Here is a 114,974-nt window from a genome sequence, read left to right on the forward strand (position 1 = left end):
TTTTGCTGCTGCGGGAGTGGCATTCTACTCAACCGCCTTCTCGAGTCAAGCCTTATTTTCAAAGGCTTTTCGAGGTTGCCGACTTGGCTTTCTGCGTTGCCGCTTGCCCTGTCGATGTGGCGCATTATAGAGATCCAGCTCACATTGGCAAGGCTTTACCGCAATAAAATTGCAAAAAAGTGCAATTTATTGGTTATTCATATCAATACACAGCCTTTACACAGACTTACCCACAGCCAGAGGTGGGGTTAGGACGTTTTACACCGGATAAATGCCTCACAAGGGTACTGGCCTGGCACTCATCCATCATCGCCGCACTGTCGCGTCTAACGCGCAGCGCCCTCGGCATCTTCTATATAAAGAGGCGTATAAGGCATATATAGAAGCGCTTATCCCAATCCAGCCTCTTTGGCCCAGCACGCCATCAGCTCGCCAGCGGGAAGATCCCGGCAGCCCGATACATTCTGGCCAGCCCAGAGCGGAGAGAAGCCGCTGTCCCCCGCCTTCTCGGCGGCGGCACGCAGCGGTGCCAGTGCGCCACTGGCATAGGGGAAGTGAGGGGCAAGCTCCGAGAGTAGGCCCAACTCCCTCATCAGACGATTGACGATACCCCGCGCCGGACGACCGCTAAACAGATTGGTCAGTGCCGTCTGCTGGCCCTCTGGTGAATGGATGGCGGCGCGATGCAGCGTCGAGGTGGTCGCTTCATGGCAACAGAGAAAGGCAGTGCCCATCTGCACAGCGCTCGCCCCCATTTGCAACGCGTTGGCTATCCCCTTGCCATCGACGATACCACCTGCGGCAATCACCGGCAGGTCGGTTGCCGCTAGGATCTGCGCCAACAGGGTCAGGGTGCTCTGCTGCAGCGCGAGATCCTCAGAGAGGAAATGACCGCGATGACCACCCGCCTCCAATCCCTGAGCAATGATGGCATCGGCGCCATGGTGAGCAAGCCAAATAGCCTCCGCCACCGTGGTGGCGCTGGCCAAGACCTTGGCCCCCGCATCCTTCACTTGGACAAGCAGCTCGGGCGCGGGCAAACCGAAGTGGAAGCTGACCACCGACGGTCTGAACTCGGCTACCATGGCGGCGTGCACCTCATTGAAGGGGGCACGGCTTGGTGCCGTCATAACAGCTGAATGCTCCAGACCAAACTCTGCGTAGTAGGGTGAAAGGCACTGCTGCCAGCGGGCCAGAGCAACGGGATCCGGTTCCCGTTGCCGATGGCAGAAGAAGTTGATGTTAAATGGCCCAAGGCCGCTTTGGGCAAGTCGCTCCAGTTCGCTGCGCAGCTCCGCTGGCGTGAGCATGGCGGCAGGCAAGGAGCCCAAGCCGCCCGCACGGGTCACGGCCAGCGCCAGCTCGCTTCCCTGCACACCGGCCATCGGCGCCTGAATGATGGGATAACGCATCCCCAGTTCGGTAAAGAGGCTCATCCATTCACCCCGTTTGTCGCATCCGCCGCCAGATGTGCGCGGGCCAGCGCAATGGCGCCGTCGATAGCACTGCGCGCCTGCGGGCTGTTCTGCCAGCAAGTCGAGCCCAGCATGCTGGCCACCAGCTGGACGATATGGGTGGTGTCGGCCTCGGCCAATCCGGCCAGGGTATGGTAGCCCAGCTGTTCGAGCCGCCCGATAACGGTCGGCCCCACCCCTTTCACCCCGAGCAGCAGGGCCCGCTCTGTCGGGCCAAACCGGTTGTTGCCATCCATCTTTCAGACTCCTTTCTGATAACCATGGTTGAACATCAGGCCCGCAAGGGGCCTGATGAAGAGAGTGGAGGCTTAACGCACGCTGCGCAGCAGGAAGTCCGGCTGGCCACAGGAGCGACGCTCACGCTTTTGCATCTCGGCGGAGCAGGTGACCGCATCCGTCCCCTCTTTATTGACGCAGATGTAGATCTCCCGCAGGAAGCGGCCACTATCGGCGCAAGCCACTGTGATGTTGTCGGGAGCCAGCCACTGGTTGGCGCTCGCCAGATCGGCCTTGAGCTGGAAAGTGCTCTTGCGCAGCGGCTCTTCCGGGGATTGATAGGCCGCCGGGATCTTCACTTTCTGGCGCAGGTCGCTTGCCAGCTGATGAAATTGGGGCTGACTCAGGCCGGAGCAGGTGCCGTGCTTCTCCCACTCATGGCGATAGAGGAAACGGCTGGGGTAGAGGCCGGCAAACTTCTGCTCCATGTTGGCGTCGAGCCGTTCGCGGGTGCAGTTGCTGGGGTAACCGCGATCGTACTGGGGCCAGAGCCCGTGCAGCACGAACCCCAGCTTGCGGGAACACTGGTCCCGATCCGCCGGTTTGATGGCACAATGCTCTGGCGACCAGGAGAGCGCCAGCGCATAGTAATCAAAGTCGCCCGCAACCCCTTTGGCCTGTGCGGCCGAGGAGAGCAACAAACCACCCGCCAGCAGGGCAATTATCTTCTTCATCTATATATGTCCATTTCAACCAACTCGGGAATGGCTGCAATGCTCCCATATTCCAGCGCGCGGAAACAGTGCTCCCACCAAGGCTTGCGACAAGGGTCAGACCACTTCTGGGTTTCCCCGGATAATAACGAGGCGTAAGCTGGCATCCTGGCGCCGGGTGCGCCACTGCATCATTTCAAGCAACCACAGGATGTCACATGATCCGCAAGAATCCCTCCGGCCATCTGCCTGTCATCGACGAATCTGCCTATATCGACAAGACCGCCATCATCTGCGGCAAGGTGATCATCAAAGAGAATGTCTTTGTCGGCCCCTATGCTGTGATCCGCGCCGACGAGGTGGATGCCAACGGCGAGATGGAGCCCATCGTCATTGGCGCCAACTCCAACATTCAGGATGGCGTGGTGATCCACTCCAAATCCGGCGCCGCCGTCACCATCGGCGAGTACACCTCCATCGCACACCGGAGCATAGTGCACGGACCGTGCGAAGTGGGAAACCGGGTCTTTATCGGCTTCAACAGCGTGCTGTTCAACTGCCATATCGGCGATGGTGCCGTGGTGCGTCACAACTCGGTGATTGATGGCTGCGATCTGCCGCCGGAGTTCTACGTTCCCTCCACCACCCGCATCAACCAGCAGAGCGATCTGACCCATATTCCGCGGGTTTCGGTGGATGCCGCCGAATTCTCCGAGGACGTGGCTCACACCAATATCGATCTGGTCAAAGGGTACAAGGCGCTCTCCAACGAGTTCTGATCCCTCTATTTCCCGCGGGTTTCGGTGGATGCCGCCGAATTCTCCGAAGACGTGGCTCATACCAATATCGATCTGGTCAAAGGGTACAAGGCGCTCTCCAACGAGTTCTGATCCCTTTCTTTACTACCAGGGAACAAAACGGGCGCCGAGGCGCCCGTTGCTATTTCTATCTCTACTTATATACATGCGGATCAGGAGCACTTCTTCAGGCTGATATGCCAGTTGGCGCCGGATTGCACCTGATGCTTGGCGGCAAAGCTGTCCATGTTCAGCGCCACCGACACCTGCAGCAGGCTGTTGAGGTAGACCAGTGGCTGACCTTCCGGCACGTCACCGAAGCTGCTGACGTAAGGCGCCTTGCCGTCATATTTGACCACATCCCCTTCGCGGATCTTGATGCAGGCGTTATCCCCCTTGTTGATCCCCGCCTTGGTCAGCAGGGCATCGTCGATATTGGTCCAGACGTTGCCGTACTGCACATCGAGGATCGGGATGGTGCCCTTGAGGGTGCCATCTTTCTCGGCTACCGCAGGCTGATAGGGGATCTTCACCACTTCGGCGGGCAGCAGCGGGCCAACCTGCTCGTAGCTGATGGCGCCAGAGGCGAGCCGTGCGCCGGTATAGGCATACACATCGCGGCCATGGAAGGTGTAGGACTTCTCGGAGCCCTTGAGGCGGTTGAGCTTCTCGTCAATCTGGCGCACCGCCTCGATACCGAAGTGCTCGGCCACCAGAGTCAGGGTGCCGTTGTCCGGGGTCACGATGTAGTGGCCGCTCCTGGTCTTGAGCACTACTGACTTGCGCTCGGTGCCGACACCGGGATCAACCACGCTGACAAACACAGTCCCCTTGGGCCAATACTGCAGGGTCTGGTAGAGGCGGTAGGAGGCTTCCCAGATGTTGTAAGCCGGGATCTCGTGGGTCAGGTCATAGAGCGGCAGAGTGCGGTCCACCCCGAAGGCAACCCCCTTCATGGCCGACACGGCGCCATCTTTGAGGCCGAAATCGGTCTGGATCACCAGCGCTTCGTTGGCGGCGGCGATGCCGCTTGCCAGCATGAGAGCGAGCGCGATGGCACGGGGAGCGGTGCGAATATCCATATCTGAACTCCTGAATCATCTGAGGATAACGAAACGGCGAAAGCCATTTAGACATCCAGACTGCCACCAATGGATTTTTTTGCAAGGGGTTTGCAACAAAGTGAGGGACGACTCGCAGAAATTGTGCTCGCCAAACGTCGGCGGCGGGGGTATCAAAGGCAGAATGGGAAAACGTTTACAATACAGGGGCTCAGCACCATGACACAACCCGTACCGGAGATGATAACCCTGCTGCTGGAGATTGGTGAACAGAGCAGTCAGCTCTGGCTGAGCCAGCCAGATGCGGCCCCGTCACACTACCCGCTGGCCTTTGGCACCCACGCCATCCAGCCCGGACCGTTTCGCAATGCGCCACCCACCCCACTCGAACTGGAGCGGGCCATCATGGTGGTGGAGGATGAGCTGATGCGCATCGCCCCGCAGATCCCGCCCGGCTTGCAGCTGACCCTGCGCAGCCAGCCGTCGCTGGCCGAAGTGCTGGGGGACAACCAGCTCGACCGGGATCTGGTGGAACAAGCCTTTGGCCAGCTGGCCGCCATGGCGGAAGGGGATCCCCTCGCAGCCAGCTTGCTGCCCCGCGACGAGCACTTTGCCGCCGTGCTGCTGATCGTCAGGGAGTGGCTGCACCATCTGGCCAGTGAGAGCGTGCTGATCGTGGAGTAGGGATAAATAAGTGGTGAGGTCTTCAGCTTCAGGCAAGGTTTGTCGGTGGATCCTGTCGGGATTTCATTCGCGTATACTTTGCCCGTATGGCGCCCGCGCCCCTATCGGTACTCTAACCAGACACCTATGACCTTATTTTCAGGTAACCCCCCAGCCTTGCGCTGGCCACCGGCGTTTGCTCGCCAGTTCATCGTCAAAGTGGCCGGATTGGCCCTGCTCGCCCTGACCGGGCTGGGCACTGTCTTCTACTACACCTATCTCACTATCCAGCACGACATGGATCTCATCACCGCCAGACAGAAGAACGTGTTCGAGGTCTTCTACCAACGGGCCAAGATCCTCAAGGTGGAGAACATCACCAGCTATCTGGCACAGCACCATCTGCTCGATCAGCCACCGCTCCCGAATAGCGTCGGCAGCGACTATCTCTATGGGTATGACCTCAAAAGCAAATACCGCTTTGCCGATATTCCGCTGCAATACCCGGCAGCCAATATCCTCAACACCTTCCGCTATGCCCTCTCCTATCCGGAGGTGATCAACATCTACACCATCTGGAATGACTACCGGCTGATCGGCATGGTGGCCGACAACAATGTGCTACCCGCCAGACTGGCGCCGATCAAGGTGGATCTGATGACCCTGCCCGCCTGGTATCACTACTTCGGTTGCGCCAGCTTTGCCCCCGGCCGCCCTTTGTGCAGCACCGATGAAGCATTTGTCTCCGATATCGAGATCGATAGCTTCAGCATGCGCAACACCATAGTGATGTACTTCCCCTTCATCCATCAGTCGGGACACGGCGGTTACAAATACGGACTGCTCGGTATCGACATCGCCGTCGATGAAGCATTTAACGATGTACTGCACCCCTTCGACACCATCAACCCGACCCGCACCAACATATCGTTTGAAGCCGCCGAGCCCTGCAGCCCGAGGCATCTCTGCCTGAGCAAACCCTTTATGCGCACCAAGGCGGGGGATGATCTCTATCTGAAGTGGTCCTACAGCTGGTTTGATTTCGTCAAGCTGGCCCTGCATGGCGCAGCATTCAAGGTCTATCTCATCGTGCTGTTGCTGGGCATGGTGGCCTGGAAGCAGATCTACCTGCGGCTGCGCACCCTGGCGCACACCGACCACCTGACCCGGCTGCCACGCAGAGATGTGCTCTGCCAGAGTCTGCTCCACGAGCACGACTACCTGATGATCCTCGATATCGACAACTTCAAATCGATCAACGACACCTATGGCCATGGCGTCGGGGATCTGGCACTGGTTGCCTTTGCCCGCCATCTCAGAAGCAATATCCGCAAGGTGGACAGCGCCATCCGTTGGGGCGGCGAGGAGTTTATCGTGCTGTTCAAGGGGATGGAGGATGACGAGATGATGATCCACTCCGCTGGCCGCCTGCTGGATCGCCCATTGGGGATCCCCGAGCTGCCCACCCCCATCACCTTCTCCGCCGGGGTGATCCGCATTCGCGACTACCTCACCGTCACCGAGGCGGTGCATCTCGCCGATGAGCTGCTCTACCACGTCAAACAGCAGGGCAAGCACAACATCGCCTGCTACGAGGGCAAAAAGATCCGGCTGATCCGCCCGTTGCCGGACGACGCAGAGGCATAGCCGCCTTCTGCCGCTCCCCCTGCTTCTGTTACCATCGCGGCCACGATCACTCACTGCATCGTGGCCGCAGGCCGCGATAACCCCGACTGGTGCCCCTATGTCCACAGCCTCCTTTGCCGAACTGGCCCTCTCCCCCCGCTTGCAGCAGACCCTGACCGAGCTCGGCTATGCCGCCCCCACCCCCATTCAGGCTCGCGCCATCCCCGTCATTCTGGCGGGTCGGGATCTGATGGCGGGGGCACAGACCGGCACCGGCAAGACCGCCGCCTTTGTGCTGCCGCTGCTGGAACAGTTGCTTGCGCAGCCACAAGCAGAGCCCCGCCCAATCCGCGCACTGGTACTGGTGCCGACCCGCGAGCTGGCGGTGCAGGTCGCCGAGAGCGTGGCGCGCTACGGCCAGGGCACCGGTCTCACCAGCACGCAAGTCTACGGCGGGGTGAGTATCGCGGCTCAGGTAGAGGCGCTTCAGGCCGGGGTGGATATCCTGATCGCCACCCCGGGCCGCCTGCTCGACCATCTGCGGCAGGGGGCGCTGAGTCTGGCGGAGCTGCGCCATCTGGTGTTTGACGAGGCGGATCGCATGCTCGACATGGGCTTTATGGAGGAGATCAAGGCGCTGCTAAAACAGCTCCCGGCGGATCGCCAGACCCTGCTCTTCTCCGCCACCTGCGACGACAACCTGTTTGCCCTCTGCAAGGTGCTGCTGCGCGCCCCCGAGCTGATTGAGGTGGCACCGCGCAACACCACGGCGGCCGAGGTGGAACAGCGGGTCTACACGGTGGACAGCGATCGCAAGCTGGCGCTGGTCGAACACATGATCAAAGTGAAAGGGTGGGCACCGGCGCTTATCTTCAGCCGCACCCGACAGGGGGCTGACAAGCTGGCCCAGCAGCTTGGCAAGGCGGGCATCAATGCGCTGGCCTTCCACGGCGATCTGTCGCAAAGCGCGCGGGAAAAAGTGCTGCTGGAGTTTCGCGCCGGCACCCTGCAGGCGCTGGTCGCCACCGACGTGGCGGCCCGCGGCCTCGATATCACGGATCTCAACTATGTGATTAACCTCGAGTTCCCGTTTGTGGCAGAGGATTACGTCCACCGTATCGGTCGCACCGGCCGTGCCGGCAACAAGGGGCTCGCCATTACCCTGTTCAGCCCGGAAGATGCGCCGCTGCTGGAGAAGGTGGAAGCGGTACTCGACACCCGTTTGCCCCAGCAGTGGTTCCCCGGCTTTGAGCCGGATCTCACCCGCTTCGAACCCGAGCCGCGCCGCAATAGCAAGGCGGCTCAGAAGCAGCGCGCCAGAAAGCAGGCCCTCGCTGGCAACAAGGGTGGCAAGGGCAAGCGTTAAGCCTGCCCTGCGCCGCCAATAAAAAACGCCCGCACGGGCGTTTTTTGTTATCTGACAGGGGCCAGCTCTTGGCGAGTCACACCCTAACGGGTCGCCAGCACCAGTGGCAGGGATCGCAAGATCTGCCGCTCCGCCAGGGTCGAGAGAATAAACATCACCATATAGCCAAGCCCCAGCGCCACGATAATCGCCACCACGTTGGCGGTGAATTCGGCCACCAGATAGTAGGCCGCAATCAGCGCCACTATGCCTGCCAGCCGGATCAGCAGGCTCTGGGTAAAGTGGCCGTGAGCCTTGATATAGGCGAGCTGATAGCCGTTGAGCATCATAAAGATAAAGAAGATAGAGAAGTGGAACAGCACCGGCACCGCCCCCACGTAGTCAGCGGGGAAGAACAACAGCACCAGCGGCTTGCCCGCCAGCAGCATCAAGCCAAAGAAGGCCAGACTGACGATGGCGGAGAGGCGGAAGATCCAGCGGCGGATCATCCTGATCTGGCGGTGATCGCGATTGCGCAGATTGACCGCCAGCTCCGGCAGCACAAAGCGGTAGATGGGGAAGACAAACAAGGTGGTCATATAGGTGAAGATGGGGCGCACCACCACCTGAAAATCCCCCAGCTCGTCGATGCTGAAGTGGCGGATGGTGAGCAGCACAGTGATGTAGATCATCAGGATACTGGCCCCCGCCTCCAGCGAGGCGGTAAAGCTCTTCTTCACATAGCTCACCATCTCGGGGCCGAGCGCCACCTTGGCCAGCGGCCTGGTGGCGATGGCCCGACGACGCGAAACATACATATAACCGGCGATGGCGAGTGACGAGAAGGTCAGCCCGTAGAAGAGTGAAGCGAGCGCATCCATCCCGAGCCCAAAGTAGCAGGCCATAAACAGCAGACCGTTGGCCAGCGGCTCCAGCCAGGTGACCCGGTTGGAGAGCGTATACATCCGGTACATGGCCACCAGATTGGTGAAGTAGACCTTGAGCCCCAGCCCGAAGATGACCCCCACCAGTTGCAGATACTCCACCCGGATATGGAGCCCGTGCTTGATATAGGGGATCACAGCTCCCCAGGTGAGCAGCACGATGCCGATGAGGAAGTAGCGGAAGATATTGATGATGTCCCGATCGTTCTTGGTCTGGGAGTAGCTCACCACCATGGAGGAGCGAAAACCTGTCATCAGGATAAAGGAGAGGGAGATCAGATCCACCACGCTGTTGAACAGCGCCAGCTCCCCCTTGGCGACCCACTGCGCCAGCCACACCTTGAAGGCGAAGCCGATAACGATGCTGACCAGCGAGGCCCACATCCCGGTGATAAAGGCCTGCTTGAGGCGCGCGAGAGAGGCGTATTGCATAACGAAAATGGATAACTTTCAGGGAAAAGAGAGAGGGCCATCTTATGAAAGCCTCCCTCCCTTGAACAGCGTTAATGCCACGCACTCACAGCCACCAAAAAAACCGCAAACGCAAAACCCCCGCTTATTTCCTGAAAGCGGGCGTTTTGTGGTGTGCCGTTATGGCTGCTGATTGCAGCAATGGCAAGGCTTGCTGCCAGTCTGTCGCTCAACCCTTATGACTGCGGCACTGCCTTGATCAGCTCTTCATAGTGATCAATCAGCTCGGGGCCGTGCAGCGGCGAGTCGTGGCCGCCAATCACCGTCTTGATCGGCAGCTTCATCGCTTTGAGCCGCTCGATGGTCTGCGGATAGGCCTTCACATTGGCAAAGCTCAGGTTGCCCAGCTTCTCCTTGAGGATGCAGTTGCCATAGAGCACCTGCTCATCGGGGAAGTAGACAAAGATGCCGTCCGGCGTATGGGCCGGGCCCGCGTAGAAGGCGCGCAGCTTGCCCTCTTGCAGCGTGAAGTCACCATCGTGCACCACGTTGGGCTGCACCAGCGGCAGATCCGGGTACTCCGGCAGCCCCTTGCGGGTAAAGGCGACAATCTCGGCCCAGTCGCTCTTCATCAGATCCCGGGTCTGGCGCGTCGCCACCACCTTGGCCCCGATGGACTTCCAGTAGGCGTTACCGCCCGCCCGATCGGTGTGGTAGTTGGTGTTGATCACCTCCAGCACCGGCTTGCTGCTGACCCGTTTGATCAGCTTGTGCAGCTCGCGGGCAGTATCCGGCGTCCAGGTCGCCCCCACTACCGTCACCCCCTTGGCCCCGAAATAGACCATGGAGTTCTCTTTGACGTAGTAGTTGTCCTCCACCACATAGACAGGGCCGCTCACCTGCTTGAGCTCGATCCCCGCCGCCCGCACGCTGCCGCCCCAGAAACTCGCCATCAGCACCACGGCCCCGGCCAATCCACACTTCATCCAACCTTTCATCATCTTGCTCCCTCGAACCAACCGCCCCCTCGCCACCCCTGTGGCAAGCCGGGCCTTTTAAGCAGTGGGCATAAGATATGGGGGATTTGTGAGGGGAAAATGAGGTTGTGTGAAGTCTGGGTGAAGTCAGGGGGATGTCAGGGGAAAGTCCGGAAAAATCGGCAACGACCTCCTGTTCGCGAACGTCCGAATACGCTTCGCTATTCGAACCTGCAACACAAATAGCGGCCCCTCACCCTAACCCTCTCCCGAGGGAGAGGGGATGGTTCGTGCCAATTCCAAGCCACATATATTCACCCGCACCACAGAGCCAACGCACAATCAGCGCAGCATATTTGCCCCCTTCTCCCACTCTTGATCACAAATAAGGGGAGAAGGGCTGGGGATGAGGGGGAGGTAAAACAGTAAGCCCCATCATGTAGGGTCGATTAGCGCAGCGTAATCGTCCGTTTACCGCGAATATCCTGATAGCAAGAGAAGCAGGAAACCCTGAACATCAGCGTAACCTCAACACCCTTACTTTCGCGATCGTCTGAATACGCTGCGCTATTCGAACCGCGGCTCAGTATGATATTGTTCATCAATTATTAATTAATCTTACAAGAGGATTCTATGACAGAACCAGAGTTCAACCTAGATTCAAATGACATATTATCCCCAAACATACATTTAGAGGCATCATATGTAAGTGGGGTAGAATGTAGAGAATTATATATCCAGACCTTTGAAAAATCACCAAGTGAGGTAGGGCAATGGAGATCCTTTCCACAAGAAAATTGGTACCACATTGCAACAATTTACAGTGAGAAAATTGATACTTATCCTGCCTATTTAGCTCCTTACACACAAAGATATCTGACACCAAAGCATGGGCGAATTGCTAAAATAATTTACCAAAGAAACAATGAAATAAAACTCCCCAATGACGCTGATAGTGCATATACGGATGTATTATTAAATACTCCTCGAGGTATCTGTGATGATTTATTTTTTGGTTGCGGCCTATCAAAAGAGTTACTTCAGGTATGGCGTGAGCTATTACTAATTAAAGGCGTTGATACTATTGAAATAGTTGAAAATGGTAAAAGCAATGTCCAAGATAACGTAGTTAAAATTAGTCTATCTCAGCTAAATGAAATCAGGTTAGATTTTAACAGAGCTGACAGACTAAGACGCTCTCGGCTTAGAGCAGCTAAAAAATGGCATGTCAGAAATGAAATCCTCAATGAAATCGATCCCGATTCTTTTCCAAGACTCACTTTCTCAGATGAAAGTAAATTAGTTGAACTTAAGGTTGAAAAGGGTAGACGCAAGGGCGATAAAACTAGACATATAAAAGAAAAAATAGAGGCTGTAAAACAGGATATAGAAAGAATTTCAATCCATGCACCAAGAGAGTTATTTTCTCTACACTCAGAGATAGAACGAATAACCTTATCAGGGATGATCGATAAGTTTGAAATAATGTTACAAAATGATTTATCAGAACCAAAGTGGCAACTATTCTTTGAGGATAATACTTTCGTTCTAACTATGCTTTTTGCTCGCCCTGTTCATCTTTTACACAAACAATTTCATGCAAGACCATCGAATATAAATGGTCTAGGCGATCAAATAGGGGATTTTCTTTTTGGTGAAACGAGTAGAGCTTTAGCTATTATTGAAATCAAAAAACCGACAACAGAATTAGTTAAAAGTGGTGCCCCGTACAGGAATAACGTATATGCGCCACACTATGAAATCAGTGGTGCAATAACTCAGGTTTTAACACAAAAAAGCTCATTACAAAATGAATGGTTTAGACATGCACACTATGATAAATCACTGAGCAACTACAGTTCAGATGTAATCAAGTGCATTGTTCTTGCAGGTAAAAAACCTGCGAATGAAGATAAGTTAAATAGTTTCAATTTATTCAGAAACTCATGTAAAGATGTCGACATCATCACTTATGATGAGCTACTTGAAAAATTAAAGATCTTACTTTCTCATCTAAATCAAAATAACTTGTGAGATTAATAAAAATATCCATGTTATAAAGAAGACACGAAAAACCCACCCGCATAACGGGTGGGTTTTTCATTATCTTCGGACAAACCCGAGATAACAGCACTCAACTCAACGGCGGTGTCCGTGGCGGCACCATACGCTTGCTGCCGGTGGATTCGAAGGCCGAGGCGAAGCGCAGCAGGTTGTTGTCGTCATAGGCGCGACCGGCGAAGGTCAGACCCACCGGCATACCGATATCGGCCATGATGCCCATGGGAACGGTGACGGTCGGCACGCCGAGGTGGCGAATGGCGAGGTTGCCGTTGGCGACCCAGATGCCGTTACTCCAGGCGATATCGGCGGAGGCCGGATTCACATCAGCATCAGCCGGGGCGACGTCGGCGACGGTCGGGAACAGCACGGCGTCGAGCTTGAGCCCGTCCATCCACTCTTCCAGATCCAGCTTGCGGGTCTTCTCCAGCCCACGCAGGCCATCCGGCACTGTGACGATCTCGTCCCAGGATTTCAGGCCGCGCTTGGCCATATTGACGTACTCGTCCATGCCCGCCGCCAGATCGCCCTCGCGGTTCGGCAATGTGCCCGGATCGTGGGGGAAGATCTTCGGCCCATCGACATCGGCCAGCTTGTTCAACTTGGGATCGCCGTTGGCGCGCAGGAAGTCGTCGAACGCCCAGCCGGAAAGCTCCCACAGCTCGTCGTTGAGAAACTCCGGGCTCACGATGCCGCGATTGAACACGGTCGGCGCGCCGGGTCTGTCCCCTTCGCAGTTGGAGACCAGCGGGAAGTCCACTTCGATGACTTCTGCGCCAGCGGCTTCCAGCGCCTTGCGCGCATCTTCCCAGAGGGCAATCACGGTCTCGCGGGTATGGATGCGCTGACCGGTCGGGCCGCCGATGCCGGGGTTTTCGCTGGTACCGGCCAGTTCATCCTTGTTGATAAACATGCGCGGCACGCCGAGGCGCTTGCCCTTGAGGGCATCGGCCTTGGCAGCCAGATCCAGATAGGAAGCCGGACGCACTTCAGAGGCCTTGGGCAGCTGCACCCAGGGCTGCATACGCCACAGATCGCCACGGGTATCGGCATCGTCGGCCACTACCACGTCGAGCACTTCCAGAAGATCATTCATGGTGCGGGCATAGGGCACCACCACATCCATGGTCGGAGTCAGCGGCCAGTTGCCGCGCACCGAGATGACGCCACGGGACGGGGTGTAGGCGCACAGGCCGTTGTTGGAGGCAGGGCCACGGCCGCTCGACCAGGTCTCTTCGGCCAGACCGAAGGCAGAGAAGCTGGCGGCGGTGGCGGTACCGGCCCCGTTGGAGGAGCCGGAAGCAAACGGCGCGGTCAGGTAGTCGGCGTTGTAGGGGCTCTCGGCACGGCCATAGACGCCGCGCTGCATACCGCCATTGGCCATCGGCGGCATATTGGTTTTGCCAAGGCAGATGGCACCGGCGGCGCGCAGGCGCTCCACGGTAAAGGCATCGCGCTGGGCTACCAGATCCTTGAAGGCCGGGCTGCCGGAGGCGGCAGTCAGCCCCTTGACCAGATAGCTGTCTTTGGCGGTGTAGGGGATGCCGTCGAGCGGGCCCAGAGTCTCGCCACGGGCGCGGCGGGCATCGGAAGCCTCGGCCTCTTTCAGTGCATCGGGATTGGCGACCACCACGGCGTTGAGTTTGGTGGCGGTCTCGGGGCCGTTGTAGGCCTCGATACGGGCCAGATAGGCCTTGACCAGTTCGACCGCTGTGGTGCGGCCTGATTCGAGCGCGGCACGCAGCTCGGCAATGGAAACCTCGGTCACTTCGATCATTTAGGATCTCCTGTAAAAGGGTGACTGTTTATCATGATGATCGCCGCATCTGCGCTGGCGCTCATCACACTATCAAGCGATAAAACCCCACTGAGTGGGGTTTTGAATACCAACCTCAGCTGGCTTGGAACAGGTTCTTATTTCCCTGAGGGGATTTGCTGAGTAATGCAGTGAATATTGCCACCGCCCAGCAGGATCTCGCGGGCCGGCACGCCGACCACGGTGTGCTCCGGGAAGATCTCTTCCAGAATGCGCTGGGCTTCGCCATCGGTGGCGGCATCCAGCAGCGGGTAGACGATGCGATCGTTGGTGATAAGGAAGTTCACGTAGGAACCGGCCAGACGGCCTTCTGCCTCGCGCGGCACACCGCTGCCGCTCTCGACACCGGCAGACTCCTCTTCAGTGCAGAACAGCGGGCCCGGCTGGGGCAGCTTCCACACTTTCAGCTTGCGACCCTTGGCATCGACCGCCGCTTCCAGCACCTTGAGGGCGGCCACGGAGCGGGCGTACTGGGGATCGTTCTGGTCGTCAGTCCAGTGCAGGGCCACTTCACCCGGACGCACGAAGCAGCACATGTTGTCGATGTGGCCGTCGGTTTCGTCCATGTAGACGCCTTCGTCCAGCCAGATAAAGCTGGTGACGCCCAGATAGTCGCGCAGGTGAGCTTCGATCTGCGCTTTGGTCAGGTGCGGGTTGCGGTTTTCGTTGAGCAGGCACTCGGCGGTGGTCAGGCAGGTGCCTTCGCCATCGACGTGGATGGAGCCCCCTTCCAGAATCAGCGGCGCATCGTAGCGAGCCATGCCGTGCTGGGCCAGCATCTGGGCTGCGACCTCTTCATCCTGATTCCACGGGTAGTAGAGACCGCCCTTGTGACCGCCCCAGGCGTTGAAGCCCCAATCCACCCCACGGCACTCGCCGGCCGCGTTGGTGACGATGGTCGGGCCGGTATCGCGGGCCCAGCAGTCATCGCTGTTCATCTCGACCAGAGTGACGTGGGCGGGCATGATGGCGCGGGCCTGCTCCATAAACTGGGCTGGCACCCCCATAAAGACCGGGGTGGCGCCACCGATGGCATCGGCCACCTTGGCGAAGGTCTCTTGCGCGAAGCGACCGGCTACGCGCCAGTTATCCGGGCGAAACGGCCAGATCATCCAGACGGCCTGCTGGTGCGCCCACTCGGCGGGCATGGTGAAGCCGTCAGCGGCCGGCGTGGAGTTAATGGTCTTGATGCTCATCGCAAGGCTCCTTGCATGGATTGAGGCCCCCGATTACGCCCGATGCGGCGCGGGAACCCGGAAAAATAACAGTGGGTCGCAGATTAAGACGTTGCGCCCCCATCCATCAAATGAATAGGATGGATTGTCCCATAAACACGGCGAATAATCCCCCCATGAAACTGCACCAGCTCGACCTCAATCTGCTGCTCGCTTTTGACGCCCTGATGACGCAGGGCAGCGTCACCCGCGCCGCCGAAGCGCTTTTTATCAGCCAGCCCGCCATGAGCCACTCCCTTAACCGGCTGCGCACCTTTCTCGGCGACCCGCTTTTGGTGCGCACTCCGCAGGGGATGCTGCCGACCCCGCGCGCCCAGCGGCTGCATCTCGGGGTGCAGCAGGCGCTGCGGCTGCTGGAGCAGCAGCTCACCGAGGAAGAAGAGTTCGAGCCGAGCCATTCCAGGCGCCGTTTCGTGCTCTGCACCACAGATTATGTGGAGTGCGTGCTGATCCCGCCGCTTATTCAGCGGCTCAGACGGCTGGCGCCGGGGGTCACCATCGAGATCCGCATCCTGCGCGACACCCTGCCCGAAGCCGAGCTGGCAAGCGGTGAGATCGATCTGGTGCTGGGGTTTGACGAGTACATGCAGGTGCCGGGGTATCTGGGCAAGGAGACCTGGCTCACCGAACCGCTGGCCGGACTGGTGCGCGCCGATCTGCCCATTGCCAAATCGGCCCCCGCCGGTGCCGAGGATGACCCCTCCCAGTGGATGGAGCGCATCACCTTGCAGCAGCTCATCGCCATGCCCCATGTGTTCCACTCGCCGCTGGGCACCTCGGAGGCGAGCCTCGACCGCTATCTGAAGAGTCAGGGCTTTAGCCGCACCATCTCGGTCAACAGCCAGAGCTATATGTCCGCCGCCGCCATCGTCAGCCAGAGCGATCACCTCTTGGTACTGCCCAGCATGGTAGCCGAGCTGCTCGCCACCCACTGGCCGCTGAAAAGCCTGCCGCTGCCCGAAGACGTGCCGGATTATCACCTCAACTGCGTCTGGCACCCCGTGCATGCCCAGCAACCCGCGCTGGTATGGCTGAAAGATTTGATGAAAGAGCTGGTGGGGCCGAGGTAACCCTCCCGCAAACAACAGTGGCTCCCGAGGGAGCCACTGTTGTTTCTGCGGTATCGCGTTACGCCCGCAGGGCCCGCATCAGCTGGGCGACTACGTCGTCGAGCAGGGGACGATCGGGGCGGCACTGGGCGAAGGTGACCAGCCCTTGCAGGTTGATCAGCAGCAGAGCGGTGAGGGTGCGGATATTGCTATCCGGGGCCAGTTCACCCTTGGCCTGCGCCTGTGTCAGTAACTCGGCTAGATCCTGCTCCAGCTCGCCATAGATCCCCTTGACCCGCTGGGTCAGCTCATCATCCTGCTCGCTCAGCTCCATCATGGTGCGAGTCACCAGACAGGAGCCGCAGAGCGCCTCCCCCACAATCCCGTCGAGATAGGCAGCAAGGCCCGCCAGCGGGCTCGGGTTGTCGAGCAGGGAGCGGCGCAGGGTGCGTTTACCCTCGACATAGTGATCCACCGCCGCCAGCAGCAGGCCGCGCTTGTTGCCAAAGGCGCCGTAGATGCTGCCCGGGTGCAGGCCGGTGGCGGCCACCAGCTCCTGCATGGTGGTCTTGGCATATCCCTTGGCGCGAAACGCTTCCATGGCATTTCGCAGTACCTCGTCCCGATCAAACTCGGCTATGCGCATGGTTCCTCCCGTGGGAAATGGTTCACCGGCAAGGGACAACAGGGCCCGCCGATAAAGAGTGGCTGGAAAGGGCGGCAAGTTTACCCCAGCCGCCCGCTCGGGCCAACCTTCTTGAACGCGCATTCAAAAAAAGCTTGCGCCCGACGCAAAAAACGTCTTGAATGCACGTTCAAGAATAACCCGTTCAGGACAACCTATCATGAATACCCTGTTTCAGCCGTATCGACTCAATGACACTCTGACCCTGGCCAACCGTTTCATGATGGCCCCGCTCACCCGCTGCATGGCAGGCCCTGGTCTGGTGCCGACCGAGCAGATGGCTGCCTATTACGGCCGCCGCGCCGATATCGGCCTGATTGTTTCAGAGGCCGTCATCATCCGCCCCGACGGGCAGGGCTACCCCAATACCCCGGGCCTCTTCACCCAGGCACAGATCGATGGCTGGAAGAAAGTGACCAGCGCCGTACATGCCAAGGGTGGCAAGATCTTCGCCCAGCTGTGGCACGTCGGCCGCCTCTCCCACCCCTTCTTCCATCAGGCTGAAGTGCTGGCCCCCTCTGCCGTGGCGCACGAGGGCACTGTGCCCCGCATGCGCGAGCTGACCTATCAGGTGCCGCGCGCCCTGACCGAAGCCGAAATCGCCCAGCTGGTGCTGGATTACGCTCAGGCCGCTGCCAACGCCATCGAGGCGGGCTTTGACGGGGTGGAGATCCACGGTGCCAACGGCTACCTGATCGACCAGTTCCTGCACCACTCAACCAACCTGCGCAGCGACAACTACGGTGGCAGCCCGGAAAAGATGAGCCGCTTCGCGCTGGAAGTGGTCGATGCCATCAGCGCCCGTATCGGTGGTGATCGGGTAGGTATTCGCCTCTCCCCGGGTGCCTATGTCCATCTGGCGGGCAGCCCGGAAGATCGCGCCGTGTTCGACTACCTGCTGGGCAAGCTCAACGATCGCCCGCTGGCCTATATCCACCTCGGCATCTTTGATGACAACCTCACCTTCGATTATCTGGGTGGGCGCGCCTCCGACTATCTGCGCGCCCACTACAAGGGCAATCTGGTCGGTGTGGGCAACTACGACGCCGAGCGCGCCGCAGCAGCCATCGAGGCCAACCGCTTCGATCTGGTGGCCATCGGTCGTCCGCTTATCGCCAACCCGGACTATCTCGCCAAAGTGAAAAATGGCGAAGCACTGGTGCCCTACGCCGACACCATGCTGGCTGAGCTGGTATAACCGCATCGGCATCGCCAGACGACAGGCAATAAAAAACGAGGGGAGCAGTTGCTCCCCTCGTGCTATTTGGCTGGCGTTATAACCCTGATTAGTTTGTTCCGCTAATCAGTTGGTTCTGGACTCAGTTTGTTCTAAACAGAGCCTCAATAGAGAGCCCCTGGCTCAGCAGGATCTCCCGCAGACGGCGCAGCCCCTCCACCTGGATCTGGCGTACCCGCTCGCGGGTCAGGCCAATCTCGGCCCCCACATCCTCGAGGGTGGCGGGCTCGTAACCCAGCAGACCGAAACGACGGGCCAGCACTTCCCGCTGCTTGGGATTGAGCTCCTCCAGCCAGTGCACGATGCTGCTACGCATATCATCTTCCTGTGACTCCAGCTCAGGCCCCATGCCGCGCTCGTCGGAGAGCACATCCAGCAGCGCCTTGTCGCGATCGCCGCCGATGGGGGTGTCCACCGAGGTGATCTTCTCGTTGAGCTTGAGCATGCGGTTCACATCATCCACCGAACGATCCAGCGCGAAGGCGATATCCTCGGCGGTCGGTTCATGATCGAGGCGGTGAGAGAGTTCGCGCGCAGTGCGCAGGTAAACGTTTAACTCTTTGACCACATGAATAGGCAGACGGATGGTACGGGTCTGGTTCATGATGGCCCGTTCGATGGTCTGGCGGATCCACCAGGTGGCATAGGTAGAGAAACGGAAGCCGCGCTCGGGGTCAAACTTCTCGACCGCACGGATAAGACCGAGGTTGCCCTCTTCGATAAGATCCAGCAGCACCAGGCCGCGGTTATTGTAACGACGGGCGATTTTCACCACCAGTCGCAGGTTGGACTCGATCATGCGCTTGCGGGCTGCTTTGTCACCTCGCAAGGCACGACGGGCGTAGTAGACTTCCTCTTCGGCAGTGAGCAGCGGGGAGAAACCTATCTCCCCCAGATAGAGTTGCGTGGCATCCATCACCTTGTTCAGCTCAGGTGCCAGCAACTCATCGGAGATAGTCTCGTCCGCCTCGGCGGCTACCTCCTGCAACTCTTCTACCTCGTGAGATTCGGGTTCAGCGTCAAACTCTAACTCTGCATCCTGCATTACCAGTTGTTCTTGGCTCATGGTGTGTCTCCCTGACGTTACCAGAGTAAGACGGTCTCTCTGGGGTTAACGCTTTGGCAAATAGCTCATCGGATTGATCGACTTGCCTCTGTACCGGATCTCGAAATGCAATCGCACATCCGGCGCGTCCGTGCTACCCATGTTGGCAATGACCGATCCCCCCTTGACGCTGTCCCCTTCCTTCACCCGCAACTCGTCGTTGTGTGCGTAGGCGGAGAGATAGTCATCATCATGCTTGAGGATAATCAGCTTGCCATACCCCCTTAAAGCACTGCCAGCGTATACCACTTTACCGCTGCTGGCGGCGTAGACGGGTTGCCCCTTCTGGCCGGCTATGTCGATCCCCTTGTTACCCTGTTCTGCAACAGAGAACCCCTCGACAATCCGACCTTTTGCGGGCCAGTGCCAAGCAAGTCTCGACTGGGAGTTGTTTGTTTTTTGTTCTTTGACCTGAGCGTATTCCTTCGGTGCTGCCGGAGCAACGGATTTCTGAGAGATGAACGGCGTGGTCTGACCAGATCCGCTAGGCTCGGCCAACGGACGCGGACCGCTGCTCGGACGGCTCACGGCCACCGGCGTCACGGTTGTCGGACGAGTCACAGCCACCATCTGGGTTGTGTTGCCACCGGACTGTACATTGAGCACCTGACCCGGTTGCAGCGCATAAGGGGCGCTCAGGTTATTGCTCTGGGCCAGCGCCTGCGCACTCATGCCAAACTGGCGACCGATGCTGCTCAGGGTATCGCCGCGACGTACCTGATAGGTCCCCGTACTGCGGCTGCTGCCAACACTGGCACTGGAGCCATCGAGGCGCAGCCGCTGCCCCGGATAGATGTTGTAGGGCGGGCTGATATTGTTGAGGCTGGCCAGTGAGGGCACATCATTACCGGAGTTAAAAGCGATGGAGTAGAGAGTATCCCCCTTCTTCACCACATAGCTGCCGCCCTGAATAGGGGCGCTGACCTGGGCACCACTATGGCGAGCCGGAATGGTCGAGACGAACTGATCATCACCGACCCCATCCACCGGAGCTGCAGTTTTACTGGAGGAGCAGGCAAGCAGCAGCCAGGACAACACCACGACACTGCTTCCCTGCCAAATACGCGAACGCATAATGGATCCTTAACGACTAAACCAGAAATAGGCCACCACGGCCAGACCAATACAGAGCCAACCGAGCACATCTACATAGTGCATCAGTTTGCGTTCCATCTTCTCGCCCCCCCAACGCATCAGGCCAGCAACCAGGAAAAAGCGCATGCCACGACCGATGAGGGAGGTGATGATGAAAGGCAACAGAGCCATTTGCAACAACCCAGCCGTCACGGTAAACACCTTGTAGGGGATCGGGGTGAAGCTGGCAATGAAAATGACCCAGATCCCCCACTGCTCAAACCAGTGGCGGGCGATCTCGATCTTTCCCTGATAGCCAACAGACTCCACCAGTGGCAGCACCACCGGATCCCACAAGGCGTAGCCAAGGGCATAGCCAAACAGCGCACCCAGCACCGAGAATACGGTAGCCAGCGTAGCGTAGTGCCACGCCTTGTGCGGCTTGGCGAGCGCCATCGGCGCCAGCATCACATCCACCGGGATCGGCCAGAATACCGATTCGATAAAGGCGGTGATGGAGAGATACCAGGGAGCATGCTTGTGGCGGGCCCACTGCATCACCAGTACATACAAACGGGAAAACAACTTCACTCAACATCTCCGTCAATCAGGGGAACAAAACGTACCGGCTCCAGAATTCGGCTGGTCAGCTGGGAGCCGGATCGTTCAATCAGCTGCAGGGTCTGCTGACTGTCACCGACAGGCAACACCAGTCGCCCCCCTTCGGCCAGTTGATCGGTCAGTGCCGTCGGGATCTCGCTCGCCGCGGCCGTCACCAGAATGGCGTCATAAGGCCCCTTGTTGGGCCACCCCAACCAGCCGTTGCCGTGCTTGGCCGAGACATTGTGCAGATCGAGCTGGCGCAGCCGGCGCCGGGCCTGGAACTGCAGCGACTTGATCCGCTCAACGGTATACACATGCTCCACCAGATGGGCGAGGATCGCCGTCTGGTAACCCGAGCCAGTGCCAATCTCCAGCACATGGGCCGGATTGTTTTGCATCAGTAACTCGGTCATTCGCGCCACCATATAAGGCTGCGAAATGGTCTGGCCGTGGCCAATGGGCAGGGCGGTGTTGTCCCACGCCTTGTGTGCCATGGCCTCGTCCACGAATAGCTGACGTGGCACTTTCGCGATGGTCGCCAGCACGCGAAAATCGCGAATATCCTGTGCAATGAGCTGATTTAACAGGCGCTGTACTATCACACCACCCTCATCCCTGCAGATCTAACCAAGCCCCCAGACCGGCGAGACTGTCATAGGCAGTCATGTCGATGGTCAGAGGGGTAATCGAGACATAGCCCTGCTCGATGGCGGCAAAATCGGTACCTTCACCGGCATCCTGCTGGCTGCCGGGAGGGCCAATCCAGTAGATGGGCTGGCCACGGGGATCCTCGGTATGGATCACCGACTCCGCCCGGTGGCGATTGCCAAGGCGGGTGGTCTTGATCCCCTTGATCTGTTCGAGGGGCAAGTCCGGCACGTTGACGTTGAGGATCTGATCGGCAGGCAGGGGGTGTTTCATCAGCCCCTTCACCAGCAGTGCCGCATAGTGGGCCGCCGTGGCGAAGTGGGTCTTGCCCACCAGCGAGATGGCGATGGAGGGGTAACCAAGATGGCGCCCCTCGGTGGCCGCGGCGACCGTCCCCGAATAGATGACATCATCTCCCAGGTTGGCGCCGTGATTGATGCCGGCCACTACCATGTCCGGCTCCGGGCGTACCAGCTCGTTGACTGCCAGATGCACGCAGTCGGTCGGCGTGCCTTTCACCGCATAGTAACCGCTTTGGGCAATGTGTGTGACCCGCAGTGGTACTTCCAGCGTCAGGGAGTGACTCGCACCGCTACGGTTGCGATCCGGCGCCACCACAATGACCTCGCCACAGGCGCGCAGCGCCTCGCTGAGGGCTCTAATGCCCTCGGCATGCACACCATCATCATTACTGACCAGAATTCGCATCGGTCTGATTCCTGAAACCATGATCGGCCTCTTCGGCCTGCATTAACTCGCGCACCACGCTGGTGGCAAACGCGCCCGCCGGCAGGAAGAAGGAGAGGGTCAGCGCCTCGCCGTCCAGCTGCCAGCTCATCTGCTCCGGCTTGAGTAGCAGGGGGCGCCTGTCCTGCTCCAGCCCGGCTTTCTCCAGCCCGTCACACCAATCGCTGTAAGGAGCCAGCACGCCCTGTTCGAACTCGGCAGCGGCACCCTGACTGGCCAGACGGCCACGGCCCCACTGGGGCGCGGTGAGCTGCACATCGCCGGAGGCGAGACGCGCTTCCAGCTCGGGGGTCACGCTCTCTTCGCTGAAGATGGAGTGGCTACCCTTGAGCATCACGCAATCACCGGCCAGCAGCTGATGGGCCAGCCCCTGCTCGATACGGGCGCTGACGATGGCGTTGAACAGCATGCTGCGGGCGGCAGAGAGGTAGAGGGAGCGCTTGTTGCGATCCTTGATCCGCTTGCCGGCAAACATCGCCTTGGCCGCTTCCAGGTTGTTGCCATCGCGGCCAAAACGCTGCTCACCATAGTAATTGGGCACGCCCTGAGTGGCGATGGCCTGCAGGCGCGCTTCCAGCCCGTCGGCTTGTTCCAGACCGGTGAGACGCAGGGTGAAATGGTTGCCCTTGAGGTAGCCGACCCGCAATTTGCGGTTGTGACGCCTGGCTTGCAGGATCTGGATGCTGTCGCTCTCGATGACCGACAAGTCCGGCTCGGCCTTGCCCGGCAGATGAATGCCAAACCACTGCTCTGTCACCGCGTGGCGATCCTTCAGGCCCGCCCAAGTCACCGCATTGCGGTTGACCCCGGCCGCATCGGCCAGCAGACCCGCTACCCAGGCGGTGTTCTCACCGGTTTTGCGCACCCGGACGAAAATATGCTCCCCTTCCCCGCAGGGCTCGAAGCCGAGATCTTCATTGACCACGAAGTCGGCGGCCTCGGCCTTGAGGATACCGCGGGCGGTGGGCGCCCCGTGCAGATAGGCAAGTTGTTCCAGCATTATTGTTTCACCAGTAGGACGACGGCTTCGGTGGCGATCCCTTCCTTGCGCCCCGTAAACCCAAGCTGTTCGGTGGTGGTCGCCTTGACGTTCACCCGGTTCAAATCACATTGCAGATCGGCGGCCAGCACGGCGCACATGGCGTCGATATGGGGCGCCATTTTGGGGGCCTGGGCGATGATGGTCACATCCAGGTTGCCGATGGCATACCCCGCCTTCTGTACCCGGGCAAAGACATCCCGCAGCAGGATGCGACTGTCGATCCCCTTGAACTCGGCAGCAGTATCAGGGAAGTGACGACCGATATCACCGGCACCGATGGCCCCCAGCAGGGCATCGCTTACCGCGTGCAGCACCACATCGCCGTCGGAGTGGGCAACCAGCCCCTGCTCGTAGGGAACCGGCACGCCACCCAGCATGCAGGGGCCAACACCACCAAATTTATGGACATCAAAACCATGACCAATGCGCATCATCAGCGGCAACCTCCCAACATGCTGAAACCAACCCCATCAATTTTGTGTACGTCCACACCATGTCCAATCCGGATCATGCTAACTCCTTGTTCGGGCCTGTTTGTTCGAGACACTCTGCTCTGAACGGTCTGTTCTGACTGAGGGGCTTATGCCTGCTGGCTTAAAAACAGCCCCGCCAGCGACAAGTCTTCCGGCCGGGTCACTTTGATATTGTCGGCGCGCCCCTCCACCATCCGCACCGAGAATCCGGCCCGCTCCATGGCGGAGGCCTCGTCGGTGATGGTGGCGCCCAGCAGCAGCCCCTCTTCGAGCGCCCGCTTCAGGGCACGGGTCGGGAACATCTGCGGCGTCAGGGCATGCCAGAGCTGCTCGCGCTCGACGGTGGCGATGATATTGCCCTCCCCATCGGAGCGCTTCATGGTATCGCGCACCCGACTACCGAGAATGGCGCCGCCGCAGTTCATGGCCGCGGCAATCAGCGCATCGAGATCGCCGTGAGTCAGGCAGGGACGGGCCGCATCGTGCACCAGCACCCACTCCCCTTGCGCCACATGGAGACCATTGAGGACGGAAAAGGCGCGTTCGGCGCCTCCCTCTACCCGCACAATTCGCGGGTCGGCCGCCACGGGCAGGGCCTCGAACCAGCGGTCATGGGGCGCCAGCGCCACGATCACCTGGGCGATGGCCGGGTGGGAGAGCAGCCTCTCCAGGGTATGTTCGAGAATGGTTTTACCCGCCAGTTGCAGGTACTGCTTGGGACAATCAGCCCCCATCCGACTGCCGATACCGGCGGCAGGGACGATCGCCGTCAGGCCGGATACCCGGCTGGCATCAGTCATCGTAGGGCTCATCGTCCGGCGCTGTCTCTTTGTCTTTCTCTTTGGGGATGATCCGGTAGAAGGTCTCCCCCTGCTTGATGTAACCCAGATCGTTGCGCGACAACTCCTCGATGGCCTCGAGGCCAGAGGTGAGATCATCTATCTCGCGGTAAATGAGGTCGTTACGATCCTTGAGAGTCTGGTTGTCCCGCTGTTGCTGCGAGATGGCCTCCGACAGGCTCTGATAATCGGATAGCCCGTTCTTCCCCAGCCAGAGGTCATATTGCAGTCCCCCCAGCAGGAGGATCAGGATCAGGGTGAATAGCCGCATGCACTAGGTCTCCTTCAGGCGGCCTAGTGTCCCATATTCGGTGCCAAGACAAAAGAAAGCGAGCACCCGGGAGCCACCGGCCGAACATAAAAAAGTGCCCAAGAGTGAATCAGATAGCACAAAGCCCCGCCAAACCGGTGCAAGGATAGCCAACCAGGGCGCTCCTTGTCCGGGGGCGGGGCTCTCAATCAGAAAGCGGTAAGGGGGATCAGTTCACCACGACTGGTTCTCCCGCACTCTCGGCCGGGGTGTTGTACTCCTCCTCGGCATCGCGGAAACGCTCCAGCATCGCTTTTGAGGGCGCTTCGCCCAGCAGACTGCCCACCACGATGGCCAGCAGTGCGAACAGGAAGCCCGGAATGATCTCATACAGCCCCAGCCAGCCGAACTGCTTCCAGACGATGACTGTGATAGCACCGACCAGCATGCCGACCAGCGCGCCGTTGCGGGTCATCCGCGGCCAGAGCACCGAGAGCAGCACCACGGGACCAAAGGCGGCACCGAAACCGGCCCAGGCGTAGCTCACCAGCCCCAGCACCCGGTTTTCCGGATTCATGGCGACGGCGATGGCAATCACCGCGATCAGCAGCACCATCAGGCGACCCACCCACACCAGCTCACGCTGGGAGGCGTTCTTGCGCAGGAAGGGCTTGTAGAGATCCTCGGTGATGGCGCTGGAGCAGACCAGTAATTGACAACTTAGAGTGCTCATCACCGCCGCCAGGATGGCGGAGAGCAGCACCCCGGCGATCCAGGGGTTGAACAGGATTTTGGAGAGCTCGATAAAGACCCGCTCCGGGTTGCCGGTCACTCCAGCCGCCACTTCCGGGAAGCGGGCAAAGTAGGCCAGGCCGAAGAAGCCGATGGCCACCGCCCCAGCGAGGCAGAACACCATCCAGGTCATGCTGATACGGCGGGCATTGGCCATGGAGTGGTGGGAATCCGCCGCCATGAAACGGGCCAGAATGTGGGGCTGACCGAAGTAACCAAGGCCCCAGGCCATCAGCGAGACAATGGCGATCACATCCAGATTCTTGAACATGTCGAGGTTGGTAGCGCTCTTGGCGGCCACCTCGATCATGGCGCTGTCCACCCCGCCGACGGCGATGATGACGAAGACCGGGGTCAGGATCAGGGCGAAGATCATCAGGGTCGCCTGCACCGTATCGGTCCAGCTTACCGCGAGGAAGCCGCCGAAGAAGGTGTAGGTAATGGTGGCGGCGGCACCGACCCAGAGGGCGGTGTTGTAATCCATGCCGAAGGTGCTCTCGAACAGACGGGCACCGGCCACCACGCCGGAGGCGCAATAGATGGTGAAGAAGAGCAGGATCACCAGCGCCGAGAGAATGCGCAGCACTTTGCTGTGATCTTCAAAGCGATAAGTGAAATAGTCCGGCAGGGTCAGGGCGTTGCGGTTCTTCTCGGTATGTACCCGCAGGCGACCCGCTACCCAGCGCCAGTTGAGGTAGGCACCGATGACCAGACCGATGGCGATCCAGCTCTCGGAGATGCCGCTGACGAAGACGGCGCCGGGCAGGCCCATCAGCAGCCAGCCGCTCATGTCGGAGGCGCCGGCAGAGAGAGCAGTGACCCAGCTCCCCATCCGGCGACCGCCCAGAATGTAGTCATCAAAGTTGCGGGTGGCGCGATAGGCGACGAAGCCGATCAACACCATTCCGAGGATATACACCAGGAAGGTGATTAACATGGGTGTGCTAGCTGTCATGCGAAACTCCGTTTTGTGTCATTTTATGCCCGCTCTGGTGACGGGCTCATCCCTAAAAAACCGGCCTAGCTTAATCAGCCGTTCGCGCCAGCTCAACCACTTTTAACAAACACAAAACACAATAAAAACCTTTGCGCATCAAATCATCTGCCGCATCAAGAGGATGGTGCCAGATTTCCTGCCGTGGCCGTGACGGCCATATTGTCGCAACGGCGGCGATTGAGCGTTATGTTTTCACATTTTGTTACTATCCATTTTTTTACAAGCCAGCGCCCCACTCCTACACTCCCCGCCCTGTCTCATCACACCAGTCAGAGGTCGGCACCATGTCATCTCATCTGTCACACCTGCGAAGCCTCGCCCGCCGCCTTCACCCGGTGGAGGAGTCGGGTCATCTCATCCGACGGGCCAAGTATGTGGGGCGTCTCTGGCTCAATCCCGGCGCCCGCGCCCTCTATCGCCAGCAGCAGGAGCAACCGCTGCTGGCGCAGGCGATCAGCCGCTTTCCCGATATTCTGGAAAAGCCGATCCACCCCTATCGCCACAAGGGGCTCCGCAAGCGCCTGCGAGCCGGGCTTATCAGCGGCCACTACCAGCAGCTGGCACGTCAGCTGCCCAAGGCGCAACAACTGGCAATCTACAGCGGGCGCGGCCTGCTGCTGGCCCAGTGGCAGAGCGACAAGCTGACGACCCCCCTGACCCTGCAACTGGATTACCAAACCCACATGGGCAAAGAGGGGGAGATGAGCCTGACCCTCAAGCTGGGTGACGCGGCGCTCTATTACATGGCCCTCAATCTGCGCCCCGCGCCAAACCCGACCCTCGAGATCTGTTCGCTGCAGGGCGGCAAGGGGCAGAGCGAGGAGATCAAGCTGGTCACCAAGGCGTGCGGCGGGCTGCGCCCCATGTCCCTGCTGGTCTATATGGCCGCCGAGCTGGCCCGGGGGCTGGCGTGCAAGAGCCTGCTCGGGATCCGCACCCAAAGCCACGTCTATCAGAGCAGCAAGCGCACTGCCGATCGGGTCAAGTTCGATCTCGACGGTTTGTGGCAGGAGCATCAGGGCTGCATGCAGGATGAACTCTGGATGAGCCTGCCGCTGGAAGTGCCCCGCAAGACGCTGGAGGAGATCCCCTCCCGCAAACGGGCCAGCTACAAGGCGCGCTATCAGCTGCTCGACCAGCTCGGTAGCGAGCTGCAGGCAAATCTGCTACGAAGCTGAGTCAGCACAGCAGAAACACAAAGGGCGAACAGCATGCTGTTCGCCCTTTGTCGTGACGGGGATTTGCCGTTAGCGGTTGATCGCCATCGGCATGCCGTTGCGCTGCTCCAGCGCCTGCTTCACCAGTTGGGAGTCGCTGTCGGCGTGGGCAATGAAGCGGGTCACCGCCGGGGTCATCGGCAGCGGTGCCGGCAGCTTGGAGTTGAACTCCTCTTCGCTGCGCGACAACGGCTGGTGCACTTCCAGATAGCGGACACCGTTGGGCTCGAGAGAGGCCTTGATCGGCTGGTTGACGAACTGGACGCGGGTACCGACCGGTACCTGCTTGAACAGGTAGGCGATGTCGTCGTTGCGCAGACGTACGCAACCGTGGCTCACCCGCAGGCCGATACCGAAGTTGGCATTGGTACCGTGGATGGCGTACATCTTGCCAATGTAGAGGGCAAACAGACCCATGGGGTTGTCCGGGCCGGCCGGCCATACCGCAGGCAGGCTCTCGCCACGGGCGGCATATTCGGCATGCATCTTGGCGGTCGGGGTCCAGGTCGGGCCCGCTTTCTTGCGCTGCACGCTGGTCACCCAGTTTTCCGGGGTGTCGGTGCCGAGCTGGCCGATGCCGATGGGCAGCACTTCCACCACTTTTTTACCCTTGGGGTAGTAGTAGAGGCGCATCTCGGCCACGTTCAGCACGATCCCTTCCCGGGGTGCATCCGGCAGGATCAGTTGCTGGGGAATCACCAGCTTCTCGCCGGTCTGTACCAGCAGGGGATCCGCATCGGGGTTGGCTTCGGTCATGTTGGTCAGCCCCAGCTGGAATTTGGCCGCAATGGCCTCCAGCGGCTGGCCGTTCTCTTCGGCCGGAACCACGTATTCCAGATTTTCCCCTACCAGACGGCTGTTGGCCGCAGGCAGAGCATATTCAACAGCGAAAACCGGCGCAGCGGTCAGCAGCAGGCTGTAGCAGAGTGTTGCCACACTATTGCGAAGGAGCTTCATAACTTTCCCATGATGATGACTTGAAGTGACGTCTCTGGGCTGGCAGCTGATCAAGAGGGGATCAGGGGCGCGAAGAGAAGGCCGCCATTTTTCTCCTCTGCACGGCAAATTTCAACTGACAAGTGGCGACGGGTCGATGATTAATATGCGGTTTTTTCCGCGTCCTCGACCCGCCCCATTTCCCTGTTTATCCCCGTTGCCAGGCACGCATATCGTAACCTGTGGGAGATTGATGCAACCGCAGATGAAATTGCTCAATGATGGCAAATATATGGTCGAAAATATCGGCCTGGATCCCTTCGTAATCAGCCCATGCGGTAGTCGCGGTAAAGCAGTAAATTTCCAGCGGCAGACCGTCTGACGTGGGTGCCAGCTGGCGCACCATCAGGGTCATGTCCTTGCGAATGCCGGGGTGGGCACGCAGGTAGGCATCCAGATAGGCGCGCAGGGTGCCGAGGTTGGTGAGGTGACGACCGTTGATGGGACAGCTCAGGGCATCGCTCAGCTGCTGGTTGTAAGCACTCAGCTCCTGCTCCTTGCGGCTCAGATAGGGTGCCAGCAGCTGCGCCTGCTTGAGCTGCAACTGCTCCTCGGCCGTCAGAAAGCGCACGCTGGTCATGTCGATATTGACGCTGCGCTTGATGCGGCGCCCCCCCGACTCGGTCATCCCCTGCCAGTTCTTGAAAGAGTCGGAGATCAGGGCATAGGTGGGAATGGTGGTGATGGTCTTGTCCCAGTTCGACACCTTGACCGTGGTAAGGCCGATGTCGGTCACCTCACCATCGGCGCCGTACTTGTCCATCTGCAGCCAGTCACCGACGCTCAGCATCCGGTTGGCGGAGAGCTGGATCCCCGCCACCAGCCCGAGGATAGGGTCCTTGAATACCAGCATCAGCACTGCGGTCATGGCACCCAGACCGCTGAACAGGAACAGCGGCGACTTGCCGAGCAGCAGGGCGATCATCAGGATGCCTACCAGAATGCTGCCTACCAGCTTTGCCCCCTGGAAGATGCCACGCAGGGGCAAATCCCGGCCAAGGCGGGTGTAACGGCTCACCGACAACAGGCAGTCGAGCAGGGCGAAGAAGGCCAGCAGCAGGAACAGCAAGATCCAGAGCTGGGCCACCATCTCGATAAGTTTGAGGCTATCCGATTGACGGGGTAGCCAGATCTCCGCCTGACCGAGCAGCACGGCCCCCTGCAGCACGAAGGCGAGCCGGTTGAAGAGGCGCTGTTGCAGTTGGGGCGGCAGCCACACCTGCTTGGCCTTGCCGAGGATCCCCACCAGCCGGACCAGCAGCACCCGGTGCAGCGCCATGTGCAGCAGCAACGAGGTGATGACGATAAAGCCCAGCGCGATCACCAGCGCCATCATGTTGGTCACTTCCACCCCAAGGCCCGACAACCAGTTAAAAAACGCCTCTTTCATTGCTCTCTCCCGAACCGGGCAGCCCGCTGGCTGCAAAAACAGTGGTGGTCAGGGTACCGCTCCCCTCCCCCATGTCAAATCAGCGTACGCCAGAAATGACAACGCCCGGCACAGGCCGGGCGTTGTTTCAAAGCGAGGTTGACTTAGCAGACCAGGCTCAGGGCATCGCGGGCGATGACCAGCTCTTCGTTGGTCGGGATCACCATGGCGCAACGGCTGTCGGCGGTGGTGATGCGACCTTCGCCACCCAGTACCGCGGCGTTGTTGGCCTCTTTGTCCACCTTGAAGCCGAACAGGGCCAGACGGTTCAGCACCATCTCGCGCACCATGGCTGCGTTCTCACCGATACCACCGGTGAAGACCACGGCGTCCAGACGACCGTCCATCGCAGCGGCATAGGCGCCGACATACTTGGCCACACGGTAGGTGAAGACATCCAGCGCACGCTTGGCACCGGCGTCGGTAGCGTAGTTGGTGGTGACGTAGCGGCAGTCGCTGCTCGCTTCGGTCATCCCCAACAGACCGGACTCACGGGTCAGGGTGTGGTTGATCTGCTCCACGCTGTAACCAAGCTGGTCGTGCATGAAGAAGACCACGGCCGGATCGATATCACCGGAGCGGGTACCCATCGCCAGACCTTCCAGCGGAGTCAGCCCCATGGAGGTGTCAACGGATTCGCCGTTCTTGATGGCACAGACAGAGGCACCGTTACCCAGGTGGCAGTTGATGATGTTCAGTTCATTCAACGGCTTGCCCAGCTCTTTCGCGGCTTCTTCCGCGATGTAGCGGTGAGAAGTACCGTGGGCACCGTAACGACGGATGCCGTGTTCGCGGTAGAGCTTGTGCGGCAGCGCATAGAGGTAGGCCTCTTGCGGCAGGGTCTGGTGGAACGCGGTGTCGAAGACGGCCACGTTCTTCTCGGACAGCTGCGGGAACACTTTCAGCGCGGCGCGAATACCGATGAGGTGCGCCGGGTTGTGCAGCGGGGCAAACGGAATGGCGGCTTCGATACCGGCGATCACGCCGTCATCGATACGCACGGAGCGGGAGAACTGCTCGCCACCGTGTACGATTCGGTGACCGATGGCCACCAGTTGCTCGGCAAGAGTCGGATCCTGCGGCAGGATGTGACCCACGATATGGTCGAGGGCCTCCTGGTGAGCGGCACCCGCTCCCAGCATGGCTTCGCCCTTGACCCCGTGGAGTTTCCATTTGATACGTGCATCATCCAGATTGAAGCATTCGGCCAGGCCGGACAGCATGTCCTCACCTGTTTCGGCGTCCATTACGGCAAATTTCAGGGAAGAGCTACCGCAGTTAAGGATCAATACCAACTTGCTCATTTTCTACATCTTCCTGTGCTTCGGCTTTATGCCGACAGTGTCGTGTCATCCAAAAGAGGATGGGATTCCCCTGCCGGGGGCTTATGGTCGCAGGAAAGTGCGCCCAATTTTTCAATTCTTGATCTTGAAAGAGTCATCACGACTTGCGGTGCATGTCACTCGTTTCAATTTCCTGAAGCCTCAGCTCATCAGCCGAGTTTCACTCATACCAATAGGATATTCAGGCGATGGCCAGCAGATCCCGGTGCACCTTGACCACCAGCTTCTTCACCTTGGTGGGCTGGTTGAAGGTGCAGAGCGGGCGGTGCAGCTCGCCCGGCCAGAAGATGGCGAAATCGCCCGGTTGCAGCGCCAGATAGGTAGTCTGCTCGTCATCGACAAACCAGAGGTCGGGATGGGGATAGTCAGCACCTTCATCCGCATACTCATGGGGCCCGACACCTATCCACTCTTCGCCATCCAGCAGCAGCTGAATATCGAGATAGTCGCGGTGAAACTCACCACGGCGATCCGTGGCGGGCTCGGTCATCTCCTCGCTCACCAGACAGAACAGCTTGAGACCGTCGATCTCGCTCTTGCCAAGGGGCGCATCTCGCCAGCGGGTAACACTTTTGACCACCTCGACCATGATGCGATCCAGCGGGGCTGGCAGCGGTGTCCGCTGCAAAGTGTTCAGGCTACCGGTGATCATGGTGCGAGTATCTTCCTGTTAGATATATCTATGCGGCATCTTTTCCGCCCAATGAAAAAGGACCTGTTACAGGTCCTTCGATAATGCCCCCGGCGATCCGTGCAGAGGGATTAGAGCTAACGTTCATATTCAGCATATTGGAGCACTGTTACACACTCATCCAGTGATTGCCAAGAGTATGGACTCCATTTTCACGGTGATCGTACCAGCTGAAACCATATTATTCACCACCCTTTTGCCAGCGACTTTGACCAGACGCAAAAACGGGAGCATCAGCTCCCGTTTTTTTCGCAAAACCGTTTAACAACCGGCTTCATTCAAGCCTTTTCGGCGTTTTCCACCGGTTTGGCGTACATGGCACGCCAGATAGCCTTGTGCTCTTGTGGCACTTCTGACTGACGAGTCAGGAAAGCAGCCTGTTCGATGGTATTGGCCTTGCCAGCCACATCTGCTGCCAGATAGTTGCTGGGGAAGAGGCGGTAACTGCTCCATATAGCCTTATCGATCAGCGCGGCCAGTTCGTCCGGATCGCTGAAGCCCTCGGTAATGGGGGCGCCGAAAGAGACATGTACCCGCCCCTTCATGCCGACGATACCGGCGACAATGCTCTCGATATCTTCGAACTCGCCCTTCTCGTAGCTGCCGTTGACCGATTTCTCGTAGAGCTCGCGCGCCTTCGCCTTGTCGGTGGGGTCCAGCTCGTAGCTGATGCTGACCGGCACGATATTGAGGCTACACATGTAGTCGACAAAGTCGATCTTCTGCTTCTTGCCGTCGACATAAAACATCTTGAGGATGGCCGGATCAGTCTTGTCATCCCCATCCTTGGCCCGCCCCTCTTTCTGGGCGATCCAGATGGAGTGCCCCTCGTGGACCGACTGACCTATATAGGCCGACAGCTCGCCGAGCGCTTTCATCATCTCCCGCGGCCCCTTGGCGGAACGCTTGACGATAAAGCTCTTGTTGAGCTTCATCAGCTCGGTGGCGCAGGGCTTGCGCAGCAGGTTGTCGCCGATGGCGATACGTACGGTATCGAAACCGTGGGTGTGCAACCCCCAGTTGACGAACGCCGGGTCCATGGCGATGTCTCTGTGGTTGGAGACAAACAGGTAGCCCTGCTCCTTCTTCAGATGTTCGAGCCCGGAGAAGGTCACCCCCTTGGTGGAGGTGGCGATCATGCGGGACATATAGCGGGTCACCCCCATCTGGACCTGATGCACCGTGGTCACTTTTGACCATTTACGGCGCAGGAACAGGCGGATCATCGGGCGGATGGCCCAACCCAGCCAGCTCATCAGGGAACCGAAACGATACTTGGCGATGGCGCCGATAAATTCATCATCCTGGATCAGCCGTTCGATGGCTGCCGGCACTTCTTCATCGCGGTAGGGGCGAATATCCGCGAATCTATCTACTTCAGTCACAATGTCAGCCTTGCATGCTAGGAAACCGCAGCCAACCCTTGTTGGCCGGGGAAAATTCAGGGCGCAATTTTACACGCTTTTATGGCAAGGGGTATGAGACAAGCATGAATAGTGAGATCTGACCAGTTAATTAATCGGAGCAGAGCGCCAGTGCCACGGCGGCCTCGGCATGGATGGCAGTGGTGTCGTAGAGCGGCACCGCCGCCCGGGCATCGCCCACCAGCAGGGCAATCTCGGTGCAACCGAGGATCACCGCCTCGGCACCAGCATCCGCCAGCGCCTCGATGATGGCCAGATACTCGGCCCGCGACGATTCGCGGATCTCGCCCAGACAAAGCTCGTCATAGATGATCCTGTGTACCCGCTCCCGCCCTGCCTCATCGGGTACCAGCACAGTAAACCCGAAGCGCGCCTGCAAACGCCCCTTGTAGAAATCCTGCTCCATGGTGAAGCGGGTGCCGAGCAGGCCGACTCGGGTGATCCCGTCAGCCCGCAATTTGGCCGCGGTGGCATCGGCGATATGGAGCAGCGGGATATCGATGGCGGCCTCAATCTCGGGGGCGACCTTGTGCATGGTGTTGGTGCCGATCAGCAAGAAATCGGCGCCGCCGGCCTGGATAGCCTGAGCTTCGGCCACCAACAGGCGAGCGGTGGCGGGCCAGTCACCAACATGCTGCAGCCGCTCTATCTCGGCAAAATCCACACTGCTCAATAGCACTCGCGCCGAGTGCAAACCGCCAAGCTGCGCCCGCACCCCGCGGTTGAGCGCCTGATAGTAACTGACGGTGGACTCCCAGCTCATGCCACCCAACAGACCGATACATTTCATAGGAACTCCTTTCATCCAGAGGGAGGGCAGAACCACGCCACCTTGCAGGCAAGATCACGGGAGCGAGATAAAAAAGGCCCCGCAGGGCCAACAAGACAGCCGGTAAAGGCCCGGGGCAACCCCGGGCTAAATCCAGATCATCCCGACACAGGCGGCCGTCGCCAGCCCCATGCCGAGGTTGAAACGCCGCCAGCCTCGGGCGGTGCGAATGATTTGCCGCACCTGGGCACCAAAAAGCACCCAGAATGCCCCGGTGTAGAGGCCGGTAATAAAGAAGATCACCAACACCCAGAGCGCGGAGGGCCAGTAAGCCTCCCCCGCCAGAGTGAAACCGCTGATGGCGGAGAGCGCCATCATCCATGCCTTGGGGTTGAGCAGTTGCAGCATGGCCCCCTGATGGGCGGGAATGAGCGGACGGTTGCCCTCGGCCGGGCCGCTGGCGGTCGCCACCTTCCACGCCAGCCAGAGCAGATACGCCGAGCCGATAATCTTGAGGCCATCGTGCAGCAGCGGCACCTTCTCAAATACCACACCAAGCCCCAGCGCGGTAGCGAGGATCATCAGATTGATCCCCCCCACCACCCCCACCAGCAGGGGAATCGTGCGGCGAAACCCCTGCGCCGCCCCGGCGCTGGTGAGCAACATGTTATTTGGCCCCGGCGTGCCGCAGGTAACCAGGGCAAACCCCGCCAGGGGCAGTAACCAGTTCAGATCCATCTCAACCTCTTGTCGATTCAACGCCCCCGTTATGGGGAAAGCCTTCTAATATGCAGAGCCAACCCCGTGGCGACAAGTCAGAAATGCCTCTTTCTCGGCCACCTCCCCCTCCAGCGCAACACGGCTCAATACCAGAGCATCACCACACAGAGTGCCGTCAGCAGGCCGAGAGAACCGTTGAGTCGCCGCCAGCCCCGATCCGAGCTGATCCAGTTGCTCAGCTGATGGCCGAACAGTACCCAGACAAAGCAGACCGGCAGGGCCACCAGCGCAAACATGACCATCACCGCCAGCTGACTCGACCAGTAACTGGCGCCGGGCAGGCTGAACAGACTGATGGCGGAGATCCCCATCATCCACGCCTTGGGATTGAGGAACTGAAAGCCCAGCCCCTCCAGCATGGTCAGCGGACGGGCCCTCCGGGCCGGATCCCCCGGCGCCCCGGCCACCGCGATACGCCACGCCAACCACAGCAGATAGAGGCTGCCGAAGATCTGCAAACCGAGCCGTAGCAGGGGCCAGCGCTCGAACAGCGGATAAAGCCCCAGCGCCAGCACCAGTTGCAACACCGGCTGCCCCAGCCCCACCCCGAGCAGATGTGGCAGAGTGCGACGCACCCCGAAGTTGGCGCCGGAGGCCGTCAGCATCAGGTTGTTGGGCCCCGGCGTACCGCAGGTGAGTACGGCAAACCCGAACAGGGTAACATACCACTCCATCGTCATATTGTGACTCCTTACTCGCTGAATTGTATCGATACAATGCAAGCTATTTGATTGTTATCAGGCTGAAATTCACGCTATATTGACAACAAATTTGGATCAATGGATTTATTGTCACCATGACAATCTGGACGCCCGACCTTGCGGCCTTCGATGGCCCCCTCTATCTCAAGCTGGTCAAAGCAATCGAACAGGGGATCTCGAATGGCGAGCTGCCACCGCTGACCCGATTGCCTACCCACCGATCCCTGGCGGATCGCCTGGGCGTCACCGTAGGCACCGTCACCCGCGCCTACAGCGAGGCGGAGCGACGCGGCCTGCTGGCCGCCCGGGTGGGGCATGGCACCTGGGTCAAGGGAGCGAACACGGATCCCGCCAATGAGTGGGTGATCCGCCAGGAGGAGGGGCACCGCATCGAGCTGTGGCAGAACCTGCCGGTGCAGCTGGATCGGGCGGCCATCATTCGCCCCATGCTGGGGGAAGTGGCGGACGGGGACCTCAACGCCCTGCTCGGCTATGACAAGGAGGCGGGACGACCGGATCAGCGCCAGCAGTTTGCCGACTGGCTGGCGGACCAAGGGGTGGCCTGCAGTGAGGATCGCCTGCTGTTCAGCCACGGCGCCCAGCACGGTATCATGCTGGCGCTGCTGGCGACCCAGTGCGTGGGGGAGACCATCCTGTGCGAGGGGCTGAGCTATCCCGGCATGCTGGGCAACGCCCGCCAGCTGAAGAATCAGGTGGTGGGGCTGGCGATGGACGAGGAGGGGCTGCTGCCCGAGGCGCTGGACGCCGCCTGCCGCACCCGCCGGGCCAAGCTGCTCTACCTCACCCCGACCCTGCAAAACCCCACCACCGCCATCATGAGTCTGGCGCGGCGGGAGGCCATCGTCGCCATCGCCCGTCGCCACGATCTGCTGATCATCGAGGATGACGTCAACGGCCTGCTGCCCCAGCAACCTGTGATCCCTCTGGTCAATCTGGCGCCGGAGCGGGTCATCTATCTGGGCAGTCTGGCCAAGATCGCCTGCGGCGGCCTGCGGGTGGGCTTCGTGCTGACGCCCCCTGCCCTGCGCAGCGCCTTCGCCCAGACCATGCGGCTGTCGAGCTGGATGGTGAGCCCGCTGCTGATCGAGCTCGCCTGCAAAATGGTCAGTCAGCGCCAGATCATGCCGCTGGTCGAGCAGCAGCGGGAGATCCTCAAACGCCGTGGCGAACTGCTGCGCCACCTGCTGCCTGCAGCCCGCTGGCAGCCGGGCAGCATGCACGCCTGGCTACCGCTGCCGGAGCCCTGGCGCAGCCAACAGTTTGCTGCCGCCGCCGATGCTCTTGACGTTGGCGTGGCGAGCGGGGAACACTTCGCCGCCGGTCAGTTTGCCGCTCCGCAAGGGGTGCGCCTGAGCCTGAGCCAACCCGCCACCGATGCCCGGGTCGGCGAAGGGCTGGCCCGTCTGGCGCAGCTGCTGCAGGGGACGCCCCCGAGCAATCCCCTGCTATAGTCAGGGCCAGCCGACCTGACCTTCACGCTTCATCGTCATTGCCAAGGAGATGCCGTGCCCCCCATCAGAGCCGCCCTGCTGCTTGCCACCCTGTTGCTGGGTGGCTGCGCCTCGTCAACGACCCACCAGCAGCTGGGGGCCGCGCTCAATGGACTGGAAGGGGAGTTGCAACGGCTGGAAGAGGAGCTGGCGGCCATGAACGGCCTGCACTATCAAAAGGCGATCGATGCACCGCTCAGTTTGCGCCGTGCGCTCGGGGCGCCGCAGCCCACGCCAGAGGGGCTGGTGCCGGTGGCCAGCAAGCTGGAAGATGGGCCGATCCTGCGCTATCAATACCGCCTGCCAGCGGGTATGACGAGTCTGCCCCAAAACAACCTCTGCCAGCGCTACGAATTTGAACTGCGCCATCTAGGCCGCCTCGGCAAGCTGGAATTAAGCTGGCAGGGGGAACAGGGGAGTGGCTCACACCAGATCCGTCAAACAGAGTGTGTCTTTCTCACCGAAGCACATAAATCCCGGTAACCGCCTATAATGCCCTTCCTCGTCTCGCGCCGACTACTGTCACTTTTCCTCCCCCGCAGAGTTGTCGCCATGTTCCTCTTGGGTCTAATCTGATCTACTCGTGGAGTATTGAAAGGACGCGTGCATGACGATACTGCTGCTCGAAGAGGATCCACTGCTCCGTAGCGCCATCACCCGGGAACTGACCGAACAGGGTATCCCTGCTGAACGGATCCACCACCACAGCCACCCGGGTCAGGAACGCAGCGGTCTACTCACCCTGCTGCAACAACAGCCATTCGATGCCATTATCTGCCAGCAAAATAGACAACTGGGGCATGACGGCGCCCGCCTGCTGCATGAAGCACACTACCTCGGCCTGCTACAACCCGCCTGCGTACTACTGTTGATGGATGCAGACCAGAACGAGCAGGATTTTCTCCCCTCGGACCTCTACTTCTCCCTCCATCTGCCACTCCCCTTCATGACCGGGGAGCTCACAACTGCGCTCAAGCAGTTGACACAACTGAGCAGGATGACCCACACCCTCGCCCCTCCAACCCTGCTGCGGGAGTGGAAACTGGCGACCGCACTCTGTGAAGACCTGCTCTATCAACGGGACAACCGACCCCTTGCCCCCTGGCTGGATCGGTTCAAGGGTTACCTGCTGCTGCAGTCCAGCGAACAGCTCACTGCCGCCCAGCATTATGCCCTGTGTGCCAACGAGTATCGGGCAAGCTGGCCGAGGGCCGGATTGTTCTACGCCATGTTGGGACTGGGCAAACTGCAGAGTGCCGAAACCGACTTGCAGCGTCATCAAACCATATTGCCGACCGCCACCCGACTGGAGCTGCAACTCGCCAGTCAGTTGCACCAACATCAGTGGCAGGCAGCCTGGGAGACCATGGTGCAGTTGCAACAAGTCCGCCCCCATCAACCCCGCTGGCATCAGCTGGCCATGATGCTGGGACTATTACAGCAAGACGAGAGGAAGGTGCTGGAACAAGCCAGTACCCTGAATCTTCACCATTTCAGTGAACAGCGCGTCCGGCTGGCCATCGACCACTTCATGATCAACGCCATGCTGGCGGTGCTGTGGCATACACCATCCAGCAACCGGATCCGCTCCCTGCAACAGGAGTGGGCCCATCTGAAGCGAACAGTAAACCTGCCCGCGCAGGAGTTCGAGCTGCTGCAGGCACTGATGCAGGGATTGGATTACCGCTTCGACGAGGCGCTGATCCTGATCGCCCACCATCAACCCAGCCAGGCGAGCGAGAACCATCTCACCCTGTTATTGGGCTTTGCCGTCTGTCAGTTTTGTGGCCTGCCCCACCATGCCCAGCGCTATCTGGCGCAGCTGACACACTACCGTGACCGTGTCGCCCCCCACCCCCTGACCCGTCAGCTGTTTCACCATCTGCTAACGGAACTGGGCCAACAGTTGACGGCGCGGGAGCAGCGCCTGACCAGCTTGCGCCAAACCCGTCATCAAGGGATACAAAAAGGTGACTATCAACTGGCACTGCAGGCCGGCTTGCAACTGCTGGAGGAATTTCCCGCCCTGCCCGGCGATGCCTGGCAATTGCTGGAACTGCTGCAACACAGCTGGCCGACGGGCATGGCTGCCCCCAAGGTAGCGCTGCTGGTCGATACCCTGGAGCGGCGCCTCAAGCACAGCCCTGCGTTTCTGGATCAACATGCCCAGCAGTACCAGCGTACTCTGCAGGAGATCCGCACCCACTTGCAGCCGCACCTCTCCGGCAGTGGCCCATCCAGCCTGGCCAAGGGGCCCCCGGAGTCATGATGAAGCAGCAGGGGGTGCACTTACCTGCGCCACCAGCCACCACATAGAGAGAGGGGAGCCTTGGCTCCCCTCTATTCATTTCGTGTACCCTTATGGCCCGCAAGGACGGGCACAAGCAGCTACGGTGACAGATGACTGTTAAGTCCCCGGGCTCAGCCCAGCGCGTCACTCTCCAGCGCCGCCTTGAGAAAATCTTTCCAGCTGATGATGCCGACCAGGGCGCCATTCTCCAGCACCGGCAGGCAGGAGACCCCCTTCTCCAGCATCAGCTTGACGCCGTCGCGCACGGTGAGATGGGGAGCGATGGTGACGAGCTGACGACTCATGATCTGGTGGGCCCGCTTGTTGAGGGTTTCGGTATCGCGGCTCATCTCGGCTTCGGAGTCTAGATAGGGGCTGATGGCACGGAACAGATCCCGATCCGAGATGACCCCCACCAGCTCCTCCTCTTCCAGCACCAGCAGGTGGCGAAAGTGTGCCTGCTCGAAGATATCCCTGATGACTCGGAGTCGATCATCCATTGAAACGGTGGCGACCCGGGTCGTCATAATATCCCTGATATGCATGCTAACCTCCCGTAACCAAACTGGTTTCTCTGTTATGGCATGTTTTTGCAGTGCCAGCCAGTGGCCAGCCCTTCGCTACAGTGCAAATCAGCGTCATTTCACGTAAGATCCGCGCCAGTTTTTCTCCTCCATTTTGAGCAAGCAGATCCCACCCATGATAGTTGCCAGTCAAATCGAACTGATCCGCGGCGGCCGCAAGCTGCTGGACAACGCCTCCGCCACCATTCACCCCGGCCACAAAGTGGGTCTGGTGGGCAAAAACGGCTGTGGCAAGTCCACCTTTTTTGCACTGGTACGGGGCGAGCTGGCCATCGACAGCGGCACCTTCAGCCTGCCCGCTGGCTGGCAGATTGCAGGCGTCGCGCAGGAGACCCCGGCGCTCGACTGCTCCGCGCTCGAGTACGTGATCGACGGCGACAAGGAGTTCCGCTCGCTGGAAGCCCAGCTGGTACAGGCCGAGCAGGATGACAATGGCCTGTTGGTAGCCGAGCTGCACAGTCGCCTCGATACCATAGGCGCCTACAGCATTCGCGCCCGCGCCGCCGAGCTGCTGCACGGCCTCGGTTTCAGCGACGAGCAGCTGAGCTCGCCGGTGCGCAGCTTCTCCGGTGGCTGGCGCATGCGCCTCAACCTCGCCCAGGCGCTGCTCTGCCGCTCCGATCTGCTGCTGCTCGATGAGCCGACCAACCACCTGGATCTCGATGCGGTGATCTGGCTGGAGAAGTGGCTCAAGGGCTATCAGGGCACGCTGGTGCTCATCTCTCACGACCGCGATTTCCTCGATTCGGTCATCAGCCGCATCATCCATATCGAGAACGGCAAGCTCAACGAATACACCGGCGGCTACTCCGACTTCGAACTGCAGCGCGCCGAACAGCTGGCCCAGCAGCAGTCCATGTACGAGAAGCAGCAGCGGGAGATGTCCCACATGCAGGCGTATGTGGATCGCTTCCGCTACAAGGCCTCCAAGGCCCGTCAGGCCCAGAGCCGCCTGAAAGCGATGGAGCGGATGGAGAAGATCCTGCCCGCCCACGCCGACTCCGAGTTCAGCTTCGAGTTTCGCGAGCCGTCGGCCCTGCCGACCCCGCTCATCGCCATGGAAAACCTCTCTGCCGGTTACGGTGACAAGGTGATCCTGGAGAAGATCAAACTCAATCTGGTACCGGGTTCGTGCATCGGTCTGCTCGGTCGCAACGGCGCCGGTAAGTCCACCTTTATCAAGATGCTGTCGGGCTCCATCCCGCCGCTGTCGGGCAAGCTCGAAGTGAGCGCCGGGGTGAGCATCGGCTACTTCGCTCAGCATCAGCTGGAGACCCTGCGTCTCGACGATTCCCCGCTCGATCATCTGGCCCGCCTCGCGCCAGACAAGACCGAGCAGGAGCTGCGCAACTATCTGGGCAGCTTCGGTTTTCACGGTGACAAGGCGCTCGACAAAGTAGCCCCCTTCTCTGGCGGCGAAAAAGCGCGGCTGGTGCTGGCGCTGATCACCTGGCAAAAACCCAACCTGCTGCTGCTGGATGAACCGACCAACCACCTGGATCTGGAGATGCGCCACGCCCTCACCATGGCGCTGCAAGGCTTCGAAGGGGCCATGGTAGTGGTCTCCCACGACCGTCACCTGCTGCGCACCACCACAGATGACTTCTATCTGGTGCACGGTGGCCGGGTCGAGCCGTTCGACGGCGATCTGGACGACTACCACAAGTGGCTCGGCGAGCAGGAGAAAGAGGCCAACGCCAAACCGGCGGATGGCCCCGTCTCTGCCAACTCGGCGGTGGCTCGCAAGGATCAGAAGCGGCGCGAGGCGGAGTTCCGCCAGCAAACCCGTCCCCTGCGCCAGAAGCTGGAAAAGCTCGAAGCGAGTATGGAGAAGCTGCAAGGCAAGCTTGGCGACATCGAGAGCCAACTGGCCGACCCCGCCATCTACGAAGAGAGCGCTAAAACCAAGCTCTCCGAACTGCTCAAATCCCAGGGCCCCCTCAAGGAGCAGCTGGAAGAGGTAGAGCTGGAGTGGATGAGCCTCTCCGAAGAGCTGGAAACCATGGAGCAAGCCTTCTTTGCGTGACGAACAGCTGATGGCCAGCGAGCGGGTCGCGGTCCACGAATTGCCGACGCCGATCGGCTTCTGGCACTGGAGCGGCAAGGTCTACGGTGAGCGCAGCCAGGATTGGCTCACCGTGCAGGAGCAGGGGGGCAACGTCAATCTCGCGCTGCTGCTGCACCGGCTCGATCAACTCGGCATCGTGGTCGATCTGACCGACCTGCAACCGGCGCTGGTGCAGACCGAAGCGGTGCTGACCCCGTGGCGCGCCCTGCGCCAGAGCGCCAAGACGCGACTCGACGAGCAACAGTATCAGTCGATGCTGGCCCACGAACTGGAGCTGGAGCGGCTGCAACAGGGCGTCCTGTTGCAGACCCTGCGCAGCCTCTCCCTGTTTCGCGGCAACAGCCGCAATTTGTTGAACTATCTATCGTTACTGGGTGCCCAGCAGGGCCCCCTCAGAGATCTAATATGCTGAGCTACCGCCACGCCTTTCACGCCGGCAACCATGCCGACGTGCTGAAACACGCCGTTCAGGCCCTGATCATCGAGTCCCTCAAGAAGAAGGAGAAACCCTTCATCGTGCTGGACACTCATGCCGGTGGCGGTCTCTACGACCTGCGCGGCGACTGGTCCCAGAAGAAGGCCGAGTATGCCGACGGCATCGGCCGCCTGTGGGACGAGCGGGCCCAATGGCCTGCCATGGCCCCCTATCTCGGCGTCATCGAGGAGATGAACCAGAACGGCGAGTTGCACTACTACCCCGGCTCGCCGGAGCTCTCTCGCCGCCTCGCCCGCGAGCAGGACAAGCTGGCGCTGATGGAGCTGCACAACAACGAAGTGGACGATCTGCGCGCCAACATGGGCTATGACCCCCGCGTCGCCGTGCACCACCGTGACGGCTTCGAGGGGCTGATCGCCCTGCTGCCACCGACCCCGCGCCGCGGGCTGGTGCTGATCGATCCGCCCTATGAGCTAAAAGAAGATTACTTCGCCGTGGTCGATACCCTGAAAAAGGCACAGAAGCGCTGGGCGACCGGCATCTACGCCCTCTGGTATCCGATCCTCGGGCAGGAGGCGGACAAATCCCGCGACATGCTGCGCGCCATCAAGCGCGAGAACTTCGGTAACGTGCTGGTGGCCGAGCTGGAAGTGGCCGGTCAGACTGCCGACTGGGGCATGAACGGCTCAGGCATGCTGATCATCAGCCCGCCCTGGATGCTGGACGAGCAAATTGAAGCCTTCCTCAAACCGCTGTGCGCCAAGCTGGCACAGGGCACCGGCGCCCAGTACAAGGTGGAGTGGCTCAACAAGGTCGAAGAATAGGCCCGCAACAGCTCGCTCCGGCGCCCGGCCAACGCGCCAGCAAGTCGCTCACCCAAACCGTTCACAGTGGCGGCATGGCCAGCAAAGAGAAGCCCCGTTCAGGGGCTTCTTGTTTTTTACCTGCCAGCGCTTTTACCCACTAACTGTTTTCCTCACCAATGGCAGCACCCGCTCCATCTGCACACCAGATCAGTCGTTATTGACCAATTAGTCGATCCAGATCAGAAATCGGCCATCTGGTCCTTTCCCTCCGCCTACCCGCCGCTAATATACCCGATTGGCAACAAAGCCTCGTAGGAGTCACCCCATGAGCCATGCCAACCCCATCCCGTTGGTTAAACGCAGCAGACTGGAGGCTGAAATTCAGGGGCGGTAGCCATGCCAGATGGAATGGATAAGCGAGAGTTGCCTACGACCCACTCAACATGGTGACGGCCCCATTTTTATTTCTGACCTGCTCATGCTGGCGTGATCTGGCGGCGCTTGCCAAGAGTGCGCTGAGCACTGATTTTTCATACAGTAGTAACGGTGGCGCAAAAAGAGGAAGTCAAGCGAATACGCCCAGCATGCGAAGAAAGCTGATGACGTTATGATTTAATGGTTGTTTTTACTTGGCGGCCGTGAAAATGTTACGGAGTTATATGGAATGCTCTGCTAACGGATTAGTGCCGCCTTCTATCTAATCACTGTTAGATTAAATAAGGAGTTTTGATGTCACTTTTAACAGAGCTTACAGATATTGCAAAAACTATAAGTACTGGGGCTCTGGGTTCCTTAGCTGTAGCAATTGCGTTTAATCTTTATAAGTCAAAGGACATAATTAAGGCAATAAAGAGAGCATTAGATGCTTACGTCAGTGAAATGGAAAAAGTTGATAGTATTGCGGTAACTATAGTAAAACGCGTATTTAAGGCAAACTCGCTTCTATTAGAAGCCTCTATGCTTTTGAACTCCAGTGCTTTTTCTGTTGTTGAAACTCTAGCAAAACAGATCGCTGATTCGGATGGAAGTGCAAAAGACAGAAAAGCTAATACTATAGTTGGCGTAATGCTGCTTGAAAAAGCTAAAAAGGGAACTATACAACAGTCAATACTGATTCTCGCTATTGTTGCTCACTTGTTTATTGTTTGGTTGACGGGCAGTGACATCAGCCAATTTGTATTGCTATTTTTGGCAGTGTTGCTCTTAGCTGTATTCGTAGACCAAAAACTAATCGAATTTCGAATTCGAAAAGGGTGGTACGGTAGCAACGAGTTTGAGACAAGGGAGCTCATTGAATTCATTACTTTGCATTCGAACAAGGATGATTTTAACGATGGAAATGGTGCGAAAAGAATTATTACCAACCCAGAGGCTGATTTAGCTGTTGCACATGAGGAAAGCAAACGGGGAGTAGCTATATGAAAACAGAGCAAATGACAGTTTTAGTTAGAAAAGCAATTAACATTCTTTTTGTTTCTAATCCGAGAGGCACCAGCTTAGGCGTTTTGTCTGGGATTGTAATAGATGGTTTTATTAGCTTATTCAATCCCTTTTTAAAAACAATTGCAGTTATTAATATAAGCCTCATAAAGCTATGGCACTTGATAGGTTTGGGAGTATTCTTGTTTAATATCATGCCATTTCTTAATCGCCACAAGGTGGATCCATCAATAGATGAAGCAATCTCATACATTGAAACACAAAAGCAATTGGGACGTATAGATGAATGGCAGGCAAAGCAAATGTATAGAAACCTTCACAATAAGGTTTTAGATAATGTTCTTCTAAATAAAGAACAACAAGAACTCTCGAAAACAATAAACTCTATCGCATCAGCAAATGAAAGTGAAAAATAATCTAACAAACGGTTCAAGAGGGACAACCAACGCGTGGCATTTTTACTATGCGTTGTTTTTTGTGGTTATGGTGTTATGCGGTAAGTTGGTAGTAGCGTTGGTTGCCCCCTAACCGGCGTTAGCCTTATAAGGAGATATCGTGCTAGATACTATTAGAGATGATAAGAAAGCTATTTTCCTTAGTGAATTAATGGAAAACTATGTGGGGCAGCAAGGCTTAGGCTCTATGCCTAAAGCTGATCTTGATGCATTAATAATCCATTTGTATCTAAAGCACTCTGGAACACAGAAAGTAGACGTATTCGCGCTATCGGAAATATTTAAAATTAAGGAAAGCCGAGTAAAGTCTTTAGTAGAAACAGGATGGATTAAGTTTTCTGGCAAAGATGAACCAGAAGTGTGGCGTGAAATTCTCGATTCACTTTCGCGAGTATCTATTGAACTTGAAAGCTTAGAGAAAGGCCAAGTCAGATTTAAGCTAGAAAACCCTGCGCACTTTCGTTACTTTCAAAAGCAAGTCAGGCTTCTTGAAAGCACAGCAACTTATTCCCCATCATCGGAGCAGGTGGTTGCTCAATTCGATGTATTTAACAAAGTAATAAATCGAGTATATGAGAATGTACTACGTGACCAGCAAGAACAAATAAACGAGCCAATCAAAGCTATTTATCGAAGAATTCGCAACGATATTATCGGCCCTGAAAGATTTGAGGCATACCGTACAGGCGATAAACGAGACTCCACATTAGGAAAATCATTAACAAAGGCATCTGAGCTGGCGGGAATTGCCGCTCTGCTCATTGATGTTTTTGGAACAAATCTGGGACACCCACCTTTTTGAGCAAGGTGTAGCATAGCCCGACCCCAAAAGATGGGTGTCCAAGGTCTTCTGCTCACCGAGTTCAAACGCAAAAGCCCCGTCACGGGGCTTTTGCTATTGGTGCGGCCGGTGTGTGCGGCAGCCTGAACCTGCGCGCCCTATGAACGGGTGGGCAGATCCTGTTTCAGCGCAACCAGCAACAGGGCCAGCAGGCCAAAGGGCGGAAACAGACAGAGCAGGGAGCAGATAAGGGTGATCAGCGCCGGATGCTCGCTCTTGCGGCGCGCCAGTCGCCAGGCGATGACGCCGACGATGACCATCAGCAACGCAATGAACTGACCAAGCAGGGTGGCATTGATATTCATGAAAGATCCTTTTTCATGGGCAAGTGTGAAGAACCTGTACTTTATCGCCCTGGTTGCGATTGGCAACCGCTGAACCGCACCGGCCGCTCGCCCGTTGATAGGTTTTCCCTATCTGGGCAATAGATGAGAATAGTTTTCATTTGGTCTTATTTTGGCGGATACTCTCATCATCAACAGAGGGAGCCGCCATCATGAAAAAGACCATCAGCTTTGCCATCCTGCACTTCGGTGTCGCCTTTACCGTGGCTTACCTGCTGACCGGTGAGCTGCTGACCGCCAGCCTGATCGCCCTGATCGAGCCCGCCGTCAACACGGTCGCCTTCTACTTTCATGACCTTGGCTGGCACAAGCTCAAGCCAAATCACAGCCTGCAGGCCAAGACCAGCAGCTTCGCGGTGATCCACTTCTCGGTGGCCTTCGGTGTGGCCTTCCTGCTGAGCGGCGAGCTGCTCACCGGCGGCGTGATGGCGATGATCGAACCGGCCATCAATACCGTGGTGTTCTTCTTCCACGAGCGGCTGTGGCGCGCCCGCAGTCAGCAACTGGCGCTGGCCTGAGCAACCGGCAACCCGCCTCTCCCTTTATTGCGGCCACAAAAAACCCGACATTCCGGCGAGGAGTGTCGGGTTTTCCCGCTTGGCAGTCATTCAGCAGCGCAAGTGCGCTCGGCTCCCCTGCTGCATTGCCCTGTAGAGTGTGCTGTAGTAGGCAGATATTCCCTACTCATTGCTGGAATCTATCGATGAACAAGACCTTGTTTGCCACCCTGCTGTTTGCCCCTCTGCTGGCCAGTGCCGCAGTCCCTTCTTTTGACTGCACCAAAGCGTCCGGGTCTGTCGAAACCCTGATCTGCAAGGATGCCGGACTGGCCGCCCTTGATAACGAACTGGCGGCCCTCTACCCCAAGGCGATTGCGGCGCTCTCTCCCGAACAGCTCAAGACCGAACGCGCCATGCAGCGCGGCTGGATCAAGGGTCGCAACGACTGCTGGAAGGGGCAGGATCTGCGCCAGTGTGTGGAGGATAATTACCTGCTGCGGATCACCGAACTGCAGATCAGCGGCGGCCAGCTGATGGTGCCGGCACCGGTCAACTACCAGTGCGGCAAGAGCGTCACACTCTCTACCTACTTCTATAACGATGCCAAGCTGCCCGCCGCGGTGATCAACCTGAGCGAGGGCGACAAGCAGCAACAAGTGCTCGCCTATGAAGCCCCCAGCGCCAGCGGCGCCCGTTATGAAGGGCAAAACCTCACCTTCTTCACCAAGGGGGACGACGCCACGCTGGAGCGTTACGGCCAGCCAACCCTCACCTGCATGGAAAATCCGACCAAGGGCTGAGGCTCATAGGGGCGGCTCATCTTGCCGCCCCTCCTTGACTAGATAGCGATATCCAGCGGTTTTCCTTCCCGCACAATCCGCAACCTGAGCGACCCCGGCTTGCTGGTGCTGAGCAGTTCACGCACCTTGTCGATCTCGAGGGGACGATAAGCCACCCCGTTGATCTGTTCCAGAATGTCGCCGTTGGCCAGACCATAGGGGGCAAGATCCCGTTCGTCGCTGTAGTAGACCTGCAGATGCTCGCCATCAAAACGCACCCCGATATTGCGCAGGACTGGCGGCACTTTGCGCGCCAGGCTGTCGGCGTCGTAGCAGAGCATCATCCGCCCGGGCATGATCGCAAAGCGATTGAAGCGGCTAACAAAATCCAGCCCCAGACCATACTGCTCATTGCTGTTTTCCGACACGCGCAGCTCACCGAGCTGGCGCTCATCAAAGTGCAGGCCGGTGAGGATATGTTCACGCCCCTCCACCATACCGCTGGCGTCCACCCCTTTGCGTGGCGTGGCATCTTCGCCAGAGATCGCCTTCTGGCTGGCCATAAAGTCGATAAAGGCATGGTCGGCATAGCTCTGATCGGCCCCGGTATCCAGATACATGCGCACGCTGCTCTCGCCGTGGGTCAGATAGACTGCCGGGGAGCGGTTGTAGCTATCTTCATAGCCGATGCAACGCTCGAACGCGGCTGCCGACGGTGCCGTCAGCGAAGCAGTGAGTTGATGCCTGTCGCGATCAAACACCCAGTTGAAACGGCGGATGGTGTCGATCCCGAGGATGCCATCGATACGGCTGCCAAGAGACTGGGAGAAAAGATCAAAATCAACGGTTGCCCACAGATCGCTGTCATCAATGGTGACCGACCCCACCGAGAAGGGCTGCGGCTCAACAAAACCAAGCTGCTCGCTGCCCAGTTGGCTCGAAACGCTGTTCACAGTGGCAAAATCAGCCTGATAGGCCCTGGGCAATTCGCTTAAGGTCAGCGCCTTGAAGCGGCTGGCCAGACGACGATCGATAAAGGTGATACTGGCCCCGCTATCCAGCAAAAACTGGTACTGCTCACCAGCGATGGTGACGGGGATCAGGGGGGCACTTTCGTAATGCACGGTCAGCACCGGGCCGGGTGCATTGCGCTTGGTGGATGAATCCGGGGCTGTGCAGCCTTGGACGACGAACAGGGCCAACATGGCCAGCGCCACTTTTAACTGCGACTTCATAACTCTCCTTCCCGATAGCAGATGCCCCCGCGACGCCACCGCATAATGCTATCTTGTTGATTTATAGATAAATAAGCTGTTTCAGCGGGGAGCGAGGACAATAACAAAGAGTTTTATGCTGGTTCAAGCCAGATATGACCATGAATATTCTATGGGGATAGTTCAAAAATGGTTGTTCACGCTATCTCGGCGCGTCATCAATCGCGGGTGAGATTTGATTAATTTATTGATCTTGCACAGAAAATCTCAATGTTGAGCTTTCTCTCCACAGCGCCATGGTTAATATTGCCATTTGGCAACACTTGCCTCGTCGGAGTCTCCCATGAGCCATGCCAACCCCATCCCGTTGGTGAACCGCAGCAGACTGGAGGCTGAAATTCAGGGGCGGTAGCCATGCCGGATGGAATGGATAAGCGAGAGTTGCCTTCGACCCACTGAAAATGGTGACGACCTCATTTTTATTTCTGACCTGCTCACACAGGCGTGATTTGGCGGTGCTTTCCATGAGGAGCCCATGCACTTTTAACACAGGGGCAATATATGGCGCAAAAAGTAAGTCAAGCTAATACGCTCCGATACCAGAAGTGAGTTGGTAATATTATTATTTAATGATGACTTTTGCTTGGCGGCGATGAAGATGTTACAGAGTTATATAGTGCTCTGCTAACGGATTAGTGTCGCCTTCCATATGATTACTGCTATATTGTTTTTGGAGCTCAGCGTTTGGATATTGATGACATAATTGATTTAACTCGTAGAATTATCTCTGACCATTCTTGTAATGTTGACAATGATGATGAGCTTTATCCCATCGTATCTGTAGCTACGAGTGATGCCTACAACTCAATCATTGACAGTTTTTACCTATTAGAAGACACCCAATTAGCCAAACATTCGTTCTTAGAACGAAATCAGTCACTATCGTTTGGCGAGTTGTATTTGTACTTCTATGGAGTTCTTAATGCTATTTATATGCAACAGCAAGCTATGCTAGTTATTCTCAGAAAAATGGCTATAGAGTTTGACTTAAGCGAAATCCAGGATTGTTTAGTCTTTGATATTCGAAACAGTTTTGCTGCTCATAGCGCAAATCGAGGTGGTAGACAGCTCAAAGAACATAGCTTTATTTTAGACCGTCATTCTCTTCTGCAAGGTAAGCTGAAAGGTTACTCTGCCAATCATGAAAGCGGATTTCTATCTCATGATACGGATGCTTCAACTTTGATTTCAGAATGGGATAAAGTACTTTCCAAGTATCTAGCGTACATATTGACAGTTGTTAAAGAGAACTACGAAGCCAAAATACAACAAAATATTTAAGAATGATTCCTTACGTTCTGGTTTCGCTTCTTTCACAGAATGGCAAATACACATCACACCTTAATTTTGCGTTAGGCAAATCGAATTCTAAAACAGGATATATTAATGAAAATCAGAACATTATTTATTTTTTTCGCTATATTAATAGGTGTTCCACAGGTCTCTTATTCACAATACTCAGATATTCCTAAGCTTACAGAACATGAAAGTTATTCAAATGTCCGAGAGAAAATGATAAAGGCTGGCTGGAAGCCTTATACTAGCAACGAAGCAGATACTTGTCTTAAAGGTGACTCGCGTTGTGAAGGTAGGCCGGAAATGTTGGCTTGTGCAGGAACAGGAATGGCTAACTGTAAATTTACTTGGGAAAAACAAGACAACATAATAGCAATATGCACTGTAGGCGAAGATGCGAAATTTGAAGATATGTGTTCCTACCCATAAACCAACAAAATTCAATAAATATGCCAAACAAACTCCTCAATGGGACTGTCAACGCGTGGCTTTTCCAGTCCTATTAAGTCGCGGTGGTTACGGTTGTTATGTTTGAGTTTAGCGTTATGCGTTGCCAGCCCCTTAGGCAGGCGTTAGACATTTTAAGGAGTCATGATTGAGTAAAGCTATTGATTGGGGCATGGAAGTAGCGAATATTAGCAATGAGCTTTCTGATGCAGGTGTTCCGGGAGTTGGTCTGCTAGGTAAGTTTGCACAGAGTTTTTATAATGATTACCTCAATAAAAGGTTTGAAAGTTTTTGCAACAAAGCTGAAGTAGATGAAGAATTAATAAATAAAATTTCTGTGAACGAAGACTATTCGAACTGCTTTTACGCTACTCTTGAAACAGTACGTCAAACTCACTCTCAATTGGGTGTCAAAGCATTAGCTCTAATTTACAAAGATCATTGGAACGATCCGGATTTTTTGATTCCAGCTATGAGAGCATTTAATCAAGTAAGCAATCTAACACTTCTTGCTTTCATGGAACTGTACGAGAGTATTGATGCAGGAAAGGATTACTTGGAACTGAAAGTTATACAAGATGGTGAAAAACAGTTTCACCCTCGATACAACGAAGCTGTCGAGTTGATCTACAGAAACTTTTTTGTACAAAGTGTATCTGCATCAATGGTTGAAAATGGTCCAATGCAAGGAATGAAATGGCATCATACAGACGCGTATTATGATTATTGTGTCATGGCAAAAAATGTCTAACAAAGTATTTAAGAAGGATTCGCAACGCTTGGTAAATTTCGTTTAATTTCAGCTTTAGCCCATAGGTTCGATTAGTGAAACGTAATCGGACGTTCGCGGTCACAATATTTCTTGATAGCACCAATTGCCTTTAGAGACCAACTTTCACGCTGTCTCATTTTTTACCTGTATCTTTGCTGGCGTAACACTCCCCAAGGAGATTTATGAAGCCCGACTTAACCGGCACTCGGATTGTGCTGCGCACCATTGGCCCGCACGATACTGCCGATCTGTTCGAGATTTATGGCAATCCGCTGACCATGGAGTTTGCCTCTGATCCCTGCTTTACCTCTCCCGCCATGGTGGCACAGATGATGGCGAGCGTGGTGCGGCTGGAGCAAACGGGGGAGTCGCTGGAGTGGGCGATTGTCGAGCGGGAGGGCAACAAGGTGATCGGTACCTGCGGCCTGCACAGTTTCAGCGAGGCGGGTCGCTGCTGCGAGGTAGGTTGCCTGCTCAATGCGGCCTATTGGCGCAGAGGGTTTATGTCGGAGGCGCTGGGATTGCTGTTCGCCCACGCCAGCACACTGGGAGTCACCTGCCTCACCGCAGATATCGATGCAGATAACGTCCGCTCTATCGCCCTGTTTGAAAAACTGGGCTTCCAGGCGCATGCAGGGCGCTATCAGCGCACGCTCCCCTTTGTCTGACCCGACACCAGAGGTACAACCCCCTCACCTCTCAGGGCGTTACAGCAAGGAGCAGGCATAAAAAAACCGGAACCCAAGGGTTCCGGTTTTTTTCATTCCAGCCGAGGCTGGCAAACCAGCAAATTAAGCCTGGTTTTTAACTTCTTTCAGACCGCGGAAAGGAGCTTTGGCACCCAGAGCTTCTTCGATACGGATCAGCTGGTTGTACTTGGCAACACGGTCAGAACGGCTCATGGAACCGGTCTTGATCTGGCCAGCAGCGGTACCAACAGCCAGGTCGGCGATGGTAGCGTCTTCGGTCTCACCGGAGCGGTGGGAGATGACGGCAGTGTAGCCAGCGTCTTTGGCCATCTTGATGGCAGCCAGAGTTTCGGTCAGGGAACCGATCTGGTTGAACTTGATCAGGATGGAGTTGGCGATGCCGTTGTCGATACCGCGCTTCAGGATCTTGGTGTTGGTTACGAACAGGTCGTCACCAACGATCTGGATTTTCTTGCCCAGTTCAGCAGTCTGGTAGGCGAAACCTTCCCAGTCAGATTCGTCCAGGCCATCTTCGATGGAGACGATCGGGAACTTGGTGGTCAGGTCAGCCAGGAAGTCGGAGAAACCGTTGGAGGTGAAGACACGACCTTCGCCTTTCAGGTTGTACTCTTTCTTCTCTGCGTCGTAGAACTCGGAAGCAGCGCAGTCCATAGCCAGGGTGATGTCGGCGCCCAATTTGTAACCGGCAGCGGCAACGGCTTCAGCGATAACTTCCAGCGCTTCGGCGTTGGATTTCAGGTTCGGAGCGAAACCACCTTCGTCACCAACTGCAGTGTTGTAGCCCTTGGACTTCAGCACTTTGGCCAGGTTGTGGAACACTTCTGCGCCCATGCGAACGGCTTCTTTCAGGGTCTTGGCGCCAACCGGCTGGATCATGAACTCCTGGATGTCGACGTTGTTGTCGGCGTGCTCACCACCGTTGATGATGTTCATCATCGGCAGCGGCATGGAGTAAACACCCGGGGTGCCGTTCAGCTCGGCGATGTGGGCGTACAGCGGCATGCCTTTGGCAGCAGCGGCAGCTTTGGCGTTAGCCAGGGAAACAGCCAGGATGGCGTTGGCGCCGAACTTGGATTTGTTCTCGGTACCGTCGAGGTCGATCATGATCTGGTCGACAGTGGCCTGGTCCTTGGCATCTTTACCCAGCAGAGCTTGAGCGATCGGGCCGTTTACGGCTTCGATGGCTTTCAGCACGCCTTTACCCAGGAAACGGCTCTTGTCGCCGTCACGCAGTTCCAGCGCTTCGCGGGAACCGGTGGACGCGCCAGACGGAGCGGCTGCCATACCAACAAAACCACCTTCCAGGTGAACTTCGGCCTCAACGGTCGGGTTACCACGGGAGTCGATGATTTCACGACCGATCACTTTAACGATCTTGGACATGTGTATTTCCTCAGGTTTCGTAAAAAAACAACAAAAATATGCCAAAAAAAGCGGCTGTGGCACAGTGCCCCAACCGCATTTATTTTCAATTACTTCAAATTACGCTTCTGATACTCGCCTGCCGCCTTCACAAAACCGGCGAACAAGGCGTGGCCATCACGAGGAGTTGAGGTGAACTCCGGGTGGAACTGCGCAGCCACGAACCAGGGGTGATCCGGGATCTCGATGATTTCCACCAACTTCTTGTCGGCGGAGAGACCGGTCACTTTCAGACCTGCCGCTTCAATCTGCGGCAGCAGCTTGTTGTTTACTTCGTAACGGTGACGGTGACGCTCGTAAATGGTCGGGCTGCCGTACATCTGACGCACCTTGGAATCTTCGACCAGGTGGCAGAGCTGGGAACCCAGACGCATGGTACCGCCCAGATCGGACTTCTCGGTACGGGTCTCGACGTTGCCCTCTTCATCCACCCACTCGGTGATGAGGCCGACGACCGGGTACGCGCAATCTTTCTTGAATTCGGAGGAGTGAGCCCCTTCCATGCCCGCTACGTTGCGAGCGAATTCGATCATGGCAACCTGCATGCCGAGGCAGATACCCAGGTAGGGGATCTTGTTCTCGCGGGCATACTGGGCAGCCAGAATTTTGCCTTCCACACCACGCTCACCGAAGCCACCCGGCACCAGGATCGCGTCCAGACCTTCCAGCAGCTCGGCGCCACGGGTCTCGATATCCTGAGAGTCGATGTACTTGATGTTGACGGAAAGGCGAGTCTTGAGACCACCGTGCTTGAGCGCCTCGTTGACGGACTTGTAAGCGTCCGGCAGGGAGACGTACTTGCCGACCATACCGATGGTCACTTCACCAGTCGGGTTGGCCTCTTCGTAAATAACCTGTTCCCACTCGGACAAGTCAGCCTCTTTGCACTCCAGACCGAAACGCTCGGTGAAGTAGGAGTCCAGATTCTGGGATTTCAGCAGCGCCGGGATCTTGTAGATGGAGTCGACGTCTTTCATGGAGATGACGGCGCGCTCCGGCACGTTGCAGAACAGGGCAATCTTGGCGCGCTCGTTGGCCGGAATGGCACGGTCGGAGCGGCAGATCAGCACATCCGGCTGGATACCGATGGAGAGCAGCTCTTTGACGGAGTGCTGGGTCGGCTTGGTCTTCACTTCACCGGCCGCAGCCAGGTAAGGAACCAGCGTCAGGTGCATGAACATGGCGTTGTTGCGGCCCACTTCGGCAGCCAGCTGACGAATGGCCTCGAGGAACGGCAGGGACTCGATATCACCCACGGTACCGCCCACTTCGACGATGGCAACCTGATGGCCTTCGGCACCGGCAATCACCCGCTCTTTGATGGCGTTGGTGATGTGCGGGATAACCTGAATGGTGGCGCCCAGATAGTCACCACGACGCTCTTTACGCAGTACGTCGGCGTAGATACGGCCGGTGGTAAAGTTGTTGCGACGGGTCATCTTGGTGCGGATGAAACGCTCGTAGTGGCCCAAATCCAGATCGGTTTCGGCCCCGTCCTCGGTTACGAACACTTCACCATGCTGGGTCGGGCTCATGGTGCCCGGATCCACGTTGATGTACGGGTCCAGTTTCATGATGGTCACATCCAGACCACGGGCTTCCAGAATGGCTGCCAGAGAAGCTGCGGCAATGCCTTTGCCGAGGGATGAAACAACGCCACCAGTAACAAAAATATATTTGGTCGTCATGCTGAACCTGAAAGAAGTTTAGGGAATTTTAAGGGGTGCTTCGGGGATGAAGCAGGACGGGGAAACAGTATACCAAAAACCCCTCTCCCAAACAATGAGCAAAAATCTATCAGGCTCACCGCCCCCCCATCTTGCGCCAAATCAACTTTGCTCGGTTTCCTTCGCCTTATCCCAGGCGGCATCGAGCTTTTCGAGGGTGCAATCGGTCATTTTCAAGCCTTCTGCGGCGATTATCTGCTCAACCTGACGAAAACGACGTTCGAACTTGGCGTTGGCACCGCGCAGCACCTGCTCCGGATCCTTGCCCAGATGACGCACCAGATTGACGGTGGCAAACAGCAGGTCGCCGAGCTCGTCGCTCACCCGCGCCTCGTCCACATCGGCCATCAATGCCTCTTCCATCACCTCGTCGATCTCCTCGTGGATCTTGTCCACCACAGGCCCCAGCGTCTTCCAGTCAAAACCGACAGTGGCGCAGCGTTTCTGAATTTTGGCGGCGCGGGTCAAGGCAGGCAGCGAGAGCGGGATATCATCCAGCACGCTCTCTTTGTCGAGGGCCGCCCGCTCCTTGGCTTTTTCCGCCTCCCAGTTCGCTTTTACCGCCTGCTCGTTGGAGAGGTCTGCATCGGAAAAAACGTGGGGGTGACGACGAATGAGCTTCTCGCTCACCGTATCGACGATATCGGCAAAGTCGAACAAGCCCCGCTCTTTACCCAGCTGGGCGTAAAACACCACTTGAAACAGCAGGTCCCCCAACTCCCCTTTCAGCCCCTGCCAATCCTCAGTCTCGATGGCATCGGCCACTTCGTAGGCCTCTTCCAGGGTGTGCGGCACTATGGTCTGGAAGTCCTGTTTCAGATCCCAGGGGCAGCCGTTTTGCGGATCGCGCAGGCGAGCCATGATGTCGAGCAGTTGGGGCAGATCGTAACGTTGGGACATGGGATATTCGCTTTCGATTCGTTCAAAAAGGGTCATAAATACAGACCGGCCACTGGGGCCGGTCGGTTCGCTATCAAAGCCGCTTGGCGCTAATTACGTCATTGAGCTGACTGAGCTTGGCCAACGCCCGGTTGAAGGCGTTGATGTTGTAAATCTCCAGCTCCATGTCGATCTCGGCGGTCTGCTCGCGCACATTGGAGCGTGAGCGCACCCCCATCACATTGATCTTCTCGTTGGCCAGCACTGTGGTGATATCACGCAGCAAGCCGGAGCGATCGTTGGAGATGATCCGGATGGTGAGGCCGTAACCGCCGGAGTAGTTCTCCCCCCACACCGCATCGATCAGCCGCTCCGGGTTGCGACGTGACAGCTCCTTGAGCTGCTCGCAATCTTCCCGGTGAATGGATACGCCGCGCCCCATGGTAATAAAGCCCTGAATGGAGTCCCCCGGAATGGGCTGACAGCAGCGGGCGATATGGGTCATCAGGTTGCCGACCCCTTCCACCACTATGTGATCCTTGGGCTTGTGGCGCATCGGCGCATTGGCCTTCTGCTCCAGCTTCTCCAGCAGGCGGCGATCTTCCTCTTCCGCCGTCGGCTTGTTGTAGCAGGTGTCGAGATAGTTGAGCACCTGGTTGATGCGGATATCGCCGCTGCCGATACCGGCCAGCAGATCGTCGGTGCTCTCCAGATTGAAGCGGCGCAGCATGTTGCCCTTGTCGATCTTGGACATGCTGAGGTTGTGGCGATCCAGCTCCTTCTCGAACAGCTCGCGACCGGCCACGATATTCTTGTCCCGATCCAGTTTTCTGAACCAGGTCGCCACCTTGGCCCGCGCCCGGCTGGAGCGCAGGAAGCCGGCGTTGGGGTTCATCCAGTCGCGGCTCGGGTTCGGCTCCTTCTGGGTGATCACCTCCACCTGATCGCCGGTCTGCAGCGCGTAGGTGAACGGCACGATGCGGCCGTCAATCTTGGCGCCGATGCAGCGGTGGCCGATCATGCTGTGGACGTGATAGGCAAAATCAAGCGGGGTAGCGCCAGCCGGCAGGTCGATGACATCCCCTTTCGGGGTGAAAACGTAGACTCTGTCCTCGAACACCTGACTGCGCAGGTCTTCGAGCAGGGAACCGCTCTCGGAGAGATCCTCCTGCCAGGCGAGCAGTTTGCGCAGCCACTCGATCTTGTCTTCGAAGGTGTTGGCCTTGCCGCCTGCCTGTGCCCCTTCCTTGTAGCGCCAGTGCGCCGCGACGCCGAGCTCGGCATCCTGATGCATCTGGTCGGTACGGATCTGGATCTCGACCGTCTTGCCCTCAGGCCCCACCACTACGGTGTGAATTGACTGGTAGCCGTTGGGTTTAGGGTTGGCGACATAGTCGTCAAACTCGCGGGGAATGTGGTGGAACTGGGTATGGACGATACCGAGCGCCGCATAGCAATCCTGCAGCCGCTTGGTCACTACCCGCACCGCGCGCACGTCGAACAACTCGTTGAATTCGAGGTGCTTCTTCTGCATCTTGCGCCAGATGCTGTAGATGTGTTTCGGGCGGCCGTACACCTCGGCGTCAACTCCCGCCTCTTTCAGCCCATTACGCAGGGATTGCACAAACTCGCGGATATAGCGCTCGCGGTCGAGCCGCTTCTCGTCGAGCTGCTTGGCGATCTGCTTGTAGGTATCCGGGTGCAGGTAACGGAAGGCGAGATCTTCCAGCTCCCACTTGAGCTGGCCGATGCCCAGACGGTTGGCGAGCGGCGCATAGATATTGGTGATCTCCTGAGCCATCAGCACCCGGGTCTCTTCATCTGCCGTCTTCGCTTCCCGCAGGCAGGCGATCCGCTCCGCCAGCTTGATCACCACGGCGCGCACATCCTCGACCATGGCAAGCAACATGCGACGCACGTTGTCGACCTGCTCCGGCGAGGTTTCGCTGCGATGGAGGGTTTGCAGGGAGCGGATGGCTTCCATCTCCAGCACCCCTTCCACCAGCTTGGCGATCTTGGAGCCGAAATCCTCGTCCATCCGCTCCTGGCTGATGAGACCGGCTTCGACGAAGGGGTAGATGATGGCCGCTTTGAGGGTGCCGATATCCATGCTGAGCATCTGCAGAATGCCCACCATTTCGATGCCGCGCACCAGCAGCTTGCTGGTCAGCGCCTCGTCACCGAGCGTCAGACAATACTGGTAGACGGTTCGCAGCTGATCCTTTTCACTGTCACTCAAGGAGAGCGAGCTGACCCACTCTTCCAGGGTGAAGTTGTCTTTCAAATGAATATCGCGAACCGCAACCATGGTATCAATCCTTTAAATTATCGGGCCGAAAGCTGTCACTTTCCCCCCTCATGAGATTGCCTCAAATGGGGATATCCAGCGCACTTTTCAAGGCATATTGTCCAGAAAGACAATAGAGCGCACCAACAGGCCCTGCCGAACGACGAGGGTCTAGATTACCCCAATCACATCAGCTCAAACAGACGCAGACATGCCAGATTACACATCCGCATCGCCGTACCGATGAGCAGGATTACTTCATATACACACCTGCTCAAAGAGTAACGAACATGCCGGATGACCTATCCGGCATCGCCGAACTGATGAGTCATTTACTCCCGTTCAAACAGTGCCATGGACTCCAGATGACCGGTGTGAGGGAACATGTCGAGCATGCCGAGGCGCACCAGACGGTAACCCCCTTTCACCAGCACCTGACTGTCCCGCGCCAGGGTGACCGGGTTACAGGAGACGTAGACCACCCGCTTGGGTGAAAGTTTCACGACGTGTCCCATCACTTCCAGCGCGCCGGGGCGAGCCGGATCCAGCAGTACCAGATCAAACCCTTCCCGCGCCCAGGACATGCCGACGATGTCATCGCTCAGGTCGGCTTTGTAGAAACGGGCATTGGTGATGCCGTTGCGACGGGCGTTCTCTTCGGCCCGCTGCACCATGGCCAGTTCACCTTCCACACCCACCACTTCGCGAGCCTGACGGGCCAGCGGCAGGGTGAAGTTGCCGATACCGCAGAAGAGATCGAGCACCTTGTCATCCTTGCTCGCCCCGAGCCATGTCAGCGCCTGCTCAACCATGCTCTGGTTGATGGGGCCGTTGACCTGAATGAAATCACCGGGAGCAAACGCAAGAGACAGGCCATCCAGCGAGTAGGATGGGGAAAAATGTTGCTGCAGCGCTTCGATGCGATCATCGGCCGCCTGCAGATAGAGGTCGATCCCCTGCGCTTTTGCAAACTCCACCAGCAGGGCGCGATCCGCCTCATTGGGGCGGCCGGTGTGACGCAGCAGCATCATGATCCCCTGCTCGGCCTGGATTAGCTCCGCATGGCCCAGCTCGCGCTGGCTCTTGAGGCGATTGAGGCATTCACGCAGCGGGGCAATCAGCGCAGAGAGCGGTTCGGCCAGCACAGGGCAACTGTCGATCTCCACCAGATCGTTGCTGTTGCGGCGGCGGAAACCGACCCGGGTGCAGCGACCGTTCTTGTCAAATTTGATGGCCAGACGACAGACCCGGCGGTAGGCACGATCTTCACCGGTCAGTACCGGCTCCAGCGCCGGCGCCTTGATGTTGCCCAACCGCTCGAACAGGCTGACCAGTCCGGCCGCCTTGGCGGCTTGCTGATCGGCAACCGACATGTGCTGGGCACTGCAACCGCCGCACTCGCGATAGTGGCTGCAAAAGGGGGCGATACGATTGGCCGCCGGGGTCACCACCTGTTGCAAGGCGGCGTGACCATACTGTTTTTTCTCTTCGGTGATGCGTGCCTTGACGGTCTCGCCGGGCAGCGCCCCTTCGACGAAGATCGCCTTGCCCTGATGGCGACCGATACCGACGCAGTGGTGATCGAGGGTGTCTATCGTAAATTCAATGCGTTGGAGCTGGGGGGACTTCTTTTGGGGCTTGAAAAACTGGGCCATAAAACTTGGTGCCTATAGGTGGCTATGTCATGATTGTGGAATCTGCTGCCGGGTATTGTCCCACAAGAATAATAGTATGACCAAATACGGCCACAGAGCCCGTGTATTGCCATCAACCCTATCGCCAACCCTGTTCACTGGTGGCCTGTTCGTATGACCAAATATGGCCTGAGAGCACGCGTTCTCGCCTTCACCATCCTGCCGACCCTGATCATCGGTGGCCTGATGGCCGGTTACTTCACCTTCCACCGCTACCAGCAGCTGGAAAACAACCTCATTGATCAGGGGATCAACATCATCGAACCGCTGGCGATCGCCAGTGAATACGGGATGACCCAGCACAGTCGCGAATCCCTCAAGCGTCTGATTGGCCTGACCCACCGCAAGAACTCCCCCTTCATCAAATCCATCGCGGTTTTCACCCAGGACAACCAGCTGTTCGTCACCTCGAACTACCACCGGGATTTCACCCGGCTCAGGCTGCCCGATGGCGAGCCCATTCCGGATCTGACCAGCGTGACGTTTCAGGGGGACGACATCATTTTGCGCACCCCGATCCAGGCTGAAACCAGCCTCGATGGCTTCCCGCTGCCCAGCGATGTAGAGCCGCCGATGATCGGCTACATCTCGATGCAGATGGCGACCGACAGGGCCATGTTGCTGCAATACCGCGACACCTTCTTTGCGGTGATCATGGTGCTCATCGGGGTCGCCTTCAGTACCCTGTTTGGTTTCCGCTTAGTCAAGAGCGTGACCCAGCCCATCACCAACATGGTGCAGGCGGTGCACAAGATCAGGGAGGGGCGGCTCGATACCCGGGTCAGCGGGCAACTCACCGGCGAGCTGGATATGCTGAAAAACGGCATCAACGCCATGGCCAAGGCGCTCTCCGAATATCACGAAGAGATGCAGCAGAATATCGATCAGGCCACCTCTGACCTGCGCGAAACGCTGGAGCAGATCGAGATCCAGAACGTCGAACTCGACATGGCCAAGAAACGGGCACAAGAGGCGGCGCGGGTCAAGTCGGAGTTTCTGGCCAACATGTCCCACGAATTGCGTACCCCGCTCAACGGGGTCATCGGCTTTACCCGCCAGTTGCTGAAAACCAGCCTGACCCCGAGCCAAACCGACTACATGCAGACCATCGAGAAGTCGGCGCGCAACCTGCTTGGCATCATCAACGACATCCTCGACTTCTCTAAGCTGGAAGCGGGCAAGCTGCAGCTGGAACATATCCCGTTCAGCCTGCGCGATACCCTCAACGAGACCATGCACCTGCTCGGCCCCAGCGCCCACGACAAACAACTGGAGCTCTCCCTGCGGGTGGATGCCGATGTGCCGGACTACCTCACCGGCGACCCCATGCGTCTTCAACAGGTGCTGACCAACCTCACCGGCAACGCCATCAAGTTCACCGAACAGGGCAACGTGGATGTCCATATCGAGCAGACCGGCAGTGGCAACCACAAGGTGAGGCTCAACGTCCAGATCCGCGATACCGGCATCGGAATCTCCCAGGAGCAGCAACATCAGCTGTTCCAGGCCTTCAATCAGGCCGACTCCTCCATCTCCCGCCGTTATGGCGGCACGGGTTTGGGCCTCGTTATCACCCAGAAGCTGGTGCAGCAGATGGGCGGCCAGATCCGCTTTGAATCGGAGCTCGGCAAGGGATCCATCTTCTCGTTCAGTCTGGATGTGGAGGTCTCCCCCCTGCCCCAGACCGATCAACTGCCGCTGGATCGGATCCGTGGCAAACGGCTCTGGCTGCTGGAACCGGATCCCTTCGCACAAGCCTCTCTGCTCGCCCTGTTGGCGGAGTGGCACCTCGATGTGCACCCACTGACCAGCGATGATCCCTGGCCCGAGATGAGCGAGCAGGAGATGGTGATCATTGGCAGCAGCACCCTGCATACGCCGCAGCAGGTGATCGGCCGTCTCGACAGACTGAACGGCCAGCAGCAGAACACCATAGTGCTGCTCAGCAGCCACGAGCCGGCGCTCTATGAAGCTATGCTGGCCCATGGCGCCCAGCACTGTCTCTCCAAACCGGTCAACCATCGCAAGCTGCTGCACGCCCTGCTCTCGCCGGAATCGAGCCGCCAGAAGCTGCCCGCCCAGCCTGCGCCGCGCCAGTTGCAGCCCATCAAGGTGCTGGCGGTGGATGACAACGCCGCCAACCTCAAGCTGATCGCCGCCATGCTCAAGGAGATGGTGAGTCAGGTGGTGGTGTGCAAAAACGGCAAGGAGGCGGTCAAGCAGGCACAGAGCCAGCCGTTCGACATCATCTTCATGGATATCCAGATGCCGATCATGGATGGCATCAGTGCCACCCAAGCGATCCGCAACCAGTCCCTCAACACCACCACCCCGATCGTGGCGGTGACCGCCCACGCAATCCCCGGAGAACGGGAGCGGCTGATCCGGCAGGGGATGGACGACTATCTGGCCAAGCCCATCGACGAGAGCATGCTGGCCCAGCTCATCACCGACTTTGCCCATCGTCGCCACCAGAATGATGGTGCCCAGCAGATCGACTGGGCACTGGCTGTGCGGCAGGCGGCGGGGAAAGAGGATCTCGCCAGAGAGATGCTGACCATGCTGCTGGCCAGTTTTGACGAGGTCGAGCCGGTGCTGGATAGCGCGCTGGCTGGCGAAATTGAAGATAGCGAAGTGCTGGCCCAGCTCCATCGCCTCAACGGCGGCTGTGCCTATTCCGGGGTGCCGGGGCTGCAACGGCTGCTCTCCCAGCTGGAGCAACAGCTACGCGACGGCGTGCCGGTCAGCGAGCTGGAACCCGAGTTGCTGGAGCTGCAAGATGCGCTGGAACTGGTGCGCCAGGAGGCGCCCCGCTATCTCGGCAAAGCTTGATGAGCTTGACCTGAACTGTATCGGCCCCCGCTTTTTCTGACGCGAGGGCCGCCAGATGGTAAAGTTGCGCCGTTTACACAGGAGTCAGCATGACCAACAACGATATTCTGCGCCGTCTGCGCTACGCCCTCACCATCAGCAACGACCAGATGGTCGAGATGTTTGCCAAGGGCAACCTGACGGTCACTCACGCCCAGCTGCACAGCTGGTTGATGAAAGAGGCGGCGGAAGGTGAAGAGCAAGAGGCAGGCTATGTCGCCTGTCCCGACTCGGCCCTGAGCCAGTTCCTCGACGGTTTCATCATCGCCCGCCGCGGCGTGCGCGAAGATGCACCGGCCCAGGTGATCCCGAACCGGATCAACAACAACATGATCCTGCGCAAGCTGCGCATCGGTCTCAACTTCAAGGAAGAGGATATGCTCGGCACCCTCAAGCTCGCCGACTTCAACCTCTCCAAGTCCGAGCTCAGTGCCCTGTTCCGCTCCAAGGATCACAAGCACTATCAGGATTGCGGGGATCAGATCCTGCGCAACTTCCTGATCGGTCTCACGGCCAAATACCGCGGCTAACCAGCCGCGCGACTGACCAGACCGGGCCTTCGACATGTGCCAGCGACTCACTCCTCCCACGTTCAGCAGCCTGGCTGTGGCAGGGGGATGGCGCTGGCGCTGTCTTCTTCCCCTCTTCTTTCTGCCACTGGTTCTGCTGCTGGGTGGTTGTACTCCGTCCGAGTACCAGCTCTCGACCCGCTATCAGAGCGCCAACCAGAACGAGCGGATCGCCTTTCTGATCCTCCACTACACCGATGAAGATGATGCCAACTCCCTGCGCCTGCTGACCGAGCCGGAGCACAAGGTGAGCGCCCACTACCTGATCCCCCGCGACAGCCACAAAACACCGCTCACCGTCTATCAGCTGGTGCCAGACAGCGCGCGCGCCTGGCATGCGGGACGCAGCCGTTGGCACCAATATGCCGGGCTCAATGCCAGCTCTCTTGGCATCGAGATCGTCAACCTCGGCTATCCAGCAGAAGATGAGCCGCTGGCCCCCGATGCGCGGCGCTGGCAACCCTATACCCCGCAGCAGATTGCCGCCGTCGGCGCCCTCAGCCGGGAGCTGGTCACCCGCTACCAGATTCCACCGACCCAGGTGCTGGGCCACAGCGATGTCGCCCCCGAGCGCAAGCAGGATCCCGGCCCCCACTTCCCCTGGCGCCAGCTCTATCTGACGTACGGAGTCGGCGCCTGGCCAGATGAAGGTCGGGTGGCCGAGTTACTGGCCAGCCCCTTGCCCGATTGGGATGCGGCCATGTGGCAGCAGCAGCTGGCCCGCTATGGCTATGGCCTGCCCCGGAGCGGCCAGTGGGATGAGCAGAGCCGCGCCGTCATGGGCGCCTTTCAGCTCCACTTTCGAGCCAGCAGGGTCGATAGCAAACCGGACCGCGAGTGCCAGGCCATCCTGATGGCGCTGCTCGAAAAATACTTCCCCTAATCCTCATCCATTGTCACCGTTGCTGCGTACTGTTTGATAGCCGTTAGCTATCAAACAGTTAGGCACAAGCAATTGTCCCTGCATTTTGCAAGGCGTTATTCTGACTGCGTTCCGAAAGAGAATTTAAAACCGATTTCCAAATCTGGAGGTGAATGATGAAAAGCCCGATTGGTCTTGATACTGCTCAATCACAAGCCCTGGCAGCCGAGTTGAACAAATTGCTGGCCAGCTACCAGATCCTCTACATGAACGTGCGCGGCTTCCACTGGAATATCCGTGGCAACCAGTTCTTCGAACTGCACCTGAAATTTGAAGAGATTTACAACGACCTGCTGTTGAAAGTCGATGCACTGGCCGAGCGGATCCTGACCCTGGATGGAGTGCCGATGCACAGCTTCAGCGACTATCTGAAAGTCTCTGCCATCCCGGAGCAAAAAGGGCTGCACGATGGCCGCGCCTGTGTCGAATCCCTGCTGGAGAGCTTCCGCGAACTGCTGGTCGCCCAGCGCCGTATTCTGGGTCAAGCAGCCGAAGCTGGTGATGAGGGCACTGCCTCCATCCTCTCCGACTATGTGCAGCAGCAGGAAAAACTGGTCTGGATGCTGCGCGCTTATCTGGCCTGATAGTGAACCAAGTCGACTACAGCGTACGTATGCTGGCTTGAGTAAGCACCGGGCCGAAAGCTCCTGACCAGACCACGGCCCAATCCATCTGATTGTTATGTTCTGTTGCAAACCTGAGTTGTCTCTCCTTTTATCCACCCGCTTGCCGCCCTGTTTGGGCGGCTTTTTTTGTTTTTGATCTGCATCAAGGGAATCTTAATTGGCAAATTGAATGCCTATTAAGTTTTTCGCGAGAGGAATAGAATCGCCACAAAACAGACAACTGAAATGTCCAATTAGGAGAGGCATGATGTTTTGTGTGCAATGTGAACAGACTATTCGTACCCCGGCTGGCAACGGCTGTGCCTACGCACAAGGTATGTGCGGCAAGACGGCTGAAACCTCGGATCTGCAGGATGTGCTGATCTATACCCTGCAGGGGCTCAGCGCCTGGGCGCTGGCCGCCCGTGAGCAGGGCATCATAGATCGCGAAATCGATGCCTTCGTGCCCAAGGCCTTCTTCGCTACCCTCACCAACGTCAACTTCGACTCGAATCGCATCGTGGCCTACGTCAATCAGGCCCTCGCCTATCGCCAGCAGCTGGCCGATCGTCTGAGCACCATGGCGGTGCAGGTGAACGACTTGCCACACTCCGCTTACTTCGAACCCGGTGCCGAACTGCTGGAACAACTTGCCCATGCCGCACCAGCCGCCCCGAATCGGGGCAAGAACGAGGTAAACGAGGACATCATGGGGCTGCGTCTGCTCTGCCTTTACGGCCTCAAGGGTGCAGCCGCCTATATGGAGCACGCCCGGGTGCTGGATCAGCAGAGTGACGAGGTGGCCGCCGAATTCCACCGCATCATGAGCTGGCTCAGCACAGATCCGAGCGAAATGGGTCGGCTGTTCAACTGCGCCATGGAGATCGGTCAACTCAACTTCAAAATCATGGAGATGCTGGATCTCGGTGAAACCAGCGCCTTCGGCCATCCGGAGCCGACCCGGGTCAGGGTCACGCCGATCCCCGGCAAGTGCATTCTGGTCTCCGGCCACGACATGATGGATCTCAAACTCATTCTGGAACAGACCAAGGGGACCGGCATTCATGTCTACACCCACGGCGAGATGCTGCCCGCGCTGGCCTACCCCTTCTTCAAGCAGTACCCCCATCTGGTGGGCAACTACGGCTCCGCCTGGCAAAACCAGCAGAAGGAGTTTGCCAACTTCCCGGGCGCCGTGGTGATGACCTCCAACTGCATCATCGACCCGAATGTGGGCAACTACTCGGATCGCATCTTTACCCGCTCCATCGTCGGCTGGCCGGGCGTCACCCATCTGGAGGGGGATGATTTCTCCGCCGTGATCGCCAAGGCACAAGCGCTGGAAGGCTTCAAGCACACCGAGCTCGAGCACTTCATCACCATCGGCTTTGCCCGCAACGCCCTGATGCAGGCTGCGCCCGCAGTGATTGAGAAGGTCAAAGCCGGGGAGATCAGCCACTTCTTCCTGGTGGGTGGCTGTGACGGCGACAAGGCCGAGCGCGCCTACTTCACCGAGTTTGCCAAGGCGGCGCCGCGCGACAGCCTGCTGCTCACCCTGGGCTGCGGCAAATACAAGTTCAACAAGCTCGACTTTGGCGACATCGTCGGCATTCCGCGTCTGCTGGACGTGGGTCAGTGCAACGATGCCTACTCCGCCATTCAGTTGGCGCTGGCACTCTCCGAGGCGTTCGAGTGCGGGGTCAACGATCTGCCGCTGACGCTGGTGCTCTCCTGGTTCGAGCAAAAAGCCATCGTCATTCTGCTCACCCTGCTCTCCCTCGGGGTGAAGGACATTCGTACCGGCCCGACCGCCCCCGCCTTCCTCACCCCGGCTCTGCTCAAGGTGCTGGAGGAGCAGTTTGGCCTGAAAGGGACCACCACGGCCGAGGCTGACTTGGCCGAGATCCTGGCGGCTTAATCGGCACCTCATGTTGTAAGCGTTTGGCGAGCCGTCCGGCTCGCCTTTTTTCTGGATCCGGCTTTTTCACCAGACGTTTTCGAACCGTTTCAAACCTAAGGAGCCTTGTGATGACCTCTCTCACGCTCACCTGCATTGGCCGCCAACAGAACACCCACGACGTCGTGAGCTGGCAGCTGGCGCCGCTTTCCGGCAGCCTCCCTCCCGTGCTGGCTGGCCAGTGCATCACCCTGCATACCGAGATTGACGGCCAGCCGGAGTGCCGCGCCTATACCCTCTCCTCCAGCCCGCAGGATGAATGCTGGCAAGTGACTATCAAGGATGTGGGACGGGTCTCTCGCCATATGCACCAGACCCTGCAAGTGGGGGGCGAGATCCGGGTGGATGGCCCGTTCGGCGACTTCAACCTGACTGCCTTGCCTTGCGAACGGCCACTGCTGCTCAGTGCCGGTTCCGGCATTACCCCCATGTGGGCCATGTTGCGGGACGAGCTCGCCAAACGGCCGGATGCCGATATCCGCTTTATTCATAGCGCCCGCTCGCCAGCAGATGTGATCTTCGCAGATGACTTGGCTGCACTGGCTGAGACCCATGCCGGTGTACGCCATGCCCTGATTCTGGAAGAGGCACCTGCAGATCACCCCTGGATTGGCCGACTTACCCCCGCCATGCTGGCCGAATTGGCCCCAGATCTGCGCGAACGCCATGTCTATCTCTGCGGCCCGGCCCCCTATATGGCGGCGGTCAGCGCCATGCTGGCTGAGCTGGGATTGCCGCCGGATCAGCTGCATCAGGAGTCCTTTGGCCTTCCCCCCACAGACCCCGCCACCACCACCAGCGACCACTTCTGGCTGACCCTGAAAAAGAGCGGCAAAAAGGTGAAGATCCTGCCGGGTCAGACCCTGCTGGCTGCGCTGGAAGCTGCTGGTGAAACCATGATGGCTGCTTGTCGCGCCGGAGTATGTGGCAGCTGTCGTTGCACCACCACTGGTGACATCGAGCGCCAGAGCGTGATGACATTGAGTGCTCAGGATCTGGAGAGCGGCATTGCTCTGGCATGCTCCTGCACTGCGAAAGGGGATATCAGTCTCGATTATTGAGGTGTGGTGAAGGCTTCTGTGAGGTGCGGTGAACGCGTTATCGGTATCCCAACCTTTTCCCAACTAGACAGGGGCGCTAGACTCTGCCCCAGTTTCACCAGAACACGGGATAAAAAATGACAATACTGGTCACAGGGGGTGCCGGCTATATCGGCTCCCACACCCTGGTTGAGCTGCTCGGTGCGGGGCAGCAGGTCGTGGTGCTGGACAACCTCTCCAACTCTTCACCGGAGTCACTCAAGCGGGTCGAACAGATCACCGGCAAGCCGGTCATCTTCGTCGAAGGGGATGTGCTGGACAGAGCCTGTCTGCAGCAGCTGTTTGCCAACCATCAGATCAAATCGGTGATCCACTTCGCCGGTCTCAAGGCGGTCGGGGAGTCGAGCCAGATCCCGCTCACCTACTACCAGAACAACATCACCGGCACCCTGGTGCTGTGCGAAGAGATGGCCAAGGCTGGGGTTTTCCGGCTGGTATTCAGCTCCTCGGCCACCGTCTACGGCGATCCCGCCTCGGTACCGCTGCGGGAAGATTTCCCCACCAGCGCCACCAACCCCTATGGTCGCTCCAAGCTGATGGTGGAGGAGATCCTCCGTGATCTCGCCAAATCCGATCCCCGCTGGGCCATCGTACTGCTGCGTTACTTCAACCCGGTAGGCGCCCACGAGAGCGGCCTGATTGGTGAAGATCCCAACGGCATCCCCAACAACCTGTTGCCCTATATCAGCCAGGTGGGTGTCGGCAAGCTCAAGGAGCTGGGGGTATTTGGCAACGACTACCCGACCCCGGATGGCACCGGCGTGCGCGATTACATCCACGTGGTGGATCTCGCCATCGGTCACCTCAAAGCGCTGGCACGCATCGAGTCTGATACCGGCGTCTTTACCTATAACCTGGGCACAGGTCAGGGGTACTCGGTGCTGGAGATGATCAAGGCATTTGAAGTGGCCAGCGGTCGCACCATTCCCTACCAGATCAAACCCCGTCGCCCGGGCGACATCGCCGAGTGCTGGGCCGAGCCGCACAAGGCCCGTGCCGAGCTGGGTTGGCAGGCAGAGCGCGGTCTGGAGCGGATGATGATCGATACCTGGCGCTGGCAAAGCCAGAATCCGAACGGCTATCAAAGCTGATCTCTAGCGGACTGATAATAAAACGCCCCAATATCTTGATATCGGGGCGTTTTATTTTGTGGTACTCAATCAGTGAGTCTGACTACGTAATAGTGGTAATGGCGCGAGATAGGGAACGATGCGTCCAATCAGCCGATCCGCCAGCGGGGTCAGCAGCAACCAGGGCAGGCAGAGGGTGGCCAGCCCCAGTGCGCCGACGTAGACATCGGTAAACCAGTGAGCGCCCGCCAGAATGCGTGGTGCGGAAAAGAGCGGCACCATCAACAATGCGGTGAGACCCGCCCAACGTGGCAGATAACGTAAGGCGTAACCCGCGAAGATCATCAGGAACAGGGCATGATCCCCCGGGAAACTATCGCCCGAAGAGTCCTTGGTCGGAATACCGCTTAGCTGGGTCACCCGCAGCGCATCGGGCACCATCAGGGTCGGGCTGGGCCGCTCCACCGGCAATCGGTGACCAAGCTGGTTGATCACCAGTGCACTCAGCAGCATGACAATGCCCATCGCCACCAGTTGGCGACGCCCCGCCAAATCCCGGGCAAAGAAACAGCGGGCCAGGATCAACCCCATACAGGTCAGTACTACCAGATCGAACAGCCGGTTATTAGTGATGGCCACCAGATCGGCCCACAGCGCAGACTGCCCGAGCCAGCCATTGACGGTATGAAAAATCGCGAGGTCCCACTGATCCCAGGGACCATGAGCGGGCAGCGCAGCCCAACTGATGGCCACCAGACCACCGACCAGATAGCAAATCAGGAACTTGCCCATGGGGACTCTCCGTTTGAAAAGGGCGATATCGTAAAACTGCAGGGTGCGTCACAAAACCGAAGAATTGTAAGAAAGTGCGACACAAAATCAAGCCTCAAATAAAACCCAGCAACCCACTCCAGCCTCGCACACCGCGACAGCGACAATATTTCTGCCTCCAGTGCGTCATCTGTGGGCCTCTCACCATGAGTGCGGCTTGTGCCACCACCGCAACACCCCCTAGAATGCCCACTTCCCTTTACTGCGAAAGGAAGCGGTATGCATATTCACATTCTCGGGATCTGCGGCACCTTTATGGGTGGTCTGGCGGTGTTGGCAAAACAGCTTGGTTATCGGGTGACCGGTTCGGATGCCAACGTCTATCCCCCCATGAGTACCCAGCTCGAGCAACAGGGCATCGAACTGACCGAAGGCTATGACCCCTCCCAACTCGATCCGGCGCCGGATCTGGTGGTGATCGGCAACGCCATGAGCCGCGGCAACCCCTGTGTTGAATATGTGCTGGACCGCAATCTGCCCTACATCTCCGGCCCCCAGTGGCTGCTGGAGCATGTGCTGCAGGATCGCTGGGTACTGGCCGTTGCCGGCACCCACGGCAAGACCACCACCGCCAGCATGCTGGCCTGGGTGCTGGAGTACGCCAAACTGGAGCCCGGTTTCCTTATTGGCGGCGTGCCGGGCAACTTCCCGGTCTCCGCCCGTCTCGGCTCTGCCCCCTTCTTCGTCATCGAAGCGGACGAGTACGACTGCGCCTTCTTCGACAAGCGCTCCAAGTTCGTTCACTACCACCCGCGTACCCTGGTGATGAACAACCTGGAGTTCGACCACGCCGATATCTTCCCGGATCTCGCCGCCATCCAGCGCCAGTTCCACCACCTGATGCGCACAGTGCCGAGCAACGGCCGGGTGCTGTTCCCGCAAACGGATGACAACCTCACCGCCGTACGCAAGATGGGCTGCTGGAGCGAAGTGGAGCTGGTCGGTCAGGACGACGCCAAGTGGAAAGCGGTCAAGCTGGCCGATGACGGCTCCGCTTTCGAGGTGTGGCTGGATGGCGAAAAGCAGGGCGAGGTGCACTGGGAGTGCATCGGCGAGCACAACGTCAACAATGGCCTGATGGCTATCGCGGCTGCCCGCCACGCCGGTGTCATGGTGGAGCACGGTATTGCAGCCCTCTGCCAGTTCAAATCCCCCAAACGGCGGATGGAGCTCAAGGGCGAGGTAGCTGGCATCAGCGTTTATGACGACTTCGCCCACCACCCCACCGCCATCGAAACCACCCTTGGCGGTCTGCGTGCCAAGGTAGGCAAAGCCCGTATCCTGGCAGTGCTGGAGCCGCGCTCCAACACCATGAAACTGGGGGTACACAAGGAGGAGCTGGCCGGCTGCTTCGATGGTGCTGACGAGGTATTCTTCTTCCAGCCTCCCAACATCGGCTGGGATCTCGGCGAAGTGACTGCCCATATGACCCGACCGGCCAAGGTGTTCAACGATCTGGAGACCCTGATCAACCGGCTGGTGGCCGAGAGCCGTGATGGCGACCATATTCTGATCATGAGCAACGGCGGCTTCGGTGGCATTCATGACAAGCTGATCGCCCGCCTCAAGGATTACCACGGCGAACTATGAACAAAGCGATCACCCTGGCGCTGACCGGCGCCTCCGGCGCCCCCTACGCCCTGCGCCTGCTCCAGTGTCTGGTGCAGGCGGACTATCGGGTCTATCTGCTCGCCTCCTCGGCGGCTCGTGTGGTACTCAAAACCGAGCAGCAGCAGGATTGGCCCGGCTCGCCGAAAGAGCTCTCTGCTTATCTCTGTCGCCAATATGGCGCCATCGATGGGCAGATCGTGGCCTGCGGCAAGGAGGAGTGGTTCTCGCCGGTCGCCTCCGGTTCGGCCGCGCCCAAGCAGATGGTGGTCTGCCCCTGCTCCATGGGCACCGTCTCGGCCATTGCCAACGGCACCTCGGACAACCTGCTGGAGCGGGCGGCGGACGTGGTGATCAAGGAGCGTGGCCAGCTGATCCTGGTGCCCCGCGAAACCCCCTTCTCGGCGATCCATCTGGAGAACATGCTGAAACTGGCGCGGCTCGGGGTGACCATCATGCCCGCCGCGCCCGGCTTCTACCATGAGCCAAAGAGCATTGCGGATCTGGTGGACTTTATGGTCGCCCGCATCCTCGATCATCTGGGTGTCGAGCATGAGCTGACCCACCGCTGGGGCTATGGACACGGCTGAGCAGGCCAGACAAAGCGGATAAAAAAAGGCGCCCCTTGATGAGGGGCGCCTTTTTTCGTTAAGTCGTATCAGCAAGCCTGAATAGGTGCCGTCACGTACTTGAACAGGAAATCAGTCACCTCTTCGCGCGCCGGGCGCTGGGGTTGATTGATCATCTGCATCATCACATAGCCAAAACCGGTCAAAGAGCGGGCCAGATCCTGTGCCGACAGCACGCTGGTGATCTCCCCAGCATCCATGGCGGTTTGCAGCTCGCTGGCGATCAGCTCAAGGCACTGATCGAGCAGCCGGGTATAGCGGGGCCATACCTCTTCCCGAACCGAGGAACTCCACTCCAGCCAGATACCTGCGTAATCGGGCTGGTCGTAGGCCGCATCGACAGACAAGCTCACATGGCGCTTGATCTTGTCGAACATTGAACCATTGCCACTGTATGCCTGCGACAACATCTGGTTCACGAAACGTTCGATCTCGGCCAATACCTCATCTACCAACTCCTCGCGGGTGTTGAAATAGTTGAAGACAGTGGCAACAGAGACCTTGGCCTGCTCGGCAATTTCGGCGTGGCCAGCACGACCGATACCGCGGCGGGAGAACACCTCGATGGCACATTCCATCAATTGGGAGCGACGAGCTTCCGGCGACAGCCGGGTACGACGTCTTATTTCTGCGCGTGGTTCCATAGTTTTTATCATCTAATAGTTATTGATTATGGTGTTTATAGTATTTTAACTAATCATGCCTGAGTGCCTGCTAACTCTATCAATTAAAATAAGCTGATAAAAGCACCACGTATCTCTAGCACCCTTCAACATGAGTGGTAGAATCATCGGTTTTGATATTCATGAACGGCCAAATCCCCCTTGGCCTTATGGGAGTAAGTGATGAAACACACCGTCGAGGTGATGATCTCCGAGGCTGAAGTAGCCGCCCGGATCGCCAAATTGGGTGAAGAGATCACCGCCCGCTATCAGGGTTCTGACGAAGTCGTAATGATTGCGCTGCTGCGCGGTTCCTGCATCTTCCTGGCCGACCTCTGCCGCCAGTGCCAGCTGCCCATCACCCTGGACTTCATGACCGCCTCCAGCTACGGCTCCGGCATGCACAGCACCCGTGACGTCCGCATCCTCAAAGACCTGGAAGACGATATCAAGGGCAAGGATGTGGTGATCGTGGAAGACATCATCGATACCGGTTACACCCTCAACAAGGTGCGCGAGATCCTCTCCCTGCGCGAGCCGAAATCCCTGGCCATCTGCACCCTGCTGGACAAACCCTCCCGCCGCGAAGTGCAGGTGCCGGTCGACTGGGTCGGCTTCGCCATCCCGGACGAATTCGTGGTCGGCTGTGGCATCGACTACGCCCAGAAGTACCGCAACCTGCCCTTCATCGGCAAAGTGGTACCCCAGGAGTAAGCCAGGTTCAGGACTATCACGGGTGAAGTGGCCTTGTGCCCTTTACTTTGTGCAGGCGGCCTTGGCCGCCTTTTCTGTATCGAGCCGGATTCAACCATCACAGAGGTTGCAATGAACGCACTGGAAATCAGCGGCCTGAAAAAGACCTATCAGGGGGGCGTTGAAGCTCTTAAAGGCATTGATCTTACCGTCAAGCAGGGGGACTTCTTCGCCCTGCTCGGCCCGAACGGCGCGGGCAAATCTACCACCATCGGCATCATCAGCTCGCTGGTGAACAAGAGCGCCGGCAAGGTGAAGGTGTTTGGCTACGACATCGACAGCGATCTGGAACAGGCCAAGGCCCAGCTCGGACTGGTGCCGCAGGAGTTCAACTTCAGCCAGTTCGAGAAGGTGATCCAGATCGTCACCCATCAGGCGGGTTTCTACGGCGTGCCCAAGGCGGAAGCCAAGATCCGCGCCGAAAAGTACCTGCGCCAGCTCGATCTGTGGGAGAAGCGCGACATGCCGGCCCGCACCCTCTCCGGCGGCATGAAGCGCCGTCTGATGATCGCCCGCGCCCTGATGCACGAGCCCAAACTGCTGATCCTCGATGAACCGACCGCCGGGGTCGATATCGAGATCCGCCGCTCCATGTGGAGCTTCCTCAAGGATCTCAACGAGCAGGGTGTCACCATCATCCTCACCACCCACTATCTGGAAGAGGCCGAGATGCTGTGCCGCAACATCGGCATCATCGACAAGGGTCGTCTGATCGAGAACACCAGCATGAAAAACCTGCTGGGCAAGCTGGGTCGCGAGACCTTCCTGCTCGATCTGGCGCCTGGTTCTGCCGTGCCGAATGTGCCCGAATTCAACGGCCGCATGCCGGATGAGCGCACCCTGGAAGTGGATCTCGACAAGAGCCAGTCCCTCAACAGCCTGTTCGAGCAGCTGTCGAACCAGCAGGTGCAGGTGCTGAGCATGCGCAACAAGGCCAACCGGCTGGAAGAGCTGTTTGTCACCCTGGTCGAAGAGGGGAGAAAAGCATGAACCTGACCACTTACTACATCGCCTTCAAGAGCATCCTGGCCAAAGAGGTGAGTCGCTTTACCCGGATCTGGATCCAGACCCTGGTGCCGCCCGCCATCACCATGAGCCTCTACTTCGTCATCTTCGGCAACCTGATCGGTTCGCGCATCGGTGACATGGGCGGCTTCACCTACATGGAGTTCATCGTGCCCGGCCTCATCATGATGTCGGTGATCACCAACTCCTACTCCAACGTCGCCTCCTCCTTCTTCAGCGCCAAGTTCCAGCGCAACGTGGAGGAGCTGCTGGTGGCACCAGTGCCCAACTACGTCATCATCGCCGGCTACGTGGGCGGTGGCGTGGCGCGCGGCCTCTGCGTCGGCCTCATTGTCACCCTGGTGTCGCTCTTCTTCGTGCCGCTGCAGATCCACCACCTGTTCAGCGTCTGCGTCACCGTGCTGCTGACCGCCATCCTCTTCTCACTGGGTGGCCTCATCAACGCTGTGTTTGCCAAGACCTTCGACGACATCAGCATCATCCCCACCTTCGTGCTGACGCCGCTCACCTATCTGGGCGGGGTGTTCTACTCCATCAGCCTGCTGCCCCCCTTCTGGCAGGGGGTCTCCCAGGTGAACCCCATCATCTACATGGTGAACGCGTTCCGTTACGGCTTCCTCGGGATCTCCGACGTGCCGCTCGGAACCGCCTACCTCATCATCACCGGCTTCATCGTGGCTCTCTACGGTCTGGCCTGGTGGCTCATCTCGCGCGGCACCGGTCTGCGTCACTGATAGCCAAAACGGGCACCTCGCGGTGCCCGTTTTTTATATCCCTCCAAATGTTGCCACTTCAACCAACTAGCGACCGTCTCAATAACCTGCCTGTTATTAAGGATTTACCTGACACCTTGTGATCTACCGCAACTTTCGAATTACCCCCAAAGGTATAATTCTCGCGGTTGGATGTGCCGTCACGGATGGCTCGTCCGTCTCTTCATTTCTCTCATCAGGGCAGGATCGCCTATGTCACTTATCACCGAGTTGCCAGCCATTTTCGATAGTTTTTCAGATGCCCGTCGTCAGGGCTTTCTGGCTGTGATGGCACTCAAGGAGCGACAGATCCCCCTGGTCGGCACCTACTGCACCTTTATGCCGCAGGAGATGGCGATGGCCGCCGGCGCGGTGGTGGTATCGCTCTGCTCCACCAGCGACGAGACCATCGAGGAGGCCGAGAAAGACTTGCCCCGCAACCTCTGCCCGCTGATCAAGAGCAGCTACGGGTTCGGCAAGACCGACAAGTGCCCCTACTTCTACTTCTCCGATCTGGTGGTGGGGGAAACCACCTGCGACGGCAAGAAGAAGATGTACGAGTACATGGCCGAGTTCAAACCGGTGCATGTGATGCAATTGCCCAATCGCGCCGATGACGAAGCATCCCACACCCTGTGGCGCAGCGAAATCGTCCGCTTCAAGGAGTTGCTGGAGCAGCAGTTCGGCAACCCCATCAGCGAGCAGGCGCTGCGCGACGCCATCGTGCTGAAGAACCGCGAGCGCCGCGCGCTGGCCGACTTCTACCGGCTGGGTCAGCTCAACCCGCCGGCGCTGAGCGGTACCGACATCCTCAAGGTGGTCTATGGCGCCACCTTCCGCTTCGACAAGGAGCAGCTCATCAGCGAGCTGCAGGAGATGACCCGCCGCATCAAGGCCGAGTATGCCGAGGGCAAGCGGCTCGATGCCCGCCCGCGCATCCTCATCACCGGCTGCCCCATCGGCGGCGCGGCCGACAAGGTGGTGCGCCTCATCGAGGAGCACGGCGGCTGGGTAGTGGGTTACGAGAACTGCACCGGCGCCAAGGCGACCGAGCAGTGCGTCAGCGAGGAGGGTGACCTGTTCGATGCGCTGACCGACAAGTATCTGGCCATCGGCTGCTCCTGCATCTCCCCCAACCACCAGCGCATGAATCTGCTGAGCCAGATGGTGGAGGAGTATCAGGCAGACGGGGTGATCGATGTGATCCTGCAGGCCTGCCACACCTATGCGGTGGAGTCGCTCGCCATCAAGCGTCACGTACGAGAACGCCACGGCATCCCCTACATGGCGGTCGAGACCGACTACTCCAGCGCCGACAAGGGGCAACTGGCGACCCGGCTGGCGGCCTTTATCGAAATGCTGTGAGGAGGCGCCGTGTCACTCTCCATCGGGATTGACTCGGGCTCCACCGCGACCAAGGGGATCCTGTTCGACCACAAGGATGGCGGGCGTATCGTCCGCCGTTTTCTGGTGCCGACCCCCTTTCGTCCGCTGGCTGCCATCGAGCAAGGCTGGGAGGAGCTCTCGGCCGATTTGCCAGAGCGCCCCCACCTGACCCTGACCGGCTATGGCCGCGATCTGGCGTCGTTCGCCGATCGCCGGGTTACCGAGATCTCCTGCCATGGGCTGGGGGCTCGCCTGCTCTGCTCGTCGGTACACACCGTCATCGACATCGGCGGGCAGGACAGCAAGGTGATCCAGCTCGATAGCGACGGCAACCTCACCGATTTTCTGATGAACGACAAGTGCGCCGCCGGCACCGGTCGCTTTCTCGAGGTGATCACCCGCACTCTGGGAGCTCGGGTCGAGCAGCTTGACGAACTGCTGCAAGGGGCCGAGCCCCACGACATCAGCAGCATGTGTACCGTGTTTGCCGAATCGGAGGCTATCAGCCTGCGCTCGGCGGGCATTCCGGCCGAGTCAATCCTGGCCGGTATCGTCCGCTCCATGGCCCGGCGCAGTGCCAACTTTATCGGCCGCCTCGGCGCCCGACCGAGCGTACTCTTTACCGGCGGTGTCAGCCACTGCGCCACCTTCCGCCACTATCTGGCCGAAGGGTTGGGCTGCGAAGTGGCCACCCACCCGGATGCCCAGTTTGCCGGTGCGCTGGGTGCCGCCCTGTTCGGCGCGCGCGCCAGCACGGGAGGCAAATCATGAATCAGGAGTTTCTCTACCTGTTCCACTCCACCCTCGGCACGGTCAGACTGCGCAAGCGGCTGGAGCAGCACGACCAGTCGTTTCGGGTCTGCGACGTGCCGCGCCTGCTCAGCGCCGGCTGTGGCCTCGCCATTCGCCTCCACTGCCCGCCAGACGAGTGGCAGCAGTGGTGCCAGAGCGGTGAAACCTCTGCCGTCTTTCGCTGCGAAGCGGACGGCGACTATCGGGAGTTGGCCCGCTATCCGGCCGATAGCCCGGACATGGCGAAGCAAACTCCAGTGGTTGGCAGTCGGAGTCATGGATGATAAAGAGCTATCCCATGGCTGTTTATCTGCGCATGCTGGCCAATCTGGCACTCGGGGGATTTTTCCTCGCCTCCGCCGGGTTCAAGCTGGTCTCCCCCACCCTGTTCATCGAGCAGATCGGCGCCTTTGGACTGATCTGGCCGCCGCTGATCCCGTTCGCCGCTTGGGGGCTGATTGCCCTTGAGCTCTGCGCAGGGCTGGCAGTTATCGCCAACCGGCGCTGGGGACTCTGGCTGGTGATCGGGCTGCTCGCCCTGTTTATTCCGGTGTTGGGCTATGGCGTTGCCATCGGGCTCGACATCTCTTGCGGCTGTCTGGGCAGGGCTGATCTCAGCTCGTTGCCGGAAGCTATTGTGCGGGATCTGCTGCTACTGACGCTTGCGGGCGCCCTGCTGCGAACTTCCCGCCCCGTTTTTCCCGTTCCCGTTTTTCCCGTACTAAAGGAGTAGTGACATGATGACATTGCGCTCCCGCACTCTGGTGGCCTCGCTGATCGCCGCCAGCTTTGCCCTCGCGGGCTGTGGCGACAACCAGTTCGAGCAGGAGGTGAAGCTGGAACAATCGGCTGTGCAGCTGGCACAGGAGGCGCAGCAGGGGGGCTATCAGCTGCTGACCGTGGCCGAGTTGAAAACCCGGATGGACAAGGGCGAGGAGCTGGTGATCATCGACACCATGCCCTATGAGGACTCCTACAAGAAAGAGCACATTCCGGGGGCCAAAAACTTTGTCTTTGTGAAAGAGGCCAAAGCTGGCGACAACTGGAGCGAGATCGTCGAGGGAAGCGGTACACCGGAGCAGTTCCAGGCGCTGCTGGGTGAAGACAAAGCCCGCCCCGTGGTGATCTACTGCGGCTTCGTCAAGTGCGGCCGCAGCCACAACGCTGCCGCCTGGGCGGTGATTCAGGGCTATCAACAGGTCTATCGGGTGCCGGGCGGCATCTTCGCCTGGAAAGGAGCCGGTTACCCCGTCTCTGCCGAATAACCGCGTTTGCCCACAAGGCAACACAGCCGATATGAAAGAAGCCCGCAACTGCGGGCTTCTTTCATATTAGGTAACGCTCGGGGTTAGCTGGCGGCCTGCTGCTCCAGCACCTGCGTCTCGGCCAGCTGCTGTTTGCCCAGCAGGCGCTTGGTGATCATCGCCGCCATGATGGAGCCGTTGACGTTGAGAGCGGTACGGCCCATATCCACCAGCGGCTCGATGGCGATCATCACCCCCACCAGCGCGATGGGGAAGTTGAGAGTGGAGAGCACGATCAGCGCGGCGAAGGTGCCGCCACCGCCGACGCCAGCCACCCCGATGGAACCCAGCGCAATCACCGGCAGCAGAGTCAGCAGGAACAGCGGATCGAACGGATTAATGCCGAGCATGGGGGCAATCATCGCCACCATCATGGCCGGGTAGATGCCGGCGCAGCCGTTCTGACCCAGATTGGCACCGAATGAGGCGGCGAAATTGGCGATGCTGGCGGGCACGCCAAGGCGCTGCTGGGTCTCGATACTGAGCGGAATGGAGGCGGCACTGCTGCGGGAGATAAAAGCGAAAGTGAGCACGCCCCATACTTCCCGCAGGTAGTGCAGCGGGTTCTGACCGATCAGCAGCAGGATCACCATGTGTACCGCAAACATCGCCAGAATGGCGACATAGCAGACCAGAATAAAGCCGAGCAGATTAAGGATCTCGCTCAGCGGATAGTGGGCCACCACTCGGGCAATCAGCGCCATCACGCCATAGGGGGTGAGCGCTATCACCACCCGCACCATCTTCATCACCCACAGTTGCAGGGTGTCGATGGCCACAGCGGCGCGAGCACCGGCCTCTGGATGCTCCGCCTTCATCTGCAGCAGGGCAACCCCGGCCAGCACGGTGAAGATCACCACCCCGATCACCGAGAGGCCGCGACTACCCGCCATATCAGCAGCAAAGTTGGTGGGCACCAGCGAGAGCAGCAGAGCCGGCAGGGTCTGGGCACTGTCGATGGTGCTCATGCTCTGTTGCAGGGCTGCCGCGTCGCTGCCGTGGCTCAACAGCCCGGTGGCGGTAAGGCCGCTCAGGTGGGTAATGCTCATCCCTACCACACCGGCGATCATCACCAGGGTCAGCATGGAGCCGATCAGCACGGCGCTGATCTTGCCGAGGGACTGGGCCTGCTCCAGCTTGTTGATGGCGGAGAGGATGGAGGTGAACACCAGCGGCATCATCACCACCTTGAGCAGGCTGACATAGCCGCCGCCGATGATATTGACCCACTCCAGGGTCTGCTGGACGCCGGCATCATCGGCGCCCCAGCCCAGCTGCAGAGCGAGACCAAACAGCCCCCCCAGCAGCAGACCGGCGAGCACCTTGCGCGAGAGCGGCACCGAAGCGGGTAGCCGGGTCAGGGCAAAACAGAGCAGACAGAAGAGCAACGAAGCAAACAAGGTAAACATAAATAAACACCTGTAGCGGCCATCAGGGCCGATTGTGGAGCGAGAAAACAGCGGGTGCGAGCAGAGTCGCGAGGGAAAACGCCAAATGGCAGGCGTGAAAAAGCAGCGGACGCCCGGGAAGGCGTCCGCTGACAATCGGGAGAATTACTTCTTTACGGTGACGACGCGGTTGTCGATAAGGCGGGCCTTGCCCAGATAGGCAGCCATCAGGATCACCAGCTGCGCGCTCTCGTCAGTGGCAGATTCGAGGGTGGCGGCATCGACGATGTCGATGGCATCGGTACGAAAACCGGCGTTGTCGAGGCGTTGGCTGGCCTGCGCCACCAAGGAGGGCAGGTGGTGGTCACCCGCTTCGATCTGCTCGGCGATCCAGTTCATGGTGCGCGCCAGCTCGGGAGCAATGGCCCGCTCGGCGGCAGTCAGGTAGCCGTTGCGGGAAGAGAGTGCCAGCCCGTCTTCGGCCCGCACGGTCGGCACGCCGACGATCTCTATGGGCATCGCCATGTCGGCCACCATCTTGCGAATAAGCGCCAACTGCTGGTAATCCTTCTGGCCAAAGCAGGCCACATCCGGCTGTACCAGATTGAACAGCTTGGTGACGACGGTGCTGACCCCGCGGAAGTGACCCGGACGCAGCGCCCCCTCCAGCAGATTGGAGAGACCCGGCACCTCGACGAAGGTCTGGCTGGCCAGCCCCTGCGGATACATGATCTCCGGCGTCGGGGTGAATACCATATCGACACCGGCCGCTTCCAGCGCAGCGCAATCCTGCTCCAGAGTGCGCGGGTAGTTGGCAAGATCCTCGGCCTTGTCGAACTGCATCGGGTTGACGAAGATGCTGACCACCACCTTCTCGGCGTGGCTGTGCGCCTCTTTCACCAGCGTCAGGTGGCCCTGATGCAGGTTGCCCATGGTGGGCACGAATGCGATGGCACGCCCTTCACGGCGCCATTGGCTGATCTGCTCACGCAGAACGACGGGATTATTTACGACCAACATCAGCAGTTCACCTTCCGATAAATCAAAAAGAGAGACGGGTTGCATCTACCGGTAGCGCTCGGGCGGGATGGGGCACGAACATGGCTATCAGCAGTTCACCTTTAGATGAATCAATAAGATACGGATTAGCTATACGGATTAACTGTGCGAGGCTGACAAGCAGAGACGGGGGCCGCAGCCCCCATCATGCAACAGCCAGGATCAGTTGAAGCAGTGCTCCGGGCCGGGGAAACTCCCCTCGCTCACCTGCTGGACATAGAGGCGGATGGCGGCACGCACATCGCCGGTCTCGGCCAGGAAGTTCTTGGTGAACTTGGGCACATAGCCGGAGGTGACGCCAAAGGCATCGTGCATCACCAAAATCTGACCGTCGGTCGCGGGGCCGGCACCAATGCCGATCACCGGGATGCGAAGCGCCTTGGTGATTCGCTCGGCCAGCGCAGTGGGCACACACTCGAGCACCAGCAGCTGGATACCGGCCGCTTGCAGTTCGAGGGCCTGACGGTAGATCTCCTGCGCCTGAAACTCATCTCGCCCCTGCACCTTGAAGCCGCCAAAGACATGAACGGATTGCGGGGTGAGGCCGAGGTGACCGCACACCGGCACCCCGTTGCGGGTAAGGTGGCGGATGGAGTCACAGAGCCAGTCGCCCCCTTCCATCTTCACCATGCGGGCACCGGCCGCCATCAGGCGGGCGGCGTTCTGGTAAGTCTGCTCGGGGGTGGCGTAGCTCATGAACGGCATATCGGCGACCACCAGTGCCTTGCTGGCACCGCGCGCCACACAGCGGGTGTGATAGACCATCTCATCCATGTTGACCGCCAGGGTATCCTGACCCCCTTGCAGCACCATGCCCAGCGAATCGCCGATGAGCAGCACGTGGGCCCCCTCGTCGTCGAACAGCTTGGCAAAGGTGGCATCATAGGCGGTGATGGCGGTGAACTTTTGACCTTCCTGCTTCATCTTCAGCAGGCTGGCGGTGGTGATCTTGCTCATAGAGGCTCCTGTACGTCTGCACGCGGGGCAATGATGGCCAGATCATTGTGCGGGCAGCGGGCAACCAGTCGGGCGAGCGGGGTGCCGCAGGGCAGCACCAGAGCAGGCGCAATTTCGGCAAGGGGCAGCAGCACGAACTCCCGCTCCTTCATGCCGTAGTGGGGTACGATCAGACGCTCATGGTTGATCACCTGATCCCCATAGAGCAGCAGATCGAGATCCAGAGTTCTCGGCCCCCACCGCTCATCTTTGCGCACACGTCCCTGTTCCAGCTCGATTTTTTGTAATTGATCCAGCAGCGCAAGGGGCGCGAGCCGGGTATTGAGCCGGGCCACGGCATTGACGTAGTCCGGTTGGTCAGCAGGCCCCATGGGGCGGCTGCTGTAAAACGACGAGGCCTCCACCAGCACAGATTCCGGCAACCTTGCCAACGCGGCAACGGCGCGAAGAGCCTGACCCAGCGGGTCAGACAGGTTGGAACCAATGGCGATGAAGACCTCGGTCATCACGTCTGTTGTCACTCGGCCACTTTCGGTTTGCGGCGACGGGGGCGACGACGGTTGCGGCTGTTGCTGCTGCGCTTCTCGCCATCGTGGCTGCGAGCCTCGCCGCGCTCACCGCTGGCCGGGCGACGGGTCGCTTCACGCTGCAATTGCGGGCGCACATCCGGATTGGAGGCAACATAGCGCTCCCACCAGCTGGCCAGCTCGCCGAGACCGCGCTCGACCCGGTTGCGCAGCAACAGGAAGTCGAACGCCGCGCGGAACTTGGGATGCTCCATGGCGCGCTCGGGGTGCTTGCCCTGACGACGGGTCAGCCGCTGTTGCAGTGCCCAGATGTCGCGGACATCTGTGGTGAAACGGCGGGGAACGGCGATGATCCGCACCTGATTGTCCAGCACCTCGTTGATCGCAAGCATGAAGGCGTCATACCAGGGCAGGCCGCTCTCGTTCTCCAGCACCCGACCACGGGCCTCGACGCAGCCCCACAGCAGGGTGGCATAGAGGAAGGCGGGGGTGACGCGCTTCTCTTCACGAACGCGGGTGTCGGTATCGATCAGCGCCTGCTCGATAAACTGCTCATAGGGCGAGTTGCCGTGCGGGGTAAACAGCGCAGCCACTTGCGGGAAGAGCTGCTGGAACAGACCATACTCGCGCAGCAACTTGTAGGTCGCCAGACCGTCGCCAGCCAGGAACAGCTTGAGGGTCTCCTCAAACAGGCGGGCTGCAGGGATGTCTTGCAGCAGTGGCGCCAGCTCCTTGATGGGGGCGGCAGTGCGCGGGCTGATGGTCATATCCAGCTTGGCGGCGAAGCGCACGGCGCGCAGCATCCGCACCGGATCTTCACGATAACGGGTCTCGGGATCACCGATCAGCTCAAGCTTGCGCTCGGCCAGATCTTCCAGACCCCCTTCGAAATCGTGCAGGGTGAAATCTTTGGCGCTGTAGTAGAGGGCGTTGACGGTAAAGTCGCGGCGCTCGGCATCCTCTTCGATGGTGCCGTAGACGTTGTCGCGCAGCAGCATGCCTTCATCAGACTGGGCCGACACATGTTTGCTGGTATTGACCTGATGGTGGTGACCCCGGAAGGTGGCCACTTCGATCACGTCACGACCAAAGACAATGTGGGCCAGGCGGAAACGACGGCCAATCAGGCGGCAGTTGCTGAACAGCGCCTTGATCTGCTCCGGCGTCGCATCGGTTGCGATGTCGAAATCCTTGGGCGTCTTCCCGAGCAGCAGATCCCGGACTCCGCCGCCGACCAGGTAGGCCTCATAGCCCCCTTTGTTCAGGCGATAGAGCACCTTGAGTGCATTCTCGCTGATCTCTTTGCGCGAAATCGGGTGCTGATCACGGCTTAAGGTACGACGTTGACCGGCGACACGGGCTGGAATGGGGGATTCCACCGACTGCTCGCCGTCTTCCTTGCCGAGCACCTTGCGGCAAAAGTTTGCGATCTGGGAAAAAATGGTACACCTCTTCATGACTTCTAAATTGACGGGAGGCCAAAAAATAGCGGCCTATGATAGCTCACGCCTAACCAAATGAAAAACCGTGCTGACAATTGATCCCGCATGAAACCGTCTGCCAGCGAAAATAGCGGTCAATCAAACAAAAATCACCTGGTCGACTCAGCAATCCGCGAGCGGGATCTTCTCGCTGGCGGGCACCCGTTCTAGCTGCCAGTTGGCGATGCCCCACTCGATGATCTCGTCGATTCGGCTCGCCATCAGCTCGGGCGGCGGGCACTGGCCGAGGAAGTGCAGCGCCTGCCACAGGGCCGGGCGCACCTCATCGAGCGCCAGCGCCGGCGCATGGTTCTGCTTGGAGAGCTTGTTGCCGTCGGCCAGCACCGCCAGCGGCAAATGCACCCAGTCGGGCACCGCTGCCCCCAGGGTCTGGTAGAGGGCAATCTGGCGCACCGTGGGCTCCAGCAGATCGGCGCCGCGCACTATCTCGGTGATGCCGCTGTCCATATCATCCACCACCACCGCCAGGTTGTAGGCGTAGAGCCCGTCGCGGCGGCGGATAATGAAATCCTCCTCGGCGAGCGCCGCCGGTACCGCGATATGGCCCTGCAAACGATCGTCGAAGTGGTAGACCGGATGGTGCTGGCGCAGCCGGGCGGCGCAACCTTCGGCCGCAAGCCCCAGCGTGCGGCAGTGGCCGCTGTAGAGACCGCCCGCGGCCATGATTTCGCGCCGGGTGCAGCGGCACCAGTAGAGGTCCCCCGCCCGATAGAGCTGGTCGATGATCTCGTTATAACGGCCGTGGCGCGCGCTCTGGAACATCACCTCCCCATCCCACTCGAGGCCATATGCTTCAAGAGTCTTGAGGATCAGGGCCGCAGCCCCCGCCATCTCCCGCGGCGGATCGATATCTTCGATGCGTACCAACCAGCGTCCCTGCTGCGCTCTGGCCTGCAAAAAGCTGCCGAGGGCGGCGATCAGCGAACCGAAATGAAGCGGGCCTGAGGGTGAGGGAGCAAAGCGGCCGACATAGGGACGTACAAGGGGTGAGGACGGGGGATTCACTGGCATGACTGTTCGGGTAAGCGATTCATTGAGGCTGCATTCTGGGGCGCGACAGCCAAAAGCTCAATAAAAAAGGGAGCCCGCGAGCTCCCTTTTTCATATACCAGAGGGTCGGGATCAACCGGCCATCTGTTTTTCCTTGATCTCGGCCAGCGTCTTGCAATCGACACAGAGGTCGGCAGTCGGACGGGCTTCCAGACGGCGGATACCGATCTCGATACCGCAGTGTTCGCAGTAACCGAAATCATCGTCTTCAAGCAGCTGCAAGGTCTTCTCGATCTTCTTGATCAGCTTGCGTTCACGGTCGCGGGTACGCAGTTCGAGAGCGAACTCTTCTTCCTGCGCGGCACGATCCACGGGATCCGGGAAGTTGGCAGCCTCGTCTTTCATATGGTCGACGGTACGATCAACTTCCTGCATCAGTTGGTTGCGCCAGGCACCCAGGATCTTGCGAAAATGCGCCTTTTGTTGGTCATTCATGTACTCCTCACCCGGCTTTTCCTGGTAAGGCGCGACACCCGCAATGGCCAGGGGGCCCAGAGATTTCCTGTTTTCGCCTGTTGGCATGCCCTGTCTCCTAATTCAGCACGCTACCCGTGCCATCCATAATTTGAGGGCGACATCTATAGCAGAAGGGTAACGGGTAAGCAAACGAGCCGTACCAATAATGTTACCCACTCCAATATTTATGAACTCCCCTCGGGTAACAGGTGACCAGAGTCAAACGGGATAAACCCTTGGGCCACCATGCCTTGCACCCCAACATGGGGCCGATAGCATAAAATTTCAACCCCCGCCGCAATTGACTGCTCAATTAGCAGACTATAGTGCGGATCTATATGGGTTGCAGGGCGCATCCGGCTTATTCCGGAGTGTAACACCATAAAGAGCAGCACGGCCCTGTGACCGGCCGCTTTCATGGCCATCAATTCACGCAAATGCTTGGCGCCACGGGCAGTGACCGCATCGGGGAAGTAGCCCATGCCAGCCTCCTCCCGCTCGTCGAGCAGGGTGACCGATTTTACCTCGATGTAACAATTGCCCTTCTCGTCATCTTCCAGCAACAGATCGATGCGACTGTTCTCTTCGCCATACTTCACCTCGGTGCGCAACCGGCTGTAACCCGCCAGCGGAGCGATAGCCTCCTGCTCGATCAGCTCGCGGGCGATCTGGTTGGCGCGCGCCGTGTTGACGCAGATAAAGTGGCCCGCCGGGCTCTCGGCGATCTCCCAGCTGTTGAGCAGCTTGCGCTTGGGGTTATCGGAAGTGGAGTACCAGACCCGAGTACCCGGATCGGCACAACCGGTCATGGCACCGGTATTGGCGCAATGGATGGTAATGACCTCGCCGTTATCGAGTTGCACATCGGTCAGAAAGCGCTTGTAGCGGGCCACCAGCTGGCCCGATTGCAGGGGGGGATCAAAGATCACGGGTTAGCCCTCCGCGCGTCTTCTTTTACCCGGGCGCGCAGCGGCCAGCAGGCAAGCGGCTCGTAGCGTACCCCGTCCGGAGTCGAGATGGATTGATAGAGGCAGAACTCATCGGCCTGCAGCAGAAAATTTGGGGCAGGCAGGATGGCCGGAGCCTCACCCGCCTTGCGCGACAGGGTGACATGGGGGCGATAACCCTGCTCGCCATTGCCAAGGCGCAACTTCTCGCCGTGGCGGCGCAGCGCCTTTGCCAGCACGGTCAGCTCGTTGGGCCACTCCTTCGGGCCAATCCAGGCAGCCTTGGCCCGGCTGAACCAGCCGGTCTCATCCAGCCTGATGGAGAGCGGCGGACAGTGCTGACGCTCCACGGCGGCGATCAGGCGGCGGGTGGTCAACTCGTCAGCCTCACCCAGAAATGCCAGGGTCAGGTGGAGGTTGGCTTGCGGCACCGGCTGACCGGGCCAGGGCAGCTGATCGCGCCAGGCGATGAGCTCGGGGGCGAGCTCCTTGACGGGCAGGGCAAAGAAGAGTTTGGCCATGTGGTGATAATGCCTTTTTCACGCTCATTGGATGGGCCCATTCTATGGCAGCTATCCGGCCATGTCTCGCCAGCCTCCCGCCCGAGTGGCCATATCCGCACATCCACTCACGGTGGCACGGGCGGCTGTGGCAGAATAGGCGCCGTTTTACCGGTTGCCACAGAAGGTGCTCATCGCTTTGTCCCAGCTCCCCATCGTTTCGGTATTGCCCGAACTCTTTGCCGCCCTCGACAGCCACACCAGCGTGATCCTGCAGGCGCCACCCGGCGCGGGCAAATCGACCCTGCTGCCGCTGGAGCTGGTGCGTCAGAACCGGCTACCCGGCCGCATCATCATGCTGGAGCCACGGCGCCTTGCGGCGCGCAATATCACCACTTTTCTGGCGCGCCAACTGGGGGAGAAGGTGGGCGAGCGCATCGGCCTGCGGGTACGCGGTGAGAGCCGCACCAGCTCAGCAACCCGGCTCGAGATCGTCACCGAAGGGGTGCTGACCCGGATGTTGCAACAAGACCCTGAGCTGACTGGCGTCTCGCTGGTGATCTTCGATGAGTTCCACGAACGCAGTCTGCACGCCGATACCGCATTGGCCTTCGCCATCGAGAGCCAGCAGGGATTGCGCGATGATCTCAAGCTACTGGTGATGTCCGCAACCCTGGATGGCATGGCACTCGAGACCTTGTTGCCGGATGCCCCTGTGGTTCGCTCCGAAGGGCGCGGCTTTCCCATCGACTACCACTACCGCCCCGCCAATCGCCAGCAGTGGCTGGAGCCGCAAGTCGGCGCCGTGGTGCTCGAAGCGCTGGCCGGCCAAGCTGGCAGCCTGCTGGTCTTCCTGCCCGGACAGGGTGAGATCGAGCGGTTGGCGCAGTGGTTGGCAGACAAACTGCCGGACGATGTGACCCTCGTCCCCCTCTACGGCCGCCTCGATATGGCAGCGCAGCAGGCGGCCATCGAACCGGCGCCTGCGGGCCGCCGTAAGCTGGTGCTCACCACCAATGTGGCGGAGACCTCCCTCACCATCGAGGGGATTTCGGTGGTGATCGACAGCGGGCTGGAACGACGGGCATCGTTCGATCTGAAAAGCGGTGTCACCCGACTGGAGACCCGCCAGATAGCCAAATCCTCCGCCACCCAGCGGGCAGGCCGTGCTGGCCGTCTCGGCCCCGGCGTCTGCTACCGGCTCTGGAGCAGCGAGGTGCAGGAGCGACTCGCCGAGCAGAGCCCGCCAGACATTCTCACTCAGGAGTTGACCGGCCTGTTGCTGGACGCCGCCCAGTGGGGGGCAAAGGTGGAAGATCTGCCGCTGCTGGACATGCCCCCCGCCGCTGCGGTGGCCAGCGCCCAGCGGTTGCTGGTGGCCCTTGGCGCCATGAAGCCGGAGGGTGAGCAACAACTCTCTGCCGCTGGCCGCGCCATGGCCGCCTTCGGTACCCACCCTCGCCTCGCTCGCATGCTGCTGCGCGCCCGCGAGCTGGAAGCTGAAGGTCTGACAGGGATTGTCGCCGATGCCGCTTATCTGGTGGCGTTGCAGGAAGAAGATCTGCGAGGATCGGAGCGCCTCTCTGTGTTGTTCCACCGCCGTCAAAGTGCCCTGCGTCAGGGTGCGGCCCGCTGGTTTGAACGGCTTGGCGTACGCCCTGCCAGTGCGCAGGGTCAGTGGCTGGGGCTACTCTGCGCCCTCGCCTGGCCGGATCGCATTGGCAAACTGCGCAGCGGCAGTCGTTATCAACTCAGTGGTGGGGTGAGCTGCGATCTGGTAGAAGGTCATCCCTGTCAGGGACAAGCCGCCCTCATCGCCATCGAGATGGGGCAGAACGATCGCGGCAGCCGCATTTTTATCGCCGAACCGGTCGATCTTGACGAGCTGGTTCCCCTGCTGCCGGAACTGGTGAGCGAACGGCAGTGGTTCGACTGGGATGAGCGGGAAGAGCGGGTGCGCGCCGAACGCCAGCAGGTGATCGGCGAGCTGGTGCTGAGCCAGCGACCACTGACCAAACTCTCTGACGAGCAGAAAGGGCGCTGCCTTCTGCAAGGCATTCGCCGCAAGGGGCTGCATGTACTGCCTTGGGACGAGAGCAGCGAAGGGCTGCTGGCCCGCCTGCGCTGCGCCCGCGACTGGCTGCCCGATGAGGGGTGGCCCGCGATGGATGACGAGAGCCTGCTGGCCACGCTGGAACAGTGGCTGCTGCCAGCGGTGAGCGGTATGACCCGGCTGGAGCAGCTGAAGAGGCTCAATATGAGCGACATCCTGCGCCAATCCCTGCCCTGGCCGTTGCCCAAACGGCTGGACGAGGCACTGCCGAGCCACTTTGCTGCGCCTACCGGCAGCCGGGTGCGGATCCGCTATCAGCCGGGGCAGGCACCGGTGATCCCGGTGCGCATTCAGGAGATGTTCGGGCAAGGTTCGACCCCCTGCGTGGCCGATGGCCGGGTACCGCTGGTGGTGGAGCTGCTCTCCCCCGCCCAGCGACCGCTGCAGATCACTGCCGATCTGGCCGCTTTCTGGGCTGGCTCCTACGAGCAGGTGAAAAAAGAGATGAAGGGGCGCTATCCCCGCCACTACTGGCCGGACAATCCGCTGGAGGCGATGCCGACCAGAGTCACCAAGAAGAAGATGGGTATCTAGGTTCGATTGGCCAGGCCCGATCGGACGTTCGCGAATGCGACATAACAAGTAGAAAGGAAAGCAAAGAGGATTTATGGCAACCCAACGACGCAAGCGCGCCCCCAAGAAAGCGCCACCCAAGCGTACCATCTGGCGCAAGCTGTTCTGGCTTGGCTTCAAGCTCTCGCTGGTGGTAGCGGCCTTCATGGTGGTGTTTGGCATCTACCTCGATACCCAGGTGCGCGAGCGATTTGACGGCGAGAAGTGGCAGCTGCCGGTGATGGTCTACAGCCGTCCGCTGGAGCTCTATCCGGGTCAGCGCCTGTCGCGCGACCAGATGCTGCGCGAGCTCAACATGCTCAGCTACAAGCAGGTGCGCCTGCCTCACACGCCGGGTGAATACACCATCAACGGCAACCGCATCGAGCTTATTCGCCGTCCGTTCGAGTTCTATGATGGCGCCGATGGAGCCCGTGGCCTGCGCCTCACCTTCAACGGCCCGCGCCTTGAGGGAATCCAGTCGCTGGAGAACCAGCGCCAGCTCGGTTACGCCCAGATGGACCCGGTGCTGCTCGATCGCCTCAATACCGAGGATCGGGAAGATCGCCTGCTGGTTCGCCTCAGCGAGGTACCCGACAGCCTGCTGGTGACCCTGCTCACCACCGAAGATCGCGACTTTTACCAGCATGGCGGCGTCTCGCCGGTGGCCATCATGCGGGCCATGTTCGCCAACCTGATCGCAGGTCGCACCGTGCAGGGAGGCAGTACCCTGACCCAGCAGCTGGCCAAGAACTTCTTCCTGACCCGTGAACGCAGCCTGTGGCGCAAACTGCAGGAAGCCTACATGGCAGTGCTGATCGACTATCGCTACAGCAAGGACGAGATCCTCGAGTCCTACCTCAACGAGGTCTATCTGGGACAGAACTTCTCGCAAGGGGTCTACGGTTTCGGCCTCGCCTCCTACTTCTACTTCGGCATTCCGGTCAACGAGCTGGATATCGATCAGGTCGCCCTGCTGGTCGGTCTGGTGAAGGGCCCCTCCTATTACGACCCCTGGCGCTTCCCGGAGCGGGCCAAGACTCGCCGGGATCTGGTGCTGAAGCTGCTAATGGATCACGGCAGCCTGACCCAGGCCGAATATGAGCTGGCCAGCCGTCAGCCCCTCGGCATCATCACCCGTGGCCAGATGAGTTATGGCCGCACTCCGGCCTTTATGGGACTGCTCAAGCGAGAGATCCAGAGCCGCTTCGGCGCCGATCTGCTCAAGCAGTCTGGCCTCAAGATCTTCACCAGCCTCGACCCCATCGCCCAGCATGCCGCCGAGCAGGCCGTCTCTTCCGGGCTTGCCCAGATCGAGAAACAGCGCGGCAAGAAAAAGTTGGAGGCGGCCATGGTGGTCTCCGACTGGCATAAGGGCGAAGTGGTGGCGCTGGTGGGTGGCCGCGATCCCCGTTACGCCGGGTTCAACCGGGCGCTGGATGCCCGCCGCCAGATCGGCTCGCTGGTGAAACCGGCTGTCTACCTCACCGCCCTCTCCAATGGGCTGACCCTGGCGACCCCGCTCAAAGATCAGCCGATCCGCATTCGTGGTCAGGATGGTCAGGTCTGGACGCCGCAAAACTACGATCGCAAGTTCCGCCAGAGCGTACCGCTGATGGATGCGCTGGCCGGCTCCCTCAACGTGCCGACTGTCAATCTGGGTCTGCAGGTGGGGCTGGAGAAGGTAGTCGACACACTGCACAAGCTGGGGGTGCAGCAGGAGATCCAACCTTATCCATCGCTGGTGCTGGGGGCGGTGGCCCTCTCGCCGATGGAGGTGAACCAGATGTATCTGCCCATCGCCAATCAGGGGCTGACCCAGCCGCTGTCGGCCATTCGTGCCGTGGTCAAGGGGGATGGCAGCCTGCTCTATCAGCATGATCAGACCGCCAAACGGGTCACCGACAGTCAGGCAAGCTGGCTGACCCTGTTCGCCATGACCAAGACGGTGAGCCAGGGCACGGCCCGCGCGCTCAGTGCCAAGTTCCCCGGCGCTACCATGGCGGCCAAGACAGGCACCACCAACGAGCTGCGCGACTCCTGGTTTACCGGGATGGACAACAACGAGCTGGTCAGTATCTGGGTCGGTCGCGACGACAACACCCCGGCAGGATTGACCGGCGCCAGCGGGGCACTGCAGCTCTTTAGCGGCTACATGAGCCAGCGTGGCGTCAACAGCCTGAGCCTGCAGATGCCTGAGGGGGTCACCTGGGCCAACTTCTCCCGTGCCAGCGGCACCCGCGTCACCAGCGACTGCCCGGGCAGCCTGCAGGTTCCGGCCAAAACTTCGACTATGGGCTCCCCGACCAGCTGCGCCAGCAGTACGACACCACGCAGTGCACTGGATGACTGGTTCGGCGGTTTCTTCAACTAGATCAACAACACGGGCAGCGCAGGCTGCCCGTTCACTATGCTGCTGACAAGGAAACACCATGACCTTTCCGCTGTTTGACGCCATCCACCATGTGGCCATCATCGCCAGCGACTACCAACGCTCGCGCCACTTCTATCACGAGGTGCTGGGGCTGCCCATCATTGCGGAGACCCTGCGCGAGGCGCGCCAGTCGTGGAAACTGGATCTGGCCCTGCCAGACGGCAGCCAGCTTGAGCTATTCAGCTTCCCCTCGTCCCCCGAGCGCCCCTCCCGCCCCGAGGCATGCGGCCTGCGCCATCTCGCTTTTCGGGTCAGCGACCTCGACCGGGTCATCACCCATCTGCATGCTCATCAAGTCGATGTTGAGCCGGTGCGGGTGGACGAGCTGACCGACAAGCGCTTCACCTTCTTCGCCGACCCGGATGGTCTGCCGCTGGAGCTCTACGAAGCGCCGTGCTGAGCCTGCATCGGCCAAACAAAAAGCCGCCCGGCGAACCGGGCGGCTTGGTCATTGATAAAGCGTTATCAGGCGGTGGTCAGCATGGCGACGGCCAGCGCCATCACCATCATTCCTGCCCAGCCGATGGGCTTGAGTCGCTCACGGAAGATGAGCAAACCACCGAGGGCTGTACCCAGAATACCGATGGCGCCCCAAGTGGCATAGGCCACAGCAAGATCAATCTTGCCACTGCTCACCGCTTCGGAGAGCAGGGTAAAGGCACCCAATACCAGCATAATTCCCAGCATTCCCCACCCTTTATAGCGGAATCCCCGCGAGCGGTTGATCGCCATATTGGCGCCGATATCCAGCAGTGCGGCGCCAAACACGATAATTAACGGGTGCATACCGCCTCCTTCGCATGACTCGTATCACTTCCTGTCACCGGGTCGTCATGGGTTTCCCCCATGGTCACCATAACAATACCCACTATTACCAGCGCAAGACCGATCAGCTCCTGAACGTTCAGGTTGTAATCGAGAAACAACACGGAGACGACGGTGATCAGTGCAATCCCCAGACCCTCCCATAATGCGAACGCAATACCAATGGAGATTGTTTTGGCGGCTTTGGCCAGTAACAGGTAAGAGATCGAGATCAAAACCCACATCGGCAGGTAGTTCATCCATCCCGCTGCATCCTCTGGGATCATCGCCATACTGGATGTCCCCGCTACTTCGGTGAGGATGGCCCCCGTCAAAAATATGCGCGCTAAAAGCATGCGACTGATTAACATAGAATTTTCCTTCTGTTGCTGCGACGGTAGAGATGATAGCCGCAGTCACGGCAGGGGCAGGAATCGCTGAGCGTCGAGTTATCAGACGCTGATGGTTTGCCTTGCTATCAGAGGTCGGGCTAAGGTGGTGCTAGATCCCTCCTTATTGCACATCATCATGAAGCTCTATCAGATAGAACTCTTCGTAGAGTCCGCAAACAGTGGCTCTCTTGCCAATACCGCCAGACGACTTGGCAAAAGCCGCAGCGCCGTCAGCACATCCATCGCCTCTCTTGAAGTGGAGCTTGGCGTCGAACTTTTTGAACGCGGTGCCAATCAGAGTCGCCTGACCGACATCGGCGAGCTGGTACTGGATGACTGCAAGCGACTCCTGCAAGCGGCCAACAGCCTCAAGCTAAAGTGTGAACACTACGCCTCCGGCGCCGAGGTGGCGCTACGGGTTGCGCGCGATGACGCTATCCCGGAACAGGTGTGGCGCGAGATGCTGGCTGCCTTGCGCAGCCAGTTTCCCGGTACCAGTATCTCGCTGGTGCTCGCCTCCCCACCCGAACTGCCCGCACTGGTGGAAGAGGGCTTTGTCGATGCAGCATTTGGCCTCATCACCGAGGATCAGGAGCGCAGCGGCCTCAACATCGACGTGCTCAACCCCATTCGCACCCTGATGGTGGTGGCGCCCAGCCATCCACTGGCCGACCTGCGACGGGTGAAACAGCAGGATCTGACTGATCACACTCAGGTTACCCTCTCTTATATCGATGAATTTTCGGTAAAAAGCCTGTTGCCAGTAGGGGGCCAGCATATCGGCCTCTCCAGCTTCGAGTTGATGCGCAATGCGGTGCTGGACGGACTGGGTTGGGCGGTGCTCCCCTCGCCACTAATCCAGAGCCAGCTGCGACAAGGCACCCTGCTGACCCTGAAACACAAGTTCAGCCTGCAGTGGCGTGATTATGGTGTCTATCTGGCGGAAAACGCCTATCACGGCAAGGTGTTGGCCTGGTTGAAGAAGTCGATCCAGGGATATCTGGAGCCTTTCGAGTAGAGATAAAGAGGCGGAGCCAGCTCACGATATACACTTATCCTGATGATCCGAGCAGATGTAATCGTGCATACTGTCCACATACTCATTGAGCGCCGGAGGCGTAACCGATATGAGCAGTGCCCAAGACAAGGACGACATCTTGCTGGACGACGACATCATCGAACTCGATGAAGAAGAGGTCGTGGTCCCCAAGGCACTCAACCCATGGCAAGTGCTGATCGTGGATGATGAGCCGGATATTCATCATGCCACACGCTTGGCCCTCTCCAATATTCACTACAAATCGCGCCCGCTTGAATTGCTTAATGCCTACAGCGGCGCCGAAGCAGGTCGCATGCTGGAAGCCAATCCCAGAATTGCCCTGATCCTGCTCGATGTGGTGATGGAAACCGAAGATGCCGGTTTGCGGCTGGTTCACCGGATCCGCAACGAAATGCGCAACTCGCTGGTACGGATCGTGCTGCGTACCGGCCAGCCCGGTCAGGCCCCCGAGCAGCGGGTGATCCTCGATTACGACATCAACGACTACAAGACCAAGACCGAGCTGACGGTACAAAAACTCTACACCACCGTCATCGCCTCTCTGCGCTCATACGAAACCCTCAGCGCCATCGACAAGAGCCGTCAGGGGCTCGGAAAAATTCTCGAAGGTGCCGGTGATCTCTACCATCTTCATTCGCTCAAAGAATTTGCCTCTGGTGTGCTCAAACAGATCAGCGCCATTCTCGATGTGGGCACCGAAGGGGCTATCTGCGCCGAACGCCGCCCCGGCGAAGAGACGCTGGAGATCCTGGCTGCCACCGGCGACTACGAGACCCTGTTGGACGAGGGCAAGCTAACCGATTTTCCTACCCTCAACGACTCGGTCATGAAGGCATTGGCGGCACGCTGCAACCGCTTTGAACACCCTCAGGATTCCCTCTATATCGCCGCCCAGAATGGCCGCGAGTTCGTGTTGAGCTTTACCCCTACCCAACCACTGGATCCCCTCGAGTGCGATCTGCTGGATGTCTTCTGCCAGCGCATCTCGGCGGCCTACGACAACCTCTATCTCTACAACCAGTTGCTGCGCGCCCAAGAGGCCACAGTGGTGGCGCTGGCGGCGCTGGCAGAGTTTCGCGACTCCGATACTGGCGAACATGTACTGCGGGTGCAAAAACTCTCCGACGCACTGGTGGATGAGTTGCAGCAGATGGCGGTTTATCCGGAGCAATTGACCCCGGAGTTTGTCGAAATGATCGGCATGGCTTCCATCCTGCACGATGTGGGCAAGGTCGGTACCCCCGATCATATCCTGCACAAACCGGGGCGGTTCGATCCCGATGAGCGAGCCATCATGGAGCAGCACGCAGGAATCGGCGCCAATATCTTGCACAAGGCGGGCGAGATGGTGGAGGGCACCAGCTACCTCTCTCTCGGCGCCGAAATCGCTCGGGGCCACCACGAGCACTTCGATGGCAAGGGCTACCCGCTGCAGCTGGCTGGCCAGCAGATCCCGCTGTCGGCGAGGATAGTGGCGGTGGTCGATGTATTCGATGCCCTGCTCAGCAAACGCCCCTACAAGGAGCCCTGGACGCTGGCGCAGACCATGGAGTATATCCAGTCCCGCTCCGGCACCCAGTTTGATCCTCATGTCGTAACAGCACTGTCGCGACTGGTCAACGAGTCGAGACTCCCCTACTCGCTCTGACTCTCTGCACTTGCAACTCAACATCCCTTGCCGATGACCAAGGTCACCGGCAAGGCATCAAAACAGCTGTTTTGTTGCATCCTGCACGCATCAACGCGCCGCAAACCGGAAACATCACCCTTCTTTGGCTGCGATATCCGCTGAAATATGGTCATTTAACATCACATCGCTATAATATCGGCCTGCAATCCTGATACTAACAACGAAGGAAATATCATGAGCCTGAACCTGGTACCGGCCGGCAAGAGCCTGCCCGACGATATCTATGTCATCATCGAAATCCCGCAGAATGCCGACCCGATCAAATACGAAGTCGACAAGGACAGCGGCGCTATTTTCGTCGATCGCTTCATGTCTACCCCGATGTTCTATCCGTGCAACTACGGCTACGTGAACGCGACCCTCTCTCTGGATGGTGACCCCGTCGACGTACTGGTTCCGACCCCCTACCCGCTGCTGGCCGGTTCCGTCATTCGCTGCCGCCCGGTTGGCGTGCTGAAGATGACCGACGAATCTGGCGAAGATGCCAAGATCGTTGCTGTACCGCACTCCAAGCTGACCAAGCAGTACGACCACATCCAGGATGTGCACGATCTGCCGGAACTGCTGAAAGCCCAGATCCAGCACTTCTTCGAGCGCTACAAAGAGCTGGAAGCGGGCAAATGGGTCAAGGTGGAAGGCTGGGGCGACAAGGCTGCTGCCGAAGCCGAGATCAAGACCTCTGCCGAGCGTTACGCTGCCAAGTAAGCGTCCCCCGGAATGAGAAAGGCGCCTTATGGCGCCTTTTTTGTCGGTGTTTGCGGCAGCTGACCGGCCGCATCTCCGCTAGGATTGCCCTGAATGTATATTTCACGACCATCTTTCTGGTAGGGACGATAGTAATCACCGCCACAGCGATAGCCACCGCCCGGCTGGCTCATCAGTTCACAGTTGACCGGCAACACCTCCAGCCACTTGATGGCCTGCTGGTAGCGCAGCCACTCCTGCCATTCGTGTTCGCGCGCCAACTGATCGCGTAGGGCAAAGGTATCCGCAATGGACATCCCCTTGTTGACGATCACCTGACCCGCCATGGCTGGCAGGCTGAGCAGCCCAAACAGCACTATGATCCAAGGCTTCATAACCCCTCCAGAGTGACTTAATTTCACAATTAAATTAAAAGTCACATCAATCTGTTATCCAGATCACAAAACGAAACATCACCAAAGTGGTGCCGGCTCACCTAGTTGTTAATTATCGTCCACGGCAGGAAGCACCACCATGAAGCTGACCCCCGCGCTGTTGCTCAGCCTCACTCTCTGCACCACTCTTGGTGCTACAAGCAACGCCAGCGAAATCAACATGAGCTGGCAATGGCAATCCAGCGATGGGCAACGCAAGCACTTCCATCTGACCACCAACGATCAGGTGATGGCCGCCAGTCGCCACGAGATGAGCCTGCTAAAGGCTTCCCTCACCAATCCGCTGGAGACGCTCTACGCCTATATCAGCCCGCGCCTCTACAACAGCCTCAACCTCATCAACCAGAGCAGCCCCGAGACCGCTACCAAGTTTCGTAATCTGGAGCAGGCATTCACCCTGCGGGACAACAGCATGGAGTCTCTGCTGTTCTGGCAAGCCTACCAGCAGTATCAGGAGGATGCCTTCTACCAGATGAGGGTGATCCCCTGCGTCCATCCGGCCAATCGCAAACTGCCTTGCGTGCGACCCGATTACTCCCAGCTCTTCTACCACTTCAAAGGGCATCTCAAGCCGCTGGCGCAGCAGTTTGCCGCCAATGATCTCGCCACCAGCGTCAGCCTGCTGCAGGAGTGGCTGAACGCCATCCCCACCCAACCGGAGCAGCTGGATCACTTCGCGCCGCCGCTGCAGGCGTTGCAGGATAACAAGGCCGACAGCGACGAGAAGGCACTGTTGATGGCCAGTCTGCTGGCGGAGCTGGCGCCGCAATATGTGCTCAGCATCATCTATCCGGATATCAGCATCGGCAGCGTCTCCCCTGCCTGGCTGGCCATTACGGCAGACAGTGGCGTACCCGGTGATGTTGTGGTGATCAACAATCAGCGCCATGTGCTGCTGACCGGCTCGTCCCTGCTGGCCCAGCAGATGACCATGGCCAAGATCCCCCTCATCAGCGAGTCGCTCTACTGACGCAGACAGCTCAGACCAGCAGCCAATTCATTGATTTTTATCGATGTCATGCCATCCTAGCCGCCCTTGCCAGCCAACCACCTGACTGGCGGGGCGCCGACGCTTCTGAATTGCGATCTTATTTAACACTTTTTAAACAGATCCGATCAGTTTAGGATGAAGCTCGCCCATTCCCTCAATCCGAAACTCGTTATAACATAACAAATGGAGTGTCATCAGGATGAAACATCTCGTACTTACTTTGGCGCTGCTGCCATCTCTGGTCTTTGCTCACAACTTCAAAGATGGCAACCCGGTGCCGCTGGTCAATGTCAGCGACAAGGGTGAGCTGGTACTGAATGGCAAGGATATCGGCTACCAGCCGTGGCAGAGCACCTCGCTCACCGGCAAGGTATTCCTGATCCAGCATATTGCAGGTCGCTCCAGTGCCAAGGAGCTGAACGCCCCGATGATCGAGGCGATCAAGGCCGCCAAGTTGCCGCAAGACAAGTACCAGACCGTTACCGTCATCAACAGCAATGACGCCATCTGGGGCACCTCCGGCTTCGTGAAGAGCAGTGCCGAGGACAGCAAGAAAGAGTTCCCCTGGTCCGCCATGGTGCTGGATGCCAAGGGCATGGCGCGCAACGCCTGGGATCTGACGCCGGAAAGCTCGGCGATCATCCTGCTGGATAAAGAGGGCAAGGTGCTGTTTGCCAAAGATGGCCAGCTCGATGCCAACAACATTGCTACCGTGATGGGGCTCATCAAGTCCCATCTCTAAGTCAGAGAGAAAGGGCGCTGATGGCGCCCTTTCCATAAGGGTCTATGGGTCGTATCAAGCTGAAAATCTGGATCTTGCTGCTGGGCTGGTTATGGCTGCAGCCTGCCCTTGCCCGGCACCAGTTTGAATCTGCCCTACCCGGCCACGACGACCATCACTGCCTGGTCTGCGCCCTCCATCTGGATGGCAAGCAGATCATCACCGCTACCCCCTATTGTTTCCCCGGTTCGACCTCTGTTCTGCCCGTAGTTGCAACCATGCAACGATCGGCGGATACCGCCACGCTTCACAGCTATGCCATCCGTGCGCCGCCCGCCTCTGCTTTTCTCTATCCCTTTGTTTAATTTCGCTATTTGTTTTGAAAAAGGATTAAAGATGAAAGCAGTTACTCTGTTGCTGGCCGCTGCGGCCTTTGGCGCACACGCAAATCACGACGAACACGAGAGCCACAGCCACGGTGCCCACGAGCATGGCCATGGCCACCTCAATCTGGTGGTCGATGGCGACCAGTTGATGATCGAACTGCAGGCCCCCGCAGCCGATCTGGTGGGCTTCGAGCACGCAGCCAAGAGCGATGAAGAGAAGGCGCAATATGCCAAGGCGGTCGCCCGCCTCCAGCAGCCTGATGCCCTGTTCCGCTTCGACCCGGCCGCTGGCTGCAAACTGACCCAGCAGGAGCTGCAAGCCGCCAAAGAAGAGCATGATCACGACCATGACCATGACCATGACCATGACCATGACAAGGCTGCCAGCGACGAGCATGAACACCACCATGATCATGACGAAGCGGGTCACGCCGATATGGGCGCCATGTACACCTACACCTGCGCCACGCCAGCCAAACTGACCGGCCTTGAGGCGACCCTGTTCAGCGTCTATCCGAGCCTTGAGAAGCTGAGCGTGCAGGGGATCCTGCCCACCGGCCAGACCGCTGGCGAGCTGACCCCGTCCGCCAACAAGCTGAGCTGGTAACGCCATGAAAAAAGCCGTGGTTGAGATCCGCGATCTGGCCTTTGCCTGGCCAGGTGGCGACGCTGTACTCGATCTGCCCGCCCTCACCATCCGCGAGGGTGAGCGGGTCTTTATCAAGGGCCCGTCGGGCTCTGGCAAGTCGACCCTGCTCGGGTTGCTGGCCGGAATCCAGACCGCCAACCACGGCACCCTGGAGGTGCTGGGCCAACCATTGGCCCGGCTCTCTGGCCGTGCCCGTGACCACTTCCGGGCGGCCAATCTGGGTTATATCTTCCAGCAGTTCAATCTGCTGCCTTTTCTCTCGGTGCAGGACAACGTGACCGCTGCCCTCACCTTTTCGCCCGCCAAACGGGCTCGCCTGCAAGGGAGTCCGGAGCAGGAGGCGCGCCGTCTGCTGACGGAGCTGCAACTGCCGGATGACGCACTGCATCGCCCCGTCCATGCCCTCAGCATCGGCCAGCAGCAGCGGGTTGCCGTCGCACGGGCGCTGATCGGCTCGCCACCGCTGGTGATCGCCGACGAGCCCACCTCTGCACTCGACACCGACAACCGGGCGGCCTTTATCAAGCTGTTGTTCGAGGAGTGTGACAAGCAGGGCTCGACCCTGATCTTCGTCAGCCACGACCCTTATCTCGAACCCCTGTTCCCGCGGGTCGAAAACCTGCAACAGCTCAACCGGAGGGCATCATGCTAAAGCTCGCCCTGCAAAGTCTCTGGGCCCGCCGCCTCACCGCCGGGCTCACCCTGCTGGCCGTCGCCATCAGCGTCACCCTGCTGCTCGGGGTGGAGCGGGTGCGCACCCAGGCCCGTGAAAGCTTCTCCAACACCGTCTCGGGGACCGATCTCATCGTTGGCGCCCGCTCCGGCCAGGTGAACCTGCTGCTCTACTCGGTGTTTCGCATCGGCAACCCCACCAACAACGTGGGGTGGGACTCCTATCAGGCCATCAAGCAGAAACCGGGCGTCGCCTGGACCATCCCGCTCTCCCTTGGTGACTCCCACAAGGGATTTCGGGTGCTCGGCACCAATGGCGACTACTTCACTCACCTGAAATACGGTCAGCAGCAGTCGCTGCAATTGCGGGAAGGGCGGCCATTCGAGACGCCGTTTGAAGCGGTACTCGGTGCCCAGGTGGCCGAGAAGCTCGGCTATCACCTTGACCAATCCATCGTTATCGCCCACGGTGCTGGCAACACCTCGTTCAGCCAGCACGACAACCTGCCGTTCAAGGTGGTGGGCATTCTGGCGCCAACCGGTACGCCCATCGATCGCACCATCCATGTGCCGCTGGCGGGGATCGAGGCGATCCATCTTGGTTGGGATACCGGCCGCCACAGCAAGAACGTGACACCGGAGCAGGCGCTGGCGCAGGATCTCACCCCGAAAACCATCACCGCCTTTATGGTGGGGCTGAGCAACCGGATCCTGGCGTTCCAGCTGCAACGCAGCGTCAACACCTATCCCAAAGAACCGCTGATGGCGATCCTGCCGGGCGCCGCCCTGCAGGAGCTGTGGAGCCTGATGAGCGTGGCGGAAACCGCCCTCTCGGTCATCGCCGGTTTTGTGGTAGTCGCGGGCCTGATCGGCATGCTGACTACCCTGCTGGCGGGGCTTAACGAGCGGCGCCGGGAGCTCGCCATCTTGCGATCCCTCGGTGCGGGCCCTGCCCACCTGTTCCTGCTGCTGGCGCTGGAAGCCATGGCGCTGACCACGGTCGGCATCGCCCTCGGGGTCGCCGTGCTCTATCTGGGGCAGGGGCTTGCCTCGCCCTGGCTGCTCAGCCACTATGGCCTGCAACTGAGTCTGGGGCTGCCGAGCACCTACGAGTGGCAGTTGCTGGGGGTGGTCTGGCTGGCAGGCATGGTGATCGGCCTGCTCCCTGCTGCCCGCGCTTACCGCTACAGCCTGAGCGATGGCATGAGCATTCGCGTCTAGCGAGACGCCCTAAATAGAAACAGAAGGACAGATGATGAAGTGGAAAATTGTGGCGCTGCTCGCCAGCCTGCTGGTGCTGCCCGCCCTGGCCGCCGATTACAAGACCATCGACTGGGATGTGCTCATCCCGGAAGGGGAGAAACTGCTGCCACCTCCGCAGGTGAACCACGATGGGGATCTCGCCTCCGTGCCGCAACCGGTGGGCGGGGTAAACAAGAAGCTGGACAACCAGGATGTGCGCATTCCGGGCTTCGTGGTGCCGCTGGAGGGGGATGCCAAGAAGATCACCGCCTTCCTGCTGGTGCCCTACTTCGGCGCCTGCATCCATGTACCGCCGCCCCCCACCAATCAGGTGATCTATGTGAGCTACCCCAAGGGTGCGCCGGTGGATGACCTGTGGGATGCCATCTGGGTGAAGGGCAAGATGCGCACGATCAGCTCCAGCCACGAGATGGCCACCGCCTCCTATTCGATGGAAGCGGTCGAGGTGAGCGTCTACGAGGAGTAATCCTCCCGTTGCAAAAAAAGCGGCCTCCACGGAGGCCGCTTTGTTATCTTGGCATCCCGGTTGGAGTAACATTCAGCTCCAGAACCTGTGCGAATGGAGTCAGCATGGCAGACCTCCCCCCCCCGAAAAAAGAGAGTTCGATCCTGAGCAGCCAGGAGCAGACCCTGCGTCTGGCCCGCAGTCGCGGCATCGACGGCATGCTCACCCGCAATACCGACAGCACCTTCGAACAGCGCGCCACCTTTCGCCATCTGGCGGATCAGGCTGCCCGCCAGCGCAATCTGGAAGCCATCATGGTGATGGCCTCCCGCCACTGCGAAGAGACCGCGGCTGGCGGCGAGATGGACAGCGACTGGCTGACCCGCTTCCTGCAACTGGCGGAAGATATCAGCATGGTGCCGATGCAGCAGCTGTGGGGGCGGATCTTCGCGCTGGAAGTAGCCACCCCGGGCCGCTTCTCCATCCGGGCGCTCGCCACCCTCAAAGAGATGACTCAGCGCGAGGCCCAGCTGTTCCAGCGCATCTGTTCACTGACTTGCCACTACACCGGCAGCGACGAGCAGCGACTGCTGCTGGGGCTGCACAAGGGGGCCAGCTTGCTGAGCCGCGCCAAGGCAACGCGGCTCGGCCTTGGCAAATACCGCCTCCCCTACAACGCCCTGCTGCAACTGTTTGAGCTCGGGCTGCTGCATCGCGCGGAGCTGGAGTCCGGCCCGCTGCCCGCCGATGGGGTCGAGCTGGAGTTCGGCAACCAGCGCTGGCGGCTGCAGTGCAAGCAGCACAACATCACCCTGCTCTACTACCGCCTCACCCCGGTGGGCAACGAGCTCGCCCAGCTGCTGCAAGAGTCGCCGCTGGAAGAGTACCTGCAGGATCTGAAAACCGTGCTGGTGCAGGGTATCCAGATCGAGGTCCAGCATCAGGTCAGCGAGACCACACCGCCCCCCCCTGACGCCGCGCCCTGATCGTCGATAGGGGAACACGCCCACCGACGCGCCACAGATCCCGCTCACAGCACCTCACTCAGCAAAGTGAGGTGCAAAATGCAGCTCCCCTCGCACCTTGCCGCTCGCTTTTTGCACATTGCAACGACAGCAGCGCCACATTCAGTGGCTGCGCCCCTTTATTGACACAAAAATCACTTAACGTGATTGATGGCCCGCCCTTTGCTTTGAAGCTTGATGCAGATCAATTTTCAACCACCACAGCCCGGAAGCATGGCTATGAGAATCAATCAACCGGTTACCCAAAGAGAACGTCTCTATCCAGACCACCAGAGCCTGATCTCCACCACGGATCTGGAGAGCCGCATCACCTACGCCAACGATGAGTTCTGCGAGATAGCAGGCTTCTCGCTCGACGAGCTGAAGGGGGAACACCACAATCTGGTGCGCCACCCTGACATGCCGAAACAGGCCTTTGCCGATCTGTGGAACCATATCCGCGAAGGCAAGAGCTGGATGGGACCGGTGAAAAACCGCTGCAAGAGTGGCGATCACTACTGGGTCAGCGCCTTTGTCACCCCCATCAAGGATGCCAGCGGCCGGGTGGTGGAGTATCAGTCGGTGCGCACCGCCCCGAGCGAAGAGATCAAACAGCGGGCCGAGAAGGTCTATGCCGACCTTCGCAACAACAAGCTGCCGCTGGCACTCAAGTTGCCCACCTTCTCCCATACCCTGACCATCAACCTCTGCCTGCTGCTGAGCCTGCTCGCCATGTTTGCGCTTGGCTACAACCACGACATGAACTGGCAACTGGCGCTGGTCGCCCTGCCGCTGGCGATAGCGGCCATCACCCTGAATGCCCTCTCCCGCCGCCTCGGCAAGCTCAACAAGATGGCCCGTAGCCGCTTTGACAACCCGCTGATGCAGTTGCTCTACACCAACAAGGTGGACAACATCGCCGCCATCGAACTCTCGATGGTGATGAATCAGGCAGAGTTCAACGCCGTGCTGGCCCGCACCCAGCAGACTTGCAGCAAGATCCTGCAGGCCGCCGAGGGGGATCTGCGCAACGCCGAATCCATCACCGACAACCTGCAACAGCAGCAGGCCGAAACCAATCAGGTAGCCACTGCCGTGACCGAAATGTCGGAATCCATTCGCGAGGTGTCGCAAAGCTCTACTGACTCCTCCAGCCTTCTGGATGAAACAGCCGTGCTGTTCAAGAGCGGCAACAGTAGCGTGGCCGAAACCGTGGCCGCCGTGGCGGGCATGAACAGCGAGCTGACCACCTCCAAGAGCGTGATCAGTGCGCTGGTCGGCCACTGCCGCGATATCGACGGCATCCTCGATGTGATCAACAACATCGCCAACCAGACCAACCTGCTGGCCCTCAATGCCGCCATCGAAGCGGCCCGGGCTGGCGAAGCGGGTCGCGGCTTCTCGGTAGTGGCTGACGAGATCCGCACACTCGCCATCAAGACCCAATCCTCGACCAGCGAGATCCAGAAGATGATCACCGAGCTGCAAACCAGCGCCGGGGATGCAGAGCAGGCGATGGAGAAGGGCTGCCAACTCTCCGAAAGCTGCCAGCAAAAAGCCTCGGCGACCGGCACTATACTCCAGCAAATCAACGATATGCTGCAGCAGGTGGCCTCTGGCAGCGGCCAGATTGCCCAGGCGGTGCAAGAGCAGTTCCACGTTACCGCCGAGATCAACCGCAACGTGCTCAGCATCAAGACCCTGGCCGATGACTCCAGCGTCGGCAGCCAGCACGCCGTACACGGCATCACCCAGCTGGTAAACCAGTTGAGCGATCTCGACCGGCTGGTACGCCAGTTCCAGAAAGGGGCTCCGGCAAGCCAAAGCCGCTATGAAGTGGCCACCACCCGCGCCGTGCCGGTACGCCAAGCCAGATAACCACTACCCAAACAATCACCGCAGACAAACCCTATGGGCCTACAGGCTCATAGGGTTTTTTAATGCCCGCCAGCAAGAGGACGATACTCCCGCTTCACCGTCCGATTTTCCCCTGCGCTGATGGGCCCAAGCGGTTGAGCGACCACATTTAAACCCATTAATGATTAATTTGTTGATCTTGCTCAGGAAACGGCCCGCTTGCGCTTTTCACCCCAGCCCCGTTCGGTAACATAGCCGCTTGGCGGCCTCTCGCAGGAGTCAGCCATGAGCCAAGTCAGTGCCAAAACGCAGGTAAAAAGCAGCAAACTGGAGGCTGAAATTCAGGGGCAGTAGCGTAGTTTTTGCAACTTGGTATGTAGCGTAGCGAAGCTCAACAGACGAGATGATTGCCACCAAAATGCTGGCGATCCTAATTATTAATTCAGATATAGGTGTGATAAATTGGAGAATATAAGAATTGGCAACATGCCTAAAAATAATTTAATGAATTTATATAACTCTATGGAAACAGCAGATCTTGATACACTACTTATCAAAAGCAGCGGACAGGAAATTAATAGATTTTTATCTCACATGAGTGAGCGAAATTTAAACAACCTATTCTCCTCACTCTCAAACAAGTCACTTAGTGCAATTTTTGAACGCATACCTGAAAATAGAATAAATAAATATTTACTGTTAGCCTCAGAGGCAAATGTTCGCAAAATTATTTCTAGCTTATCACATGAAGCAAAATTTAGAGTTCTTTCAAACTCCTCATCTAGCCTTAGGAGCAAGCTACTAAATACTTTACCTGTAAAGGCTCGTGAAGAATGGAAACATTTAATTAATGAAGAAACGCTTCTAAATCGCGAACTTAATAATATCACAGCAAATCGAATTGAAAACTCCTTGGAGAAAGAAGCAATAGATCGCATTCATTCTCTAGAGCAACAAGCTCAACTAAGACAGGAACAGGCTGAGGCTCGGATTCAACAATCTGAACTAAAGTTATCTATGATACAGCAACAGATAGCGCAATCAGAAAAACAGTTGCACGATCAACAAATGCGAGCACAAAAAGAACATGATGTGCTCAAAAAGCGTGAAAATGATTTATCGGCAAAGTTATTACAACTCAAGGAAGAACATGAGAAGCAAATACAAAACAGAATAGACATAAAAGTACCAGAATATGTTACAAATGCATTATCAGCTCTTGAAGCAAAAGAAACTGAGTATAAGACAAAAGCTCATGACTGGAGCCTTAAAGGAAATATAGCGTTAGCGTGTGCCATCATAACTTCATTACTAGCTTTAGCATATGGAGCTTATGAATTTAGTAATACTGAAAAATCAGATATTAGCTGGTTGTTTTTTGGTTATTTGATGCTCAAAGGATTAATTGTTATAGGTTTGTTTGGAGCTTGGGCAAAGCATGCTTATAGTCAGTCGAATGCATATATGCATGAGGCACTTAAGCGAACCGAACGCACACATGCAATTAGTTTTGGTAAGTTATATCTAGAAATATATGGTAATAATGTTAGTAAAGAGGATATGAAGTCTATCTTTGAAAACTGGAACATGGAAAGTCAGAGTGCATTTAAAGACATTAAGCAAGTTGATTTTCAGCCACAAACAATCGAAAAATTAAAAGAAATTATAGGATTAATGAAACATGAAGGCTCTGCAACGGTAAAATAATATTATGCATTTCATTATGTTTAACACAACTTCACAAATAAGGTCTACTTACATGTAGCATCCCTAACCCCATTTAACTACAATGGTTACGGCTACTGTATTTTTATTAATGTTATTATGGCGCTTTAAAGCGCCTAACTAAAACAAAACGGAAAACACTTTGAAACAAACCATTAGCAACTATCAAAGCATTTTTCAGTTACTTGCAGCAATTTATTTGGTGGCCGAATGGGTAAGCCTTGAAAGAATTAATGGGTATTACCAAAAGAAACTTCGCGACTTATATAGATATAGGTTTAAGGTAAATCAAAAATACAGCCACTTAATTAAAGATATTTTTGAAGAGTTTGAACAAAAAGAATGGGCTATGAATTACCCAAGAGCGTTACATAAAAACTATTCTACTTTCAAGTTAATCTGCTGGTTGTTTTTTACACTCAGTTTTAGTGCGCTATTACTTTCATCATTCTATCCGACACATGTTATACCTCATTGGCAAGCAGGCTTATTCATAATATTTTTACTGATGCCGTTTTTTTGGGCCATTTTAGCTCTTATAAAACCAGTATATAATCAGCATAACCGTATAGTATCCATGTTTGAAACGGCTCTAATAGAGATAGAACAAGCTATAAAAGATTATAAACAAAACAACCCCGAGCCGACTTAAAATGACGCATGGAAAAAAAGAGACGAGGGTGACGTTTTTGCTGTGAAAGATTATATAAAGTCTAAGCAAAATTTTAATGAAGAATTGACGAAGTATATGAAAGAAAGATTTGAATAACTATATGGCGATGTTGTTCCAGCTAGTATAAATCGTAAAAATCAAAGCTAAATAATAATCGAATTGTACAGTTCTAGTTATCACCTGACACCGGCCTCAAACCGGTGTTTTATTTACGCTACTTTAGTGCACACTTCCTTCGGTATCAATTCCAGCCCGTAGGTTCGAATAGCGCAGCGTATTTGGACAATCGCGAATAACCCCGCAACGGCATAAACAAGGATCGGAAGATCCCTTTGCGGGGTTGCTATCGACCGCCTTGGAGTGGCTCAAGACTGGCCGGCCGCCGGGCGCTTGTTATAGATTCTTCCGCTCCAGCTACAGGTAGTTCCCCTGCCGCAGGGCGGTCAGCAGCTCATCCACCAGCACAGCGACCGGCTTGCCGGCATTCAGCAGATGGATTTCCGGCTGCTCCGGGGCCTCATAGGCCGAATCGATACCGGTAAAATTCGTAATTTCCCCTGCCCGCGCCTTTTTATAAAGCCCCTTGGGATCGCGCTCTTCGCAGATGGCTAGCGGCGCATCGACAAAGACCTCGACAAACTCCCCTTCACCCAGGAGACTGCGCACCAGCGCCCGCTCGGCACGAAATGGCGAGATAAAGGCGGTGAGCACGATCAAGCCCGCATCCACCATCAGTTTCGCCACCTCGCCGACCCGGCGGATATTCTCCTGCCGCGCAGCATCATCGAACCCGAGATCGCCGCAGAGGCCGTGGCGCACATTGTCCCCATCCAGCAGATAGGTGTGCTTGCCTTGTGCCGCCAGCGCCTGCTCCAGCGCCCCCGCCAGGGTCGATTTGCCCGCCCCCGACAGCCCGGTAAACCAGATCACCAGCGGCTTTTGCCCTTTAAGCTCGGCCCGGCTCTGTTTGTCGACGGCATGGGCATGCCACACGATATTGCTCATCCAACACTCCTTGCTTGGCGCTTACGCCTCAAAATGGAAACAGCAGGGGCACCATCACAATCACCCCGAGGCTATAGGCCAGCGAGACCGGCAGGGCCAGCTTGAGGTAGTCCGGCATCTTGTAGTTGCCCGCGGCATAGACCATCAGGTTGGTCTGGTAGCCGTAAGGCAGGATAAAGCTGGAGCTGGCCCCGAACAGCACCGCCAGAATAAACGGCATGGTCGAGACATCCATGCTGAGCGCCAGCTGGTAACCCATGGGGAAGGCCAGCGCGGCGGCCGCGTTGTTGCTCATCAGCTCAGTCAGCACCAACGTAAATACATAGATACCGATAAAGGCGATGATGGGGCTGGCACCGTTGAACTCCCCCATCAGCCAGTCGGCGATAAGCTTGGCCAGCCCGCTCTTTTCCAGCTGATCGGCAATGGCCAGCGCCCCGCCCACCACCAGCCAGATATCCAGCGGGAAGCGGCGGCGGATCTCGTCCAGGGTCAGAATACGGGTGAGCAGCAGCGCCACCAGCATCAGCAGCAAGCCCTTGAACAGCGGCACCAGATCGAATACCGAGAGCGCCAACACCCCGAGAAAGCCCAGCACCACGGCGGCGCTACGCCTGCCATCGAGACGGGTGGAAGCTTCCAGCCCGCTCACCACCACAAACTCCCGTCCCAGCGATTTGTTGCGGGCAAACTGGGAGCCGGGGGCCAGCAGCAGGGTATCACCGGCATGCAGCTCAATCTGGCCGAGGCCACCGGTAAGCTGGGTTTCACCGCGGCGCACCGCCAGTACCACCGCATCGAAGTGGGTGCGAAACTCGGCATCCTTGATGGTCTGACCCACCAGCCGCGAGCTGTGGCTGACGATCACCTCCACCAGATGCTGGCCGTTGAGGCGGTGCTGGCCGTAGAGATCCAGCCCCTTCATCTCCTGCAACACACCGACGCTCTCCACATCGCCGCAAAACAGCAGTACGTCCCCTTCGTGCAGCTCGTGTTCCGGCTGCACCGGGCAGATCACCTCATCGCCGCGAATGATTTCCGCCAGATAAAGGCTTTTCAGGCTGCGCAGGCCGTTCTCCTTGACGCTGCGCCCCGCCAGCGGCGAACCGGCGCCCACCTTGGCCTCGAGAAAGTAGCCGGATTCGCGGCTCATCTCGGTATCCTGCACCGGCAGGTGACGCGCAAACAGCAGCACGGCCACCAGACCGGTCAGCAAGGTGCCCGCCCCCACCATAAAGAAGTCGAACATGCCGAGCGGCGGCGCCCCCATCTTGATGAGGAAACTGTTGACGATCAGGTTGGTGGAGGTGCCGATCAGGGTCAGCACCCCGCCAAAGGTGGCCGCGAAACACATGGGCAGCAGCAGCCGCGACGGCGCATGGTTGGGGTTGCGTTTGACCGCGCCCAGCATGGAGGCCACCACGGCAGTGTTATTGACGAAAGCCGACAGGAAAGCGGTGGAGAACCACACCTTCACCAGCACCTTGTTGAATGAACCTGTGCCCACCAGATTGGCGAACCAGCTCATGATGCGGGTCTTCTCCACCGCCAGCGACACCAGCAGCAACAGCACCAGCGTCAGCAGGGCACTGTTGGTGTAGCCCGCCGCCACGGCGTTGATATCCGCCAACCCGCTCAGGTAGGTGATGAGCACGGCGCCCGAGAAGAGCAGCGCCGGGCGGAGTTTGCCCTGGATCAGCAGGGCCACGAGAGCAGCCAGCAGACCCAGCACCAGGAATTGTTGCCAGGTCATGGGCTTACTCCTTGCTTGTGTCGTTACCGATGGCAAGGGCTTGCCAGTGCGGGAAGTGCTTGCGCACCAGCGCGTTGAGCTCGATCTCGAACTCGCTGTAATGCCCTTTTACCGCTTTGGCGGCCAAGCCTTCCACTATCATGCCGGCGCCGACGGTGACGTTGGTCAGCCGGTCGATCAGGATAAAGCTGCCGGTATCACGGATCTCCTGATACGGGTCGAACGCCACCGGGTCGGTGAGGCTCAGCTCGCACAGGCCGATCTCGTTGAGCTTGAGTTCGCTCGCAGGCAGCTCGTCCAGCTTGTTGATCTCGACGCGGTGGCGGATAGCCTCCACCTGACCGCGACTCTTCTTGGTGGCCAGTTTGACGTCGTAGACCCGACCCGGTTGCAGGGACTCCTCCCCCATCCAGACGATATGGGCCAGCAGATTCTGGGTCACTTGCGGCTGCTTGGCGGCATCCACCAGCAGGTCGCCGCGGCTGATATCGATCTCGTCGGCGAAGGTGACCGTGATGGCCTGACCCGGCAGGGCGTACTCCAGATCGCCGTCGAAGGTGACGATGCGGGTCACTGTGCTCTCCTTGCCCGATGGCAGCACCGCCAGCTTGTCGCCGACCCGCAGGATGCCGGAGGCGAGCGTCCCCGCGAAGCCGCGAAAATCGAGGTTGGGGCGGTTCACATACTGCACCGGCAGGCGCACCGGGTGGCGCTCCAGCTCGCGCTCCACCTCGGCAGACTCCAGCAGAGCAAGCAGGGTTTCGCCCTGATACCAAGCCAGCTTGTCGCTCTGGTTGACCACGTTGTCACCGTCCAGCGCCGAAACCGGCACGATATGGATGGTGTCGACGCTGAGCTTTTTGGCGAACTCGCGGTAATCAGCGCTGATGCGCTCGAACACCTCTTGGCTGAACTCCACCAGATCCATCTTGTTGACCGCCACCACGAACTGCTTTATGCCGAGCAGGCTCGCGATAAAGCTGTGGCGGCGGGTCTGATCCAGCACCCCTTTGCGGGCGTCGATCAGAATGATGGCCAGATCGCAGGTGGAAGCGCCGGTGGCCATGTTGCGGGTGTACTGCTCGTGGCCTGGGGTATCCGAGATGATAAATTTGCGCTTGGCAGTGGAGAAGTAGCGGTAGGCCACGTCGATGGTGATGCCCTGCTCGCGCTCCGCCTGCAGGCCATCCACCAGCAGTGCCAGGTCCAGCTTCTCGCCGGTGGTGCCGAGCTTCTGGCTGTCGGACTCCAGCGCTTTGAGCTGATCTTCATAAATCTGCTGGGAGTCGTGCAGCAGGCGACCGATAAGGGTGCTCTTGCCGTCATCCACGCTGCCGCAGGTGAGAAAACGCAGCAGACTCTTGTGCTGCTGGGCGTGCAGATAGGCTTCAATGCCCTGTTCGGTGATGGCGGTCTGAATATGGCTGTTCATGCTGACGACTCCTTAGAAATATCCCTGACGCTTCTTCTGCTCCATGGAGCCGGCCTGATCGTGGTCAATCAGCCGCCCTTGCCGCTCGCTCGAGGTGGTGAGCAGCATCTCTTCAATAATTTCCGGCAAGGTGGTGGCATCGGATTCGATGGCCCCGGTGAGCGGGTAGCAGCCGAGGGTACGGAAACGCACCAGCTCCTGCTTCACCTCATCCTCGGCGGTCAGCGGCATGCGCTCGTCATCCACCATGATCTTGATGCCGTTGCGCTCAACCACCGGACGGTAAGCGGCGAAGTAGAGCGGCACTATGTCGATCTTTTCCAGATAGATGTATTGCCAGATATCCAGCTCGGTCCAGTTGGAGAGCGGGAACACCCGGATGCTCTCCCCCTTGTTGACCTGGCTGTTGTAGACGCGCCACAGCTCGGGGCGCTGGTTCTTCGGATCCCAGCGGTGGGACTTATCACGGAAGGAGTAGACCCGCTCCTTGGCGCGGGACTTCTCCTCGTCGCGGCGGGCACCGCCGAAGGCGGCATCGAAGCCATATTTGTTGAGCGCCTGCTTGAGCGCCTCGGTCTTCATGATGTCGGTGTGCTTGCCGCTGCCGTGGACGAAGGGGTTGATGCCCATGGCGAGCCCTTCCGGGTTCTTGTGGACGATGAGATCCAGCCCGTACTTTTTGGCGGTCTCGTCGCGAAACTTGATCATCTCCTTGAACTTCCAGTCGGTATCGACGTGAAGCAAGGGGAACGGGATCTTGCCCGGATAGAAGGCCTTGCGGGCCAGATGCAGCATGACGGAGGAGTCCTTGCCGATGGAGTACATCATCACCGGGTTTTCAAATTCGGCAGCCACCTCGCGGATGATATGGATGCTCTCGGCCTCCAGCTGCTGCAAGTGCGTCAATCTTTCACGGTCCATGTTGGTCCTCGGGTCATTGCTTATGCGCCTGCTCGGGGCGCTGGGTGGTTCAGTGCGCGGCCGCACCGGCAGCCGCATCAAATATCTCTTTCCGGGTCAGGCCAGCTGCACCAGCTTGAGGTCACAGCCATCGAGATCCGGGTTAGCGCGCTGCTGCTCGCCGCCCTTTTCCCCAAACCAGGCCAGCCGCTCGCGCAGGGCAACCACTTCGCCGATGACGATAAGCGACGGGCTCACCGCCTGTTTGGCCAGCTCCGCCAGATCCGCCAGCGTGCCGGTCAGCACCCGCTGGCGGGATGTGGTGCCGCGCTCGATGATGGCGATGGGGGTGGCTTGGCTTCGGCCGTGATCCACCAGCTGCTGCTGGATATGCTCGGAGCGCATCAGCCCCATGTAGATGACCAGGGTCTGACTGGTGGCGGCGAGCTGCTGCCAGTCGGGCTCCTTGCCCTCTTTTTGGCAGTGGCCAGTGATAAAGACGGCGCTCTGGGCATAATCACGGTGAGTCAGCGGAATACCGGCATAGGCGGTAGCACCGGCAGCAGCCGTGATGCCGGGCACCACCGAGAAAGGGATGCCTTCATCGGCCAGCACTTCCAGCTCCTCGCCACCCCGGCCAAACATAAAGGGATCGCCCCCTTTCAGCCGCACTACCCGATTGCCCGCCTTGGCGTATTCCACCAGCAGGCGATTGGTCTCCTCCTGCGGCACGCTGTGGGCGCCCGCCTTCTTGCCAACCGACACCAGAGTGGCGTCACGGCGCACCAGATCGAGGATCTCGGCGGAGACCAGCTGGTCGTAGAGCACCACTTCAGCCTGTTGAATCTGTTGCAGCGCCTTGAGGGTCAGCAGGCCCGGATCACCGGGACCCGCACCGACCAGCACCACCTCGCCCACTTCGCTTTTCGCCTGATCGAGGCCATCACTCAGCCACTGCTCGGCCCCTTGCCAATCCTCTTTTTCAATCAGGCTGGCGAGGGTGTTGGAGGCAAAGGCGCGCTCCCAGAAACGGCGACGGTCGGAAATCGAGGAGAGCACCCGCTTGGCCTTGTCACGAACCCGGCCGGAGAGCTCGGTCAGCCCGCCGAGATGGCGTGGCAGCAGGCTCTCCAGCCGCTCACGCAGCAGGCGTACCAGCACCGGCGCCTTGCCGCCGCTGGAGACCGCCACCATCAGCGGCGAGCGATCGATGATCGAGGGGAAGATAAAGCTGGAGCGTTTGGGGTCATCCACCACATTGACGAACAGACCCAGCTGATTGGCACTTTGATAAACCA

111 protein-coding genes (1 of these 111 running past the window's edge) are annotated in these 114,974 nt (G+C 58.7%); 57 read left to right on the forward strand and 54 right to left on the reverse strand.

Annotation, left to right across the window (positions count from 1 at the left end):
• Positions 1–389: 389 nt before the first annotated feature.
• The 3 genes from G5171_RS17675 to G5171_RS17685 all read right to left on the reverse strand — a co-directional run bounded on the left by G5171_RS17675 (position 390) and on the right by G5171_RS17685 (position 2,425).
• Positions 390–1,436, reverse strand: a complete 1,047-nt coding sequence (locus G5171_RS17675) for an NAD(P)H-dependent flavin oxidoreductase (protein WP_421244536.1) — start codon at positions 1,434–1,436, stop codon at positions 390–392.
• Complete coding sequence (locus G5171_RS17680) at positions 1,433–1,711, reverse strand: hypothetical protein (protein WP_058053285.1); 279 nt, start codon at positions 1,709–1,711, stop codon at positions 1,433–1,435. Before G5171_RS17680 ends, G5171_RS17675 begins: the two co-directional genes overlap by 4 nt.
• A gap of 72 nt (positions 1,712–1,783) precedes the next feature.
• Positions 1,784–2,425, reverse strand: a complete 642-nt coding sequence (locus G5171_RS17685; protein ID WP_421260511.1) for a ribonuclease T2 family protein — start codon at positions 2,423–2,425, stop codon at positions 1,784–1,786.
• Positions 2,426–2,622: 197 nt separating this feature from the next.
• On the opposite strand from G5171_RS17685, the gene G5171_RS17690 reads away from it, so the two are divergent.
• Positions 2,623–3,183 (forward strand): carbonate dehydratase, encoded by a 561-nt coding sequence (locus G5171_RS17690; protein WP_005343397.1) that lies wholly within the window; start codon positions 2,623–2,625, stop codon positions 3,181–3,183.
• Positions 3,184–3,374: 191 nt separating this feature from the next.
• Here G5171_RS17690 and G5171_RS17695 read toward each other — a convergent pair whose 3' ends face one another.
• Complete coding sequence (locus tag G5171_RS17695) at positions 3,375–4,283, reverse strand: SAM hydrolase/SAM-dependent halogenase family protein (protein WP_019446189.1); 909 nt, start codon at positions 4,281–4,283, stop codon at positions 3,375–3,377.
• Between the two features lie 198 nt (positions 4,284–4,481).
• On the opposite strand from G5171_RS17695, the gene G5171_RS17700 reads away from it, so the two are divergent.
• The 3 genes from G5171_RS17700 to G5171_RS17710 all read left to right on the forward strand — a co-directional run bounded on the left by G5171_RS17700 (position 4,482) and on the right by G5171_RS17710 (position 7,917).
• Positions 4,482–4,946, forward strand: a complete 465-nt coding sequence (locus G5171_RS17700; RefSeq protein ID WP_182963308.1) for a hypothetical protein — start codon at positions 4,482–4,484, stop codon at positions 4,944–4,946.
• A gap of 156 nt (positions 4,947–5,102) precedes the next feature.
• Positions 5,103–6,572, forward strand: a complete 1,470-nt coding sequence (locus G5171_RS17705) for a GGDEF domain-containing protein (RefSeq protein ID WP_421260556.1) — start codon at positions 5,103–5,105, stop codon at positions 6,570–6,572.
• A gap of 97 nt (positions 6,573–6,669) precedes the next feature.
• Entirely contained in the window at positions 6,670–7,917 is a 1,248-nt protein-coding gene (locus G5171_RS17710; RefSeq protein WP_421260512.1) for a DEAD/DEAH box helicase, read from the forward strand.
• An 83-nt stretch (positions 7,918–8,000) separates the two neighbouring features.
• Here the strand turns inward: G5171_RS17710 and G5171_RS17715 are convergent, their stop codons facing one another.
• On the reverse strand, positions 8,001–9,272 hold the full coding sequence (locus tag G5171_RS17715; RefSeq protein ID WP_421260513.1) for a hypothetical protein: 1,272 nt from the start codon (positions 9,270–9,272) through the stop codon (positions 8,001–8,003).
• A 215-nt stretch (positions 9,273–9,487) separates the two neighbouring features.
• On the reverse strand, positions 9,488–10,252 hold the full coding sequence (locus G5171_RS17720; RefSeq protein ID WP_421260514.1) for a CphA family subclass B2 metallo-beta-lactamase: 765 nt from the start codon (positions 10,250–10,252) through the stop codon (positions 9,488–9,490).
• A gap of 609 nt (positions 10,253–10,861) precedes the next feature.
• Between G5171_RS17720 and G5171_RS17725 the strand changes: the two genes are divergently transcribed.
• Complete coding sequence (locus G5171_RS17725) at positions 10,862–12,262, forward strand: Shedu immune nuclease family protein (protein WP_421260515.1); 1,401 nt, start codon at positions 10,862–10,864, stop codon at positions 12,260–12,262.
• A gap of 100 nt (positions 12,263–12,362) precedes the next feature.
• Here the strand turns inward: G5171_RS17725 and G5171_RS17730 are convergent, their stop codons facing one another.
• On the reverse strand, positions 12,363–14,066 hold the full coding sequence (locus tag G5171_RS17730; protein ID WP_421260516.1) for an amidase: 1,704 nt from the start codon (positions 14,064–14,066) through the stop codon (positions 12,363–12,365).
• 137 nt (positions 14,067–14,203) lie between these two features.
• Positions 14,204–15,301, reverse strand: coding sequence for an agmatine deiminase (gene aguA, locus G5171_RS17735; protein ID WP_128834089.1), 1,098 nt, complete (start codon positions 15,299–15,301; stop codon positions 14,204–14,206).
• Positions 15,302–15,456: 155 nt separating this feature from the next.
• On the opposite strand from aguA, the gene G5171_RS17740 reads away from it, so the two are divergent.
• Positions 15,457–16,410 (forward strand): LysR family transcriptional regulator, encoded by a 954-nt coding sequence (locus tag G5171_RS17740; protein ID WP_421260517.1) that lies wholly within the window; start codon positions 15,457–15,459, stop codon positions 16,408–16,410.
• 58 nt (positions 16,411–16,468) lie between these two features.
• Here G5171_RS17740 and G5171_RS17745 read toward each other — a convergent pair whose 3' ends face one another.
• Positions 16,469–17,035, reverse strand: a complete 567-nt coding sequence (locus tag G5171_RS17745; RefSeq protein ID WP_421251194.1) for a TetR/AcrR family transcriptional regulator — start codon at positions 17,033–17,035, stop codon at positions 16,469–16,471.
• Between the two features lie 199 nt (positions 17,036–17,234).
• On the opposite strand from G5171_RS17745, the gene G5171_RS17750 reads away from it, so the two are divergent.
• A complete protein-coding gene (locus tag G5171_RS17750; protein WP_421260518.1) occupies positions 17,235–18,272 on the forward strand; it encodes an alkene reductase in 1,038 nt (345 codons plus the stop codon).
• Between the two features lie 121 nt (positions 18,273–18,393).
• On the opposite strand, the gene rpoS is transcribed toward G5171_RS17750, so the two are convergent.
• From rpoS to putP, 10 genes are all read right to left on the reverse strand, one after another.
• On the reverse strand, positions 18,394–19,377 hold the full coding sequence (gene rpoS / locus G5171_RS17755) for an RNA polymerase sigma factor RpoS (RefSeq protein ID WP_005335504.1): 984 nt from the start codon (positions 19,375–19,377) through the stop codon (positions 18,394–18,396).
• 45 nt (positions 19,378–19,422) lie between these two features.
• Complete coding sequence (locus tag G5171_RS17760; protein WP_216979431.1) at positions 19,423–20,490, reverse strand: LysM peptidoglycan-binding domain-containing protein; 1,068 nt, start codon at positions 20,488–20,490, stop codon at positions 19,423–19,425.
• 9 nt (positions 20,491–20,499) lie between these two features.
• Positions 20,500–21,081 (reverse strand): YqaA family protein, encoded by a 582-nt coding sequence (locus G5171_RS17765; RefSeq protein ID WP_216979432.1) that lies wholly within the window; start codon positions 21,079–21,081, stop codon positions 20,500–20,502.
• The gene (locus tag G5171_RS17770) at positions 21,078–21,695 is read right to left on the reverse strand and encodes a protein-L-isoaspartate(D-aspartate) O-methyltransferase (protein WP_005335507.1); all 618 of its coding nucleotides are present in this window, start codon (positions 21,693–21,695) and stop codon (positions 21,078–21,080) included. Before G5171_RS17770 ends, G5171_RS17765 begins: the two co-directional genes overlap by 4 nt.
• 7 nt (positions 21,696–21,702) lie before the next feature.
• Complete coding sequence (gene surE / locus G5171_RS17775; protein WP_216979433.1) at positions 21,703–22,449, reverse strand: 5'/3'-nucleotidase SurE; 747 nt, start codon at positions 22,447–22,449, stop codon at positions 21,703–21,705.
• Entirely contained in the window at positions 22,430–23,488 is a 1,059-nt protein-coding gene (truD, locus tag G5171_RS17780) for a tRNA pseudouridine(13) synthase TruD (protein ID WP_040068370.1), read from the reverse strand. Before truD ends, surE begins: the two co-directional genes overlap by 20 nt.
• A complete protein-coding gene (ispF, locus tag G5171_RS17785; protein ID WP_005335518.1) occupies positions 23,488–23,964 on the reverse strand; it encodes a 2-C-methyl-D-erythritol 2,4-cyclodiphosphate synthase in 477 nt (158 codons plus the stop codon). The genes truD and ispF overlap by 1 nt, the downstream gene beginning before the upstream one ends.
• A gap of 146 nt (positions 23,965–24,110) precedes the next feature.
• A complete protein-coding gene (ispD, locus tag G5171_RS17790) occupies positions 24,111–24,803 on the reverse strand; it encodes a 2-C-methyl-D-erythritol 4-phosphate cytidylyltransferase (protein WP_279486575.1) in 693 nt (230 codons plus the stop codon).
• Complete coding sequence (gene ftsB, locus G5171_RS17795; protein ID WP_139733643.1) at positions 24,796–25,113, reverse strand: cell division protein FtsB; 318 nt, start codon at positions 25,111–25,113, stop codon at positions 24,796–24,798. Before ftsB ends, ispD begins: the two co-directional genes overlap by 8 nt.
• 208 nt (positions 25,114–25,321) lie before the next feature.
• A complete protein-coding gene (gene putP, locus G5171_RS17800; protein ID WP_421260519.1) occupies positions 25,322–26,839 on the reverse strand; it encodes a sodium/proline symporter PutP in 1,518 nt (505 codons plus the stop codon).
• A 326-nt stretch (positions 26,840–27,165) separates the two neighbouring features.
• Between putP and G5171_RS17805 the strand changes: the two genes are divergently transcribed.
• Positions 27,166–28,059, forward strand: a complete 894-nt coding sequence (locus G5171_RS17805; RefSeq protein WP_421260520.1) for a VirK/YbjX family protein — start codon at positions 27,166–27,168, stop codon at positions 28,057–28,059.
• 69 nt (positions 28,060–28,128) lie between these two features.
• Here the strand turns inward: G5171_RS17805 and G5171_RS17810 are convergent, their stop codons facing one another.
• The 8 genes from G5171_RS17810 to G5171_RS17845 all read right to left on the reverse strand — a co-directional run bounded on the left by G5171_RS17810 (position 28,129) and on the right by G5171_RS17845 (position 36,210).
• The gene (locus G5171_RS17810) at positions 28,129–29,055 is read right to left on the reverse strand and encodes a L,D-transpeptidase family protein (RefSeq protein WP_005354531.1); all 927 of its coding nucleotides are present in this window, start codon (positions 29,053–29,055) and stop codon (positions 28,129–28,131) included.
• Positions 29,056–29,242: 187 nt separating this feature from the next.
• On the reverse strand, positions 29,243–30,484 hold the full coding sequence (locus G5171_RS17815) for a mechanosensitive ion channel family protein (RefSeq protein ID WP_421260521.1): 1,242 nt from the start codon (positions 30,482–30,484) through the stop codon (positions 29,243–29,245).
• Positions 30,485–30,627: 143 nt separating this feature from the next.
• A complete protein-coding gene (locus tag G5171_RS17820) occupies positions 30,628–31,827 on the reverse strand; it encodes an acetate kinase (protein ID WP_005354534.1) in 1,200 nt (399 codons plus the stop codon).
• A 220-nt stretch (positions 31,828–32,047) separates the two neighbouring features.
• Complete coding sequence (locus tag G5171_RS17825) at positions 32,048–32,518, reverse strand: YhcH/YjgK/YiaL family protein (RefSeq protein WP_421260522.1); 471 nt, start codon at positions 32,516–32,518, stop codon at positions 32,048–32,050.
• Between the two features lie 317 nt (positions 32,519–32,835).
• Positions 32,836–33,942 (reverse strand): 1-acyl-sn-glycerol-3-phosphate acyltransferase, encoded by a 1,107-nt coding sequence (locus tag G5171_RS17830; RefSeq protein ID WP_421260523.1) that lies wholly within the window; start codon positions 33,940–33,942, stop codon positions 32,836–32,838.
• Between the two features lie 130 nt (positions 33,943–34,072).
• Positions 34,073–34,771, reverse strand: a complete 699-nt coding sequence (locus G5171_RS17835; RefSeq protein WP_421244544.1) for an aspartate/glutamate racemase family protein — start codon at positions 34,769–34,771, stop codon at positions 34,073–34,075.
• Positions 34,772–34,897: 126 nt separating this feature from the next.
• The gene (locus G5171_RS17840) at positions 34,898–35,488 is read right to left on the reverse strand and encodes a LysE family translocator (RefSeq protein WP_040068358.1); all 591 of its coding nucleotides are present in this window, start codon (positions 35,486–35,488) and stop codon (positions 34,898–34,900) included.
• Between the two features lie 125 nt (positions 35,489–35,613).
• Entirely contained in the window at positions 35,614–36,210 is a 597-nt protein-coding gene (locus G5171_RS17845) for a LysE family translocator (RefSeq protein ID WP_040068356.1), read from the reverse strand.
• Positions 36,211–36,326: 116 nt separating this feature from the next.
• On the opposite strand from G5171_RS17845, the gene G5171_RS17850 reads away from it, so the two are divergent.
• The 3 genes from G5171_RS17850 (at position 36,327) to G5171_RS17860 (ending at position 40,011) form a co-directional block, all read left to right on the forward strand.
• Positions 36,327–37,703, forward strand: coding sequence for a PLP-dependent aminotransferase family protein (locus tag G5171_RS17850; RefSeq protein WP_421260524.1), 1,377 nt, complete (start codon positions 36,327–36,329; stop codon positions 37,701–37,703).
• Positions 37,704–37,757: 54 nt separating this feature from the next.
• Positions 37,758–38,225, forward strand: a complete 468-nt coding sequence (locus tag G5171_RS17855; protein ID WP_216979440.1) for a hypothetical protein — start codon at positions 37,758–37,760, stop codon at positions 38,223–38,225.
• A gap of 124 nt (positions 38,226–38,349) precedes the next feature.
• On the forward strand, positions 38,350–40,011 hold the full coding sequence (locus G5171_RS17860) for a hypothetical protein (protein ID WP_421260525.1): 1,662 nt from the start codon (positions 38,350–38,352) through the stop codon (positions 40,009–40,011).
• A 152-nt stretch (positions 40,012–40,163) separates the two neighbouring features.
• Here the strand turns inward: G5171_RS17860 and G5171_RS17865 are convergent, their stop codons facing one another.
• Complete coding sequence (locus G5171_RS17865) at positions 40,164–40,577, reverse strand: CBS domain-containing protein (protein WP_227341361.1); 414 nt, start codon at positions 40,575–40,577, stop codon at positions 40,164–40,166.
• A gap of 154 nt (positions 40,578–40,731) precedes the next feature.
• Here G5171_RS17865 and G5171_RS17870 point away from each other — a divergent pair, with 154 nt between their 5' ends.
• The 6 genes from G5171_RS17870 to G5171_RS17895 all read left to right on the forward strand — a co-directional run bounded on the left by G5171_RS17870 (position 40,732) and on the right by G5171_RS17895 (position 46,623).
• The gene (locus tag G5171_RS17870; protein WP_421260526.1) at positions 40,732–42,642 is read left to right on the forward strand and encodes an ABC transporter ATP-binding protein; all 1,911 of its coding nucleotides are present in this window, start codon (positions 40,732–40,734) and stop codon (positions 42,640–42,642) included.
• Positions 42,635–43,096 carry a DUF2390 domain-containing protein gene (locus tag G5171_RS17875; RefSeq protein WP_005343337.1) on the forward strand — a complete coding sequence of 154 codons (462 nt, stop codon included), beginning with the start codon at positions 42,635–42,637 and terminating at the stop codon, positions 43,094–43,096. The genes G5171_RS17870 and G5171_RS17875 overlap by 8 nt, the downstream gene beginning before the upstream one ends.
• Positions 43,090–43,944, forward strand: coding sequence for a 23S rRNA (adenine(2030)-N(6))-methyltransferase RlmJ (locus G5171_RS17880; protein WP_421260527.1), 855 nt, complete (start codon positions 43,090–43,092; stop codon positions 43,942–43,944). The genes G5171_RS17875 and G5171_RS17880 overlap by 7 nt, the downstream gene beginning before the upstream one ends.
• Positions 43,945–44,655: 711 nt before the next feature.
• Positions 44,656–45,348: a hypothetical protein gene (locus tag G5171_RS17885; protein WP_227274277.1), complete on the forward strand. Its 693-nt coding sequence runs from the start codon at positions 44,656–44,658 to the stop codon at positions 45,346–45,348.
• Positions 45,345–45,782, forward strand: a complete 438-nt coding sequence (locus G5171_RS17890) for a hypothetical protein (protein ID WP_227274278.1) — start codon at positions 45,345–45,347, stop codon at positions 45,780–45,782. Before G5171_RS17885 ends, G5171_RS17890 begins: the two co-directional genes overlap by 4 nt.
• A gap of 139 nt (positions 45,783–45,921) precedes the next feature.
• Positions 45,922–46,623 (forward strand): hypothetical protein, encoded by a 702-nt coding sequence (locus G5171_RS17895; protein ID WP_227274280.1) that lies wholly within the window; start codon positions 45,922–45,924, stop codon positions 46,621–46,623.
• Positions 46,624–46,760: 137 nt separating this feature from the next.
• On the opposite strand, the gene G5171_RS17900 is transcribed toward G5171_RS17895, so the two are convergent.
• Positions 46,761–46,967 carry a hypothetical protein gene (locus tag G5171_RS17900; protein WP_139707525.1) on the reverse strand — a complete coding sequence of 69 codons (207 nt, stop codon included), beginning with the start codon at positions 46,965–46,967 and terminating at the stop codon, positions 46,761–46,763.
• Positions 46,968–47,158: 191 nt separating this feature from the next.
• Between G5171_RS17900 and G5171_RS17905 the strand changes: the two genes are divergently transcribed.
• Together G5171_RS17905 and G5171_RS17910 are read left to right on the forward strand one after the other, a co-directional pair.
• Positions 47,159–47,524: a DUF2061 domain-containing protein gene (locus G5171_RS17905; RefSeq protein ID WP_227274282.1), complete on the forward strand. Its 366-nt coding sequence runs from the start codon at positions 47,159–47,161 to the stop codon at positions 47,522–47,524.
• A gap of 185 nt (positions 47,525–47,709) precedes the next feature.
• Complete coding sequence (locus tag G5171_RS17910; RefSeq protein ID WP_421260528.1) at positions 47,710–48,306, forward strand: MliC family protein; 597 nt, start codon at positions 47,710–47,712, stop codon at positions 48,304–48,306.
• Between the two features lie 38 nt (positions 48,307–48,344).
• Here G5171_RS17910 and G5171_RS17915 read toward each other — a convergent pair whose 3' ends face one another.
• Complete coding sequence (locus tag G5171_RS17915) at positions 48,345–49,520, reverse strand: aspartyl protease family protein (protein WP_421260529.1); 1,176 nt, start codon at positions 49,518–49,520, stop codon at positions 48,345–48,347.
• 723 nt (positions 49,521–50,243) lie between these two features.
• Between G5171_RS17915 and G5171_RS17920 the strand changes: the two genes are divergently transcribed.
• The 4 genes from G5171_RS17920 (at position 50,244) to G5171_RS17935 (ending at position 52,742) form a co-directional block, all read left to right on the forward strand.
• Positions 50,244–50,840, forward strand: coding sequence for a hypothetical protein (locus G5171_RS17920; protein WP_043821662.1), 597 nt, complete (start codon positions 50,244–50,246; stop codon positions 50,838–50,840).
• 105 nt (positions 50,841–50,945) lie between these two features.
• Complete coding sequence (locus G5171_RS17925; RefSeq protein WP_152564640.1) at positions 50,946–51,284, forward strand: hypothetical protein; 339 nt, start codon at positions 50,946–50,948, stop codon at positions 51,282–51,284.
• Between the two features lie 166 nt (positions 51,285–51,450).
• Positions 51,451–52,053, forward strand: coding sequence for a hypothetical protein (locus G5171_RS17930; RefSeq protein WP_043821664.1), 603 nt, complete (start codon positions 51,451–51,453; stop codon positions 52,051–52,053).
• A gap of 203 nt (positions 52,054–52,256) precedes the next feature.
• Positions 52,257–52,742, forward strand: coding sequence for a GNAT family N-acetyltransferase (locus G5171_RS17935; RefSeq protein WP_043821665.1), 486 nt, complete (start codon positions 52,257–52,259; stop codon positions 52,740–52,742).
• 123 nt (positions 52,743–52,865) lie between these two features.
• On the opposite strand, the gene eno is transcribed toward G5171_RS17935, so the two are convergent.
• The 5 genes from eno to rlmD all read right to left on the reverse strand — a co-directional run bounded on the left by eno (position 52,866) and on the right by rlmD (position 60,754).
• The gene (eno, locus tag G5171_RS17940) at positions 52,866–54,167 is read right to left on the reverse strand and encodes a phosphopyruvate hydratase (protein WP_421260530.1); all 1,302 of its coding nucleotides are present in this window, start codon (positions 54,165–54,167) and stop codon (positions 52,866–52,868) included.
• Between the two features lie 89 nt (positions 54,168–54,256).
• The gene (pyrG, locus tag G5171_RS17945; protein WP_043821667.1) at positions 54,257–55,894 is read right to left on the reverse strand and encodes a glutamine hydrolyzing CTP synthase; all 1,638 of its coding nucleotides are present in this window, start codon (positions 55,892–55,894) and stop codon (positions 54,257–54,259) included.
• Positions 55,895–56,035: 141 nt separating this feature from the next.
• A complete protein-coding gene (gene mazG, locus G5171_RS17950) occupies positions 56,036–56,833 on the reverse strand; it encodes a nucleoside triphosphate pyrophosphohydrolase (RefSeq protein ID WP_201995629.1) in 798 nt (265 codons plus the stop codon).
• A gap of 73 nt (positions 56,834–56,906) precedes the next feature.
• Positions 56,907–59,120 carry a GTP diphosphokinase gene (gene relA, locus G5171_RS17955; RefSeq protein WP_005335588.1) on the reverse strand — a complete coding sequence of 738 codons (2,214 nt, stop codon included), beginning with the start codon at positions 59,118–59,120 and terminating at the stop codon, positions 56,907–56,909.
• Positions 59,121–59,431: 311 nt separating this feature from the next.
• Positions 59,432–60,754 carry a 23S rRNA (uracil(1939)-C(5))-methyltransferase RlmD gene (rlmD, locus tag G5171_RS17960; RefSeq protein ID WP_216979449.1) on the reverse strand — a complete coding sequence of 441 codons (1,323 nt, stop codon included), beginning with the start codon at positions 60,752–60,754 and terminating at the stop codon, positions 59,432–59,434.
• Positions 60,755–60,907: 153 nt separating this feature from the next.
• Here rlmD and barA point away from each other — a divergent pair, with 153 nt between their 5' ends.
• The 7 genes from barA (at position 60,908) to galE (ending at position 69,908) form a co-directional block, all read left to right on the forward strand.
• Positions 60,908–63,625, forward strand: a complete 2,718-nt coding sequence (gene barA, locus G5171_RS17965) for a two-component sensor histidine kinase BarA (RefSeq protein ID WP_421251179.1) — start codon at positions 60,908–60,910, stop codon at positions 63,623–63,625.
• An 89-nt stretch (positions 63,626–63,714) separates the two neighbouring features.
• Complete coding sequence (locus G5171_RS17970) at positions 63,715–64,194, forward strand: DUF1456 family protein (protein ID WP_005335594.1); 480 nt, start codon at positions 63,715–63,717, stop codon at positions 64,192–64,194.
• 34 nt (positions 64,195–64,228) lie between these two features.
• A complete protein-coding gene (locus tag G5171_RS17975) occupies positions 64,229–65,116 on the forward strand; it encodes an N-acetylmuramoyl-L-alanine amidase (RefSeq protein WP_421251178.1) in 888 nt (295 codons plus the stop codon).
• A 155-nt stretch (positions 65,117–65,271) separates the two neighbouring features.
• The gene (locus tag G5171_RS17980) at positions 65,272–65,739 is read left to right on the forward strand and encodes a Dps family protein (RefSeq protein WP_021229540.1); all 468 of its coding nucleotides are present in this window, start codon (positions 65,272–65,274) and stop codon (positions 65,737–65,739) included.
• Between the two features lie 289 nt (positions 65,740–66,028).
• Positions 66,029–67,678: a hydroxylamine reductase gene (gene hcp, locus G5171_RS17985; protein WP_421260557.1), complete on the forward strand. Its 1,650-nt coding sequence runs from the start codon at positions 66,029–66,031 to the stop codon at positions 67,676–67,678.
• A gap of 110 nt (positions 67,679–67,788) precedes the next feature.
• Positions 67,789–68,778, forward strand: coding sequence for a 2Fe-2S iron-sulfur cluster-binding protein (locus G5171_RS17990; RefSeq protein ID WP_421260531.1), 990 nt, complete (start codon positions 67,789–67,791; stop codon positions 68,776–68,778).
• Between the two features lie 116 nt (positions 68,779–68,894).
• On the forward strand, positions 68,895–69,908 hold the full coding sequence (galE, locus tag G5171_RS17995) for a UDP-glucose 4-epimerase GalE (RefSeq protein WP_005343309.1): 1,014 nt from the start codon (positions 68,895–68,897) through the stop codon (positions 69,906–69,908).
• A 69-nt stretch (positions 69,909–69,977) separates the two neighbouring features.
• On the opposite strand, the gene G5171_RS18000 is transcribed toward galE, so the two are convergent.
• Positions 69,978–70,679, reverse strand: coding sequence for a phosphatase PAP2 family protein (locus G5171_RS18000; RefSeq protein ID WP_421260532.1), 702 nt, complete (start codon positions 70,677–70,679; stop codon positions 69,978–69,980).
• A 258-nt stretch (positions 70,680–70,937) separates the two neighbouring features.
• On the opposite strand from G5171_RS18000, the gene mpl reads away from it, so the two are divergent.
• Both mpl and G5171_RS18010 read left to right on the forward strand, forming a co-directional pair.
• On the forward strand, positions 70,938–72,308 hold the full coding sequence (gene mpl / locus G5171_RS18005) for a UDP-N-acetylmuramate:L-alanyl-gamma-D-glutamyl-meso-diaminopimelate ligase (protein WP_019445347.1): 1,371 nt from the start codon (positions 70,938–70,940) through the stop codon (positions 72,306–72,308).
• A complete protein-coding gene (locus G5171_RS18010) occupies positions 72,305–72,916 on the forward strand; it encodes a flavin prenyltransferase UbiX (RefSeq protein ID WP_216979453.1) in 612 nt (203 codons plus the stop codon). The genes mpl and G5171_RS18010 overlap by 4 nt, the downstream gene beginning before the upstream one ends.
• Before the next feature lie 68 nt (positions 72,917–72,984).
• Here the strand turns inward: G5171_RS18010 and G5171_RS18015 are convergent, their stop codons facing one another.
• Positions 72,985–73,599, reverse strand: a complete 615-nt coding sequence (locus tag G5171_RS18015) for a TetR/AcrR family transcriptional regulator (protein ID WP_216979454.1) — start codon at positions 73,597–73,599, stop codon at positions 72,985–72,987.
• Positions 73,600–73,800: 201 nt separating this feature from the next.
• Between G5171_RS18015 and hpt the strand changes: the two genes are divergently transcribed.
• From hpt to G5171_RS18055, 8 genes are all read left to right on the forward strand, one after another.
• Positions 73,801–74,331 (forward strand): hypoxanthine phosphoribosyltransferase, encoded by a 531-nt coding sequence (gene hpt, locus G5171_RS18020; protein WP_421260533.1) that lies wholly within the window; start codon positions 73,801–73,803, stop codon positions 74,329–74,331.
• 111 nt (positions 74,332–74,442) lie between these two features.
• Positions 74,443–75,360 (forward strand): ABC transporter ATP-binding protein, encoded by a 918-nt coding sequence (locus G5171_RS18025; RefSeq protein WP_236348494.1) that lies wholly within the window; start codon positions 74,443–74,445, stop codon positions 75,358–75,360.
• Positions 75,357–76,130 carry an ABC transporter permease gene (locus tag G5171_RS18030; RefSeq protein WP_156853559.1) on the forward strand — a complete coding sequence of 258 codons (774 nt, stop codon included), beginning with the start codon at positions 75,357–75,359 and terminating at the stop codon, positions 76,128–76,130. The genes G5171_RS18025 and G5171_RS18030 overlap by 4 nt, the downstream gene beginning before the upstream one ends.
• A gap of 231 nt (positions 76,131–76,361) precedes the next feature.
• Entirely contained in the window at positions 76,362–77,513 is a 1,152-nt protein-coding gene (locus tag G5171_RS18035) for a double-cubane-cluster-containing anaerobic reductase (protein ID WP_421260534.1), read from the forward strand.
• Positions 77,514–77,522: 9 nt separating this feature from the next.
• Positions 77,523–78,305 (forward strand): acyl-CoA dehydratase activase, encoded by a 783-nt coding sequence (locus tag G5171_RS18040; protein WP_421260535.1) that lies wholly within the window; start codon positions 77,523–77,525, stop codon positions 78,303–78,305.
• Positions 78,302–78,610 carry a DUF3343 domain-containing protein gene (locus tag G5171_RS18045; protein ID WP_204481049.1) on the forward strand — a complete coding sequence of 103 codons (309 nt, stop codon included), beginning with the start codon at positions 78,302–78,304 and terminating at the stop codon, positions 78,608–78,610. Before G5171_RS18040 ends, G5171_RS18045 begins: the two co-directional genes overlap by 4 nt.
• Positions 78,611–78,624: 14 nt before the next feature.
• On the forward strand, positions 78,625–79,059 hold the full coding sequence (locus G5171_RS18050; protein WP_421260536.1) for a MauE/DoxX family redox-associated membrane protein: 435 nt from the start codon (positions 78,625–78,627) through the stop codon (positions 79,057–79,059).
• 4 nt (positions 79,060–79,063) lie between these two features.
• Complete coding sequence (locus G5171_RS18055; protein WP_421212648.1) at positions 79,064–79,591, forward strand: rhodanese-like domain-containing protein; 528 nt, start codon at positions 79,064–79,066, stop codon at positions 79,589–79,591.
• 83 nt (positions 79,592–79,674) lie between these two features.
• Here the strand turns inward: G5171_RS18055 and G5171_RS18060 are convergent, their stop codons facing one another.
• The 9 genes from G5171_RS18060 to thpR form a co-directional block, all read right to left on the reverse strand.
• Positions 79,675–81,039 (reverse strand): cation:dicarboxylate symporter family transporter, encoded by a 1,365-nt coding sequence (locus G5171_RS18060; RefSeq protein WP_421260537.1) that lies wholly within the window; start codon positions 81,037–81,039, stop codon positions 79,675–79,677.
• Between the two features lie 144 nt (positions 81,040–81,183).
• A complete protein-coding gene (panC, locus tag G5171_RS18065; RefSeq protein WP_019445357.1) occupies positions 81,184–82,038 on the reverse strand; it encodes a pantoate--beta-alanine ligase in 855 nt (284 codons plus the stop codon).
• Positions 82,039–82,239: 201 nt separating this feature from the next.
• Complete coding sequence (gene panB, locus G5171_RS18070) at positions 82,240–83,034, reverse strand: 3-methyl-2-oxobutanoate hydroxymethyltransferase (RefSeq protein ID WP_005335640.1); 795 nt, start codon at positions 83,032–83,034, stop codon at positions 82,240–82,242.
• Positions 83,031–83,540, reverse strand: coding sequence for a 2-amino-4-hydroxy-6-hydroxymethyldihydropteridine diphosphokinase (gene folK / locus G5171_RS18075; RefSeq protein WP_421260558.1), 510 nt, complete (start codon positions 83,538–83,540; stop codon positions 83,031–83,033). The genes panB and folK overlap by 4 nt, the downstream gene beginning before the upstream one ends.
• 11 nt (positions 83,541–83,551) lie before the next feature.
• On the reverse strand, positions 83,552–85,018 hold the full coding sequence (gene pcnB / locus G5171_RS18080; protein ID WP_421251170.1) for a polynucleotide adenylyltransferase PcnB: 1,467 nt from the start codon (positions 85,016–85,018) through the stop codon (positions 83,552–83,554).
• Positions 85,019–85,165: 147 nt separating this feature from the next.
• Positions 85,166–86,074 carry a tRNA glutamyl-Q(34) synthetase GluQRS gene (gene gluQRS, locus G5171_RS18085; protein WP_421260538.1) on the reverse strand — a complete coding sequence of 303 codons (909 nt, stop codon included), beginning with the start codon at positions 86,072–86,074 and terminating at the stop codon, positions 85,166–85,168.
• A gap of 111 nt (positions 86,075–86,185) precedes the next feature.
• Positions 86,186–86,635, reverse strand: coding sequence for an RNA polymerase-binding protein DksA (gene dksA / locus G5171_RS18090; protein WP_005335644.1), 450 nt, complete (start codon positions 86,633–86,635; stop codon positions 86,186–86,188).
• Between the two features lie 119 nt (positions 86,636–86,754).
• Complete coding sequence (gene sfsA, locus G5171_RS18095; protein ID WP_421260539.1) at positions 86,755–87,498, reverse strand: DNA/RNA nuclease SfsA; 744 nt, start codon at positions 87,496–87,498, stop codon at positions 86,755–86,757.
• A complete protein-coding gene (gene thpR, locus G5171_RS18100; RefSeq protein WP_064335479.1) occupies positions 87,495–88,037 on the reverse strand; it encodes an RNA 2',3'-cyclic phosphodiesterase in 543 nt (180 codons plus the stop codon). Before thpR ends, sfsA begins: the two co-directional genes overlap by 4 nt.
• Positions 88,038–88,215: 178 nt before the next feature.
• Between thpR and hrpB the strand changes: the two genes are divergently transcribed.
• The 3 genes from hrpB (at position 88,216) to G5171_RS18115 (ending at position 93,515) form a co-directional block, all read left to right on the forward strand.
• Positions 88,216–90,663 (forward strand): ATP-dependent helicase HrpB, encoded by a 2,448-nt coding sequence (gene hrpB / locus G5171_RS18105; protein ID WP_421260540.1) that lies wholly within the window; start codon positions 88,216–88,218, stop codon positions 90,661–90,663.
• Positions 90,664–90,736: 73 nt separating this feature from the next.
• Positions 90,737–93,055 (forward strand): penicillin-binding protein 1B, encoded by a 2,319-nt coding sequence (gene mrcB / locus G5171_RS18110; protein WP_421260541.1) that lies wholly within the window; start codon positions 90,737–90,739, stop codon positions 93,053–93,055.
• Between the two features lie 58 nt (positions 93,056–93,113).
• A complete protein-coding gene (locus G5171_RS18115) occupies positions 93,114–93,515 on the forward strand; it encodes a VOC family protein (RefSeq protein WP_005343260.1) in 402 nt (133 codons plus the stop codon).
• 65 nt (positions 93,516–93,580) lie between these two features.
• Here the strand turns inward: G5171_RS18115 and G5171_RS18120 are convergent, their stop codons facing one another.
• Complete coding sequence (locus G5171_RS18120) at positions 93,581–93,901, reverse strand: SMR family transporter (protein ID WP_005343259.1); 321 nt, start codon at positions 93,899–93,901, stop codon at positions 93,581–93,583.
• Complete coding sequence (locus G5171_RS18125; RefSeq protein ID WP_421260542.1) at positions 93,889–94,290, reverse strand: SMR family transporter; 402 nt, start codon at positions 94,288–94,290, stop codon at positions 93,889–93,891. Before G5171_RS18125 ends, G5171_RS18120 begins: the two co-directional genes overlap by 13 nt.
• A gap of 157 nt (positions 94,291–94,447) precedes the next feature.
• On the opposite strand from G5171_RS18125, the gene G5171_RS18130 reads away from it, so the two are divergent.
• The 3 genes from G5171_RS18130 (at position 94,448) to ppa (ending at position 97,766) form a co-directional block, all read left to right on the forward strand.
• Positions 94,448–95,329 (forward strand): LysR family transcriptional regulator, encoded by an 882-nt coding sequence (locus G5171_RS18130; RefSeq protein ID WP_236347269.1) that lies wholly within the window; start codon positions 94,448–94,450, stop codon positions 95,327–95,329.
• A 109-nt stretch (positions 95,330–95,438) separates the two neighbouring features.
• Positions 95,439–97,019, forward strand: a complete 1,581-nt coding sequence (locus G5171_RS18135; protein WP_421260543.1) for a DUF3369 domain-containing protein — start codon at positions 95,439–95,441, stop codon at positions 97,017–97,019.
• Between the two features lie 216 nt (positions 97,020–97,235).
• Positions 97,236–97,766, forward strand: a complete 531-nt coding sequence (gene ppa / locus G5171_RS18140) for an inorganic diphosphatase (protein WP_270905607.1) — start codon at positions 97,236–97,238, stop codon at positions 97,764–97,766.
• A 26-nt stretch (positions 97,767–97,792) separates the two neighbouring features.
• Here the strand turns inward: ppa and G5171_RS18145 are convergent, their stop codons facing one another.
• A complete protein-coding gene (locus tag G5171_RS18145) occupies positions 97,793–98,140 on the reverse strand; it encodes a hypothetical protein (protein WP_421251163.1) in 348 nt (115 codons plus the stop codon).
• A gap of 139 nt (positions 98,141–98,279) precedes the next feature.
• On the opposite strand from G5171_RS18145, the gene G5171_RS18150 reads away from it, so the two are divergent.
• From G5171_RS18150 to G5171_RS18200, 11 genes are all read left to right on the forward strand, one after another.
• Positions 98,280–99,170, forward strand: coding sequence for a hypothetical protein (locus tag G5171_RS18150; protein ID WP_421260544.1), 891 nt, complete (start codon positions 98,280–98,282; stop codon positions 99,168–99,170).
• A gap of 220 nt (positions 99,171–99,390) precedes the next feature.
• A complete protein-coding gene (locus tag G5171_RS18155; RefSeq protein ID WP_005343253.1) occupies positions 99,391–99,933 on the forward strand; it encodes a YtfJ family protein in 543 nt (180 codons plus the stop codon).
• Between the two features lie 44 nt (positions 99,934–99,977).
• On the forward strand, positions 99,978–100,277 hold the full coding sequence (locus tag G5171_RS18160) for a DUF2607 family protein (RefSeq protein WP_005343252.1): 300 nt from the start codon (positions 99,978–99,980) through the stop codon (positions 100,275–100,277).
• Between the two features lie 31 nt (positions 100,278–100,308).
• Complete coding sequence (locus G5171_RS18165; RefSeq protein WP_108588145.1) at positions 100,309–100,905, forward strand: DUF2796 domain-containing protein; 597 nt, start codon at positions 100,309–100,311, stop codon at positions 100,903–100,905.
• 4 nt (positions 100,906–100,909) lie between these two features.
• Positions 100,910–101,599 (forward strand): ABC transporter ATP-binding protein, encoded by a 690-nt coding sequence (locus tag G5171_RS18170; protein ID WP_421260545.1) that lies wholly within the window; start codon positions 100,910–100,912, stop codon positions 101,597–101,599.
• Complete coding sequence (locus G5171_RS18175; RefSeq protein WP_005354695.1) at positions 101,593–102,840, forward strand: ABC transporter permease; 1,248 nt, start codon at positions 101,593–101,595, stop codon at positions 102,838–102,840. The genes G5171_RS18170 and G5171_RS18175 overlap by 7 nt, the downstream gene beginning before the upstream one ends.
• Before the next feature lie 31 nt (positions 102,841–102,871).
• Positions 102,872–103,348: a DUF3299 domain-containing protein gene (locus G5171_RS18180; protein ID WP_041234071.1), complete on the forward strand. Its 477-nt coding sequence runs from the start codon at positions 102,872–102,874 to the stop codon at positions 103,346–103,348.
• Between the two features lie 104 nt (positions 103,349–103,452).
• Entirely contained in the window at positions 103,453–104,313 is an 861-nt protein-coding gene (locus G5171_RS18185) for a TIGR03899 family protein (protein ID WP_236368439.1), read from the forward strand.
• Between the two features lie 258 nt (positions 104,314–104,571).
• Entirely contained in the window at positions 104,572–106,209 is a 1,638-nt protein-coding gene (locus G5171_RS18190; protein WP_421172724.1) for a PAS domain-containing methyl-accepting chemotaxis protein, read from the forward strand.
• Between the two features lie 465 nt (positions 106,210–106,674).
• Complete coding sequence (locus G5171_RS18195) at positions 106,675–107,895, forward strand: hypothetical protein (RefSeq protein ID WP_421172723.1); 1,221 nt, start codon at positions 106,675–106,677, stop codon at positions 107,893–107,895.
• 160 nt (positions 107,896–108,055) lie between these two features.
• The gene (locus G5171_RS18200) at positions 108,056–108,565 is read left to right on the forward strand and encodes a hypothetical protein (protein ID WP_421260546.1); all 510 of its coding nucleotides are present in this window, start codon (positions 108,056–108,058) and stop codon (positions 108,563–108,565) included.
• A 435-nt stretch (positions 108,566–109,000) separates the two neighbouring features.
• Here the strand turns inward: G5171_RS18200 and cysC are convergent, their stop codons facing one another.
• The 5 genes from cysC to cysG all read right to left on the reverse strand — a co-directional run.
• Positions 109,001–109,591 (reverse strand): adenylyl-sulfate kinase, encoded by a 591-nt coding sequence (gene cysC / locus G5171_RS18205; RefSeq protein WP_421172722.1) that lies wholly within the window; start codon positions 109,589–109,591, stop codon positions 109,001–109,003.
• Between the two features lie 28 nt (positions 109,592–109,619).
• Complete coding sequence (locus tag G5171_RS18210) at positions 109,620–111,344, reverse strand: SLC13 family permease (protein WP_421260547.1); 1,725 nt, start codon at positions 111,342–111,344, stop codon at positions 109,620–109,622.
• A 4-nt stretch (positions 111,345–111,348) separates the two neighbouring features.
• Entirely contained in the window at positions 111,349–112,776 is a 1,428-nt protein-coding gene (cysN, locus tag G5171_RS18215; RefSeq protein ID WP_421260548.1) for a sulfate adenylyltransferase subunit CysN, read from the reverse strand.
• Between the two features lie 12 nt (positions 112,777–112,788).
• Positions 112,789–113,721, reverse strand: a complete 933-nt coding sequence (gene cysD / locus G5171_RS18220) for a sulfate adenylyltransferase subunit CysD (protein ID WP_323912904.1) — start codon at positions 113,719–113,721, stop codon at positions 112,789–112,791.
• Positions 113,722–113,793: 72 nt separating this feature from the next.
• On the reverse strand, positions 113,794–114,974 hold the 3' portion of the coding sequence (gene cysG / locus G5171_RS18225) for a siroheme synthase CysG (protein WP_236327065.1). Its footprint extends 256 nt past the window's final position; 1,181 of the gene's 1,437 nt are visible here — the last part of the coding sequence; the start codon falls outside the window, past its right edge — the gene reads right to left on this strand; the stop codon is at positions 113,794–113,796.

The organism is Aeromonas sp. 600774 (assembly GCF_049175075.1).
Lineage (GTDB): Bacteria > Pseudomonadota > Gammaproteobacteria > Enterobacterales > Aeromonadaceae > Aeromonas > Aeromonas veronii_A.

Bases quoted from the DNA above. Each gene is read 5' to 3' on its own strand.
- G5171_RS17675 (WP_421244536.1), bottom strand. From the start codon at position 1,436: ATGAGCCTCTTTACCGAACTGGGGATGCGTTATCCCATCATTCAGGCG.
- G5171_RS17680 (WP_058053285.1), bottom strand. From the start codon at position 1,711: ATGGATGGCAACAACCGGTTTGGCCCGACAGAGCGGGCCCTGCTGCTC.
- G5171_RS17685 (WP_421260511.1), bottom strand. From the start codon at position 2,425: ATGAAGAAGATAATTGCCCTGCTGGCGGGTGGTTTGTTGCTCTCCTCG.
- G5171_RS17690 (WP_005343397.1), top strand. From the start codon at position 2,623: ATGATCCGCAAGAATCCCTCCGGCCATCTGCCTGTCATCGACGAATCT.
- G5171_RS17695 (WP_019446189.1), bottom strand. From the start codon at position 4,283: ATGGATATTCGCACCGCTCCCCGTGCCATCGCGCTCGCTCTCATGCTG.
- G5171_RS17700 (WP_182963308.1), top strand. From the start codon at position 4,482: ATGACACAACCCGTACCGGAGATGATAACCCTGCTGCTGGAGATTGGT.
- G5171_RS17710 (WP_421260512.1), top strand. From the start codon at position 6,670: ATGTCCACAGCCTCCTTTGCCGAACTGGCCCTCTCCCCCCGCTTGCAG.
- G5171_RS17715 (WP_421260513.1), bottom strand. From the start codon at position 9,272: ATGCAATACGCCTCTCTCGCGCGCCTCAAGCAGGCCTTTATCACCGGG.
- G5171_RS17720 (WP_421260514.1), bottom strand. From the start codon at position 10,252: ATGATGAAAGGTTGGATGAAGTGTGGATTGGCCGGGGCCGTGGTGCTG.
- G5171_RS17725 (WP_421260515.1), top strand. From the start codon at position 10,862: ATGACAGAACCAGAGTTCAACCTAGATTCAAATGACATATTATCCCCA.
- G5171_RS17730 (WP_421260516.1), bottom strand. From the start codon at position 14,066: ATGATCGAAGTGACCGAGGTTTCCATTGCCGAGCTGCGTGCCGCGCTC.
- aguA (WP_128834089.1), bottom strand. From the start codon at position 15,301: ATGAGCATCAAGACCATTAACTCCACGCCGGCCGCTGACGGCTTCACC.
- G5171_RS17740 (WP_421260517.1), top strand. From the start codon at position 15,457: ATGAAACTGCACCAGCTCGACCTCAATCTGCTGCTCGCTTTTGACGCC.
- G5171_RS17745 (WP_421251194.1), bottom strand. From the start codon at position 17,035: ATGCGCATAGCCGAGTTTGATCGGGACGAGGTACTGCGAAATGCCATG.
- G5171_RS17750 (WP_421260518.1), top strand. From the start codon at position 17,235: ATGAATACCCTGTTTCAGCCGTATCGACTCAATGACACTCTGACCCTG.
- rpoS (WP_005335504.1), bottom strand. From the start codon at position 19,377: ATGAGCCAAGAACAACTGGTAATGCAGGATGCAGAGTTAGAGTTTGAC.
- G5171_RS17760 (WP_216979431.1), bottom strand. From the start codon at position 20,490: ATGCGTTCGCGTATTTGGCAGGGAAGCAGTGTCGTGGTGTTGTCCTGG.
- surE (WP_216979433.1), bottom strand. From the start codon at position 22,449: ATGCGAATTCTGGTCAGTAATGATGATGGTGTGCATGCCGAGGGCATT.
- truD (WP_040068370.1), bottom strand. From the start codon at position 23,488: ATGCTGGAACAACTTGCCTATCTGCACGGGGCGCCCACCGCCCGCGGT.
- ispF (WP_005335518.1), bottom strand. From the start codon at position 23,964: ATGATGCGCATTGGTCATGGTTTTGATGTCCATAAATTTGGTGGTGTT.
- ispD (WP_279486575.1), bottom strand. From the start codon at position 24,803: ATGACTGATGCCAGCCGGGTATCCGGCCTGACGGCGATCGTCCCTGCC.
- ftsB (WP_139733643.1), bottom strand. From the start codon at position 25,113: ATGCGGCTATTCACCCTGATCCTGATCCTCCTGCTGGGGGGACTGCAA.
- putP (WP_421260519.1), bottom strand. From the start codon at position 26,839: ATGACAGCTAGCACACCCATGTTAATCACCTTCCTGGTGTATATCCTC.
- G5171_RS17805 (WP_421260520.1), top strand. From the start codon at position 27,166: ATGTCATCTCATCTGTCACACCTGCGAAGCCTCGCCCGCCGCCTTCAC.
- G5171_RS17810 (WP_005354531.1), bottom strand. From the start codon at position 29,055: ATGAAGCTCCTTCGCAATAGTGTGGCAACACTCTGCTACAGCCTGCTG.
- G5171_RS17815 (WP_421260521.1), bottom strand. From the start codon at position 30,484: ATGAAAGAGGCGTTTTTTAACTGGTTGTCGGGCCTTGGGGTGGAAGTG.
- G5171_RS17820 (WP_005354534.1), bottom strand. From the start codon at position 31,827: ATGAGCAAGTTGGTATTGATCCTTAACTGCGGTAGCTCTTCCCTGAAA.
- G5171_RS17825 (WP_421260522.1), bottom strand. From the start codon at position 32,518: ATGATCACCGGTAGCCTGAACACTTTGCAGCGGACACCGCTGCCAGCC.
- G5171_RS17835 (WP_421244544.1), bottom strand. From the start codon at position 34,771: ATGAAATGTATCGGTCTGTTGGGTGGCATGAGCTGGGAGTCCACCGTC.
- G5171_RS17840 (WP_040068358.1), bottom strand. From the start codon at position 35,488: ATGGATCTGAACTGGTTACTGCCCCTGGCGGGGTTTGCCCTGGTTACC.
- G5171_RS17845 (WP_040068356.1), bottom strand. From the start codon at position 36,210: ATGACGATGGAGTGGTATGTTACCCTGTTCGGGTTTGCCGTACTCACC.
- G5171_RS17850 (WP_421260524.1), top strand. From the start codon at position 36,327: ATGACAATCTGGACGCCCGACCTTGCGGCCTTCGATGGCCCCCTCTAT.
- G5171_RS17860 (WP_421260525.1), top strand. From the start codon at position 38,350: ATGACGATACTGCTGCTCGAAGAGGATCCACTGCTCCGTAGCGCCATC.
- G5171_RS17865 (WP_227341361.1), bottom strand. From the start codon at position 40,577: ATGCATATCAGGGATATTATGACGACCCGGGTCGCCACCGTTTCAATG.
- G5171_RS17870 (WP_421260526.1), top strand. From the start codon at position 40,732: ATGATAGTTGCCAGTCAAATCGAACTGATCCGCGGCGGCCGCAAGCTG.
- G5171_RS17880 (WP_421260527.1), top strand. From the start codon at position 43,090: ATGCTGAGCTACCGCCACGCCTTTCACGCCGGCAACCATGCCGACGTG.
- G5171_RS17885 (WP_227274277.1), top strand. From the start codon at position 44,656: ATGTCACTTTTAACAGAGCTTACAGATATTGCAAAAACTATAAGTACT.
- G5171_RS17890 (WP_227274278.1), top strand. From the start codon at position 45,345: ATGAAAACAGAGCAAATGACAGTTTTAGTTAGAAAAGCAATTAACATT.
- G5171_RS17900 (WP_139707525.1), bottom strand. From the start codon at position 46,967: ATGAATATCAATGCCACCCTGCTTGGTCAGTTCATTGCGTTGCTGATG.
- G5171_RS17905 (WP_227274282.1), top strand. From the start codon at position 47,159: ATGAAAAAGACCATCAGCTTTGCCATCCTGCACTTCGGTGTCGCCTTT.
- G5171_RS17910 (WP_421260528.1), top strand. From the start codon at position 47,710: ATGAACAAGACCTTGTTTGCCACCCTGCTGTTTGCCCCTCTGCTGGCC.
- G5171_RS17915 (WP_421260529.1), bottom strand. From the start codon at position 49,520: ATGAAGTCGCAGTTAAAAGTGGCGCTGGCCATGTTGGCCCTGTTCGTC.
- G5171_RS17925 (WP_152564640.1), top strand. From the start codon at position 50,946: ATGAAAATCAGAACATTATTTATTTTTTTCGCTATATTAATAGGTGTT.
- G5171_RS17935 (WP_043821665.1), top strand. From the start codon at position 52,257: ATGAAGCCCGACTTAACCGGCACTCGGATTGTGCTGCGCACCATTGGC.
- eno (WP_421260530.1), bottom strand. From the start codon at position 54,167: ATGTCCAAGATCGTTAAAGTGATCGGTCGTGAAATCATCGACTCCCGT.
- pyrG (WP_043821667.1), bottom strand. From the start codon at position 55,894: ATGACGACCAAATATATTTTTGTTACTGGTGGCGTTGTTTCATCCCTC.
- mazG (WP_201995629.1), bottom strand. From the start codon at position 56,833: ATGTCCCAACGTTACGATCTGCCCCAACTGCTCGACATCATGGCTCGC.
- relA (WP_005335588.1), bottom strand. From the start codon at position 59,120: ATGGTTGCGGTTCGCGATATTCATTTGAAAGACAACTTCACCCTGGAA.
- rlmD (WP_216979449.1), bottom strand. From the start codon at position 60,754: ATGGCCCAGTTTTTCAAGCCCCAAAAGAAGTCCCCCCAGCTCCAACGC.
- barA (WP_421251179.1), top strand. From the start codon at position 60,908: ATGACCAAATATGGCCTGAGAGCACGCGTTCTCGCCTTCACCATCCTG.
- G5171_RS17970 (WP_005335594.1), top strand. From the start codon at position 63,715: ATGACCAACAACGATATTCTGCGCCGTCTGCGCTACGCCCTCACCATC.
- G5171_RS17975 (WP_421251178.1), top strand. From the start codon at position 64,229: ATGTGCCAGCGACTCACTCCTCCCACGTTCAGCAGCCTGGCTGTGGCA.
- G5171_RS17980 (WP_021229540.1), top strand. From the start codon at position 65,272: ATGAAAAGCCCGATTGGTCTTGATACTGCTCAATCACAAGCCCTGGCA.
- hcp (WP_421260557.1), top strand. From the start codon at position 66,029: ATGTTTTGTGTGCAATGTGAACAGACTATTCGTACCCCGGCTGGCAAC.
- G5171_RS17990 (WP_421260531.1), top strand. From the start codon at position 67,789: ATGACCTCTCTCACGCTCACCTGCATTGGCCGCCAACAGAACACCCAC.
- galE (WP_005343309.1), top strand. From the start codon at position 68,895: ATGACAATACTGGTCACAGGGGGTGCCGGCTATATCGGCTCCCACACC.
- G5171_RS18000 (WP_421260532.1), bottom strand. From the start codon at position 70,679: ATGGGCAAGTTCCTGATTTGCTATCTGGTCGGTGGTCTGGTGGCCATC.
- mpl (WP_019445347.1), top strand. From the start codon at position 70,938: ATGCATATTCACATTCTCGGGATCTGCGGCACCTTTATGGGTGGTCTG.
- G5171_RS18010 (WP_216979453.1), top strand. From the start codon at position 72,305: ATGAACAAAGCGATCACCCTGGCGCTGACCGGCGCCTCCGGCGCCCCC.
- G5171_RS18015 (WP_216979454.1), bottom strand. From the start codon at position 73,599: ATGGAACCACGCGCAGAAATAAGACGTCGTACCCGGCTGTCGCCGGAA.
- hpt (WP_421260533.1), top strand. From the start codon at position 73,801: ATGAAACACACCGTCGAGGTGATGATCTCCGAGGCTGAAGTAGCCGCC.
- G5171_RS18025 (WP_236348494.1), top strand. From the start codon at position 74,443: ATGAACGCACTGGAAATCAGCGGCCTGAAAAAGACCTATCAGGGGGGC.
- G5171_RS18030 (WP_156853559.1), top strand. From the start codon at position 75,357: ATGAACCTGACCACTTACTACATCGCCTTCAAGAGCATCCTGGCCAAA.
- G5171_RS18035 (WP_421260534.1), top strand. From the start codon at position 76,362: ATGTCACTTATCACCGAGTTGCCAGCCATTTTCGATAGTTTTTCAGAT.
- G5171_RS18045 (WP_204481049.1), top strand. From the start codon at position 78,302: ATGAATCAGGAGTTTCTCTACCTGTTCCACTCCACCCTCGGCACGGTC.
- G5171_RS18050 (WP_421260536.1), top strand. From the start codon at position 78,625: ATGGCTGTTTATCTGCGCATGCTGGCCAATCTGGCACTCGGGGGATTT.
- G5171_RS18055 (WP_421212648.1), top strand. From the start codon at position 79,064: ATGATGACATTGCGCTCCCGCACTCTGGTGGCCTCGCTGATCGCCGCC.
- G5171_RS18060 (WP_421260537.1), bottom strand. From the start codon at position 81,039: ATGTTTACCTTGTTTGCTTCGTTGCTCTTCTGTCTGCTCTGTTTTGCC.
- panC (WP_019445357.1), bottom strand. From the start codon at position 82,038: ATGTTGGTCGTAAATAATCCCGTCGTTCTGCGTGAGCAGATCAGCCAA.
- panB (WP_005335640.1), bottom strand. From the start codon at position 83,034: ATGAGCAAGATCACCACCGCCAGCCTGCTGAAGATGAAGCAGGAAGGT.
- folK (WP_421260558.1), bottom strand. From the start codon at position 83,540: ATGACCGAGGTCTTCATCGCCATTGGTTCCAACCTGTCTGACCCGCTG.
- pcnB (WP_421251170.1), bottom strand. From the start codon at position 85,018: ATGAAGAGGTGTACCATTTTTTCCCAGATCGCAAACTTTTGCCGCAAG.
- gluQRS (WP_421260538.1), bottom strand. From the start codon at position 86,074: ATGCCAGTGAATCCCCCGTCCTCACCCCTTGTACGTCCCTATGTCGGC.
- dksA (WP_005335644.1), bottom strand. From the start codon at position 86,635: ATGCCAACAGGCGAAAACAGGAAATCTCTGGGCCCCCTGGCCATTGCG.
- thpR (WP_064335479.1), bottom strand. From the start codon at position 88,037: ATGGCCAAACTCTTCTTTGCCCTGCCCGTCAAGGAGCTCGCCCCCGAG.
- mrcB (WP_421260541.1), top strand. From the start codon at position 90,737: ATGGCAACCCAACGACGCAAGCGCGCCCCCAAGAAAGCGCCACCCAAG.
- G5171_RS18115 (WP_005343260.1), top strand. From the start codon at position 93,114: ATGACCTTTCCGCTGTTTGACGCCATCCACCATGTGGCCATCATCGCC.
- G5171_RS18120 (WP_005343259.1), bottom strand. From the start codon at position 93,901: ATGCACCCGTTAATTATCGTGTTTGGCGCCGCACTGCTGGATATCGGC.
- G5171_RS18125 (WP_421260542.1), bottom strand. From the start codon at position 94,290: ATGTTAATCAGTCGCATGCTTTTAGCGCGCATATTTTTGACGGGGGCC.
- G5171_RS18130 (WP_236347269.1), top strand. From the start codon at position 94,448: ATGAAGCTCTATCAGATAGAACTCTTCGTAGAGTCCGCAAACAGTGGC.
- G5171_RS18135 (WP_421260543.1), top strand. From the start codon at position 95,439: ATGAGCAGTGCCCAAGACAAGGACGACATCTTGCTGGACGACGACATC.
- ppa (WP_270905607.1), top strand. From the start codon at position 97,236: ATGAGCCTGAACCTGGTACCGGCCGGCAAGAGCCTGCCCGACGATATC.
- G5171_RS18145 (WP_421251163.1), bottom strand. From the start codon at position 98,140: ATGAAGCCTTGGATCATAGTGCTGTTTGGGCTGCTCAGCCTGCCAGCC.
- G5171_RS18150 (WP_421260544.1), top strand. From the start codon at position 98,280: ATGAAGCTGACCCCCGCGCTGTTGCTCAGCCTCACTCTCTGCACCACT.
- G5171_RS18155 (WP_005343253.1), top strand. From the start codon at position 99,391: ATGAAACATCTCGTACTTACTTTGGCGCTGCTGCCATCTCTGGTCTTT.
- G5171_RS18160 (WP_005343252.1), top strand. From the start codon at position 99,978: ATGGGTCGTATCAAGCTGAAAATCTGGATCTTGCTGCTGGGCTGGTTA.
- G5171_RS18165 (WP_108588145.1), top strand. From the start codon at position 100,309: ATGAAAGCAGTTACTCTGTTGCTGGCCGCTGCGGCCTTTGGCGCACAC.
- G5171_RS18170 (WP_421260545.1), top strand. From the start codon at position 100,910: ATGAAAAAAGCCGTGGTTGAGATCCGCGATCTGGCCTTTGCCTGGCCA.
- G5171_RS18175 (WP_005354695.1), top strand. From the start codon at position 101,593: ATGCTAAAGCTCGCCCTGCAAAGTCTCTGGGCCCGCCGCCTCACCGCC.
- G5171_RS18180 (WP_041234071.1), top strand. From the start codon at position 102,872: ATGATGAAGTGGAAAATTGTGGCGCTGCTCGCCAGCCTGCTGGTGCTG.
- G5171_RS18185 (WP_236368439.1), top strand. From the start codon at position 103,453: ATGGCAGACCTCCCCCCCCCGAAAAAAGAGAGTTCGATCCTGAGCAGC.
- G5171_RS18190 (WP_421172724.1), top strand. From the start codon at position 104,572: ATGAGAATCAATCAACCGGTTACCCAAAGAGAACGTCTCTATCCAGAC.
- G5171_RS18195 (WP_421172723.1), top strand. From the start codon at position 106,675: ATGCCTAAAAATAATTTAATGAATTTATATAACTCTATGGAAACAGCA.
- cysC (WP_421172722.1), bottom strand. From the start codon at position 109,591: ATGAGCAATATCGTGTGGCATGCCCATGCCGTCGACAAACAGAGCCGG.
- G5171_RS18210 (WP_421260547.1), bottom strand. From the start codon at position 111,344: ATGACCTGGCAACAATTCCTGGTGCTGGGTCTGCTGGCTGCTCTCGTG.
- cysN (WP_421260548.1), bottom strand. From the start codon at position 112,776: ATGAACAGCCATATTCAGACCGCCATCACCGAACAGGGCATTGAAGCC.